Origin of the sequence: Streptomyces sp. H27-H1 (genome assembly GCF_026627445.1) — a bacterium.
Lineage (GTDB): Bacteria > Actinomycetota > Actinomycetes > Streptomycetales > Streptomycetaceae > Streptomyces.
Window position 1 is genome coordinate 1 of sequence record NZ_JAPNLJ010000006.1, and the last position, 112696, is coordinate 112696.

The 112696-nt window shown below is 70.2% G+C and carries 107 protein-coding genes, 4 tRNA genes, 2 rRNA genes, 3 pseudogenes and 1 riboswitch (1 of these 117 cut by a window edge); of the genes and pseudogenes, 74 read left to right on the top strand and 42 right to left on the bottom strand.

Going from position 1 to position 112696, the window contains the following annotated elements:
- The 12 genes from OTB20_RS07800 to OTB20_RS07855 form a co-directional block, all read left to right on the top strand.
- Positions 1–95, top strand: a 23S ribosomal RNA gene (locus OTB20_RS07800); the annotation flags it as partial.
- 74 nt (positions 96–169) lie between these two features.
- A 5S ribosomal RNA gene (gene rrf, locus OTB20_RS07805) occupies positions 170–287 on the top strand.
- A 128-nt stretch (positions 288–415) separates the two neighbouring features.
- The gene (locus OTB20_RS07810) at positions 416–1006 is read left to right on the top strand and encodes a CDP-alcohol phosphatidyltransferase family protein (RefSeq protein WP_267758777.1); all 591 of its coding nucleotides are present in this window, start codon (positions 416–418) and stop codon (positions 1004–1006) included.
- A gap of 99 nt (positions 1007–1105) precedes the next feature.
- The gene (locus tag OTB20_RS07815) at positions 1106–3601 is read left to right on the top strand and encodes a mannose-1-phosphate guanyltransferase (protein WP_267815867.1); all 2496 of its coding nucleotides are present in this window, start codon (positions 1106–1108) and stop codon (positions 3599–3601) included.
- Positions 3602–3730: 129 nt separating this feature from the next.
- Entirely contained in the window at positions 3731–4633 is a 903-nt protein-coding gene (locus OTB20_RS07820) for a DUF881 domain-containing protein (RefSeq protein WP_267815868.1), read from the top strand.
- Positions 4630–4962 carry a small basic family protein gene (locus tag OTB20_RS07825; protein ID WP_112452698.1) on the top strand — a complete coding sequence of 111 codons (333 nt, stop codon included), beginning with the start codon at positions 4630–4632 and terminating at the stop codon, positions 4960–4962. Before OTB20_RS07820 ends, OTB20_RS07825 begins: the two co-directional genes overlap by 4 nt.
- A gap of 5 nt (positions 4963–4967) precedes the next feature.
- Positions 4968–5861 (top strand): DUF881 domain-containing protein, encoded by an 894-nt coding sequence (locus OTB20_RS07830; protein WP_267815869.1) that lies wholly within the window; start codon positions 4968–4970, stop codon positions 5859–5861.
- A gap of 483 nt (positions 5862–6344) precedes the next feature.
- Entirely contained in the window at positions 6345–6887 is a 543-nt protein-coding gene (locus OTB20_RS42400) for an FHA domain-containing protein (RefSeq protein ID WP_324290347.1), read from the top strand.
- Positions 6888–6906: 19 nt separating this feature from the next.
- Entirely contained in the window at positions 6907–7680 is a 774-nt protein-coding gene (locus OTB20_RS07840) for a MerR family transcriptional regulator (RefSeq protein ID WP_267758773.1), read from the top strand.
- A gap of 107 nt (positions 7681–7787) precedes the next feature.
- Positions 7788–8261 (top strand): bifunctional nuclease family protein, encoded by a 474-nt coding sequence (locus OTB20_RS07845; protein ID WP_134074559.1) that lies wholly within the window; start codon positions 7788–7790, stop codon positions 8259–8261.
- A 181-nt stretch (positions 8262–8442) separates the two neighbouring features.
- Positions 8443–9099 carry a MerR family transcriptional regulator gene (locus OTB20_RS07850; RefSeq protein WP_267815870.1) on the top strand — a complete coding sequence of 219 codons (657 nt, stop codon included), beginning with the start codon at positions 8443–8445 and terminating at the stop codon, positions 9097–9099.
- A 76-nt stretch (positions 9100–9175) separates the two neighbouring features.
- Complete coding sequence (locus OTB20_RS07855) at positions 9176–10780, top strand: DNA polymerase IV (RefSeq protein WP_267815871.1); 1605 nt, start codon at positions 9176–9178, stop codon at positions 10778–10780.
- Positions 10781–11028: 248 nt separating this feature from the next.
- On the opposite strand, the gene OTB20_RS07860 is transcribed toward OTB20_RS07855, so the two are convergent.
- Entirely contained in the window at positions 11029–11394 is a 366-nt protein-coding gene (locus tag OTB20_RS07860; protein ID WP_267815872.1) for a PRC-barrel domain-containing protein, read from the bottom strand.
- A gap of 119 nt (positions 11395–11513) precedes the next feature.
- Positions 11514–11612, top strand: a riboswitch (glycine riboswitch).
- A 198-nt stretch (positions 11613–11810) separates the two neighbouring features.
- Between OTB20_RS07860 and gcvP the strand changes: the two genes are divergently transcribed.
- Positions 11811–14696, top strand: a complete 2886-nt coding sequence (gene gcvP, locus OTB20_RS07865; RefSeq protein WP_267815873.1) for an aminomethyl-transferring glycine dehydrogenase — start codon at positions 11811–11813, stop codon at positions 14694–14696.
- 102 nt (positions 14697–14798) lie between these two features.
- On the opposite strand, the gene OTB20_RS07870 is transcribed toward gcvP, so the two are convergent.
- Positions 14799–15005 carry a DUF5999 family protein gene (locus tag OTB20_RS07870; protein ID WP_324290348.1) on the bottom strand — a complete coding sequence of 69 codons (207 nt, stop codon included), beginning with the start codon at positions 15003–15005 and terminating at the stop codon, positions 14799–14801.
- A 269-nt stretch (positions 15006–15274) separates the two neighbouring features.
- Positions 15275–15895: a hypothetical protein gene (locus OTB20_RS07875; protein ID WP_267815876.1), complete on the bottom strand. Its 621-nt coding sequence runs from the start codon at positions 15893–15895 to the stop codon at positions 15275–15277.
- Between the two features lie 514 nt (positions 15896–16409).
- Between OTB20_RS07875 and OTB20_RS07880 the strand changes: the two genes are divergently transcribed.
- Both OTB20_RS07880 and OTB20_RS07885 read left to right on the top strand, forming a co-directional pair.
- The gene (locus OTB20_RS07880) at positions 16410–17945 is read left to right on the top strand and encodes a glutamate-cysteine ligase family protein (RefSeq protein ID WP_267815877.1); all 1536 of its coding nucleotides are present in this window, start codon (positions 16410–16412) and stop codon (positions 17943–17945) included.
- Between the two features lie 191 nt (positions 17946–18136).
- Positions 18137–18880 carry a CPBP family intramembrane glutamic endopeptidase gene (locus tag OTB20_RS07885; RefSeq protein ID WP_267816304.1) on the top strand — a complete coding sequence of 248 codons (744 nt, stop codon included), beginning with the start codon at positions 18137–18139 and terminating at the stop codon, positions 18878–18880.
- A 48-nt stretch (positions 18881–18928) separates the two neighbouring features.
- Here OTB20_RS07885 and OTB20_RS07890 read toward each other — a convergent pair whose 3' ends face one another.
- The 3 genes from OTB20_RS07890 to OTB20_RS07900 all read right to left on the bottom strand — a co-directional run bounded on the left by OTB20_RS07890 (position 18929) and on the right by OTB20_RS07900 (position 20743).
- Positions 18929–19747 carry a PhzF family phenazine biosynthesis protein gene (locus OTB20_RS07890; RefSeq protein ID WP_267815878.1) on the bottom strand — a complete coding sequence of 273 codons (819 nt, stop codon included), beginning with the start codon at positions 19745–19747 and terminating at the stop codon, positions 18929–18931.
- A gap of 105 nt (positions 19748–19852) precedes the next feature.
- Positions 19853–20083, bottom strand: coding sequence for a hypothetical protein (locus OTB20_RS07895; RefSeq protein ID WP_267815879.1), 231 nt, complete (start codon positions 20081–20083; stop codon positions 19853–19855).
- 249 nt (positions 20084–20332) lie between these two features.
- On the bottom strand, positions 20333–20743 hold the full coding sequence (locus tag OTB20_RS07900) for a hypothetical protein (RefSeq protein ID WP_324290349.1): 411 nt from the start codon (positions 20741–20743) through the stop codon (positions 20333–20335).
- A gap of 254 nt (positions 20744–20997) precedes the next feature.
- Here OTB20_RS07900 and OTB20_RS07905 point away from each other — a divergent pair, with 254 nt between their 5' ends.
- A complete protein-coding gene (locus OTB20_RS07905; RefSeq protein ID WP_267815880.1) occupies positions 20998–21618 on the top strand; it encodes a PadR family transcriptional regulator in 621 nt (206 codons plus the stop codon).
- Between the two features lie 109 nt (positions 21619–21727).
- On the opposite strand, the gene OTB20_RS07910 is transcribed toward OTB20_RS07905, so the two are convergent.
- Positions 21728–22156, bottom strand: coding sequence for an SRPBCC family protein (locus tag OTB20_RS07910; protein WP_267815881.1), 429 nt, complete (start codon positions 22154–22156; stop codon positions 21728–21730).
- Between the two features lie 191 nt (positions 22157–22347).
- Between OTB20_RS07910 and OTB20_RS07915 the strand changes: the two genes are divergently transcribed.
- On the top strand, positions 22348–23307 hold the full coding sequence (locus tag OTB20_RS07915; protein ID WP_267815882.1) for an EamA family transporter: 960 nt from the start codon (positions 22348–22350) through the stop codon (positions 23305–23307).
- Positions 23308–23472: 165 nt separating this feature from the next.
- The gene (locus tag OTB20_RS07920) at positions 23473–24540 is read left to right on the top strand and encodes a DMT family transporter (RefSeq protein ID WP_267815883.1); all 1068 of its coding nucleotides are present in this window, start codon (positions 23473–23475) and stop codon (positions 24538–24540) included.
- Here the strand turns inward: OTB20_RS07920 and OTB20_RS07925 are convergent.
- Positions 24522–25307 carry a pyridoxamine 5'-phosphate oxidase family protein gene (locus OTB20_RS07925; RefSeq protein WP_267815884.1) on the bottom strand — a complete coding sequence of 262 codons (786 nt, stop codon included), beginning with the start codon at positions 25305–25307 and terminating at the stop codon, positions 24522–24524. The genes OTB20_RS07920 and OTB20_RS07925 overlap by 19 nt on opposite strands.
- 37 nt (positions 25308–25344) lie before the next feature.
- Here OTB20_RS07925 and OTB20_RS07930 point away from each other — a divergent pair, with 37 nt between their 5' ends.
- Positions 25345–26676, top strand: a complete 1332-nt coding sequence (locus OTB20_RS07930; RefSeq protein ID WP_267815885.1) for an aminotransferase class I/II-fold pyridoxal phosphate-dependent enzyme — start codon at positions 25345–25347, stop codon at positions 26674–26676.
- 104 nt (positions 26677–26780) lie between these two features.
- Here OTB20_RS07930 and OTB20_RS07935 read toward each other — a convergent pair whose 3' ends face one another.
- A complete protein-coding gene (locus tag OTB20_RS07935) occupies positions 26781–27755 on the bottom strand; it encodes a DMT family transporter (RefSeq protein WP_267815886.1) in 975 nt (324 codons plus the stop codon).
- A gap of 74 nt (positions 27756–27829) precedes the next feature.
- On the opposite strand from OTB20_RS07935, the gene OTB20_RS07940 reads away from it, so the two are divergent.
- Positions 27830–28741: a LysR family transcriptional regulator gene (locus tag OTB20_RS07940; RefSeq protein WP_267815887.1), complete on the top strand. Its 912-nt coding sequence runs from the start codon at positions 27830–27832 to the stop codon at positions 28739–28741.
- A 58-nt stretch (positions 28742–28799) separates the two neighbouring features.
- On the opposite strand, the gene OTB20_RS07945 is transcribed toward OTB20_RS07940, so the two are convergent.
- A complete protein-coding gene (locus OTB20_RS07945; RefSeq protein ID WP_267816307.1) occupies positions 28800–29258 on the bottom strand; it encodes a pyridoxamine 5'-phosphate oxidase family protein in 459 nt (152 codons plus the stop codon).
- A gap of 136 nt (positions 29259–29394) precedes the next feature.
- Here OTB20_RS07945 and OTB20_RS07950 point away from each other — a divergent pair, with 136 nt between their 5' ends.
- The 10 genes from OTB20_RS07950 to OTB20_RS07995 all read left to right on the top strand — a co-directional run bounded on the left by OTB20_RS07950 (position 29395) and on the right by OTB20_RS07995 (position 38343).
- The gene (locus OTB20_RS07950; protein WP_267815888.1) at positions 29395–30009 is read left to right on the top strand and encodes a cysteine hydrolase; all 615 of its coding nucleotides are present in this window, start codon (positions 29395–29397) and stop codon (positions 30007–30009) included.
- Positions 30010–30672: 663 nt separating this feature from the next.
- Positions 30673–31374 (top strand): aspartate/glutamate racemase family protein, encoded by a 702-nt coding sequence (locus OTB20_RS07955; protein WP_267815890.1) that lies wholly within the window; start codon positions 30673–30675, stop codon positions 31372–31374.
- Between the two features lie 169 nt (positions 31375–31543).
- The gene (locus OTB20_RS07960) at positions 31544–32089 is read left to right on the top strand and encodes an EF-hand domain-containing protein (protein WP_267815891.1); all 546 of its coding nucleotides are present in this window, start codon (positions 31544–31546) and stop codon (positions 32087–32089) included.
- A gap of 149 nt (positions 32090–32238) precedes the next feature.
- On the top strand, positions 32239–33078 hold the full coding sequence (locus OTB20_RS07965; RefSeq protein ID WP_267815892.1) for a HipA family kinase: 840 nt from the start codon (positions 32239–32241) through the stop codon (positions 33076–33078).
- A complete protein-coding gene (locus tag OTB20_RS07970; RefSeq protein WP_267815893.1) occupies positions 33075–33458 on the top strand; it encodes a DUF3037 domain-containing protein in 384 nt (127 codons plus the stop codon). The genes OTB20_RS07965 and OTB20_RS07970 overlap by 4 nt, the downstream gene beginning before the upstream one ends.
- 153 nt (positions 33459–33611) lie before the next feature.
- Entirely contained in the window at positions 33612–34373 is a 762-nt protein-coding gene (gene fabG, locus OTB20_RS07975) for a 3-oxoacyl-ACP reductase FabG (protein WP_267761284.1), read from the top strand.
- Between the two features lie 19 nt (positions 34374–34392).
- Entirely contained in the window at positions 34393–35154 is a 762-nt protein-coding gene (locus OTB20_RS07980) for an SDR family oxidoreductase (RefSeq protein WP_267815894.1), read from the top strand.
- 152 nt (positions 35155–35306) lie between these two features.
- Positions 35307–36890 carry an ABC transporter substrate-binding protein gene (locus OTB20_RS07985; RefSeq protein ID WP_267815896.1) on the top strand — a complete coding sequence of 528 codons (1584 nt, stop codon included), beginning with the start codon at positions 35307–35309 and terminating at the stop codon, positions 36888–36890.
- Positions 36891–37080: 190 nt separating this feature from the next.
- Entirely contained in the window at positions 37081–37749 is a 669-nt protein-coding gene (locus OTB20_RS07990; RefSeq protein WP_267816309.1) for a uracil-DNA glycosylase, read from the top strand.
- 96 nt (positions 37750–37845) lie between these two features.
- Positions 37846–38343 (top strand): hypothetical protein, encoded by a 498-nt coding sequence (locus tag OTB20_RS07995; protein WP_267815898.1) that lies wholly within the window; start codon positions 37846–37848, stop codon positions 38341–38343.
- A 46-nt stretch (positions 38344–38389) separates the two neighbouring features.
- On the opposite strand, the gene OTB20_RS08000 is transcribed toward OTB20_RS07995, so the two are convergent.
- The gene (locus OTB20_RS08000) at positions 38390–38977 is read right to left on the bottom strand and encodes a hypothetical protein (protein ID WP_267815899.1); all 588 of its coding nucleotides are present in this window, start codon (positions 38975–38977) and stop codon (positions 38390–38392) included.
- A 72-nt stretch (positions 38978–39049) separates the two neighbouring features.
- Positions 39050–39574: a DinB family protein gene (locus tag OTB20_RS08005; protein ID WP_267815900.1), complete on the bottom strand. Its 525-nt coding sequence runs from the start codon at positions 39572–39574 to the stop codon at positions 39050–39052.
- An 81-nt stretch (positions 39575–39655) separates the two neighbouring features.
- On the opposite strand from OTB20_RS08005, the gene OTB20_RS08010 reads away from it, so the two are divergent.
- A complete protein-coding gene (locus tag OTB20_RS08010; protein WP_267761299.1) occupies positions 39656–40561 on the top strand; it encodes a Gfo/Idh/MocA family protein in 906 nt (301 codons plus the stop codon).
- On the opposite strand, the gene lnt is transcribed toward OTB20_RS08010, so the two are convergent.
- The 5 genes from lnt to OTB20_RS08035 form a co-directional block, all read right to left on the bottom strand.
- Entirely contained in the window at positions 40485–42125 is a 1641-nt protein-coding gene (gene lnt, locus OTB20_RS08015; RefSeq protein WP_267815902.1) for an apolipoprotein N-acyltransferase, read from the bottom strand. The genes OTB20_RS08010 and lnt overlap by 77 nt on opposite strands.
- A 46-nt stretch (positions 42126–42171) precedes the next feature.
- Positions 42172–42651, bottom strand: a complete 480-nt coding sequence (locus OTB20_RS08020; RefSeq protein WP_267815903.1) for a nuclear transport factor 2 family protein — start codon at positions 42649–42651, stop codon at positions 42172–42174.
- A gap of 69 nt (positions 42652–42720) precedes the next feature.
- Complete coding sequence (locus OTB20_RS08025; protein ID WP_267761304.1) at positions 42721–42897, bottom strand: hypothetical protein; 177 nt, start codon at positions 42895–42897, stop codon at positions 42721–42723.
- Between the two features lie 113 nt (positions 42898–43010).
- Complete coding sequence (locus OTB20_RS08030) at positions 43011–43889, bottom strand: undecaprenyl-diphosphate phosphatase (RefSeq protein ID WP_267815904.1); 879 nt, start codon at positions 43887–43889, stop codon at positions 43011–43013.
- A 48-nt stretch (positions 43890–43937) separates the two neighbouring features.
- Entirely contained in the window at positions 43938–44675 is a 738-nt protein-coding gene (locus tag OTB20_RS08035; RefSeq protein WP_267815906.1) for a TVP38/TMEM64 family protein, read from the bottom strand.
- Positions 44676–44724: 49 nt separating this feature from the next.
- Between OTB20_RS08035 and OTB20_RS08040 the strand changes: the two genes are divergently transcribed.
- The 4 genes from OTB20_RS08040 to OTB20_RS08055 all read left to right on the top strand — a co-directional run bounded on the left by OTB20_RS08040 (position 44725) and on the right by OTB20_RS08055 (position 48739).
- Complete coding sequence (locus tag OTB20_RS08040) at positions 44725–45450, top strand: DNA alkylation repair protein (RefSeq protein ID WP_267815908.1); 726 nt, start codon at positions 44725–44727, stop codon at positions 45448–45450.
- A gap of 249 nt (positions 45451–45699) precedes the next feature.
- The gene (gene tuf / locus OTB20_RS08045) at positions 45700–46878 is read left to right on the top strand and encodes an elongation factor Tu (RefSeq protein ID WP_267815910.1); all 1179 of its coding nucleotides are present in this window, start codon (positions 45700–45702) and stop codon (positions 46876–46878) included.
- Positions 46879–46995: 117 nt separating this feature from the next.
- Entirely contained in the window at positions 46996–47880 is an 885-nt protein-coding gene (locus OTB20_RS08050; RefSeq protein WP_267815912.1) for a patatin-like phospholipase family protein, read from the top strand.
- A 67-nt stretch (positions 47881–47947) separates the two neighbouring features.
- Positions 47948–48739, top strand: coding sequence for a spermidine synthase (locus OTB20_RS08055; protein ID WP_267816310.1), 792 nt, complete (start codon positions 47948–47950; stop codon positions 48737–48739).
- 242 nt (positions 48740–48981) lie between these two features.
- Here OTB20_RS08055 and OTB20_RS08060 read toward each other — a convergent pair whose 3' ends face one another.
- Together OTB20_RS08060 and OTB20_RS08065 are read right to left on the bottom strand one after the other, a co-directional pair.
- Entirely contained in the window at positions 48982–50232 is a 1251-nt protein-coding gene (locus tag OTB20_RS08060) for an MFS transporter (protein ID WP_267816311.1), read from the bottom strand.
- A 108-nt stretch (positions 50233–50340) separates the two neighbouring features.
- On the bottom strand, positions 50341–51411 hold the full coding sequence (locus tag OTB20_RS08065) for a hypothetical protein (protein WP_267815914.1): 1071 nt from the start codon (positions 51409–51411) through the stop codon (positions 50341–50343).
- A gap of 95 nt (positions 51412–51506) precedes the next feature.
- On the opposite strand from OTB20_RS08065, the gene OTB20_RS08070 reads away from it, so the two are divergent.
- From OTB20_RS08070 to OTB20_RS08085, 4 genes are all read left to right on the top strand, one after another.
- Positions 51507–51959 (top strand): DUF4442 domain-containing protein, encoded by a 453-nt coding sequence (locus OTB20_RS08070; protein WP_267815915.1) that lies wholly within the window; start codon positions 51507–51509, stop codon positions 51957–51959.
- 155 nt (positions 51960–52114) lie between these two features.
- A complete protein-coding gene (locus tag OTB20_RS08075; protein ID WP_267760088.1) occupies positions 52115–52267 on the top strand; it encodes a DUF2191 domain-containing protein in 153 nt (50 codons plus the stop codon).
- Positions 52268–52423: 156 nt separating this feature from the next.
- Positions 52424–54934 carry a beta-glucosidase family protein gene (locus OTB20_RS08080; protein ID WP_267815917.1) on the top strand — a complete coding sequence of 837 codons (2511 nt, stop codon included), beginning with the start codon at positions 52424–52426 and terminating at the stop codon, positions 54932–54934.
- 60 nt (positions 54935–54994) lie between these two features.
- Positions 54995–55735 (top strand): DedA family protein, encoded by a 741-nt coding sequence (locus tag OTB20_RS08085; RefSeq protein ID WP_267815919.1) that lies wholly within the window; start codon positions 54995–54997, stop codon positions 55733–55735.
- A 56-nt stretch (positions 55736–55791) separates the two neighbouring features.
- Here OTB20_RS08085 and OTB20_RS08090 read toward each other — a convergent pair whose 3' ends face one another.
- The gene (locus OTB20_RS08090; RefSeq protein WP_267815921.1) at positions 55792–56337 is read right to left on the bottom strand and encodes a gamma carbonic anhydrase family protein; all 546 of its coding nucleotides are present in this window, start codon (positions 56335–56337) and stop codon (positions 55792–55794) included.
- A 126-nt stretch (positions 56338–56463) separates the two neighbouring features.
- On the opposite strand from OTB20_RS08090, the gene OTB20_RS08095 reads away from it, so the two are divergent.
- The gene (locus OTB20_RS08095) at positions 56464–57204 is read left to right on the top strand and encodes an acyltransferase (RefSeq protein ID WP_267815923.1); all 741 of its coding nucleotides are present in this window, start codon (positions 56464–56466) and stop codon (positions 57202–57204) included.
- A gap of 79 nt (positions 57205–57283) precedes the next feature.
- On the opposite strand, the gene OTB20_RS08100 is transcribed toward OTB20_RS08095, so the two are convergent.
- The gene (locus OTB20_RS08100; RefSeq protein WP_267815925.1) at positions 57284–58159 is read right to left on the bottom strand and encodes an EamA family transporter; all 876 of its coding nucleotides are present in this window, start codon (positions 58157–58159) and stop codon (positions 57284–57286) included.
- A gap of 184 nt (positions 58160–58343) precedes the next feature.
- On the opposite strand from OTB20_RS08100, the gene OTB20_RS08105 reads away from it, so the two are divergent.
- On the top strand, positions 58344–58925 hold the full coding sequence (locus OTB20_RS08105; RefSeq protein WP_267815927.1) for a helix-turn-helix domain-containing protein: 582 nt from the start codon (positions 58344–58346) through the stop codon (positions 58923–58925).
- 290 nt (positions 58926–59215) lie between these two features.
- On the opposite strand, the gene OTB20_RS08110 is transcribed toward OTB20_RS08105, so the two are convergent.
- Entirely contained in the window at positions 59216–59620 is a 405-nt protein-coding gene (locus tag OTB20_RS08110; protein ID WP_267815929.1) for a CoA-binding protein, read from the bottom strand.
- Between the two features lie 84 nt (positions 59621–59704).
- Between OTB20_RS08110 and OTB20_RS08115 the strand changes: the two genes are divergently transcribed.
- Positions 59705–60331: a YigZ family protein gene (locus OTB20_RS08115; protein WP_267815931.1), complete on the top strand. Its 627-nt coding sequence runs from the start codon at positions 59705–59707 to the stop codon at positions 60329–60331.
- Positions 60332–60787: 456 nt separating this feature from the next.
- Positions 60788–61548, top strand: a pseudogene (locus OTB20_RS08120) (transposase family protein).
- Here OTB20_RS08120 and OTB20_RS08125 read toward each other — a convergent pair.
- Both OTB20_RS08125 and OTB20_RS08130 read right to left on the bottom strand, forming a co-directional pair.
- Complete coding sequence (locus OTB20_RS08125) at positions 61540–62742, bottom strand: NAD(P)/FAD-dependent oxidoreductase (protein ID WP_267815932.1); 1203 nt, start codon at positions 62740–62742, stop codon at positions 61540–61542. The pseudogene OTB20_RS08120 and the gene OTB20_RS08125 overlap by 9 nt on opposite strands.
- A 1272-nt stretch (positions 62743–64014) precedes the next feature.
- Positions 64015–64584 carry a TetR/AcrR family transcriptional regulator gene (locus OTB20_RS08130; protein WP_267815934.1) on the bottom strand — a complete coding sequence of 190 codons (570 nt, stop codon included), beginning with the start codon at positions 64582–64584 and terminating at the stop codon, positions 64015–64017.
- 79 nt (positions 64585–64663) lie between these two features.
- On the opposite strand from OTB20_RS08130, the gene OTB20_RS08135 reads away from it, so the two are divergent.
- Together OTB20_RS08135 and OTB20_RS08140 are read left to right on the top strand one after the other, a co-directional pair.
- On the top strand, positions 64664–64810 hold the full coding sequence (locus OTB20_RS08135) for a hypothetical protein (protein ID WP_267815936.1): 147 nt from the start codon (positions 64664–64666) through the stop codon (positions 64808–64810).
- A complete protein-coding gene (locus tag OTB20_RS08140) occupies positions 64807–65334 on the top strand; it encodes a hypothetical protein (protein ID WP_267815938.1) in 528 nt (175 codons plus the stop codon). Before OTB20_RS08135 ends, OTB20_RS08140 begins: the two co-directional genes overlap by 4 nt.
- Positions 65335–65454: 120 nt before the next feature.
- Here the strand turns inward: OTB20_RS08140 and OTB20_RS08145 are convergent, their stop codons facing one another.
- The 6 genes from OTB20_RS08145 to OTB20_RS08170 form a co-directional block, all read right to left on the bottom strand.
- Positions 65455–66162: a hypothetical protein gene (locus tag OTB20_RS08145; RefSeq protein ID WP_267815939.1), complete on the bottom strand. Its 708-nt coding sequence runs from the start codon at positions 66160–66162 to the stop codon at positions 65455–65457.
- 828 nt (positions 66163–66990) lie between these two features.
- Positions 66991–67401 carry a four-helix bundle copper-binding protein gene (locus OTB20_RS08150; protein ID WP_267815940.1) on the bottom strand — a complete coding sequence of 137 codons (411 nt, stop codon included), beginning with the start codon at positions 67399–67401 and terminating at the stop codon, positions 66991–66993.
- Positions 67402–67550: 149 nt separating this feature from the next.
- On the bottom strand, positions 67551–68063 hold the full coding sequence (locus OTB20_RS08155; RefSeq protein ID WP_420716350.1) for a DUF4396 domain-containing protein: 513 nt from the start codon (positions 68061–68063) through the stop codon (positions 67551–67553).
- Between the two features lie 117 nt (positions 68064–68180).
- The gene (locus tag OTB20_RS08160) at positions 68181–68813 is read right to left on the bottom strand and encodes a DUF305 domain-containing protein (RefSeq protein WP_267815941.1); all 633 of its coding nucleotides are present in this window, start codon (positions 68811–68813) and stop codon (positions 68181–68183) included.
- A gap of 124 nt (positions 68814–68937) precedes the next feature.
- Entirely contained in the window at positions 68938–69348 is a 411-nt protein-coding gene (locus OTB20_RS08165; protein WP_267815942.1) for a DUF6153 family protein, read from the bottom strand.
- A 197-nt stretch (positions 69349–69545) separates the two neighbouring features.
- Positions 69546–70292: a hypothetical protein gene (locus OTB20_RS08170; RefSeq protein WP_267815944.1), complete on the bottom strand. Its 747-nt coding sequence runs from the start codon at positions 70290–70292 to the stop codon at positions 69546–69548.
- 345 nt (positions 70293–70637) lie between these two features.
- Between OTB20_RS08170 and OTB20_RS08175 the strand changes: the two genes are divergently transcribed.
- On the top strand, positions 70638–71804 hold the full coding sequence (locus OTB20_RS08175) for an exonuclease SbcCD subunit D (RefSeq protein ID WP_267815946.1): 1167 nt from the start codon (positions 70638–70640) through the stop codon (positions 71802–71804).
- A complete protein-coding gene (locus tag OTB20_RS08180) occupies positions 71804–74815 on the top strand; it encodes an AAA family ATPase (protein ID WP_267815948.1) in 3012 nt (1003 codons plus the stop codon). The genes OTB20_RS08175 and OTB20_RS08180 overlap by 1 nt, the downstream gene beginning before the upstream one ends.
- A gap of 55 nt (positions 74816–74870) precedes the next feature.
- Here OTB20_RS08180 and OTB20_RS08185 read toward each other — a convergent pair whose 3' ends face one another.
- Both OTB20_RS08185 and OTB20_RS08190 read right to left on the bottom strand, forming a co-directional pair.
- Positions 74871–76586, bottom strand: a complete 1716-nt coding sequence (locus OTB20_RS08185) for a DUF885 domain-containing protein (RefSeq protein ID WP_267815950.1) — start codon at positions 76584–76586, stop codon at positions 74871–74873.
- A gap of 49 nt (positions 76587–76635) precedes the next feature.
- Positions 76636–77118, bottom strand: a complete 483-nt coding sequence (locus OTB20_RS08190) for an Lrp/AsnC family transcriptional regulator (RefSeq protein ID WP_267758622.1) — start codon at positions 77116–77118, stop codon at positions 76636–76638.
- 60 nt (positions 77119–77178) lie between these two features.
- Between OTB20_RS08190 and OTB20_RS08195 the strand changes: the two genes are divergently transcribed.
- Positions 77179–78399 carry a trans-sulfuration enzyme family protein gene (locus OTB20_RS08195; RefSeq protein WP_267815952.1) on the top strand — a complete coding sequence of 407 codons (1221 nt, stop codon included), beginning with the start codon at positions 77179–77181 and terminating at the stop codon, positions 78397–78399.
- A 117-nt stretch (positions 78400–78516) separates the two neighbouring features.
- Here OTB20_RS08195 and OTB20_RS08200 read toward each other — a convergent pair whose 3' ends face one another.
- The 3 genes from OTB20_RS08200 to OTB20_RS08210 form a co-directional block, all read right to left on the bottom strand.
- The gene (locus OTB20_RS08200) at positions 78517–79965 is read right to left on the bottom strand and encodes a GNAT family N-acetyltransferase (protein ID WP_267815954.1); all 1449 of its coding nucleotides are present in this window, start codon (positions 79963–79965) and stop codon (positions 78517–78519) included.
- Between the two features lie 235 nt (positions 79966–80200).
- The gene (locus tag OTB20_RS08205) at positions 80201–81799 is read right to left on the bottom strand and encodes an alkaline phosphatase D family protein (protein ID WP_267815956.1); all 1599 of its coding nucleotides are present in this window, start codon (positions 81797–81799) and stop codon (positions 80201–80203) included.
- A gap of 138 nt (positions 81800–81937) precedes the next feature.
- Complete coding sequence (locus tag OTB20_RS08210; RefSeq protein ID WP_267815958.1) at positions 81938–82777, bottom strand: alpha/beta fold hydrolase; 840 nt, start codon at positions 82775–82777, stop codon at positions 81938–81940.
- Between the two features lie 374 nt (positions 82778–83151).
- Here OTB20_RS08210 and OTB20_RS08215 point away from each other — a divergent pair, with 374 nt between their 5' ends.
- Complete coding sequence (locus OTB20_RS08215; protein ID WP_267815960.1) at positions 83152–83910, top strand: GntR family transcriptional regulator; 759 nt, start codon at positions 83152–83154, stop codon at positions 83908–83910.
- Positions 83911–84649: 739 nt separating this feature from the next.
- Here OTB20_RS08215 and OTB20_RS08220 read toward each other — a convergent pair.
- From OTB20_RS08220 to OTB20_RS08230, 3 genes are all read right to left on the bottom strand, one after another.
- Entirely contained in the window at positions 84650–85807 is a 1158-nt protein-coding gene (locus OTB20_RS08220; RefSeq protein WP_267815962.1) for an ROK family transcriptional regulator, read from the bottom strand.
- A gap of 112 nt (positions 85808–85919) precedes the next feature.
- Complete coding sequence (locus OTB20_RS08225; RefSeq protein ID WP_267815964.1) at positions 85920–86570, bottom strand: response regulator; 651 nt, start codon at positions 86568–86570, stop codon at positions 85920–85922.
- Positions 86571–86574: 4 nt separating this feature from the next.
- The gene (locus tag OTB20_RS08230; protein WP_267815966.1) at positions 86575–87750 is read right to left on the bottom strand and encodes a sensor histidine kinase; all 1176 of its coding nucleotides are present in this window, start codon (positions 87748–87750) and stop codon (positions 86575–86577) included.
- A 108-nt stretch (positions 87751–87858) separates the two neighbouring features.
- Between OTB20_RS08230 and OTB20_RS08235 the strand changes: the two genes are divergently transcribed.
- Together OTB20_RS08235 and OTB20_RS08240 are read left to right on the top strand one after the other, a co-directional pair.
- Positions 87859–88770, top strand: coding sequence for an ATP-binding cassette domain-containing protein (locus OTB20_RS08235; protein ID WP_267815967.1), 912 nt, complete (start codon positions 87859–87861; stop codon positions 88768–88770).
- 26 nt (positions 88771–88796) lie between these two features.
- Positions 88797–89546, top strand: coding sequence for an ABC transporter permease (locus OTB20_RS08240; protein WP_267815969.1), 750 nt, complete (start codon positions 88797–88799; stop codon positions 89544–89546).
- A gap of 29 nt (positions 89547–89575) precedes the next feature.
- Here the strand turns inward: OTB20_RS08240 and OTB20_RS08245 are convergent.
- From OTB20_RS08245 to OTB20_RS08255, 3 genes and pseudogenes are all read right to left on the bottom strand, one after another.
- Positions 89576–89885: pseudogene (locus tag OTB20_RS08245) on the bottom strand (hypothetical protein).
- A gap of 883 nt (positions 89886–90768) precedes the next feature.
- Entirely contained in the window at positions 90769–91416 is a 648-nt protein-coding gene (locus OTB20_RS08250; RefSeq protein ID WP_267816314.1) for an HAD family hydrolase, read from the bottom strand.
- 45 nt (positions 91417–91461) lie between these two features.
- Positions 91462–91650: pseudogene (locus OTB20_RS08255) on the bottom strand (mismatch-specific DNA-glycosylase); the annotation flags it as partial.
- A gap of 20 nt (positions 91651–91670) precedes the next feature.
- On the opposite strand from OTB20_RS08255, the gene OTB20_RS08260 reads away from it, so the two are divergent.
- From OTB20_RS08260 to OTB20_RS08290, 7 genes are all read left to right on the top strand, one after another.
- A complete protein-coding gene (locus tag OTB20_RS08260; protein ID WP_267815971.1) occupies positions 91671–93254 on the top strand; it encodes a recombinase family protein in 1584 nt (527 codons plus the stop codon).
- Positions 93255–93836: 582 nt separating this feature from the next.
- Positions 93837–93909 (top strand) — tRNA-Met (locus tag OTB20_RS08265).
- A 342-nt stretch (positions 93910–94251) separates the two neighbouring features.
- A tRNA-Thr gene (locus tag OTB20_RS08270) sits at positions 94252–94324 on the top strand.
- A 2-nt stretch (positions 94325–94326) separates the two neighbouring features.
- Positions 94327–94415, top strand: a tRNA-Phe gene (locus tag OTB20_RS08275).
- 85 nt (positions 94416–94500) lie between these two features.
- A tRNA-Pro gene (locus OTB20_RS08280) sits at positions 94501–94575 on the top strand.
- A gap of 54 nt (positions 94576–94629) precedes the next feature.
- Positions 94630–95745: a hypothetical protein gene (locus OTB20_RS08285; RefSeq protein ID WP_267815973.1), complete on the top strand. Its 1116-nt coding sequence runs from the start codon at positions 94630–94632 to the stop codon at positions 95743–95745.
- 21 nt (positions 95746–95766) lie between these two features.
- Positions 95767–96090, top strand: a complete 324-nt coding sequence (locus tag OTB20_RS08290; RefSeq protein WP_267815974.1) for a hypothetical protein — start codon at positions 95767–95769, stop codon at positions 96088–96090.
- On the opposite strand, the gene OTB20_RS08295 is transcribed toward OTB20_RS08290, so the two are convergent.
- On the bottom strand, positions 96087–96326 hold the full coding sequence (locus tag OTB20_RS08295; RefSeq protein ID WP_267815976.1) for a hypothetical protein: 240 nt from the start codon (positions 96324–96326) through the stop codon (positions 96087–96089). The two genes, OTB20_RS08290 and OTB20_RS08295, sit on opposite strands and share 4 nt — an antisense overlap.
- Positions 96327–96825: 499 nt before the next feature.
- On the opposite strand from OTB20_RS08295, the gene OTB20_RS08300 reads away from it, so the two are divergent.
- From OTB20_RS08300 to OTB20_RS08375, 16 genes are all read left to right on the top strand, one after another.
- Complete coding sequence (locus tag OTB20_RS08300) at positions 96826–97083, top strand: hypothetical protein (RefSeq protein ID WP_267815978.1); 258 nt, start codon at positions 96826–96828, stop codon at positions 97081–97083.
- A gap of 457 nt (positions 97084–97540) precedes the next feature.
- A complete protein-coding gene (locus tag OTB20_RS08305; protein ID WP_324290350.1) occupies positions 97541–97945 on the top strand; it encodes a hypothetical protein in 405 nt (134 codons plus the stop codon).
- Between the two features lie 791 nt (positions 97946–98736).
- Positions 98737–100374, top strand: a complete 1638-nt coding sequence (locus tag OTB20_RS08310) for a terminase large subunit (RefSeq protein WP_267815982.1) — start codon at positions 98737–98739, stop codon at positions 100372–100374.
- A 12-nt stretch (positions 100375–100386) separates the two neighbouring features.
- A complete protein-coding gene (locus OTB20_RS08315; protein ID WP_267815984.1) occupies positions 100387–101904 on the top strand; it encodes a phage portal protein in 1518 nt (505 codons plus the stop codon).
- Positions 101905–102034: 130 nt separating this feature from the next.
- Positions 102035–102694, top strand: a complete 660-nt coding sequence (locus tag OTB20_RS08320) for a hypothetical protein (RefSeq protein WP_267815986.1) — start codon at positions 102035–102037, stop codon at positions 102692–102694.
- Between the two features lie 40 nt (positions 102695–102734).
- Positions 102735–103370 carry a hypothetical protein gene (locus OTB20_RS08325; RefSeq protein ID WP_267815987.1) on the top strand — a complete coding sequence of 212 codons (636 nt, stop codon included), beginning with the start codon at positions 102735–102737 and terminating at the stop codon, positions 103368–103370.
- A gap of 21 nt (positions 103371–103391) precedes the next feature.
- Positions 103392–103790, top strand: a complete 399-nt coding sequence (locus OTB20_RS08330; protein ID WP_267815989.1) for a head decoration protein — start codon at positions 103392–103394, stop codon at positions 103788–103790.
- A 13-nt stretch (positions 103791–103803) separates the two neighbouring features.
- Positions 103804–104820, top strand: coding sequence for a major capsid protein (locus OTB20_RS08335; RefSeq protein ID WP_267815991.1), 1017 nt, complete (start codon positions 103804–103806; stop codon positions 104818–104820).
- A 234-nt stretch (positions 104821–105054) separates the two neighbouring features.
- Positions 105055–105435 carry a hypothetical protein gene (locus tag OTB20_RS08340; protein WP_267815993.1) on the top strand — a complete coding sequence of 127 codons (381 nt, stop codon included), beginning with the start codon at positions 105055–105057 and terminating at the stop codon, positions 105433–105435.
- Entirely contained in the window at positions 105432–105785 is a 354-nt protein-coding gene (locus OTB20_RS08345) for a hypothetical protein (RefSeq protein ID WP_267815995.1), read from the top strand. Before OTB20_RS08340 ends, OTB20_RS08345 begins: the two co-directional genes overlap by 4 nt.
- Positions 105782–106141: a hypothetical protein gene (locus OTB20_RS08350; RefSeq protein ID WP_267815996.1), complete on the top strand. Its 360-nt coding sequence runs from the start codon at positions 105782–105784 to the stop codon at positions 106139–106141. The genes OTB20_RS08345 and OTB20_RS08350 overlap by 4 nt, the downstream gene beginning before the upstream one ends.
- Positions 106134–106499 (top strand): hypothetical protein, encoded by a 366-nt coding sequence (locus OTB20_RS08355; RefSeq protein ID WP_267815998.1) that lies wholly within the window; start codon positions 106134–106136, stop codon positions 106497–106499. The genes OTB20_RS08350 and OTB20_RS08355 overlap by 8 nt, the downstream gene beginning before the upstream one ends.
- Before the next feature lie 64 nt (positions 106500–106563).
- Positions 106564–107148 carry a phage tail protein gene (locus tag OTB20_RS08360; RefSeq protein WP_267816000.1) on the top strand — a complete coding sequence of 195 codons (585 nt, stop codon included), beginning with the start codon at positions 106564–106566 and terminating at the stop codon, positions 107146–107148.
- Positions 107149–107289: 141 nt separating this feature from the next.
- On the top strand, positions 107290–107610 hold the full coding sequence (locus OTB20_RS08365; protein ID WP_267816001.1) for a hypothetical protein: 321 nt from the start codon (positions 107290–107292) through the stop codon (positions 107608–107610).
- 397 nt (positions 107611–108007) lie between these two features.
- Positions 108008–112546 (top strand): peptidoglycan DD-metalloendopeptidase family protein, encoded by a 4539-nt coding sequence (locus OTB20_RS08370; protein ID WP_267816003.1) that lies wholly within the window; start codon positions 108008–108010, stop codon positions 112544–112546.
- A gap of 143 nt (positions 112547–112689) precedes the next feature.
- A protein-coding gene (locus OTB20_RS08375; RefSeq protein ID WP_267816005.1) for a hypothetical protein crosses the window boundary here: on the top strand, positions 112690–112696 show its beginning. Its footprint extends 2222 nt past the window's final position; the window shows 7 of its 2229 coding nt (coding positions 1–7); it begins with the start codon at positions 112690–112692; its stop codon lies off the right edge, out of view.

Here is a 112696-nt window from a genome sequence, read left to right on the forward strand (position 1 = left end):
AAGGCTCCCAGTAGACGACTGGGTTGATAGGCCAGATGTGGAAGCCCGGTAACGGGTGGAGCTGACTGGTACTAATAGGCCGAGGGCTTGTCCTCAGTTGCTCGCGTCCACTGTGTTAGTTCTGAAGTAACGAACTGTGTTCATATCCGGTTGGTTAACTTCATAGTGTTTCGGTGGTCATAGCGTTAGGGAAACGCCCGGTTTACATTCCGAACCCGGAAGCTAAGCCTTTCAGCGCCGATGGTACTGCAGGGGGGACCCTGTGGGAGAGTAGGACGCCGCCGAACAATTATTGTAGAAAGCCCCGTACCAGGAAACTGGTACGGGGCTTTTCTGCGTTTACGGACCGATGCACCGGCTCCTGTAGGGTCAGGGGGCATCGTTCGACATTTCTACAGTCAGTGGAGGCCCCCGGGTGGAGGTCCAGGAGACTCGGGTTCAGACCGACCGAATTTTCACCATTCCGAACATCCTGAGCATGGCGCGCCTCGCGGGCGTGCCCCTGTTCCTGTGGCTGATCCTGGCCGAGCACGACGGCTGGGCCCTGGCCGTCCTCATGCTCAGCGGGGTCACCGACTACCTCGACGGGAAGCTGGCACGGCTCTGGAATCAGATCAGCAGCCTCGGGAGACTGCTGGATCCCGCTGCGGACCGGCTCTACATCCTGTCCACCCTGTTCGGTCTCACGTACCGCGGGATTCTGCCGATCTGGCTCACCGGGGCGCTCCTCGCGCGTGAGCTGATGCTGCTGGTCATGGTCTGGATCCTGCGCCGACACGGCTATCCCCCGCCACAGGTCAACTTCCTCGGCAAGGCCGCGACCTTCAACCTGATGTACGCGTTCCCCTTCCTGCTGGTCAGCACCTGGTCGGGTTGGTTGGCCTGGATGGGGTCAGTTTTCGGATGGGCGTTCGCCGGATGGGGTACAACCCTCTATTGGTGGGCAGGAATCCTATACGTGGTGCAAGTCCGCCGGCTCGTGAAGGCGGACGCCACGGCCGATTGAGCTCGCTCGGCGCCTGACTGACGCGGAGGAGTTGTCCAGTCACTGTGCGGGACGGGTGAGGTCGGCGATACGCCGTCTCCCAAGGAGGACTCTTCCGACATGAAGGCCGTCGTGATGGCCGGTGGCGAAGGCACTCGACTTCGTCCCATGACCTCAAGCATGCCGAAACCGCTCCTGCCGGTGGCGAACCGGCCGATTATGGAGCATGTGCTCAGGCTGCTCAAGAGGCACGGGCTCAGCGAGACCGTGGTTACCGTGCAATTCCTGGCATCACTCGTCAGGAACTATTTCGGTGACGGCGAGGAGCTCGGGATGGAGCTCACCTATGCCAACGAAGAGAAGCCACTCGGTACTGCCGGCAGTGTGAAGAACGCCGAGGAGGCTCTGAAGGACGACACGTTCCTCGTCATCTCCGGCGACGCGCTCACCGATTTCGACCTGACCGACCTGATCCGTTTCCACAAGGAGAAGGGCGGACTCGTCACGGTCTGCCTCACACGGGTGCCCAATCCGCTGGAATTCGGCATCACCATCGTGGACGAGGAAGGCAAGGTAGAGCGCTTCCTGGAGAAGCCGACCTGGGGCCAGGTGTTCTCGGACACCATCAACACCGGCATCTACGTCATGGAGCCGGAGATCTTCGACTACGTGGACGCGGACGTCTCGGTCGACTGGTCCGGTGACGTCTTCCCACAGCTGATGAAGGAAGGCCGGCCGATCTACGGCTACGTCGCCGAGGGCTACTGGGAGGACGTCGGCACCCACGAGAGCTACGTCAAAGCCCAGGCCGACGTACTCGAGGGCAAAGTCCAGGTCGACATGGACGGCTTCGAGATCTCGCCCGGCGTGTGGATCGCCGAAGGGGCCGATGTGAGCCCGGACGCGGTCCTGCGCGGGCCGCTGTACATCGGGGACTACGCCAAGATCGAAGCCGGCGTGGAGATCCGCGAGCACACCGTCATCGGCTCGAACGTCGTCGTAAAGAGCGGCGCGTTCCTGCACAAGGCCGTCGTGCACGACAACGTGTACATCGGGCCGCACAGCAACCTGCGCGGCTGTGTCATCGGGAAGAACACCGACATCATGCGGGCCGCCCGGATCGAGGACGGGGCCGTCATCGGCGACGAGTGCCTCGTCGGCGAGGAATCGATCATCCAGGGGAACGTGCGGGTCTACCCCTTCAAGACGATCGAGGCGGGCGCCTTCGTCAACACTTCGGTCATCTGGGAGTCCCGGGGGCAGGCACATCTGTTCGGCGCGCGGGGGGTCACCGGGATCCTGAACGTGGAGATCACCCCTGAGCTGGTGGTCCGGCTGGCCGGTGCCTACGCCACGACCCTCAAGAAGGGCGCGACGGTCACCACGGCCCGCGACCACTCCCGAGGCGCGAGAGCGCTCAAGCGGGCCGTGATCTCGGCGCTGCAGGCCAGCGCCATCAACGTCCGAGATCTGGAGAACGTACCGCTGCCCGTGGCGCGGCAGCAGACCGCACGCGGCAGCGCCGGCGGGATCGTGCTGCGGACCTCGCCGGGTGTACCGGACTCCGTGGACATCATGTTCCTCGACGAGCGGGGGGCGGACCTCTCCCTCCAGCAGCAGCGCAAGCTCGACCGGGTCTACGCGCGCCAGGAGTACCGACGGGCCTTCCCCGGTGAGATCGGCGACCTGCAGTTCCCGGGAAGCGTCTTCGACGCCTACACGGGTTCACTGCTGAGGCGGGTGGACACGACCGGGGTCGCGGACTCCGGACTCAAGGTGGTCGTGGACGCCTCCAACGGCAGCGCCGGGCTTGTACTGCCCAGCCTGCTGGGCCGGCTCGGGGTGGATGCCCTCACCGTCAACCCGGGGCTCGACGAGTCCCGGCCCACGGAAGCCGCCGAATCCCGCCGGGCCGGACTCCTGCGGCTCGGGGAGATCGTGGCCTCCTCGCGAGCCGCTTTCGGAGTGCGCTTCGACCCGGTGGGCGAGCGGATCTCCCTCGTGGACGAGCGCGGCCGGATCATCGAGGACGACCGGGCGCTGCTGGTGATGCTCGACCTGGTGGCCGCCGAGAAGCGCAGCGGCAAGGTGGCCCTGCCGGTGACCACGACCCGGATCGCCGAGCAGGTGGCGGCTTACCACGGCACGCAGGTGGAGTGGACGACGACCTCGCCCGACGACCTGACCCGGGTGGGCCGGGCGGACAACACCATCTTCGGTGGTGACGGGCGGGGCGGATTCATCGTCCCGGAGTTCAGCAGCGTCTTCGACGGCTCGGCCGCCTTCGTGCAGTTGCTCGGGCTGGTCGCGCGGACGCAGCTCACGCTGAGCCAGATCGACGCCCGGATCCCGCGGGCGCACGTGCTCAAGCGGGACGTGCCGACCCCGTGGGCGGTGAAGGGGCTCGTGATGCGCAGGGTCGTGGAGGCGGCCGGGGACCGGCAGGTGGACACCACCGACGGGGTGCGCGTCGTGGAGGCCGACGGGCGGTGGGCCCTGGTGCTGCCGGATCCGGCGGAGGCGGTCACGCACCTGTGGGCCGAGGGGCCCGACGACGCGTCCGCGCAGGCGCTGCTGGACGACTGGGCAGCGGTGGTTGACGGCGCCGGGCACTGAGCCCCCCGTACGGGAGGGCGTAGGGCCGGAATTGACGCAGGGCCGTAGGGCCGGCGGGCGGACGGGGCGAGAGTTCCGTCCGGTTCGCCGGCCCTCCGCATTGGGTGGGAGCGGCGGCGACATGCGACGATGTGCGGCATGTCGCAGCCGCCCCACAACCGCAGTTCGGCACCTCCAGCGCGGCCGGACGCCTCCATGTCGCTGCTGACGCACGTGATGGACCACACCCTCGACGAGGGCTACGCGGAGGCTTCGGCCCGGCGTGAGTCCGAGGGAACGTCCGGCCTGCCGCGAACCCTCAAGGCCAAGCTGGGCCTTGCCGCCGGGCTCGTGCTCGCCGCCATGGTCGTCACCCTGGGTGCCGCGCAGGCGAGGGCGACCGCGCCGGTGCTGGCCAAGGAGCGTCAGGAACTCATCGACAGGGTCGAGCGGGCCGACGCGCACGCGGACGGTCTGGAGCGGGACATCGAGCGGCTGCGGGACACCGTCGCCGCCCGGCAGCGCGAGGCTCTCAAGCAGCACGGCGGCGAACAGGGCCAGCTCGTGGCGCTGCTGTCCGGAGCCACCGAGGTGCACGGGCCCGGGATCAAGCTGACGGTGGACGATGCGAAGGGCTCGACGACCGGAAACGGCTCGGAGCCGCGCGAGAGCGCCGGATTCTCCGACACCGGTCGGCTCCGCGACCGCGACATGCAGAAGATCGTCAACGGGCTGTGGCAGTCGGGGGCGGAAGCGATCTCGATCAACGGGCAGCGGCTGACGTCCCTCTCGGCGATCCGGGCCGCAGGTGACGCGATACTGGTCGACAACAGGCCGCTGGTGCCGCCGTACGAAGTGCTGGCGATCGGCGACAAGAAGCGGCTCGGGACCGAGTTCCAGGACTCCGCGGACGGCCAGTACCTGCACGTGCTGCAGGAGAACTACGGGATCCGCTACTCCTTGTCGTCCGAGGCGGAGGTGCGCCTTCCGGCCGCGTCGAGCCTGACCGTACGTACGGCTACAGCAGCAGAGCAGCAGAAGGGTGCATTGTGATCGCGGTACTGGGCCTCGTGGTCGGAGTGGTGGTCGGACTTCTGGTCCGGCCCGAAGTGCCGGCCGTGGTGGAGCCTTATCTGCCGATCGCCGTGGTGGCGGCGCTGGACGCGGTGTTCGGAGGCCTGCGCGCGATGCTGGACGGCATCTTCGTGGACAAGGTCTTTGTGGTGTCGTTCCTGTCCAACGTGGTCGTGGCGGCGCTGATCGTCTTCCTCGGCGACAAACTGGGAGTCGGCTCGCAGTTGTCCACGGGTGTGGTCGTCGTCCTCGGCATCCGCATCTTCTCCAATGCCGCGGCCATCCGCCGGCACGTGTTCCGGGCGTGAGGCCGATGAGTACGAACGACACCCCTCCCGAGGAGCCCGGAGCCTCGCAGCAGCGGGCGAAGGAGCAGCCTCCGCTGGAGCCGCCGGCCGGGACCGTGGGCCGTGAGCCCGGCCCCGGGTCGGCGGGGCCCGGGCCGGCGGGATCGGAGCCGGCGGGAGCCGCGCCGACCGGGCCCGAGCAGACCGGCCGGCAGCGGCTGGCGGCCGGTCTGTGGCCGCCACGGGTGAGCCGCGCCCAACTGATCGTCGCGGTGCTGCTGTTCGTCCTGGGACTCGGCCTGGCGATTCAGGTACGGTCGAACAGCGACTCCAGCGCGCTGCGCGGCGCCCGTCAGGAGGACCTCGTACGGATCCTCGACGAGCTGGACGGGCGGACCAAGCGGCTGGAGGACGAGAAGCAGAAGCTCGACGACCAGCGCCGGGAGCTGGAGAGCAGCTCGAACCAGGCCGAGGAGGCCCGGAAGCAGACCGTGGAGAAGGAGCGCCAACTCGGGATCCTGGCCGGTACGGTGGCCGCGCAAGGGCCGGGGATCGTGCTGAAGATCACGGATCCCAAGGGTCAGGTGCTGTCGGACAAGCTGCTGGACACCCTTCAGGAGCTGCGGGCGGCCGGGGCTGAGGCGATCCAGATCAACGGGGTGCGGATCGTGGCGGACTCGTACTTCTCGGACGAGGAGGACGGGGTGGCGATCGGCGGTAAGAAGATCACACAACCCTATGAGTTCAAGGTGATCGGCAAGCCCCAGGACCTGGAGCCGGCGCTCAACATTCCCGGTGGCGTGGTCCAGTCGCTGGAGAAGGAGCAGGCGGTCGTCGGCGTCACACGTCCGGCGAAGATCGTTGTGGATGCCTTGCGGGCTGCGAAGCAGCCTGACTACGCTCGGTCGTCATCGTCGTGATGCGGGACCAACGGGAGACCGGCTCACGCGGGCGAATGCCTGCGGGGGGTCGGCGCACTGAAGTCGCGGTGCGTGGTGGAAACTGTCTGATGGTTACGGACGTTGTAGGTATGTCCGGGTCGGCAGGTGTTGCATTCGGAGTTCGTCCTGCCCCACGGGCGGGTCTGTTTCGGTCAAGGGGAATCGCCCGTGAAGTTGTTTGAGAAGTTGTTCGGCAAGAAGAACCGCGAGGACAGCGGTGCGGCCAGGCACCGCGCGAGGCACGGAGACGTGGAAGGGCAGGGCGACCGGCCGCTCTTCCGGGACGAGGTTGCCGGGGCGGGGGATATTTCGGGCGCGCACGGCGCGTCGAATGTTGACCCTGCCGGTACCGGACGCATAGGTTTCGGTGAACCATCAACCTCAAGTACGGGTGGAGGGTTCAACTCCGACCCGTATGCCACCAATGCCTCCGCGGGGCAGCCGCGGCGCGAGGAGCCGTCCATGTCGGCCGAGCAGATTTGCAGCAGGTGCGGGCACCGCAGCGATGCGGCGAGCCGGTTCTGCTCGAACTGCGGGGCGCCGTTGCGGGCGGGTCTGACGCCGGAGCGTGCCTCGGAGACCACGTCCACCATCTCGATCTCGGGCCTGGAGGCCTACGAGGCCGAGGTGTCGGGACAACAGCACGTGTCGTCCTCGCTGTCCCCCGAGGCCCAGGCCGCGGTGGAAGCGCTGCCTCCGGGTTCCGCACTGCTCATCGTGCGGCGCGGCCCGAACTCCGGCAGCCGGTTCCTCCTGGACGGTGAGCTGACGACGGCCGGCCGGCACCCGCAGAGCGACATCTTCCTGGACGACGTCACCGTCTCCCGGCGCCATGTCGAGTTCCGCAGGCGCCAAGACGGCGGTTTCACCGTCGCCGACGTCGGCAGCCTCAACGGCACGTACGTGAACCGTGAACCGATCGACTCCGTCTCCCTGAACAACGGCGACGAGGTGCAGATCGGCAAGTACCGGCTGGTCTTCTACGCGAGCCTGCGGGGGCACTGACCCTTCAAGGGAAGGTCCCATGCTGCGTATCCCGGCAGGCGGTGCCGCCAAGAGCGGCGCCGCCGGCACCGCCTCCTCGGGCGTGCGGCTGGTGAGCATCGGAACGGTGCTCACGATGCTGCGCGACGAGTTCCCCGAAGTCACGATCTCGAAGATCCGTTTCCTGGAGGCGGAGGGGCTCGTCGAGCCCCGGCGCACACCTTCCGGATATCGCAAGTTCAGCACCGACGACGTGGAGCGCCTCGCTCACGTCCTGCGGCTCCAGCGGGACCACTACCTTCCGTTGAAGGTCATCCGCGACCAGCTCGACGCGCTCGCACGGGGCGAGCAGATCCGCATCCCGGCGCCCACGGCGCACGGGGAGTCCGTCGACCCCGCCAGCCCCGTCGCCCTCTACGGAGAGGTCGGCCGGGAACGGCCGACCGTGGCCCGGGTGGGCCGGGCCGAGCTGATCGCCGCCGCGGACGTGGACGAGGTGCAGCTCGTGGAGTGGGAGTCGTACGGGCTCATCGCGGAGGCGCCCGGCGGCGGTTTCGACGCCGAGGCCGTCACCGTGGCCCGTCTGGTGGCCGATCTCGGACGATTCGGCCTGGAGCCGCGCCACCTGCGGGCGATGAAGGCCGCCGCCGACCGGGAGGCCGGTCTGGTGGAGCAGGTCGTCTCGCCGCTGCGCCGACACCGCAATCCGCAGACCAGGGCCCATGCGGAGGCCACCTTGAAGGAGCTCGCGGGGCTCTCCGTACGGCTGCACGAGGCCCTTGTGCAGACGGCTCTCGGGGTCCGGCTGCACTGATCCGGAGGGTATTTCGGGCGGGCTCCGGGGGATTTCGCAGGGGCCGCGGGGCAAGCTTGGGGGAGCCCGACTACCCAAACCTGCCGGGCAGGTCCTAGGGTTGCTGTGTGAACGAGCTCGACGTTGTGGGTGTCCGCGTGGAAATGCCCTCGAACCAACCGATCGTGCTCCTGCGTGAAGTGGGAGGCGACCGGTACCTCCCCATCTGGATCGGACCAGGGGAGGCGACCGCCATTGCCTTCGCGCAGCAGGGCATGGCCCCTGCCCGGCCGCTGACGCACGACCTCTTCAAGGACGTGCTGGAGGCGATCGGCCAGGAGCTGACCGAAGTGCGGATCACGGATCTGCGGGAAGGCGTCTTCTATGCGGAGCTCGTCTTCGCCAGTGGAGTCGAGGTGAGCGCGCGGCCTTCCGATGCCATAGCGCTCGCCCTGCGGACCGGGACGCCGATCTACGGCAGCGACGGCGTGCTCGACGACGCCGGAATCGCGATCCCGGACGAGCAGGAGGACGAAGTGGAGAAGTTCCGCGAGTTCCTCGACCAGATCTCGCCAGAGGACTTCGGTACCGGCCCGCAGTGAGGCGCGGGTCGCGCCGTCCTCCCGGATATTTCAGCCCATTCGAGTAGCCTTTCCCCGCAATGGGGTACGGGAAACCACTCTCAGGGTGATTATCACTCGGCGTGCCGAGTGTGGCGATCGTTGACGCACCCCTGGTGACTGCCTACCTTCAAGGTGGGCAGGTCAAGGACGGAGGGTCGGCGTGAGAGTCACGGGCGACGGTATGACCGGGGGCATCCCCGCACGGAGTGACGGTGGGCCGTACCCGCTGCACGGTGGTGCGGTGAACTCCGCGCGCCGTCAGCCGGAGCCCGCGCCGGTCGGTTCGGTGGGGCCGGTGGGTCCCCAGGGCGGCGAGACCGCACCCGAGCAGGTCGGATACCGGGGGCCGACGGCGTGTGCCGCAGCCGGCATCACCTACCGGCAGCTCGACTACTGGGCGCGTACCGGGCTGGTGGAGCCCAGCGTGCGCCCTGCTTACGGGGCGGGCACGCAGCGCCTGTACAGCTTCCGGGACGTGGTCGTCCTCAAGATCGTCAAGCGCTTCCTGGACACCGGGGTGGCGCTGCAGAACATCCGCACCGCCGTGCAGCATCTGCGCGACCGGGGTATCACGGACCTCGAGCGGATGACGCTGATGAGCGACGGCGCCACCGTGTACGAGTGCACCTCGCCGGATCAGGTGGTCAGCCTGCTCCAGGGTGGTCAGGGAGTCTTCGGGATCGCCGTGGGCGTGGCCTGGCGCGACGTGGAGAACGCGCTCTCGCAGTTGCACGGGGAGCGCGTGGACACAGGCGAGACGGTGGTCCGTCACAACCCGGCCGATGAGCTGGCCGCCCGGCGGAACCGGGCCGTCTGAGGCGGGCAGCGCGCCTCGCCTACCGGTGGCGTCGGGTTCGGGCCGATTGTCAGTGCTCTAGGGCAGCATCGGAGCTGTGAGAGCCGCGCCGACCATCCTGCACCTGGACATGGACGCCTTCTACGCTTCCGTGGAGCAGGCGTCCAAGCCGAGCCTGCGCGGCAAGGCCGTCATCGTGGGCGGGCTCGGGCCGCGCGGGGTCGTCGCGACCGCCTCCTACGAGGCCAGGCGGTTCGGGGTGCATTCGGCCATGCCGATGGCCCAGGCGCGGCGCCTCTGCCCGAACGGCGCGTGCCTCATTCCGCGCTTCAGCCTGTACCGCGAGGTCAGCGACACGGTCATGGCGCTGCTGCGGGAACTGTCTCCGCTCGTCGAGCCGCTGAGCCTGGACGAGGCCTTCGTGGACCTGGAGGCGGGCGGCGTCGCCTTCGACGCGCAGGCCGCGCGGGCCACTGGTCTGCGGCTGCGGGCCGATATCGCCGCCGCGACCGGGCTGAGCGGGTCAGTGGGGCTCGCGGGATCCAAGATGCTGGCCAAGGTGGCGTCCGAGGAGGCCAAGCCGGCCGGGCTGCTGCTGATCGAGGTCGGCACGGAGCGGGAGCACCTCGCACCGATGTCGGTACGGACCCTGCCCGGGGTCGGTCCGGCCACGGGGGAGCACCTGCGGCGTGCCGGGATCACCACAGTGGGGGAGCTGGCGGCGGCCGGCGAGGACGAACTGGTCCGGATGGTCGGGCGTTCGCACGGGGTCGGGCTGCACCGGATGGCGCTGGGGCTGGACGACCGGCCGGTGGTCGCCGAGCGGGACGCGAAGTCCGTGTCGGTGGAGGACACCTTCGACGTGGACCTGCACGACCGGGTGCGGATCCGCAACGAGGTGCAGCGGCTCGCGGACCGGTGCGTGGAGAGGCTGCGGGGGTCGGGGCACTCAGGGCGGACCATCGTGCTCAAGGTACGGCGGTACGACTTCTCCACGCTGACCCGGTCGGAGACCCTGCGGGGGCCCACGGACAACGCGGCGGTGGTGCGGGAGGCGGCGGCGCGGCTGCTGGAGTCCGTGGACACCACGGGCGGGGTGCGGCTGCTGGGCGTGGGCGTCTCGGGGCTGGCGGACTACACGCAGGAGGACCTCTTCGCCTTCGCCGATGCGCTGGCCGCGCGGGGGGAGGGCGCCGAGGCGGGTGCCGGTTCGGCTTCGGACGCGGGGGCTGCGGCGGGCGCGGCTGCCGGTGTGGCGGGGAACGCGGAGGCCGCCGTGGCCGGCGGTGCGGACACTGCCGGCGGGGACGCCGTGCGGGAGGCGGCCGACGCCGAAGGCGGACAGGGCCGGGACCTGAGCGCCGGGCGGGAGGCCGGGGAAGGGCAGGGCGAGGGCACCGGGCCGGGCCTGGTTGCCGGGCCGGTCCGCGGGGGCGGGGCGGTGCCCGGGGGCGGCGAAGGCGGGCTTGGGCGGCGCTGGTCGGCCGGGGGCGATGTGCGGCATGCGGTGTACGGGCCCGGCTGGGTGCAGGGCAGTGGCGTCGGGCGGGTCACCGTACGGTTCGAGCAGCCCGGATCCGAGCCGGGCCGGGTACGGACGTTTCGGGTGGACGACCCCGAGCTGGAGCCGTCCGATCCGATGTCGCTGGTCGGGGACCGGGTCGCGGGAGTCGCGGGCCGGACGGCTCCGGAGCGGGCCTGAGAGGTTCTCTGCCCGGCCGGCGGGCTGGGGGAGCCGTCCACTGCCGCTCGGTCCCGTGTGCTGCCGGGTGGGAGGGGGGTGGGTTGGCGTCCCCGTCGTGGGGGTGCGGAGATCCGCCTAGCGGCCGTGTGGCCTGGCGGTGGCGGTGGTGTCCGCCCGCGAGGTGTGGCCCAGCCCACTGCCCCGGTCCGGTTGTCACGGGGAAGCGGTCCGGGTCGGCCGACGCGGCCGTTCGGCTTCGGCGGAGGTCAGGATTCGTCGACGGTTCTGTGGCCGAAGTCGTGCTGGAAGTCGGTCGGGAGGGCCAGGTCCAGTCCGTAGTGGTGGTAGAGCTGCAGCTCCTGTTCGGGGGAGAGATGGCGGCCGACGCCGAAGTCGGGGGCGTCCTTGATGAGGGAGCGTTCGAAGGGCACGCGCAGGGTGTCGCCCACCATCTCGCTGGGCTCCAGCGGGACGAAGGCGTCCCGGCTGAAGAGTCCGGTGCGCACGGCGGCCCATTCCGGGACGCCCGTGGCATCGTCGAGGTAGACCTCGTCGACGGTGCCGATCTTGGTGCCGTTGCGGTCGAACGCCTTGCGGCCGATCAAGCTGCGGGGATCGATGTCGGTCTGCACGGTCCGGTCCCTCCTGTGGGTCGCAACTCATCCGTAATGACCAGAAAAGTGCATTTCTGGAGAGGGGGCCACTCGGGGGAGGTGCCGAAATCCTCGCTGGTAGGCTGGGTGACGGCTGTTGACCCTGTGCGGGAGAGTCCTCCGAGTGAGTGAGACGGAGGCGCCGAAGGAGCAAATCCTCCCCGGAATCTCTCAGGCATACGTACCGCACGTGGTGAGGCCACTCTGGAAAGCAGGATCGGGTACCGGGCGCGCAGTGCCGGTCCCCTTCCTCACCGACGGTGAAAGCCGGACCCCGTGGGCAACCCCCGCGCGGCCCGGTGAAGCTCTCAGGTTGTGATGACAGAGGGGGAGGCCGTCCGGGTGCCCGCGCCGTGGTACCCCTCGCAGGTCGTACGACCAGGAGGCCTCCGTACATGACCGCCAACCGCATTCCGCTCTCCCAGCTGGAGCGAGGCATCCCCTTCGAGCAGCGCCACATCGGCCCGGATGCCGAGGCGCAGGCGAAGATGCTCGCCCACGTGGGCTACGGCTCCCTGGACGAGCTCACCGCAGCCGCGGTGCCGGATGTGATCAAGTCCACCGCCGCGCTGAACCTGCCCGAGGCGCGGACCGAGGCCGAGGTGCTCGCCGAGCTGCGTGAGCTCGCCGACCGCAACCAGGTCCTCTCCTCCATGATCGGCCTGGGTTACTACGGCACCTTCACGCCGCCGGTGATCCTGCGCAACGTCATGGAGAACCCGTCCTGGTACACGGCGTACACGCCGTACCAGCCGGAGATCTCCCAGGGCCGCCTCGAAGCCCTGCTGAACTTCCAGACCGTCGTCGCCGAGCTGACCGGCCTGCCGACCTCCGGTGCCTCCCTCCTCGACGAGGGCACGGCAGCCGCCGAGGCCATGACCCTGGCCCGCCGCGTGGGCAAGGCCAAGGGCAACGTCTTCCTCATCGACGCCGATGCGCTGCCGCAGACCATCGCGGTGATCCAGACCCGCGCCGAGCCGATCGGCATCGAGGTCGTCGTCGCCGACCTGTCCGAGGGCATCCCGGCCGAGGTCGCCGAGCGAGGCGTCTACGGCGTGCTCCTCCAGTACCCGGGTGCCTCCGGCGCCGTGCGGGAGATCAAGCCGGTCATCGAGCAGGCGCACGCGCTCGGCGCCATCGTCGCCGTCTCCGCCGACCTGCTCGCCCTGACCCTGCTGACCTCGCCGGGCGAGCTGGGCGCGGACATCGCGGTCGGTACCACCCAGCGCTTCGGCGTCCCGATGGGCTTCGGCGGACCGCACGCCGGCTACATGGCCGTCCAGGCCAAGCACGCCCGCTCGCTCCCCGGCCGCCTCGTCGGCGTCTCCGTGGACGCGGACGGCAACAAGGCCTACCGCCTGGCGCTGCAGACCCGTGAGCAGCACATCCGCCGCGAGAAGGCCACCAGCAACATCTGCACCGCGCAGGTGCTCCTCGCCGTCATGGCCGGCATGTACGCCGTCTACCACGGCCCGGACGGGCTGCGGACGATCGCCCGCCGCACCCACCGCTACGCCGCCCTGCTCGCCGCCGGTCTGACGGCCGGCGGGGTCGAGATCGTGCACGGCGCCTACTTCGACACCGTCACCGCCCGGGTTCCGGGCCGCGCCGCCGAGGTCGTGGCCGCGGCCCGCGAGGGCGGGGTCAACCTGTACCAGGTGGACGCCGACCTGGTCTCCGCCGCCTGTGACGAGACCACCCTGCGCGCCGACGTCGACGCGGTGTGGGCGGCCTTCGGGGTCACCGCCGACCTGGAGGCGCTCGACGCCACCACGGCCGACGCGCTTCCGGAGGGGCTGCTGCGCGAGGACGCGTACCTGACCCACCCGGTCTTCCACCAGCACCGGTCCGAGACGGCGATGCTGCGCTACCTGCGCAAGCTCTCCGACAAGGACTACGCGCTCGACCGCGGCATGATCCCGCTGGGCTCCTGCACCATGAAGCTCAACGCGACCACCGAGATGGAGTCGGTCACCTGGCCCGAGTTCGGCCAGGTGCACCCGTTCGCCCCGGTCGAGCAGGCCGAGGGGTACCTCAGGCTCATCACCGAGCTGGAGGAACGTCTCTGCGAGGTCACCGGCTACGACAAGGTCTCCATTCAGCCGAACGCCGGCTCCCAGGGTGAGCTCGCCGGCCTGCTGGCCGTCCGCGCCTACCACCGGGCGAACGGCAACGAGCAGCGCACCGTCTGCCTCATCCCGTCCTCCGCGCACGGCACCAACGCCGCGAGCGCCGTGATGGCCGGCATGAAGGTGGTCGTCGTCAAGACCGCCGACGACGGCGAGGTGGACGCGGACGACCTGCGCGCCAAGATCGAGCAGCACCGCGACGAGCTCGCCGTGCTGATGATCACGTACCCCTCCACGCACGGTGTGTTCGAGGAGCACGTCGCCGACATCTGCGCCCAGGTGCACGACGCCGGCGGCCAGGTCTACGTGGACGGCGCCAACCTCAACGCCCTGGTGGGCCTGGCCAAGCCGGGTCACTTCGGCGGCGACGTCTCGCACCTGAACCTGCACAAGACCTTCTGCATCCCGCACGGCGGCGGCGGCCCGGGCGTCGGCCCGGTCGGCGTCCGGGCGCACCTGGCCCCGTACCTGCCCAACCACCCGCTCCAGCCGACCGCCGGTCCGGAGACGGGCGTCGGCCCGATCTCGGCCGCGCCGTGGGGCTCGGCGGGCATCCTGCCGATCTCCTGGTCGTACGTGCGTCTGATGGGCGGCGAGGGCCTCAAGCGCGCCACCCAGGTGGCGGTGCTCGGCGCCAACTACATCGCCAAGCGCCTGGAGCCGCACTACCCGGTGCTCTACACCGGCCCGGGCAACCTGGTCGCGCACGAGTGCATCATCGACATGCGTCCGCTGTCGAAGGCGACGGGCGTGAGCATCGACGACATCGCCAAGCGCCTGATCGACTACGGGTTCCACGCGCCGACCATGTCCTTCCCGGTCGCCGGCACGCTCATGATCGAGCCGACGGAGTCCGAGGACCTCGCCGAGATCGACCGTTTCTGCGACGCGATGATCGCCATCCGCGCCGAGATCGAGCGGGTCGCGGGCGGCGAGTGGCCGGTGGACGACAACCCGCTGGCCAACTCCCCGCACACGGCGGCGGCGCTGGGCGGCGAGTGGAACCACCCGTACACCCGTGACGAGGCCGTCTTCCCGGGCGGGGTGTCGGCCGCGGAGAAGTACTGGCCGCCGGTGCGCCGCATCGACGGTGCCTTCGGTGACCGGAACCTCGTGTGTTCCTGCCCGCCGCTGGACGAGTACGACAACTGAGGGCCGTACGTCACCGGTGACTTGACGTCCTCGGTGACATGACGAAGGGGCCGGTCCGGGAGGTGTTCCTCCTGGGCCGGCCCCTTTCGTCTCTGTCGTCGGCTAGGCCGCCTTCATCACCTGCGTCGCCGCGAGCGGGCGGTGGGGGGCGATGATCTGGCCGTCCGGCAGCAGCTCACCGGTGTCCTCGAACAGCAGGACGCCGTTGCACAGCAGGCTCCAACCCTGTTCCGGATGGATGGCCACGGGGTGCGCGGCCTCCCGGTCGGCTGAGTCGGCGGACGGGCACGCTGGCTTGTGCTGGCACATGGATGCGTTCTTTCGCTGCGGTGTGGTCTGTGTGCTGCGGCTCGATGCGTTGTTCATGGCCGCCCCCCGTATCAACGACTTGGCTCGGTCAGGGACCCCAGTGTTCCCCCACGGCACGGTGTCCGCAGGGATTTCCCGGCAGCTGTCCTCATAGATTGATGACGCATCACCCGTGCGGGCGGTTCAGGCCAACTCCCCTGTCATTTCGGGTGGTTCGTAGGGGGCCCGAGTGGGCTAGGCCGAATGGGCAGAATCGGCCATCGGCCCGATCAGGCGGCCGGTGCGGCCATGGTGGGCGGGATGGGCGAGGCCGTCGGCGTGAGCCGGTGGGTCAGTACGGGCAGTAGTTCGGACACGGGGTGCGGACGGTAGGCGGCGATGCCGGGCGGCGCGGGCGCCAGTGGGATCAGCAGATCGGCGGCGGCCGGCAGTCCGGACGAGGCGTCGGCGCCCACGGATCCGTGCAGCCACAGGGTCAGCATGTACAGCTCCGGAACGGACAGCAGTCGCGGCTGGTAGCTCTTGCCGAGCGACTCGGCCTGGCGCAGCGCGCGTTCGGTGGCGGCGACGTAGGGGCCCTCGAAGAAGTGGGAGAAGGCCCACCCGTCGGGGGTCAGCCGGGTGTCGGCCGCCGCGACGTAGTGGTCCCCGCTGCGGATCAGGAAGCGCCAGCCGGTCAGGCGGGTGCGTGGCGGCCGGCCGCCGGCGGTCAGGCCGGAGACGTGCAGCCGGTCCAGGACGTGGACGGGCAGCGGAAGTTCGGCGGTCATCGGACCCTGGAGGGCGCGCAGGGCCGGAGTGTGTGCCTCGTGGACGGCCGCGGGAGAACCGAGGGCCGCGAGGACGCTGCGCAGGGCGGGAGCGGGAGCCGGAGGGACGTGCAGCGGCATGGTGGGTCGCCTCTCGCTTGGGAGACCTGTGGAACGTGGGCGGGTGCGGGTGCGGACGGCGCTGTCGCATTCTGGGGTCAGAGGGGGGCTGAGGGGCAATGGCCGCGCGCCAACTCTCTGCCTCGCTTGCGCAGTTTATATGACGCGTGTTCACGCAATGTTTCGGCTAGCTGTCCCGGCTATTGCCGACAAGGCGCTTACCGGCCCCGCTGGCGTGCCATTCATGCCGGGTGAGTGCAGAGATTTCCCGCTGACCTCGGAGGTTACCGGATGGGGGCTCGGCTGAAAAGCGTCGGTTATCGGTAACCGGCAAGGTCTACGCTGTATTTGCGCAAGGACGCTTGCCAGGTGAATGTGCCAAAGCGCCTGTCGGCCAATCCGGCGCGCGCTCCCCGCCAGTCACGCCCCTTCCGCGTTATCGATCACGCCGCTGGGGCATCATCGACCGTAACGCGCGCCTGGGCCGGTGGATCCATTCCACGCCGGCCAGGCCCAGTCGAGGAGGGACGCTCCGATGGGGGAGAAGGTCGTGGCAGGCGGATTCGACCTGTCCGATCGGCAACGGTACCGGAGGAAGCTTCACGAGTGCCTGGAGGTACTGGAGCGACTTCTGGAGGAGAAGAGGTTCGATCGTCCCAAGAACATGATGGGGCTGGAGATCGAGTTGAATCTCGCGGGTGCCGACGGGTTGCCGAGAATGGTGAATGCTCAGGTCCTCGAACGTATTGCGAGCACCGATTTCCAGACCGAACTGGGAATGTTCAACCTGGAGGTGAACGTCCTCCCGCACCGGCTCGGCGGCCGGGTATTCGACCAGCTCGCCGAGGAACTGAGCGCGGGTCTCGGCTATGCCCACCGGCAGGCGGTGGAGATCGATGCCGGGGTGGTCATGATCGGAATTCTGCCGACCATCTCCCGGGCCGACCTGGTCACCGCCAACCTCTCGGCCGTGGACCGCTACTCCCTGCTCAACGAGCAGATCCTGACGATGCGCGGCGAGGACTTCACGCTCGACATCGACGGGGTCGAACGGCTGACCTGGACCTCCGGGTCGATCGTGCCGGAGGCCGCCTGCACCTCAGTACAGCTGCACCTGCAGGTGACCCCGGCCCGCTTCGCGGACGTGTGGAACGCGGCCCAGGCGGTGGCGGCCGTACAAATAGCCGTCGGTGCCAACTCGCCTTTCCTGTTCGGGCGGGAGCTGTGGCGGGAGTCGCGGCCGCCGCTCTTCCAGCAGGCCACCGACACCCGGCCGCCAGAACTCCAGGCGCAGGGGGTGCGTCCGCGCACCTGGTTCGGGGAGCGCTGGGTCGACTCGGCGTACGAGCTCTTCGCGGAGAACGTCCGCTACTTCCCGGCCCTGCTGCCGATCTGCGACGAGGAGGAGCCGCTGCGGGTGCTCGCCGAAGGCGGCGTGCCGAACCTGCAGGAGCTGGTGCTGCACAACGGCACGGTCTACCGCTGGAACCGGCCCGTCTACGGGGTCGCCGACGGGGTGCCGCACCTGCGCGTGGAGAACCGGGTGCTGCCCGCGGGCCCGACCGTGGCCGACGTCGTCGCCAACGCCGCCTTCTACTACGGGCTGGTACGGACGCTCGCGGACGAGCAGCGCCCGGTGTGGAGCCGGCTGCCCTTCGCGGAGGCGGAGGCCAACTTCGACGCGGCCTGCCGCTACGGCATCGACGCCCGGCTGCGCTGGCCGCGCCGGGGCCGGGGCGGGGGCCTGGCGAGCGTGCCCGCGGTCCGCCTGGTGCTGGACGAGCTGCTTCCGATGGCGGCCGCCGGACTGGACGCCTGGGGCATCGAGCCGGCCGACCGGGACCACTACCTCGGCATCATCGAGGAACGGTGCCGGCGCCGGGTGAACGGCGCCACCTGGCAGGTGGACACCTACCACCGGGCACGCGCGGACGGCATGGAGCGGGACGCGGCGCTGGCCGCGACCACGCGCCGCTACAGCGAGCTGAGCCACAAGGGCGATCCGGTGCACACCTGGCCGACCGGTCCGGGGGATGGCGCCCTGCCGGCCGGGCCGACGGCCGGGGACTGAATCCGGGGCGTGCCCGGTCCCGCCCGTTGATCCCCTTGCCCCGTGGAGGAGGCAGTATGGGGTGATCGGGGCGGGGCGCCCCGCGGGATGTCGCAGCGGGTGCCGCGGCGGTGGCGGAACGGGAGACGGGCGTGCGGACGGAGCCGGAACCGGTGTTTCGGGAGCTCGACGGGGGCCCGAACGGGCGCAGGATGCTGCGCTCCGAGACGCTGCTCGTGCTCGCCCTGTCCCTGGGCGCGAGCGGTGTTTCGGCGCTGATCAGCTTCATCGGCTCACTGACCAAGCCGGGCGGGCTCAAGGACCAGGCCGCCACGCTCAACGGCTCGTACGCCCCCGGGCGGCCCTGGCTGGACCTGGCCTGGCAGCTGTTCGGCATCGCGAGCGCGCTCGTCCCCGTCCTGCTGGTCGCGCACCTCCTGACGCGTGAGGGCGCGCCCGGGCTGAAGGTGCTGGGCTTCGACCGCACCCGGCCCTGGTGGGACCTGGGCCGGGGCGCGCTCGTCGCCGCCTGCATCGGCAGCGCCGGACTGGCCTTCTACCTGGGGGCGCGGGCGACCGGCTTCAACCTCACGGTGGTGCCCGAGGCGCTGCCCGACGTGTGGTGGAAGTTCCCCGTGCTGATCCTCTCCGCGGTGCAGAACTCCGTGGTGGAGGAGGTCATCGTGCTGGCCTACCTGCTGCGCCGGCTCGACCAGCTCGGCTGGTCCCCGACGGCCGCGCTGCTCGCCAGTTCCGTGCTGCGCGGCTCGTACCACCTGTACCAGGGCATCGGCGGCTTCGTCGGAAACATGGTGATGGGCGTGGTCTTCGTCCTCGCCTACCGGCGCTGGGGCCGGGTGGGGCCGCTAGTCGTCGCGCACGCGCTGCTCGACATCGTGGCCTTCGGCGGGTACGCCCTGCTGGCGGGGAAGGTGGGCTGGCTGCCCACCCCGTAGTCGCGGAGGGGTCTGCGAGGCGGCTGCGCCGGGTTGAGGGGCGGCCGCTCACGGTGCGCTGAGCAGCTCCCCGTCGATGACCGTGACCGCGCGTCCGGTCAGCAGCGTACGGTCGCCCAGCACCCGGACCCGGACGAGGCCGGTGCGGGCTCCGCCCTGGAGGCCGACGAGCTCCGTGCGGCCCAGCCGCTGTGCCCAGAACGGGGCCAGGGCGGTGTGGGCGCTGCCGGTGACCGGGTCCTCGTCGATGCCGAGCGCGGGGAAGAAGCCGCGTGAGACGAAGTCGTACCCGCGGGAGGGGTCTTCGGCCGCCGCGGTCACCATGATCCCGCGCCGGGCGTAGCTGCGCAGTGCGGCCAGGTCGGGGGTGAGCTCGCGTACGGCGCGCTCGTCGGCCAGCTCCACCACGAGGTCGCCGATGTGGGCCGAGGTGTCGTGGACCGATGTGACCACGGCGCCGAGTGCGCGCTCCACGGCGGCCTCCGTTTCGACCTCGGTCAGGGAGGAGGTCGGGAAGTCCATGACGAGGGTCCCGTCTCCGGCGGGCGTGACCTCCAGGATCCCGCAGCGCGCCGAGAAGCGGATCGTCCCGGTCGCGAGGCCGCTCGTGACCAGGACATGGGCGGTGGCGAGGGTCGCGTGACCGCACATGTCGACCTCCGCGGACGGGGTGAACCAGCGCAGCGCCCAGTCCGCCTCGCCGCCGGGCGGCAGGGGATGGGCGAAGGCGGTCTCGGAGAGGTTGACCTCGGCGGCGACCTGCTGGAGCCAGCCGTCCGTGGGGAACCCGCCTTCGAGGAGCAGGACCCCGGCGGGGTTGCCGCCGAAGGGGCGGTCGGTGAAGGCGTCGACGATTCGGATGCGCATGTGATCGACCGTAGGGACGCGGCGGAGCCGGCCGCAAAGGCCAATCCGGGATGACTGGACTGGTCGAAGGGGGCGCGGGCTTGGATGTGCCGGGTGCGGCCGGGCTCAGTCGCTCGGCAGGAGGGCGGCCAGTTCGCGCAGGCCGGGGAGGTGCTGGGGGTCGTAGGGCATCGTCAGGCGGTACCCGCTGCGGCCCAGCGTGATCACCATCGTCGGCCGCCGGCCCTCCGTTAACTCCACGCGGGGCCGTTGCCACACGTGCCACCGGTGCACGTCCACGGAGCCGAACAGCTCCAGTACGCGGCCGTCGAAAACGAGCAGGGCGGTGTCGCTCACCTGCGCCTCACACGCTTCATGAGCTTCATAGGAGGAGGTCATTGTCCCGTCTCAGTGAAGTTTGACCATTCTCACTGAAGTTTGACCGGTCGCGGCTCTACGTTCGCGGCCGTTGGGCTTGCGAAGGGCGGGACGACGGTGGCCACACCTGCACGGGCATTCGATGGTGAGGCACCCCGGCCCCCGCGCACCCCGGCCAGGCCCTGAAAGGCCGTGGCTCAGGCCAGGTGCAGCACTCCCACACTGTCGTTAAGGCCGTAGTTTCCGCGCCTGCGGGTCAAAGCAGTTGAGGCCCATCGACGAAGCAATCTCGGACGCGTGGGCAGATGCCTCATCTGCCATGCTCCACCGCATGGGGAAGTAGATCAACGGGCCGCGGGCCTCCCCGATCAGCGGAGCGGTTGACCAGGGCGAGGTGTCATCGTCGTCTTCGGTGAGCTCCGGCCACCGTTCCAAGAGCACGGCGACGAAGGCCGCTATGCGCTCAGCTGGAGGGACCGCAGGTTCTTCCGTGTCGATGAAGCGGTCATACAGGTCGTTGAAGCACCGGGCCGCAGCAGCGTCATCCGCCGGCCGCTCGCCCTCCCACACAGCAAGGTCATAGCTCATGGGCGCAGCCTGCCATCTGTCACCGACAGCCAGACCGGCGAACCAGATCATCCGCGGCAGGTCAGATCGCCTGAGACGGGGCAGCCCCGTCTGGTGAAACTTCGATGAGACGAACGGGCCAGTCGTCAGACTTCAGTGAGACCGGTGCATCTTCGCTGAGACAGGACAGTCATGCGGCGATCCTAGGTGTTCGTTGAAGGAGTTTCCGATATATCGTTGACGCATCGCGATGCGTCAACGATAGTAGAGACATCGCAACAGCGAGAACCGGAACGAGATCACCGAATGACGAAAGGAGCGCAGTCATGCGTTCACACGGACAGCACGGACACGGCCACGGACATGAGCACGGACGGGGTCACGGCCACTGCGGGCCGGACCGTCGGGAGGAGTTCCAGGAGCGGCGCGCCGCCTTCGGGCCGTTCGGGCCGCCTTTCGGCGGCGGGCCCTTCGGCGGGCGCGGCGGCCACGGCGGACCGCGCGGCAGGGCCCGGCGGGGTGATGTACGCGCCTCCATCCTGGCGCTGCTCGCCGACCGGCCGATGCACGGTTACGAGATGATCCAGGAGATCGGCGAGCGCAGCGGCGGGGTCTGGAAGCCCAGCCCGGGCTCGGTCTACCCGACCCTGCAGCTCCTCGAGGACGAGGGCCACATCACCAGCCAGAGCGAGGGCGGCAAGAAGCTCTTCACGCTCACCGACGCCGGCCGCACCGAGGCCGAGTCCGGCCCGGACGCCCCCTGGGCGGAAGCCGGGCGGGGCTTCGACTTCGAGGCGATGAACGAGGTCCGGACGGCCGGTTTCGGCCTGATGGAAGCCTTCGGCCAGGTCTTCAAGACCGGCACTCCCGCCCAGCGGGCGAAGGCCCTCACCGTCATCAACGACGCCCGCAAGAAGCTCTACCTGATCCTGGCCGACGAGCACTGAGTGCGAGCCGGCGGGACCTCCCGCACAGGACGGCGCGCCGCGCGAGAAACCTCGCGGGGCGCGCCGTCCTGTGCGTACGTCTACGGACCTGCGCGTTCGGGGGTGGCGCTCAGGCGACCAGGCCAGAGAGCTTGCGGAGCGACTCGTTCAGGGCGGCGGTGGCCGAGTCCTTGAGCTTGCCCGCCATGAGAGCGACAGCGGCGCCGGTGAACTCGCCGTCGATGCGGACCGTGGTGGCTTCGCCGTCCGGGATCAGGGTGTAGCGGGTCAGCACGGCCACGCCCATCGGGCCCTTGCCGGTGATCGCGAAGACGCGCTCGTCCTCCAGCTCCGAGACCGTCCAGAGGATCTCGGCGGGGAAGCCCATCATCTTCATGTTCTCGGAGAAGGTGGAGCCCACCGCGAGCGTCTCGGGCCCACCCTTCGGGAAGTTGGTGTGGGTCATGCTCCACTGGCCGTAAGCATCCCAGTCGGTCAGCTGGGACCAGAGCTTCGCGGCGGGCGCCTCGATGCGTGATTCCGCGATGACTTCAGCCATGCGACCACCCCTTCTCGTCAGGTACGTGCGGCGGAACGTAGTCCCGGTGGACGCAACATTCAAGACTGACGACCTGTCAGATATCGCAGAGCGGCCGACTGTGGACGTGGCCGGTGTCCGGTGGGTCTCAGCTCCGTCTCAACAGGTGTCACACTCTCGTAGCTCCTGACCGGCCCTGCCATGATGTCCGAATGCAAGCGTCAGGGAGACATGCCGGACTGGGCCTAGCCCTCATTTCGGCGATCGCGTTCGGTGGTTCCGGTGTGGCGGCCAAGCCGCTGATCGAGGCGGGTCTGGACCCGCTCCACACGGTCTGGCTCAGGGTGGCCGGGGCGGCGCTCGTGCTGTCCCCGCTGGCCTGGCGTCATCGCGATCTCGTACGCCGCAAACCCCTGCTGCTCGCCGGGTTCGGACTCGTGGCCGTGGCCGGAGTCCAGGCCTTCTACTTCGCCTCGCTGTCCCGGATCCCGGTCGGCGTGGCGCTCCTGCTGGAGTACCTCGGCCCGGCGCTGCTCCTCGGCTGGGTCCGCTTCGTGCAGCGCAAGCCCGTGACCCGGTCCGCCGCGGTCGGCGCCGCCGTGGCCGTCGTGGGCCTCGCCTGCGTGGTGCAGATCTGGGCGGGGCTCAGCCTCGACCTGATCGGGGTGCTGCTCGGCCTCGCGGCCGCCTGCTGCCAGGCCTTCTACTTCGTCTTCGCCGACCAGGGCAGCGACGGGGACGACGTGCCCGACCCGATGGGCATGATCGCGTACGGCATGATCGTCGGCACCCTCGTGATGACCGTCATCGCCCGGCCCTGGCAGATCGACTGGCAGGTCCTGGGCGGCGAGGCGGCCGTCGGAGACATGATGGTTCCCGCGCCGCTGCTGCTCGGCTGGGTGGTGCTGATCGCGACCGTCTTCGCGTACCTGACCGGCGTGGTCTCCGTGCGCAAGCTGTCGCCGCAGGTCGCGGGCGTGGTGGCCTGTCTGGAAGCGGTCGTGGCGACCGTACTGGCCTGGGTGCTCCTCGGCGAGTACCTCGCGACCTGGCAGATCGTCGGCGGCGCACTCGTGCTGGGCGGTGCCTTCATCGCGCAGACCTCGCGGCCGGTCGCGCCGGGGGTCGCCGAGCCGGTGGCCGCCCTGGACCGCGATCCGAGCAGGGTCTAGGCTGCCGATCATGCCGCTCACCGTGCTTCCGCCTCCCGCCGCCTAGCGCGGGCGGCTGCCACCACGTAGGAGAACCCGGCCCGGGCCGTGACCCGGGCGGATTCGCGCTGCCCGCGAAGCGATGACCCGCTCCTTTCATCCTTCACGCACGCGCGGAGACCTCTCGTGTCGAACCAATCGCCCGCCACCGGGCGCAGCCTGATCCATCTCGTCATCGCCGGAACCGCCTGGGGCACCGCGGGGGCGGCGGCCTCGCTCCTCTTCCTCGCCAGCGATCTCGGCCCGCTCGCCCTGTCCTTCTGGCGGTGCGCGGGCGGGCTCGCGGTACTGCTCGCGGTACTCGCCGTACGCCGCCGCCCGCGGGGCGGCGGCGCCGGGGCGGGCGCCGGCCGGCCGGATGCCGCGCGGGGGAAGCCCTCGGCGGCCTCGCTGATCGGGACCGGGCTGTTGTTCACCCTCTTCCAGTCCGCGTACTTCGCCGCCGTCCGCGAGACCGGACTCGCCGTGGCCACCGTGGTCACCCTCGGATCCGGGCCCGTGCTCATCGCGCTCGGGGCCCGCTACTGGATGGGGGAGCGACTCGGCCGGGGCGGGATCATCGCCGTCGGCGGGGCGCTGGCCGGGCTGGCCGTACTCGTCCTCGGCAGCGGCGGCGGCGAGGTCCGGCCGCTCGGCGTCGGCTGGTCGGTGCTGTCGGCCGCCGGATACGGGGCGATGACCCTGCGGGCCAGGCTGCTCGGGCGGCGCGGGGCCGGCGGGGAGCCGCTGGTCACCACCGTCTGGTCGGTCGGGGTGGGCACGGTGTGCCTGCTGCCGTTCGCCCTGGTGGAGGGGCTGGTGCCGCACACCGCGGAGCCCGTCCGGGTGCTCTGGCTGCTCGCTTACATGGCCACCGTGCCGACCGCGCTGGCCTACGCGCTCTACTTCAGCGGGGCCGCCGCGGTGCGTGCCGCGACGGTATCCGTGATCATGCTGATCGAGCCCGTCGGCGCGGCGGCGATCGCCGTCCTGGTGCTCGGCGAGCGGCTGACCGGGCCGGTGATGCTGGGCACCGTACTGCTGCTCGCGGCGGTGGGGGCGCTGATCGCCGCCGAGTCGCGGCGTCCCGCGGAGACGGTCGTGAACACGGGCACGGGCACGGGCAGGGACACGGGCAGGGACACGGACGGGGGCGGGCCGGAGGTCCGGCCCGCCCCCGTCCGTGAACTACCGCGTCAGAGTGCGGTGACGTAGTCCGGGGTGGTCATGCCGGGGGTCAGGTCGGCGGCCGGGATCGGGGTGCCGTACGCCGGCGCGACCGGGACCACACCCGACCAGAACGGCAGCCCGAGGTCCTCGGGGTCGTCGTTGGGGCCGCCGGTGCGCAGCTTGGCGGAGACCTCGTCGAGGTCGAGGCGGATCACGGCGGTGGCCGCGAGCTCTCTGGAGTTGGCAGGCCGGGAGTCCGCGGAGCGGCCCGGTACGACGTGGTCGACCAGGGAGTCGAGGGCCATCCGGCGCTCGTCCGGGTCGGTCACCTCGTAGGCGGTGCCGTGCACGACCACCGAGCGGTAGTTCATCGAGTGGTGGAAGGCCGAGCGGGCCAGGACCAGGCCGTCCAGGTGCGTCACGGTCAGGCACACCGGCAGCCCCGGGTCGGCCTTGCCGGCCGCCAGGAGGGGGCGCGAGCCCGTGGAGCCGTGGATGTAGAGGGTCTCGCCGACCCGGCCGAAGAGGGTCGGCAGGACCACCGGGGCGCCGTCGCGGACGAAGCCGAGGTGGCAGAGGTAGGCCTGGTCGAGTATCGAGTGGACGGTCTCACGGTCGTAGCGCGCGCGGTCGCGGGACCGGGTCGGGACGGTGCGGTCGGTGGGTGTGTACCCGGCGTCCGGCTGGTCCGCGGCCGCGGCTCCTGTAGTGGCCGTCGTGCCGACCGTCGCGCCGGCCGTCGAGCCGGCCGACTCGGTGGCCGTGCCGGCGGCCGGCTCCGTGGTGGTCTCCGTGGCAGGCGTGGCGCTCATCGTGCGGACTCCATTGTATTAGTGCATACTTGGCTTTGTGCTAGGAGATTATCTGATCATCGGGCGGCGCGCATCGGAAATCGCCGCGAGTGTCGAAGCGGGCGTCGCATCGGGCGCACTCGCGCCGGGAGCGCTGTTGCCGCCGATGCGGGAGCTCGCCGGTGTGCTGGGGGTGAACCCCAACACCGTGGCCGCCGCGTACCGGACGCTGCGCGAGCGCGGGGTCATCGAGACCGACGGACGGCGCGGCAGCCGGGTGCGGGCCCGCCCGGCGACCGCGCCGCGCGACGGGCTGCGGATGGTCGTCCCGGAGGGGGTGCGCGGGATCGCCTCCGGCAACCCCGACGTGCGGCTGCTGCCCGCGCTGGACGCCGCGCTGGCGGGCGCGGCGCGTCGGTACGCCGCGGAGCCGACGCTCTACGGCCAGGACCCGGTCGTCCCGGAGCTGGCCCACCTCGCCCGGGCCGGCTTCGACGAGGACGGGGTGCCGGCCGGGGAGGTGGCGGTGACCTCGGGCGCGCTGGACGGCATCGAACGGGTGCTGGCCGCGCACCTGCGACCCGGGGACGCCGTGGCGGTCGAGGACCCGGGGTGGGGGAGCGTGCTCGACCTCGTCCCGGCGCTGGGGCTGCGGGTGGTGCCGGTGGCCGTGGACGACGACGGGCCGGTGCCCGGCTCGGTGGAGCGGGCGCTGGCGCAGGGGGCGCGGGCGCTGCTCGTGACGGCCCGGGCGCAGAACCCGACCGGGGCGGTGGTGAGCGCGGAGCGGGCCACCGAGCTGCGGGCGGTGCTTGCCGGGTACCCGGAGGTGCTGGTCATGGACGACGACCACGGACACGGCATCGTGGACCTGCCGTTGAACCCGCTGGGCGGGGTGACCCGCCACTGGGCGCTGATCCGCTCCACCGCGAAGGGGTACGGCCCCGACCTGCGGCTCGCCGTGCTGACCGGGGACGGGGTGACGCTCGACCGGGTCCGCGGGCGGCAGCGGCTGGGCCCGGGGTGGGTGAGCAGGCTGCTGCAGTACACGGTGGTGGAGCTGTGGAAGGCCGGAGCGGTCGACCACGCGGCGGTCGCACGGTCCTACGGGGAACGCCGGGACGCACTGGTCGAGGCGCTGGCGTGGCGGGGGGTGCGGGCGCAGGGGCGCAGCGGGATGAACGTATGGGTGCCCGTCACCGACGAGACGGCGGTGGTGACGCGACTGCTGGGTGCGGGCTGGGCGGTGGCCCCGGGTGCCCGCTTCCGGGTGGAATCGGGGCCGGCCGTGCGGATGACGATGTCGCCGCTGTCCCTGGCGGACGTACCGGGGCTGGCCGACGCGGTGGCCTCGGCGGTCCGTCCGGCGGGCGGGGGGCGGCTCGACTGACGCCCGGGGCGCGGGTCCGGCCCGATTCCGAAGGCACACCCCAGTGCGGCGGTCGGCGGGTGGTGCCGGGCGCCGCATCCCTGCGACCCTCTCCGGTCGCGGCGTCAGCGCCGGCGGATCTGGGTGAGTGCCGCACCGGCCAGGACGACGGCCGCGCCCACCGGAGTGTTCCAGTGGAGCTGTTCGTCCAGGAGGAGGACGCCCGCCGTCGTCGCGATGACCGGGATGAAGTACGTGACCATCTGTGCGGTGGTCGGGCCGATCTCGGTGACCAGGCCGTACTGCATCTGCAGCGCCAGACCCGTACCCAGGGCGCCCAGGGCGATCACCGAGAGGGTCGGCCAGAGCGGGAAGGAGGTGGGGGTCGAGGTGAACAGGGCGCTGATCGCCGCCAGTTGGAGGGTCGAGACCAGGAGCTGTGCGCCGGTCAGGGCAGTCGGTGAACCGGGGACGGAGGCCAATGTGCGGCGTACGTAGATCCAGCCGATCGGGTAGCAGAGCGCGGCCAGCAGGGCGAGCGCGGTGCCCTTGGCGTCGACGCCGGCGAAGCCCTGCCACACCCCGAGGACGGTGAGCACGCCGAGGAAGCCCAGGCCCAGGCCCGCGAAGCGGCGGCGCGTCGGGCGGTCCTCGGAGAGGGCGACCAGGGAGAGGGCCATGCCCCACAGCGGCGAGGTGGCGTTGCAGATGCCCGCCAGGCTGGACGGGATGCTCAGTTCCGCGTACGCGAAGAGTGAGAACGGGGCGCTGTTGAGCAGCAGCGCGGCAACCGACAGGTGGAGCCAGGTGCGCATGCCCCGGGGGAGCGGTTCGCGGCGGATCAGGAGCACGGTGAGCAGGGCGAGCGCGCCGAAGAAGACCCGGCCGAGGGCGACCTGGAACGGGGCGTACGCTTCCGTGCCGACCTTGATCAGGAGGAAGCTGAAGCCCCAGATCACCGAGAGGACCGCGAAGCGCAGGCGCCAGTCCAGGCGGCCGGTGGCGGGATCCGTCGCGGTGGGCCCGGGGGTCCGGACTCCGTTCGGGGAGAGGGGCGGGGCCGGGGTGCTGGGTGGGGCCGGGGTGCTCGGTGCGCTCATGACAGCTACCTTGGCCCTCGTGACCTCGTAGGACAAGCGAATGTTATTTGGGGTGTCGGCGTAGCATCGCTTACATGTTGAACCTGGAGCGCCTGCGCACCCTCGACGCCCTCGCCCGCCACGGCTCCGTCAGCGGCGCCGCCGACGGCCTCCATGTCACCACCTCGGCCGTGTCCCAGCAGATGGCGAAGCTGGAGCGGGAGGTCGGCCAGCCGCTCCTGGCCAAGAACGGGCGCGGGGTCCGGCTCACCGATGCCGGCCGGCTTCTCGCCGATCACGCGGCCCGGATCATCTCGCAGGTCGAGCTCGCCCAGGCCGATGTCGAGGCGCGGCGCGGGTGTGCGGTCGGCGAACTGCGGATCGGCGCCTTCCCGACCGCCATGCGGGGGCTGCTGCCGCAGGTCCTGGCGGAGTTGCGTACCGATCACCCCGAACTGCGGCCCCGGGTGAGGGAGCAGGAGCCGGCGGAGAGCATGGCCGCCGTGGTGCGGGGTGACCTCGACATGGCCCTCGCCATCGACTGGGACAACAAGCGGATGCCCGTACCGGCCGAGCTCGCCCGGGCCCACCTCCTGGACGACTCCGTGGACATCGCGGTGCCGGCGGGGCATCCGCTGGCCGGCCGCACCGGGATCTCCCTGGCCGAGTTCGGCGAGGACGACTGGATCTCCTGGAACGAGGGGCAGTTCTGCCACGAGTGGCTCGTCTACACCCTGCGCGGCGTCGGCGTCGAGCCCCGGATCGCGCACATCGCAGAGGAGCACCACACCCAACTGGCCTTCGTCGAGGCCGGACTCGGTGTGTGCGTGGCCCCCCGGCTGGGGCGCGGACCCATGCCGCCGGGCGTCCGGCTGCTGCCGGTGTGCGACAGCGTCCGGCGCCACGTGTACGTCGTCTGGCGCGCGGACGCCGACCGGCGGCCGTCGATCCGGGCCGCCGTCGAGGCACTGAAGAGGGCGGCCTCCGCCGGTGCCGAGGGAGGCTAGGGCCTGCCTTCCGGATCGGGCGCCGGCCCCGGGGCCCGGGCTGGTTCGAAGGGGCGGCCTAGATCTTGCGGAAGTCCCACGACACGATCGAGTCCGGTGTCAGCCGGATCCAGGCGTGCCGTCCGTCGTGCGGCATCTCCGTGACGCCGAAGTTCTTGACGGGGAACAGCCGCTCCGGCTCGGCAAGTTCCTCGCACGGCTCGCCCGTACGGGGCGCCTCGCCCACGAAGACGGCGGTGCCGGACAGTTCCACCCCGCGCAGTTCGTCGTACGCCTCGCCGGAGTCCACGACCACCGAGATGCGGGGGTCCTTGCGGAGGTCGGACCAGCGGCGGCTGCGGGTGATCGAGTACAGCCACATCGAGGTGCCGTCCCAGACGAACCAGAGCGCGCCCACGTGCGGGCGCCCGTCGTGGGAGACCGTGGCCACCCGGCAGGTGCGCTGCTCGCGCAGGAAGGCGTTCATTTCCTCGTCGGTCAGCATGATGCGGCGGCCCCGCCGCTGTGCCCTGTCCACGGGTGGTCCGTCCGCGGGTGGTCCGTCCACGGGTGGTCCGTCCACGGGTGTGCTGTCCATAAGCTCCGCGCCCCTTCACATCTGACTATGTGTCAGGAATCATGCGTGCTCTTCCGTCGCCACGCCAGGGGGAGCCATGTCCGATCTCGATCCCGCCACCACCGCGCTGCTCACCGTCGAGTGCCAGAGCGGTGTCGTCGGTGAGGAGAGCGCCCTGCCGGAGCTGGCCAAGGAGGCCCGGGACTCCGGCATGCTGGACCGGGTCGCCGCGCTGGTCGAGGCCGCGCGCGGGGCCGGGGTGCAGGTCCTGCACGCGGTGGCCGAGCGGCGGCCGGACGGGCTCGGGGCCAACACCAACGCGCGGCTGTTCCGGGCCGCGGGGAGGCTGCCGGTCCGGCAGCTGAGCGGCAGCCCGGCCGTGGAGGTCGCCGCCCCCATCACCGTCGCCGAGCAGGACCTGGTGGTGCGCAGGCTGCACGGACTCTCCCCGATGGCCGGCACCGACCTGGACGCCCTGCTCCGCAACCTCGGCATCCGCACCCTCGTCGTCGTCGGAGTCTCCTCGAACATCGCGATCCCGAACACCGTCTTCGACGCGGTGAACCTCGGCTACCAGGTCGTCGTCCCCTCCGACGCCATCGCCGGGGTGCCCGCGGCCTGTACCGCCGAGGTGATCCGAAACTCCCTCTCTCTCGTCGCGGCCATCACCACGGCCGAAGCCCTCATCGCCCAGTGGGCCCCGGCGCGCTGAGCCTTCGTAGTCCCGGGACCGGCCATCGGCTTCGACTTGGGGAGCGCGACCCCGCTTTGGGGTCGGACGTCTAGGCGCGGAGCCCGCCGTCCGTGTGCGGCCCGCGCTGCCGCTCGACGCGGGTCCGCTCGTCCCGTACGGCCGGGCGCGGCCTCGTACGGGGCCGCCGCGTGCAGGTGGCAGGTGCCCGGCGGGGCCCCCCGATGTCCTCGAAAGCCTTGGGCCGGTGGCTCGTCGTGGCCGTGGCCGTGGCCGTGGTCAACGGCTCGGGCGGGCAGGAGCCTTCGGCGTGAGTAGGAACTACCGGGCCGAGTGAGTACGGCGCCCGAGGCGCCTCGGGCGGGCCGCAGCTCGACTGAGGTCCATGGACGAGACGAACCGTGCGCAGGCGCCGGGCGCACCGGCGCGGCGTACGGGGCCGTGCCAGGGGTGCCGGCGGCCCGTGCCGCAGCGCCTCCCGCTGGTGCCCAAGCTCAACTGCGGCAGGAGCCACTGGCTGAACGGCATACGCGACAACTTCTGGCGCGGGCTGTTCGACAACCCCTGACTTCGAGGAGATGAAAGCTTCCCTTATGGTTCTGCACCGTTTATCGCATTCCGCTTATGATTCCAGTCGGGCGTGACATGCGCACCAAGTGCCGGAGCAGGAGCGGGGACACGAGCATGAAAACCATCGGGCTGATCGGCGGGATGAGCTGGGAGTCGACGGCGGAGTACTACCGGATCCTCAACGAGCGGACCCGCGAGCGGCTCGGCGGGCTCCATTCGGCCCGCTGCGTGCTCTACTCCGTGGACTTCGCGGAGATCGAGCGGTTGCAGGTCCAGGGCCGCTGGGCGGAGGCCGGCGAGGTACTGGCCGGTGCCGCCCGGTCGCTGGAAGCGGCGGGGGCGGAGCTCCTGCTCATCTGCACCAACACCATGCACAAGGTCGCCGACTCCGTCGAGGCGGCGGTCTCCGTCCCGCTGCTCCACCTCGCGGACACCACTGCGGCCGCCGTCCGCGCCGCGGGGCTGACCCGGGTGGGTCTGCTGGGCACCGCGTTCACCATGGAGCAGGAGTTCTACCGCGGCCGCCTCGGGGCGGGTGGGCTCGACGTGCTCGTCCCGGATCCCGAGGGGCGCGCGCTCGTGCATCGGGTGATCTACGAGGAACTCTGCCTCGGCATCGTCCGCGACGAGTCCCGTGCGGCCTACCGCCGGGTCGTCGAGGACCTCGTGGCCCAGGGCGCCGAGGGCGTCGTCCTCGGGTGCACCGAGATCGAACTCCTCATCGGCCCCGAGGACAGCCCCGTGCCGGTCTTCCCGACCGCCCGCCTGCACGCCGAGGCGGCGGTCGATGCGGCCTTGGCCGATCACACCGCCTGACCGCGAGCTGCGGGGGTCCGAGGGTGAGGGATCGCGCACATGTGCCCGTGGGGGCGGGGGCGGGCCTCGACCTATAGTTACGCGCTGTCCGCCACCGGCCGGGCAAGTCGACAGCGCTGATTGGTGGTTGGTGGTTGGTGGTTCGGTTCCGTTACCAGGGAGGCCGGTCATGGCCAGCGCGTTTCAGGAGCGCAAGCTCAGGGGGATGTTCACCGCGTTCGACGCGGACGGCGACGGATATCTGCGCGAGGAGGACTTCGCGGCGCTCGTCGCCCGCTGGAGCCGGCTGCCGGGCGTGGGTCCCGGGACGGAGCTGCGCGTGCGGGTGGAGGCGCTGCTGATGGGCTGGTGGGCGGCGCTCCTCGAAGAAGGGGACGCGAACGGGGACGGCGCGGTCGACATGGACGAGCTGCTCTCCCTGGTCGACAAGCTGCCCGCCATGGTCACGGAGGTGACCGCGACCGCCGACACCGTGTTCGCCGCCGTGGACTCCAACGGCGACGGCCGCATCTCCCCGGAAGAGCACCTCCGGCTCGTCGAGACCTGGAACGGCCGGCCCGTGGACATGACGGGCGTCTTCGAACTGCTCGACCTGAACGGCGACGGGCACCTCAGCCGCGAGGAGTTCGCCCTGCTGTGGCGGCAGTTCTGGATGAGCGACGACCCGGCGGACCCGGGCAATTGGCTCTGCGGCCGGTTCTCCGGCGAGCCGTAGACAGGCCGATGCCGACCATCATGGCCACCCGGACCGGACCGATCGCACAGACGCGGCGGCACTGCGTGCGGCGGGTGTCGCCCAGGCCGCGGCGATCGCGCTCGGTATTCCTCGGATCGTCGAGGTCAACCGCCGGTTAGCCTGGCGAAATGCTCACAGAAGTGATCGCGACCCGCTATGTCACGCCCTTGCGCGAGGGCGGCTCGCTCCCGGGGATCGTCGAGGCCGACGACCTCGGGACCTACGTCATGAAGTTCACCGGCGCCGGCCAGGGCCGCAAGACGCTGGTCGCCGAGGTCATCTGCGGCCGGCTGGCCCAGCGGCTGGGGCTGCGCGTCCCCACGCTGGTGCAGATGCAGCTCGACCCGGTCATCGGGCTCGGAGAGCCGGACCAGGAGGTCCAGGAGCTGCTGAAGGCCAGCGGCGGGCTGAACCTGGGGATGGACTACCTTCCCGGCTCGATCGGATTCGACCCCCTCGCCTACCAGGTGGACCGTGTGGAGGCGGGGCGCGTGGTCTGGTTCGACGCCCTGATCAACAACGTGGACCGGTCCTGGCGCAATCCGAACATGCTGGTGTGGCACGGGGACCTCTGGCTCATCGACCACGGCGCCACCATGATCTGGCACCACAACTGGCCCACCGCCGAGAGCGCCGCCGCCAAGCCGTACAACGCCTCCGACCACGTACTGGCCCCGGTCGGCCCGGACATCGCCGCGGCGGCGGCCGAGCTCGCGCCGCTGGTCACGGAGGAGCTGCTCACCGAGGTCGCGGCCGACGTGCCCGACGAATGGCTGGTCGACGAACCCGGCTTCGACTCCACCGACGCGCTGCGCCGCGCCTATGTGGAGGTCCTGCTGCCGCGCGCGGCCACGATCCACGAGAGGATCACGATGGAGGCCGAGGCGAAGGTCCGGTCGGGTCCGCCCGGCTGGCTCGCCGACCGCCTCGACCCCCGTCCCCGGAAGATGAAGAGCGACAGCGAGTGATCAAGCGGGACGTGTTCGAGTACGCCCTGGTGCGTGTGGTGCCCCGGATGGAGCGCGGCGAGTGTTTCAACGCCGGTGTGATCGTCTACTGCCGGGCGCATTCCTACGTCGCCGCGCGCACCCACCTCGACGAGGCCAAGCTCCTCGCCCTGGACCCGAAGGCCGACGTGGCCGGGGTGCGGGCCGCCCTGCGCGGGGTCGAGGGCGTGTGCGCGGGCGGAGAGTCCGCCGGTCAGGCGGGGGGCGACGACGCGGGGCGGCGGTTCCGGTGGCTGATCGCTCCGCGCAGCACGGTGGTGCAGCCGGGGCCCGTCCACACGGGGCTGACGGCGGACCCGGCCGCCGAGGTGGAGAGGCTGCTGGACCTGCTGGTCCTGTGAGCCGCTGCGCCGCTGACCGGCGCGAGCCGGGAGCCCTGGCACGCGGTGGCGTTGACACCGGGTGCCAGGGCTCCTAGCGTCTCCTCAGCTGAAGCTACTAAGCGGTTGCTCACCCATGGGGGGCCGCTTTTTTCGAGGGCGAGGAGATCCAGCATGTCCACCACCGAGCAGCGCGTCGCGATCGTGACCGGGGCGGCCCGGGGCATCGGCGCGGCCACCGCCGTACGCCTGGCCGCCGAAGGCCGGGCGGTCGCCGTACTCGACCTGGACGAGGCGGCCTGCAAGGACACCGTGGAGACGATCACGGCGGCCGGCGGCAAGGCCGTCGCGATCGGCTGCGACGTCTCCGACAGTGCGCAGGTGGAGGCGGCCGTCGAGCGGGTGGCGAGCCTGCTCGGTGCCCCGACCATCCTGGTCAACAATGCGGGTGTGCTGCGGGACAACCTGCTCTTCAAGATGAGCGACAGCGACTGGGACACGGTCATGAACGTGCACCTGCGCGGTGCGTTCCTGATGTCGAAGGCCTGTCAGAAGCACATGGTGGCAGCCAAGTTCGGCCGGATCGTGAGCCTGTCCAGCAGTTCCGCGCTCGGCAACCGCGGCCAGGCCAACTACTCGGCGGCCAAGGCCGGTCTGCAGGGCTTCACCAAGACCCTGGCCATCGAGCTCGGCAAGTTCGGCATCACCGCGAATGCCGTCGCCCCCGGTTTCATCGTCACGGAGATGACCGCCCACACCGCCTCCCGGGTCGGCATGGACTTCGAGGACTTCCAGGCCGCGGCCGCCACCCAGATCCCGGTGCAGCGCGTGGGGCGCCCGGACGACGTGGCCAACGCCATCGCCTTCTTCACCGGCGAGGCCGCAGGCTTCGTCTCCGGCCAGGTCATGTACGTGGCCGGCGGCCCGCTCAGCTGACGAGAGGCAGGCGCACGCTATGACGTACGACGGAACGGACAGCGGCAAGGTCGCGTTGATCACCGGGGCGAGCCGGGGCATCGGCTACGGCATCGCCGAGGCTCTGGTGGCGCGCGGCGACCGGCTCTGCATCACCGGACGGAACGAGGAGGCCCTCAAGGAGGCCGTCGAGCGGCTCGGTGCGGACCGGGTGATCGCGGTCGCGGGCAAGGCGCACGACGAGGCCCACCAGGCCGTGGCCGTGGAGCGCACGATGGAGGCCTTCGGCCGCGTCGACTTCCTGATCAACAACGCGGGGACCAATCCGGTCTTCGGTCCGATCGCGGACCTGGACCTGGGGGTCGCCCGCAAGGTCTTCGAGACCAACGTGATCTCGGCGCTCGGCTTCGCCCAGCGGACCTGGCACGCCTGGCAGAAGGAGAACGGCGGCGCGATCGTCAACATCGCCTCGATCGCCGGTGTCTCCGCCTCGCCCTTCATCGGGGCGTACGGGATGAGCAAGGCCGCCATGGTCAACCTGACCCTCCAGCTCGCCCACGAGATGGCGCCGGGGGTCCGGGTCAACGCGATCGCGCCCGCGGTGGTGAAGACGAAGTTCGCGCAGGCGCTCTACGAGGGCCGCGAACAGGAGGCGGCGGCGGCCTACCCGCTGGGGCGGCTCGGGGTCCCGGAGGACATCGGGGGTGCTGCCGCGTTCCTTACATCTGCACAAGCGGAATGGATCACGGGGCAAACTCTCGTCGTTGACGGAGGAATGTTCCTCAATGCCGGAGTACATTAACCGATAATCGGACGCATTTGCCTTCCAAGGGGAGGCAAATGCGTACCTAATAGGCACGTAATCGGTCAAGTGCCGCACGAAACCTACCCATTGGATTCGTGATGCACTGCGGTAGGGTCTGCCGCACCCCTGGCTGATCGAGGAGCGTGCACGTGTTCAACCGGACCAGATGCCTGCAGATCACTGCGGCCCTGGCGTCCATATCCCTGCTCTCCGGATGCAGCTTGTTCTCGGACGGCGGCGGCGATGGAGCACAGCGGATTGTCGTCGGAACGACGAGCGCACCCACGACCCTCGATCCAGCTGCGGCCTGGGACGGCTCCTGGGAGCTTTACCGGAACGTCTACCAGACGCTGCTGGCGTTCCCCACGGGTGCCACCAAGCCCCAGCCGGACGCCGCTCAGAGCTGCGAGTTCACCGATTCCGGGAACGAGTCCTACCGCTGTGTCCTGCGGAAGGGCCTGAAGTTCTCCGACGGCGAGTCGCTGGACGCCAAGGCCGTCAAGCACTCCCTGGACCGGATCAAGGCCATCAACGCCCAGTCCGGCCCCAAGGCCCTCTTCGGCAGCCTGGACAAGATCGAGACGCCGGACGCGCACACGGTGGTGTTCCACCTGAACACCCCGGACGCCACCTTCCCCTTCGTGCTCGGCTCCCCGGCCGCCTCGCTGGTCTCGCCGAAGCAGTACCCGGCCGACAAGCTGCGCGAGGGCGACAAGGTCACCGGCTCCGGCCCGTACACCCTGGAGTCCTACAAAGAGGGCGGCGAGGCGGTCCTGAACCGCAGCGACACCTACAACGGGTTCGCCGACCGCCGCAACGAGGGCGTCACCATCCGCTACTTCGCGGACTCCAAGAAGATGATCGCCGCCCTCAAGGGCAAGGAGATCGACGCGACCTACCGAGGCCTCTCCGCCGAAGAGGTCAAGGACCTGCAGGCCCCCGCATCGCACGACGCGGGTGTCCGGGTCGTCGAGAACGTCGGCTCGGAGATTCGCTACCTGATCTTCAACCCCAAGGACCCGCAGGTCGCCAAGGCCGAGGTGCGCCAGGCGATCGCGCAGATCATCGACCGCGGCACGCTCGTCTCGCAGGTCTACCAGGGCACCGCCGAGCCGCTCTACTCGATGGTCCCCAAGGGGGTCGTCGGCCACAAGACGCCGTTCTACGACATGTACGGCCAGCCGGACGTGTCCAAGGCCAAGAAGATCCTGCGGGAAGCCGGGGTCCCCACGCCGGTCGACCTGACCTTCTGGTACACCACCGACCGCTACGGCGCCTCCACCGCGGACGAGTTCACCGAGCTCAAGCGCCAGCTGGACGAGAGCGGGCTCTTCCGGATCACCCTGCGCGGGCAGCCCTGGAAGTCCTTCCAGGAGGGCTACAAGAAGGGCGAATACCCGGTCTTCGGCCGCGGCTGGTTCCCCGACTTCCCGGACCCGGACAACTTCATCGCGCCCTTCGTCGGCAAGGAAAACGCGGTCGGTACCCCGTACGAGGCCACCGAGATCCTGAGCGTCCTCCTGCCCAAGTCCCGCCGCGAGAGCGACCGGTCGGCCGGCATCCACGAGTTCGAGAAGGCCCAGCAGATCTTCGCCAGCGACGTCCGGCTGCTGCCGCTGTGGCAGGGCAAGCTGTACGTCGCCGCCCGTGAAGACGTCGGAGGCGCCGAGCGGGCGCTCGACCCGCAGACCGTCATGCAGGTGTGGGAGCTCTACCGCAAGACCAGCTGGTAGCAGCCCCGTCCGCTGGTCCGCCTGTCCGCCCGCCTGCCCCGCCCGCTCCGGGCGGGGCAGGCGGGCGCGGCGTTGTCAGTGGCCCCCGGTAGGTTCTTGATCAGTCGCGCGAAGCAGTTGCGCGAGCGCGGAGAACGCGCAGACGTGAAGTCTCGAACAACGTGTACCGGAGGTTGTCGCCGTGACCCAGATGCTGCCCGAGTCCTGGCTCCCCGTCCTCGGCGGGGAACTGGACCAGCCCTACTTCAAAGAACTCACCGAGTTCGTCGAGAAGGAACGGGCCAACGGGCCGGTCTACCCGCCCCGCGAGCAGGTCTTCGCGGCCCTGGAGGCCACGGCGTTCGACCAGGTGAAGGTGCTGGTCCTCGGCCAGGACCCGTACCACGGCGCGGGCCAGGGCCACGGGCTGTGCTTCTCCGTGCAGCCCGGCGTGCGGACCCCGCCCTCGCTGCGCAACATCTACAAGGAGATGCAGGCCGAGCTCGGCACCCCCATCCCGGACAACGGCTATCTGATGCCGTGGGCCGAGCAGGGCGTTCTGCTGCTGAACGCGGTGCTCACCGTCCGCGAGGCCGAGCCCAACTCGCACAAGGCCAAGGGCTGGGAGAAGTTCACCGACGCGGTGATCCGCGCGGTGTCCGAGCGCCCCGACCCGGCCGTCTTCGTCCTCTGGGGGGCGTACGCGCAGAAGAAGCTCCCGCTGATCGACGAGGAGCGGCACGCGGTCGTCAAGGGCGCCCACCCCTCCCCGCTGTCGGCCAAGAAGTTCTTCGGCTCCCGGCCCTTCACGCAGATCAACGAGGCCGTCGCGGCCCAGGGCCATGAGCCGATCGACTGGCGGATCCCGGACCTGGGCTGATGCCCGACCGCGCCTAGGCGGCAATGCCGGTGCCTCCGGCTAGCGTCTTGATGATCAGACCGGAGCAGGTCTGGCAGGAGCAAGCCGGAGGCCGCGTTGACGGAGCAGCAGGAGGCGTCGGAAGACGCCGTCATGACCAGGATCGGCCAAGCGGTCATCCTGCTGCACGCCGGCGACCGCGAGGAGGCCCGCAACCGGCTCGGCGAGATCTGGTCCGAGCTCGGCACGGAGGGCGACTCCCTGCACCGCTGCACGCTCGCGCACTACCTGGCCGACGCGCAGGACGACCCCGCCGAGGAGCTGGCCTGGGACCTGCGCGCCCTGAAGGCCGCCGACGCCGACGGACCCGGTCCACCGCCGGCCGTCCGGGTCTTCTACCCGTCGCTGCACCTGAGCCTGGCCACCGACTACGTGAAGCTACGGCGCCCCGATACGGCCCGGATCCACCTGGCGCGGGCCCGCGCCGCCACCGGGGCACTGGGCGACGACGGGTACGGGAACGGCGTACGGGCCGCCATCGCCCGACTGGAGCGGCGGCTCGCGGCGGAACCGAGGGAGGCGCCCCGTACGCCGTTCCCGGGACAGAACCAGTAGTACGGCCGACGCCGGCCACTGTCCGGGACCGCAAAGGGCCGGGCCGTCAGCCGCCCTGTACGCCCGCACAGATACGGGCCTCCGGGCTGTCCGGGTGCCACCGCCCGTGCCGGCGGCCCAGCGCGCACACGTCGGCCGGCCGCACCGGCAGTTCCCGCACCAGCTCGCGCGGCACCTCGGCGCCCTCGGAGCGGGGCCGGCCGGGATGCTGCCCGCCGGGACGCCCGTCGCCGTGCTCCCGGTGCCCGCCGGGATGCCGGGGCTCGGGGATGTCCGGCACCGGGGGAGCGGTCCGCGGGCCGCCACGGGACCCGGGCCGGCCGTCCCCGGCGGCCTTCACTGCCGGGACTCCGGCCCGCGGGACCGAGGCCCGGCCGGATACGGAGGGGGCCGGCCCGGCCGGTTGTCCCGGCACCGCTTCCACCGCCTCCAGCGCCTCCAGGGCGGGCGCCCGGACGACCACCGGCGCGGCCCCCGGCCCGCCGCGGGGCTCGTGCCGGGGCGGCGCCCCCGGGGTGCCGGGAGCGGCCCCCGGCTGTACGGGGGCCGGGGTCACGTTCACGCAGCCGGAGACGGCCGAGACCGCACAGGCGACGCCGAGCAGCAGCTTTGTCGTGGTTCGGGTTGGATGCACTCGCGCAACTCTGCTGTGCGAGCACCCTGTTGCGAAAACCCGGAGCCGATATTCACCCCGCACGGGTGACGGCTACTCGCCCGTGGCGCCGTCGAGGTGCTCCCGCAGCAGGTCCGCGTGGCCGTTGTGGCGCGCGTACTCCTCGATCATGTGGGTGTAGACCCAGCGCAGGCTGAACACCTCGCCCCGGCGGTGGCTCTCCGCCTTCGAGGTGAGGTCCAGGGGCTGGCCGGCCGCAGCCTGCCGGGCCAGCTCGACCTCGGTCTGCCACACCTGCTCGGCCTCGGCCCAGGTGTCCTTGTCGGCGAAGTGGAAGTCCCCGTCCGGGTCCTCGCCAGTGCAGAAGAGTTCGGGCAGGTCCTCGTCCAGCATGATCTCCCGGAACCAGTACCGCTCCACCTCCGCCATGTGGCGCACCAGCCCCAGCAGGCTCAGTTCGGAGGGCAGCAGCGGGATGGTGCGCAACTGCGCGTCGCTGAGCCCCTCGCACTTCCAGGCCAGAGTGGAGCGGTGGTAGTCGAGCCAGCCGTCGAGCATCTCGCGCTCGTCGGCCGTGGTGGAGGGTTCGGTGCGGTGGGATCCGGTGCTGATGGTCATGGCACCATCCTGCTCGAACACGCCCGCGGTCACCAGCGATTAGGCTGCGTACTCCCACAAGGAACATACCTGGAGGTCCCGGTGAAGGTCGGCTGTATCGGACTCGGCGATATCGCGCAGAAGGCGTACCTGCCCGTCCTGACCACGCGCCCGGGGCTCGAACTGCACTTGCAGACCCGGACTCCGGCCACCCTCGAGCGGGTCGGCGCCCACCACCGCGTCCCGGCCGAACGCCTGCACACCGACCTGGACTCGCTGCTCGCGCAGAAGCTCGACGCGGCGTTCGTGCACGCACCGACCGCGGTCCACCCCGAGATCGTGGAACGGCTGCTGGAAGCGGGCGTGCCCACCTACGTCGACAAGCCGATCGCCTACGAGCTCGCGGAATCGCGGCGCCTGGTCGAACTGGCAGAGGAACGCGGGGTCTCCCTCGCCGTCGGCTTCAACCGCCGCCACGCGCCCGGCTACGCGCAGTGCGCCGACCACGCGCGCGACCTGATCGTCATGCAGAAGAACCGGGTCGGCCTGCCCGAGGACGTACGGACCTTCGTGCTCGACGATTTCATCCACGTCGTCGACACGCTGCGCTTCCTGCTGCCCGGCGAGGCCGACCAGGTCGACGTACGGGCCGTGGTGCGGGACGGCCTGATGAGCCAGGTGGTGCTCCAGCTATCCGGTACGGGCTTCACCGCGCTCGGCATCATGAACCGGCTCTCCGGTTCCACGGAAGAGGTGCTGGAGGTCTCCGGGCAGGACACCAAGCGCCAGGTCGTCAACCTCGCGGAGGTCATCGACCACAAGGGCCAGCCCACGGTCCGGCGGCGCGGGGACTGGGTGTCGGTGGCCCGCCAGCGCGGCATCGAGCAGGTCGTCGACGCCTTCCTGGAGGGCGTCGCCGCAGGCACGACCCTCAGCGCCCGCGACGCGCTGCTGACCCACGAACTGTGCGAGCGGGTGGTGCGCTCGGCTCTGGAGCAGCAGTCCTGAGCGAATCCCCGAGGGGCGCCTCGCCCGGGTCCCCGGCCAATGCCCCGAGGGGCCGCCCGCGCCGTACGGAGCGGGCGCCGCGGAGCGCGCCGTACGCGGCCAGGGCGGCCAGCGCCCCGCCCACCGGCCAGTCCCCGAAGCGGACGTAGAGCGTCGTGCCCCGGGCGAGCGGAACCTCGTACACCCGCGCCGTCCGCGCCGACGTCGACAGTGCGGACCCGATCCGCTCGCCGGACGGGCCGTGCACCTCGCTGATGCCGGTCAGTGCGGCGTGCACCTCGGGCCGGCCGGTCTCCGCCGCCCGCAGCGCGGACAGCGAGGCGTGCTGGGCCGGGGCCCAGCCGTCCTGGAAGCTGGACGTGGCCGACTGGTCGATCAGCAGGGCGGCGCCGTCGCGGACCAGGCGCCGGCTCATGTCGGGGAACGCCGACTCGAAGCAGACCAGCGGGCCGAGGCGGACGTCCGCCCGGCCGGGCAGGTCCATCAGGACCGGTGCGTCGCCAGGGACCCGGTTCTCGTCCGCCGCCTTGCCGACCGAGGTGGCCCAGCCCAGCAGCCCGCGGGCCGGCACGTACTCCCCGAAGGGGACCAGGCGCATCTTGTCGTACCGGTCGCCGGTCGGGCCCCCGGGACCGACGAGCACCGCCGATTTGCGGATCCCCGGCCGGTCGGCGGCCCGCGCGTCCACGTTGACCAGCAGCGGAGCCCCCACCCGGGCCGACAGCGCGGCGAGCCGCCGGGCCAGGTCCGGGCGGGCCGTGAGGTCCTCGCCGACGCTGCTCTCCCCCCATACGACCAGATCCAGCCGCTGCCCGGCCAGGGTCCCGGTCAGCTGCTCCCCGAGGGCGAACCGCCGCTCCGCACTGTCCGGGCCGTCCGCGACCGGGCCCGGCTGTACGACGGCCACGCGCAGCACGCCCGAGACCTCCGGGCGGGGCACCCACAGCCACACCGCGCCCGTCAGCACCGCGCAGCCCATCACCCCGGCCAGTGCCGCCGTCCGCGCCCCCGGCGCCGTGATCAGCAGGACCAGCGCGCAGTTGACCGCCACGACCAGCAGGCCGACCAGCCAGACCCCGCCCACCGAAGCCAGCCGCAGGGCGGGCGCCACCTGCCACTGACTGGCCCCGAGCAACCCCCACGGCCCGCCCAGCCCCTGCCAGGACCGGGCCAGCTCCGACAGCAGCCAGCCCGCCGGTACGAGGACCAGCGCGGCCCCCGCCCGGCCCCCGATGGGCGCCCCGCCGAGCAACTCCCGCACCAGCAGCGCCCAGGGGATCCAGAGCAGGCCCAGCAGCGCCGCCAGGGCGAAGAGGAACACGTGCAGGCTGGGCAGCAGCCAGTGGTGGACGGCGAAGACGAAGCCGGCGCCGCCGAGCCAGCCCTCCAGGGCCGCGCGCCGGCCGGAGGGCGCCGACCTCAGCAGCAGGATCCAGGGCACGAGGGCGACGTAGGCGAACCACCACCACGCGGGGGCGGGGAAGGCGAGGCAGGGCAGCGCCCCCGCCGTGACCGCCGCCACCGCACGCCACCACGGGGCCCGCTTCGAGACCGTCAGCACCATGAGGGGCCTCCGCTTCCAGTGTGGAACAGCCCTGCCGGTCCGACCATCAGAACGACATGTGCCGCCACTTCTCGTGGACGGTGACCCGGGAGAAGCGCCAGCCGGAGCGGGCGGTACGGGCCAGGGCGAAGGTGTAGCGGCCCGCCGCGACGAAGTTCGGCGCGGTGACGGGGGCGACGGCGCCGTCCGGTTCCGCGGTGTCCAGCCGCATGGGATTGAGGAAGTCCGCCCGGACCTCCGCCGTGTCACCCGCGGAGCCGCCCAGGTCCTCGATCCGGATCAGCCGGTTGACGATGAGGTGCTGGCGCACCGGGAACAGCTTCATCGTCTCCGCGAGCCAGTCCGCGACCTCCCCGGCCGGGCCCTCGATCCCGCCGGCCGAGCCGTAGTCGGCCCGACCGCCCGGAGCGAACAGTGCGCGGTACGCGTCCCAGTCGCCGTCGTCCACGGCGATGGCGTACCCCGTGACCAGCTCGTCGATCGCCAGTCGGTCCATCACGCCCGCAAGGTCAACACGCTGTGTCATCGGGTCAGTGTGGGGGCGCGGGGCGTCGAGGCCAAGGGGCGTGCGCGGGGCGGATGCCCCGGCCCGCGATCAGTGACCGGATCGCGCCTCCCGGGGCCGGACCACGACGAGGTACGCGTCGGTGGCCAGATCCATCACCACCTCCGCGGCCACTCCCTCACGCATCCGCTGCGCCGCGTACTCCTCGGCCGGCCAGCTCCCCCTCGGACTTCCGGCCGGAAACCGTTCCAGCACCACTCGACCCATGGGACACCCCCTGCTACTCGCCTTCAGGTCTCTCCCTGCACAACGACGCGAAGGCTGCCCGGGAACGTTCCCGAACGGCCTTCGATTCACGCGAAGCGGTGAGCGGCGCCGGCCTAGCCGGCCGACTCGCCGGCGTGGGGGCTGAGGACACCCATGCCGATCAGGACGAACAGCAGGATGCCGAGCAGGACCCGGTAGATCACGAAGGGCATGAAGCTCTTGCTGGAGATGAACTTCATGAACCAGGCGATGACCACGTAGCCGACGAGGAAGGCGATGACCGTCGCGAAGATCGTCGGACCCCACGAGATGTGGCCGGGATCCTCCATCACGTCCTTGATCTCGAACAGGCCGGAGGCCAGCACGGCCGGGATGGCGAGGAGGAAGGAGTAGCGGGCCGCGGCCTCGCGGGTGAAGCCCAGCAGCAGACCGCCGGAGAGCGTGGCACCCGACCGGGACACGCCCGGGATCAGCGCCATCGCCTGGCAGAGACCGAAGACGAGACCGTCCTTGACGCCCAGTTCCTTCAGGGTCTTGCGCTCACGGATGGCGCGGTGCCGGCCGCCCTCCTCGTCGCGTGCGGCCAGCCGGTCGGCGACGCCGAGCACGATGCCCATCACGATGAGGGTGGTGGCGATCAGCCGCAGATCGCGGAACGGGCCCTCGATCTGGTCCTTGAAGGCGAGGCCGAGGACGCCGATCGGAATCGAGCCGACGATCACCAGCCAGCCCATCTTGGCGTCCTGCTCGGAGCGCAGGGCCTTCGTGTACAGCGAGCGGAACCAGGTGGAGATGATCCGCGCGATGTCCTTGCGGAAATAGATCAGTACGGCGGCCTCGGTGCCGATCTGCGTGATGGCGGTGAAGGCCGCTCCCGGATCGTGCCAGCCGGCGAACGCCGCGGTCAGCCGCAGATGGGCGCTGGAGGAGATCGGGAGGAACTCCGTAAGCCCCTGGACGAGACCGAGGATTAGGGATTCGAACCAGCTCATGTCGGGGTGCGCTCGTCCTTGTGATCGTCGGGCAGTTCGCGTCCGATGCTAGGGCCCGTGGGGCGCGGCCGTGACCACAGGGGGGTGTACGGGCGTCAGTTCCCGTACAGCGGCGGGCCGCTCGGGCCTGCGTACGGGCGCCAGCCGGTGCCGCCCCCGCCACGCCACGACCGCCGCCCCCACCGCGGAGAGCGCGATGAAGCCGAACGAGGCGAGGAACGCGGGGGAGGACGGGGAGGAGGCGCTGGCCCCCGCGATCACGTACGCGGCGGTGTTCGGGACCACGCCGATCGCGGTGGCGAGGAGGAAGGGGAGCCAGCCGCAGCGGGACAGCGCGGCGGCGTAGTTGGCCACCGCGAAGGGCAGACCGGGGAAGATCCGGACCGCCAGCATCGAGCGGAAACCGTGCCGGGCCAGCTGGTCGTCGGCCGCCTGCAGCCACCGGCCGCGGATCAGCGGACGCAAGGCATCGCGGCCCATCATCCGGCCGAGGCCGAAGGAGATCCCCGCGCCGACGACGGAGCCGGCTACCGCGGCGACCAGGCCGAACTGGGAGCCGAAGAGGGCCCCGGAGGCCAGGTTCAGCAGGGGTCGCGGCACCAGGGCGGCCGTGCACACCCCGTACGCCGCGGCGAAGAGCAGGACGGCAGTGCCCACCGGAAGCCCCGGGGGCCAGCCCTCCGAGAGCAGCCGCTGGGGCTCGAACAGCACGACGCAGACGCCGGCCGCGAGGAGCAGCACGACGAGCAGCGAGAGCCGCGTCCACGGCGCGAGGAGGAGGGACATTCCGGGAGACTAACCGACCACCCCGTACGGGCGCCGTAATCTGGGACTCATGCAGTCGAACGACCGGCGGCGTCCGCGGGAGCCGCGCAGCGGCCTCGCCGCGCTGTTGGAGGCCCGGCTCACGGAGTCCTACGGCGCCGCGGCCGACGTGGAGCGGGCCGCGCACATGGCCGCCTACATGAAGGACGTCGCGCCCTTCCTCGGGATCCCCACGCCACTGCGCCGCGAGCTGTCGAGGGCCGTGACCAAGGACACCCCGAAACCGTCCGAAGCGGACTGCACGGCGCTCGCGCTGCGCTGCTGGGAGCTGCCGGAGCGTGAGTACCAGTACTTCGCCGTCGACTACTTGCGCCGGCACGTCTCCCGCTGCTCCTCCGGCTTCCTGCCCGTCGTCCGCCGTCTGATCGTCACCGTCCCCTGGTGGGACACCGTCGACTTGCTCGCCGCGCACACGGTCGGGCCGCTCGTGGCGGCGGACCCGGCGCTCGCCGCCGTCATGGACGAGTGGATCGGTGACGAGAACCTGTGGGTGGCCCGTACCGCCCTGCTCCACCAGCTCCGCTACAAGTCCGCGACCGACAGCGGCCGGCTCTTCGCGTACTGCCGCCGCCAGAGCGCCCACCCCGACTTCTTCATCCGCAAGGCCATCGGCTGGTGCCTGCGCGAGTACGCGAAGACGGACCCCGGCGCCGTACGCGCCTTCGTCGCCGCGGAGCGGGAGTCGCTGTCCCCGCTGTCGGTGCGCGAGGCGCTGAAGAACATCGGTGCCGGGTAATTCAGTGGCCCCGCCGGGGCCGCTCCGGCAGGATCTGGCACATGTCCCGGTACGCCTTCCCCGCAGCGCCGTCCGCAGTCGCGGACGCGCCGAAGGCTGCCGTCCTCGCAGAACCCGCAGCAGGCGCAACCGCATTCGGCGGCGCACGAAGCTGACCCTTCCCGGATCGTCCGGCGGACCCCGCAGGGGGAGGGTCGGTCCGCTCAAGGGGTCCCGTAGTTCCAGCTTCGGATCACACGGGAAGACATCATGGCCAAGACGGCCTTCGTGCGCACCAAGCCGCACCTCAACATCGGCACCATGGGTCACGTCGACCACGGGAAGACGACACTGACCGCCGCCATCACCAAGGTCCTCGCCGCGCGCGGCGGCGCCTCCTTCGTGCCGTTCGACCGGATCGACCGGGCCCCCGAGGAGGCCCGGCGCGGCATCACCATCAACCTCACGCACGTCGAGTACGAGACCGACACCCGGCACTACGCGCACGTGGACATGCCCGGCCACGCCGACTACGTCAAGAACATGGTCACCGGCGCTGCCCAGCTCGACGGGGCGATCCTCGTCGTCTCCGCCCTCGACGGGGTCATGCCCCAGACCGCCGAGCACGTGCTGCTCGCCCGGCAGGTCGGCGTCGACCACATCGTGGTCGCGCTGAACAAGGCCGACGCCGGGGACCCCGAGCTCACCGACCTGGTCGAGCTCGAGGTCCGGGAGCTGCTCACCGCGAACGGCTACGGCGGGGACACCGCCCCGGTCGTACGCGTCTCCGGGCTCGGGGCGCTGGACGGCGACCCGCGCTGGACCTCGGCGATCGAGGCCCTGCTCGACGCCGTGGACACGTACGTGCCGATGCCCGTGCGGTACACGGACGCGCCGTTCCTGATGCCGGTGGAGAACGTCCTCACCATCACCGGGCGCGGGACCGTCGTCACCGGCGCCGTCGAGCGGGGCACCGTCCGCATGGGCGACCGCGTCGCGCTGCTCGGCGGCGACGGGACCCCCGCGGAGTCGGTGGTCACGGGGCTGGAGACCTTCGGGAAGCCGATGGAGTCCGCCGAGGCCGGGGACAACGTCGCGCTGCTGCTGCGCGGGGTGCCCCGCGACGCGGTGCGCCGCGGTGACGTGGTGGCCGCGCCCGGCAGCGTCGTACCGAGGCGCCGCTTCACGGCGCGGGTGTACGTGCTGTCCGCCCGCGAGGGCGGCCGCACCACACCGGTGTCGACCGGCTACCGGCCCCAGTTCTACATCCGCACCGCCGACGTGGTGGGCAACGTGGACCTGGGCGAGGCGGGCGCGGCCCGGCCGGGGGACACGGTCACCATGACCGTGGAGCTCGGGCGGGACGTCCCGCTGGAGAGCGGGCTCGGCTTCGCGATCCGCGAGGGCGGGCGCACCGTCGGGGCGGGGACGGTGATAGAGGTCGGGTAGCGACTGTGGAGTGACCGGGCGGTGCCGGGGTGGTGCCCGGTTGGTGCCCGCTGTGGTGGCGGTGGTCGGCTTGCGCCAGACTGCCGTCACCACTGGCATGCGGGGAGGGAGCGGTCCATGGACGGCGGCAGCGGAGAAGGCGGCGGGGAAGGCAAGGGCACGGCGTTGGTGCTCGGCGGAGGCGGGCTGACCGGCGTCGGCTGGGAGGCCGGGATGCTGTACGGGCTCGCCCGCGCGGGCGTCGATCTGACCTGCGCCGACCTCGTCGTCGGGACCTCGGCCGGCTCCGTCGTCGGCGCGCAGCTCACCTCCGGACTGCTCACCCCGCAGGAGCTGTACGAGCGCCAGCTCGGCGACCCCGGCGGGGAGATCCCCGTGAAGCTGGGGGCTTCCCTGATCGGGCGGTACGCCGTCGCGATGGTGCGCTCCCGCGACGCGAAGGCCTACCGTCGCAGGGTCGGCGCGCTCGCGCTCGCCGCCGACACGGAGCCGGAGGAGGAGCGCCGCAAGGTGCTGGAATCCCGGCTGGTGTCGCGCGACTGGCCCGAGCGGCGCCTCGTCGTCGCGGCGGTGGACGCGCTGACCGGTGAACTCGCCGCCTTCGAGCGCGGGAGCGGGGCCGGGCTGGTCGACGCCGTCTCGGCGAGCTGCGCCGTCCCCGGGGTGTGGCCGCCCGTGACGGTCGGGGGGCGGCGGTTCATCGACGGCGGGATCCGCTCCGCGACCAACGCCGACCTCGCCTCCGGCTACGCGCGCGTGGTGATCCTCGCGCCCGTGACCATGGGCGCCGGGCTGATCCCCTCGCCCGCGGCGCAGGCCGCGCGACTGCGCGAGGCCGGGGCGAAGGTGCTGCTGATCACCCCGTCGCCGCAGGCCCGTAAGGTCTTCGGGCGCAACGTACTGGACCCCGCGCGCCGAGATCCCGCCGCGCGGGCGGGGCTGGAGCAGTCCGCGGAGCACGTGGCGCAGGCGCGCGAGGTCTGGGCGGGTCCCGGGGCCTGACAATGGTCCGGTGAGTGACGAACAGATCCCGGTGATCCGGAACGTGGCCCAGGGCACCGCCAAACTGATGCCGGACATCGACCGGGAGCGGGCCTGGCTGCTCACCGTGGACGGGGCGCCGCAGTCGTACGTGGACCTCGACGACCCGGAGCACCTGGAGTTCGAGTACGTACGCCGCCTCGCGCACGTACTGGACTGCGTGGCCGGGCCGGGGGCCGCGGTGGACCTGCTGCACCTGGGCGGTGGCGCGTTGACGCTACCCAGGTACGCGGCGGCGGGCCGGCCGGGGTCGAGGCAGGACGTGGTCGAGTTCGACGCCGGGCTCGTCGAGCTGGTCGGGGAGTTCCTGCCGGTGGCGGCCGGGAGCGGGATCACGGTGCACGTCGCCGATGCGCGGGCCTGGCTGGCCGCGGCGCCGGACGCGAGCGCGGACGTGGTGGTGGGGGACGTCTTCGGCGGCTCCCGGGTGCCGGCTTCGCTGAGCTCGGTGGAGTACGCCCGGGAGGTGGCGCGGGTGTTGAGGCCCGGCGGGGTGTACGTGGCGAACCTCGCCGACGGGGCGCCGTTCGCGTTCCTCCGGGGGCAGCTGGCGAACTTCGGTTCGGTGTTCGGGGAGCTGGCGCTGATCGCGGAGCCGGGGGTGCTGCGGGGACGCCGGTTCGGGAACGCGGTGCTCCTGGCATCGGAGCGGGAGCTGCCCGTGGCGGAGCTTTCGCGGGCGTGCGCGGGTGACGCGTTCCCCGCGCGGGTGGAGGCGGGGCCGGCTCTCGCCCGGCTGATGCGCGGGGCTCTGCCGGTGTCCGACGCCGATGCGGTGGCCTCGCCCGAGCCGCCGGCGGGGGCGTTCAGCCTCGGCTGAGGGAACGCGCCGCCGTGCGGGCCGGGGTCGTCGGCAAGATCCGAAAGAGACGGCCTAGTGCGGTGACCGGAAAGGTTCACCGTGTCGCGGCGCCCGGCACGGCACTTCTCCCCCAGCTACCGCTGGGAGGTGCCCCCCGCGTTGTCGGACCGGGCAAGTACGTCCAGTACGGGCCTCGGTCCTCCGCCTTGCGATGCACCGCGCCGGACACCGCGACCCGGCAAACCTTCCCGGCCACAGCACTAGACGGGGACGGGGACCGGTTTGGCCGTCGGGGAGGTCTTGCGGGTCATGTGTCGGACGTCCGGGACCAGAAGGACGGCCGCCGTCACCACGATCACCAGGCCCGCGCAGCCCCATAGGGCCGAGGTGCGGCCGATCATGGACTCGACCGGGCCGGCCACCGCCGTGGCCAGCGGGAGCATCGACACCGAGCCGAACCAGTCGTAGGCCGAGACGCGGGAGAACTTCTCCTCCGGGATCTCCTGGTGCATCGTCGTCATCCAGCTCACGCCGAACACCTCGATGGCCGTGCCGCTCACGAACATCACCGCGCACAGTGCCCACACCGGCAGTGGCACCGCCAGCCCCGCCGCGGGGAGCGCCAGCGGGAACACGCACAGGGTGCCGACCAGCAGCAGGCGGCGCGGCTTCCAGAGCATCATCAGGACGGCCCCGCCGATGGTGCCGAGGCCGAAGAAGGCCAGGGCCAGGCCCCACGGAGCCGCCCCGCCCAGTTGCTCCAGGGCGACCAGGGGCCCGTAGACCGCTTCGGCGGCGCCGACCACGGCCACGACGACGGAGAACTGGAGCACGATGCTCCACAGCCAGGGCCGGCTCCTGAACTCCACCCAGCCGTCGCGCAGATCGGCCCACAGGCCGCCGCCGGGAGCGCGGTCGGCGATGTGGCCGACATCGAGGAAGGCCCGTAGGGCTCCGGCGGCCGCGAAGGCGGCCGCGTCCGCGGCGAGTACCCAGCCGGGGCCCAGGAAGGCGACCATGGCTCCGCCGAGGGCGGCTCCGCCGACGCCGGCGCCGTTCATCGCCATCCGGAAGACGGCGAAGGCACGGTTGGCCTGCTTGCCGGAGACGCTGGCCAGCAGCATGCCCTCGGCGGCCGGATTGAAGAAGGCCGTACCCGTGCCGCACAGCGCGGTGAGCAGCATCATCTGCCACAGCTGAGGGTGGCCGGTCAGGACCAGGACGGCGAAGACGGCCTGCGAGACGCAGTTCAGGGCGTTGGCCGCGACCATGACGTGGTGGCGGGGTATCCGGTCGGCGATCGCTCCGCCGATGAGGAGGAAGAGGACGAGCGGCAGCGTACGGGCGGCGGCCACGAGGCCGACATCGCCGACGGAGCCGCCGGCCTGGAGGACCGCGAACGTGGTCGCGATGAGCGCTCCGTGGCTCCCGAGGTTCGTGATGACCGCGGCACCCGTCAGCAGGGTGTAGTTGCGGCCCGCCCACTCCGGCCTGCGGCGCGAGGAGGACATACGGGCGGCATCGGGGGAGAGGGAAGGAGGTGAGCTCACCCCCGGACTATCCCGGTCCCGGGCCGGCGATCCAAACGAATATCCGGCCCGGGCGCATCGTGCGACAGATCAGCCCGCGTTGAGGCGGACGCTGCTCAGGATCTTCTCGAGGGTCTCCTTGGACGCCTCGCCCGGGACGCCCGCGACGCCGTAGAAGACCCAGGTGGAGAGGTCACCCTTGGCGTTCGTGAAGCTGAAGGTCATGGACTTGCCGTCCGTGGAGCACTTGTTCTCCTTGGGCAGGTTACTGACGGTCGCGGTCGCCATGTGCCCCTTGAGCCCGGAGGAGGTCGTGTACTCCTTGGCCTCGGACACCTTGGTGGTGCCCTTCGGCGCCTTCTGCGCGTACGCGGAGAAGGCCCAGTTGCCGGCCTCGTTGCGAGCGGCCTCGGCGGTGTCCTTGGCGCCCATGCCGCCCTTGGTGCCGGTGCCCGCCAGTTCGGTCGACTCCTCCTTGCCGTCCTTGTCGGAGTCGACCTTGCACCAGTCCTCCTTGAGGATGGCGGGTGCGTTCATCATGACGAGGGCCGTGCCGTCGTTCTTGACGTGGTCCTCGAAGCCGATGGACAGGCCCGAGGACTGGACGTCCCAGTCCGCCGGGACGTCGAAGGCGGAGCCGTACTTCGGGTTGACGACGACCTTCCAGCCCGGGATCACCGGCTTGGCGTCGGCGCCACCGCGCGGGTTGGCGCCCGGGCTCGCCGAAGCGGACGCGCCGGAGGAGGCCGCACCCGAGGAGGCCGGGGCGGAGGGGGAGGAGCTCGGCTTGCCGTCCGCCTCGTTGCCGGCCTTGTCGTCCCGGGTCATGACGAACGCGCCGGTGGCGGCGGCCGCCACGACGACGGCCGAGGCCGCGACGATGGCCACGGTCCTGGTCGAGAACGGGCTCCCGCCACGCGGCGGCGGGGGCGGCGGAGTGCCGCCCCACTGGGGTACGGGCACGGTCGGGGGCTGCTGGCCCCACGCCTGGGGGGCGGGCGGCTGCTGGGGGTACCCGTAGCCGGGCTGCTGCTCCCCGTACGCCGCCGGCTGCTGCTGCTGGTACGGGTTCGGCGTTCCCGGCTGCTGCTGGTACGGGTTCTGATGCGCGTCCTGGGGGTTCTGTTCGCCCCCGGGCGGCTGCTGCTGTCCTGGCCACATGGCCGGTAACGATAGTGGGAGCGGGCGCGCGGAGCCACGGCCGCCCCCGTACAGGTCTGGCCAATGCTGCCTACTCGTGGGTAACATAGCGTTCCATGAGCGCTGAACAGATGAACGTGGGCGAACTGCTCGCCGCGACCGTGCCGATGGCCAAGACCCTGAACCTCCAGTTCCTGGAGACCACTCCCGAGCGCGCGGTCGTCCGGCTCCCGGACCAGCCCGACTTCCACAACCACCTCGGTGGCCCGCACGCCGGCGCCATGTTCACCCTCGCCGAGTCCGCGAGCGGCGCGATCGTCCTGGCCGCCTTCGGCGACCAGCTCTCGCGAGCCGTGCCCCTCGCCGTGAAGGCGGAGATCGGCTACAAGAAGCTCGCCAAGGGCGTCGTCACGGCCATCGCCACCCTCGGCCGCCCGGCCGCCGAGATCGTCGCCGAACTCGACGCGGGCGGCCGCCCCGAGTTCCCCGTCACCATTGCCATCCAGCGCGAGGACGAGGCCGTGACCGGTGAGATGACCGTCGTCTGGACACTGCGTCCCAACGCCTGAGAACGTTCCGCCGCGATGCCGGCGGAGGGTCCGGACAGGGCGTTTCGTTGTGGGCGCATCACACTAGAGTCCCTCCCACGACTGATGGAGGGGGTCCCGTGGCAAGCCGAGCCAAGATCGATATCAGCCTCGACGCCGAGCTCGTGGTGGAGGTGATGGTCCTCGCCGGGGTCGGGTCGCCCCAGGACGCGGTGGAGGCCGTCGTGCGGGACTACATCGCGCGCGGCCACCGCACCGAGGCGCGTGTCCAGCTCCAGGACGAGCCCCGGCGCGAGGCCGACCTCGGGCAGCAGCCGCCGCAGGGCTGAGCGCCGGGCCGCCGCCGCAGGGCTGAACCTCGGCGTCGCGGTGGCGCGCCTGAGCGGGGCCCGTGCGGCGGTCGGCGCACAGTTGGGCGGCGGGAGCGGTCCGGCGCGGGCCGCTCCCGCCACCTGACGCCGATGCCCACGCCGCAGGGAGCCCCCATGAGCGAGGCCGTGTCCAGACGCCGTGCGCTGCGCCTCCTCGGGGCGGTGGGTGTCGTGCTCGGCGCGGCCGGCTGCGTACCGGCGCCGCCGCCGGGCAGGCCGCCCGGCACGGAGCCCCGTAAGGCGGCCGCCGGACCCGTCGGCGCCGCCCGGGTCGACGCCCTGCTGGAACGGCTCACCCTGGAGGAGAAGACCGTCCTGCTGCACGGCGGCCCGGACCCGGACCCGCTCGGCCAGGCCGGCTACGTACCGGGCATCGCGCGCCTCGGCATCCCGGCGCTCCGCCTCGCCGACGGCCCGGCGGGCGTCCGCGTCGCCAAGCCCGCCACCGCGCTGCCCGCGCCGGTCCTGCTCGCCTGCGCCTTCGACCCGGGGCTCGCCCGCGAGTACGGCCGGGTCATCGGCCGCGAGGGCCGCGCGCTCGGCGTCGACGTCCTCCTCTCGCCGATGGCCAACCTCATCCGCACCCCCTACGCCGGGCGGAACTTCGAGACGTTCTCGGAGGATCCGAAGCTGACGGCCGATCTGGTGGCCGAGGTCGTCCGGGGCATCCAGGACGAGGGCCTCATCGCCACCGTCAAGCACTTCGCGCTCAACAACCAGGAGAAGGGCCGCGACACCGTCGACGTGATCGCCGCCGAACGGACCCTCCACGAGACCGAGCTACGGGGCTTCGAAGCCGCCGTGGCCGCCGGGGCCGGCGCCGTCATGGGTGCCTACAACAAGGTCAACGGGGTCTACGCCTGCGAGAGCCGCCCGCTCCTGGACGAACTGCTCCGCGGGCGCTGGGGGTTCGACGGCTGGGTGATGTCGGACTGGGAAGCCACCCACAGCACCGTCGCCTCGATCGGTGCCGGCCTCGACATGGAGATGCCCGCGGGCACCCACTACGGCGCCCCGCTACGGGAGGCGGTGCGCGGCGGCTCCGTCCCCGAGAGCACCGTGGACCTCGCGGTACGCCGGATCCTGACCACCATGGACCGCTTCGGACTGCTCGGCGGGCACCCCGCCGCCCGGCCCGCCCGGGACGCCGCCGCCGGGGCCCGCACCGCCCGGCAGGTCGCCGCCGCCGGAGCGGTCCTGCTGCGCAACGAGCGTGCCGCCCTGCCGCTGACGGGGCCCGCCGCCCGCTCCATCGCCGTGATCGGCCCCACCGGGCGGACTCCCTTCGTCAGCGGCGGCGGCAGGGCCCACGTGATTCCGGACGCGGCCGCCGCCCCGCTCGAGGAGATCCGGCGGCGGGCCGGCAGCGGCTCCACGGTGGCCTACGCGCTCGGCGAGGACATCTACGGGCGCCCACTGCCGGCGAAACTGCTGACACCCGCCACCGGCCTCGACGACCGGGCGGTGGCCCCCGGGAGCACCTGGAGCTTCGAGGGGACCTTCCGGCTGGCCGCCGACGACGAATGGACCCTGCTCGTCCACTACACCGGGCAGCGGCCGGCCGTCCGCCTCGACGGGGAGGAACTCTTCCCCGTACGGCAGGGCGTGGCCGAGCAGTTCGCCGGCGGACTGCTCGGCGCCGCGCCCGACGGCCTCACCGTGCGCCGCCGCACCCTGGCGCTCAAGGCTGGCGAACACCGGCTCGCCGTCACCGCCGAGGGTGGGCCGAAGGGGCAGCGGCTGCGGCTGCGGCACACCACCAAGGCGACCCGGACCGCCGACCTCGCCGAGGCCGTCAAGGCGGCCAAGGCGGCCCGCAGCGTGGTGCTCTTCGCCTACGAGGACGCCACCGAGGGCACCGACCGCACCTCGCTGGGGCTCCCGGGCGGCCAGGCCGCGCTGATCGAGGCGGTCGCCGCCGCCAACCCGCGTACCACGGTGGTGCTCAACACCTCCTCCAGTACGACGATGCCCTGGCTCCCACGGACCGCGGCGGTCCTCCAGATGTACTACCCGGGGCAGGAGGGCGCGGCCGCCACCGCGGACGTGCTCTTCGGCGACGTGGATCCGGGCGGCCGCCTCACCCAGACCTTCCCGGCCGACGAGCGCGTGACCGCGGTCGGCGGCGACATGGTGCGCTACCCGGGGGTGGGCGGCCGGCAGGAGTACTCCGAGGGCGTCCACGTGGGCCACCGCTGGTACGACGCGCAGCGGGCGGCGCCGCTGTTCGCCTTCGGGCACGGGCTCTCCTACACGACCTGGGAGTACGAGAAGCTGACGGTGCGGCCGGGCGGCGCGCACGGGAAGCACGGCGGGCTGCGCGTGGAGTTCACCGTCCGCAACACCGGACGCCGCAAGGGCACCGAGGTCGCGCAGGTCTACGTCGGCCCGTCCCCGGACCTGAAACTGGACCAGCCGGTGCGGGCGCTGGCCGGCTACCGGCGCCTGACCCTCGCCCCCGGGCAGGCGCAGCGGATCGTCCTGGACATCGACGCGCGCACGCTGTCGTCCTGGGACCCGGAGCGGGACGCGTGGGTCGTGGGAACGGGCCGGCGCGAGGTGTTCGCGGGCCGGTCCTCGCGCGAACTGCCGCTGCGGGCAAAGGCTGTGGTGGCGACCGGATAGGCTGCCCGTTCGGCCTGCCACAAGGGGCGGGCCGAGCGGCTGACTCGGGAGGACGTACCGGTGCACATCCTGGAGGAATGGCTGGGGACGATTCCGGCGGTCAGCATCTACCTCCTGGTGGGGCTCGTCATCGGACTGGAGAGCCTCGGAATCCCGCTGCCGGGGGAGATCGTCCTGGTCAGCTCGGCGCTGCTGGCCTCGCAGCAGGGCCACATCGACCCCGTGGTGCTGGGCATCTGCGCGACCACCGGGGCGATCGTGGGCGACTCGATCGGCTACGCGATCGGGCGCAAGGGCGGGAAGCCGATGCTGGAGCGGCTCGGACGCCGCTTCCCCAAGCACTTCGGGCCGGACCAGGTCGCCGTAGCGGAGCGCTCCTTCGAGAAGTGGGGCATGTGGGCCGTCTTCTTCGGGCGGTTCGTGGCACTGCTGCGGATCTTCGCCGGGCCGCTGGCGGGCGTACTGCACATGCCCTACTGGCGGTTCCTGATCGCGAACGTCCTCGGGGGGATCCTGTGGGCGGGCGGTACGACGGCCGTCATCTACTCGATCGGGATCGTCGCCGAGCCGTGGCTGAAGGGGTTCTCGTGGGTGGCCCTGGCACTGGCGCTGCTCTTCGGGCTCGCCGTGACCGTGGTGGTGCGCGGACGCATGAAGAAGGCGGCGGCAGCGGCGTCGGACGAGACCGCTCCGGGCTCGGCCAAGGCCGAGACCGCTCCTGGCGCGGCCCCGGACGTGACCGCTGAGGCGGCCCCCGTGCCGGGGCAGGCTTCGGCCGCTCCGACCGTGCGCGCCGACTGAGGGGCTCGCCCCCTGCCCGGCCCGAGGGCGGGCAGGGAAGCGACGGGCAGCGCCCGTTACGCGTCCGGAGTCACCGAGGCGCGGTGCTGCCCGGCCAGTTCGGTGTACATGAGGGCGTTGACCTTGAGGCCCTCGCGCTCCTCCGCGGTCAGTGCGCGCCGCACCTTCGCCGGGACGCCCGCGACCAGCGAACCGGGCGGGACGACCATCCCCTGCGGGACCAGGGCCTGGGCGGCCACCAGTGACCCGGCGCCGATCACCGCGCCGTTGAGGATCGTCGCGCCCATCCCGATCAGACAGTCGTCCTCGACCGTGCAGCCGTGCACGACGGCGTTGTGGCCGATGGAGACGCGCTCGCCGATGGAGACCGGGAAACCGGGGTCCACGTGCACGGTGCAGTTGTCCTGCACGTTGCTGTCGGCGCCGAGCGTGATCGGACCGCAGTCCGCGCGGAGCACCGCCGAATACCAGATGCTCGCGCCCGCGCCCAGGGTTACGTCCCCGATCACCACTGAGGTGGGAGCGGTGAACGCCGTGGGGTCGATCACGGGGTTCTTCCCGCCGACACCCGCCACGAGTGCCTGGGCCGCCTGCTGCGTCATGTGTTCTCTTCCTCTTCCGGTACGTCTTGTCGCGCTACGGGCACCGTAGGGCACGCCGTCCGCGGCCCCGAGGATGGGGTGAAGATCACGGCGCGGTCCGGGCTCCCGGCGCGCTACGGTGACCCGGTGGCGAAGAACCAGAACACGTTCTCATCCCTGACGGCGCTGCGCCGCCGGCTCGCCGGGCGCGCCGTCCACGCCGGCTGGCGCTGGATGCAGCGGGCCGGCGCGGTCACCGCGCAGGCCCCGGGCGGGCTGCGCTTCGGTGCGATCGGCCACGGCACGCGGCTCGCCTTCCCGCAGGGCACCGTCTTCGGCGAGCCCTGGATCAGGCTCGGCGACCACTGCATCATCGGGGAACAGGTCACGCTCACCGCCGGGATGATGCCGGACCTCGACCTGGGCGCGGAACCGATGCTGGTCCTCGGCAACGGTGTGGTCATCGGCCGGGACAGCCACGTCATCGCCGACACCAGGATCACGATCGGCAACGACACCTTCTGCGGTCCCGGGGTCTACATCACCTCCACCAACCACAGCTACGACGACCCGCACCAGCCCGTCGGCAAGCAGTGGCCGCGCAGCGCCCCGGTGGAGATCGGCCCGGGCTGCTGGCTGGGAACCGGCGCGGTGATCCTGCCCGGGGCGCGGCTGGGCCGCAACGTCGTGGTGGCGGCGGGGGCCGTCGTACGGGGCGAAGTGCCGGACCACGCCGTGGTGGCGGGGGCGCCGGCGCGGATAGTGCGCCGCTGGGACCCCGAGACGGGCTGGCAGCCGCCGCTGCGCACGCCGGCGCCGGTGCCGATCCCCGACGGGGTGACGCCGGAGCAGCTGCGCGCACTGGCCGGCCTGGCGGAGACGGAGTGAACGCCGCGGGCGGCGGCGTGCCCTGCGGGGCGGGCGCTGCTCGAAGCGGCTCGCCCCTGCCTGGCCCGAAGGGCGCGCTCTAACCCGCCGCGAGGAGGACCGTGCCCGCCAGGGCCAGGCCCGCGCCCGCCGCCTGGACGGGGCGCAGGCGTTCCTTGAGAACGGCGAAGGCCGCCAGCGCGGTGATCACCGGGTAGAGCGAGGAGAGCACGGCGGCGATGGTGACCGGGCCGTGCTGGGCGGCGATGGAGTACGTGCCGTTCGCCGCGACGTCGGCGAGTCCGACGAAGGCGAGCGCCGGCAGCAGCCCCCACAGCAGCCGCAGCCGCAGGCCGCCCGCGTCCGCCGGGAGGGCCGGGAGGCCGCGCCGGGTCTGCACCCACAGGGCCGTCCCGCCGACGGCGACATTGGTGACGCGCTGGACGAACAGCGCCAGGAACAGGCCCGACAGGGTGGAGGAGGCGGAGGCGATCAGGGCCATCACCGCGCCGAAGCCGAAGGCCGCGACGAGGGTGAGGACCACGGCCCGCCGCTGTACGGGGGCGCCGCGCAGCTCCGGTCCGCCCGCGAGGACGATGCCCGCGACGGCCACCGCGATCCCGGCGAACTGGCCGGCGCCGGGGCGTTCGCCCAGCAGCAGCCCGGCGGTCACCGGTACGACCACGCCGAGGGAGCCGAGCGGGGAGACCACGCCCATCGGGCCGAGGGCGAGCGCCTTGTAGAAGCTGAGCATCGCGACCGGCCCCACCAGCCCGGCCTCCACGGCGAACCAGAGCTGCGGTCCGGCCTCCTGCCAGGCGCCGGTGCCCAGGACCACTGCGCCCAGCACGAGGACGGCGAGGACCTGGGAGGCCACGACCACGGTGAGGGCCGGTATCCGGCGGGTCAGCATCCCGCCGCCGAAGTCGGCGAGGCCCCACAGGACGGCGGTGGCCAGGGCGAACAGGGCGGTCATGGCAGGCCTCGCAGTACAGTGCGTTGAACGGTGGAGTACATGGCGCGGTACGCCATGGGGCATGCCTCCGGGCGCTCCGCGGCACACGGTGGGTGCGCCCCGGGGAGCACCTCGGGGTACGACGCACGATAGTGCAGTCTGTTGAACCCTGTCATCCAAAATATTGGACGGAGTGGATGGAACGGTGTCGGATCTCGAACAGCTCACCCAGGCGCTCGGCCGCAACCTCAAGCGCTGGCGCGGAGAGCGCGGGTTCACCCTCGAGGCCCTCTCCGCCCGTGCGGGGGTGAGCCGGGGAATGATCATCCAGATCGAGCAGGCCCGTACGAACCCCAGCGTCGGCACGACCGTCAAACTGGCCGACGCGCTCGGCGTCAGCATCACCACCCTGCTGGACCACGACCGCGGTCCGCGGGTACAGGTGGTGCTCCCGGGACAGGGGGTGCGGATGTGGTCCACCGAAGGCGGCAGCGGCGCGAGCATGCTGCTCGGCGACGACCGGCGGGGGCCGGTGGAACTGTGGACCTACCGGCTGGAGCCCGGCGAGGGGACCGCCTCGGACCCGCATCCGCCGGGCACCTTCGAGATGCTGCACGTCACGGTGGGGGAGCTGACGCTGATGGTCGCCGACGAGGCGTACGCCGTACCGGCCGGCGGGGCCGTCTCCTTCGAGGCGGACGCCCCGCACGCCTACCGCAACGAGGGGGCCGTCCCCCTGGAGATGACGATGGCGGTCTCCATCCCGCCGGTGACCGCCCACGCCTGACCGGAGCGGGTCCCGGTGCGTGCTCAGCGCGGGCCGGCGACCCCCGGGCCGGCGACCCCCGGGCCGGCGCCCCGGCCCGCCTGCATGGCCGGCCCCCGCACCGGATGCGTCGCGACCAGGTCCCGGCAGACGGCCAGGAGGTTCCGCCGGTCGGCCGTGATCCAGTCCCGGTCCAGCGCCCAAGCCCCGCAACACCGGGTCCGGTTCGAAGGCGACGGCCAGCCCGACCTGCTCGAACACCTCCGAGTCGGAGGGGGGAATCGCGATGGCGAAGGAGCTCCGGCGGCCCCTCAGAGGGCGGGGATCTCGATCGCCGGGCAACGGTCCATGACGATGTCCACTCCCGCCGCGCGGGTCCGGTCGAAGGCGGCCTCGTCGACCACGTTCAGCTGGAACCAGACGGCCTCGGCCCCCTTCGCGACGGCCTCGTCGGCCACCGGGCCCGCCAGGGTGCTGTTCACGAAGACGTCCACCACGTCCACCTTGAACGGGATCGCCTCCAGAGAGGGGTACCCCTGCTCGCCGTGGACCGTCTCGGCCTTGGGGTGCACGGGGATCACGCGCTTGCCGTACCGCTGGAGGACCTCGGCCACCCGGTACGCGGCCCGGTCCCGGTTGTTGGACAGGCCGACCACGGCCCAGGTGTCGCCGAGCTCGGTGAGGATCTTGCGGATGGTTGCCGGATCGCCGTACACGTGTGCCGCCTCCTGCTGCTGTGTGTCTACTTCCAGGTCAATCAACCGAAAAGACGCATGTCGGATTCCCCGTAGGGTGGACGGGTGAAGGCAGACCAGTACGTGACCGTGGCCCGTGAGGGTGTGCACGAGTCCGAGATCAACCGCTCGCGGTTCCTGTGCGCGCTCGCGCCCGCCGCCACCGAGCGGGAGGCGCAGGAGTTCGTCGCCCGGATCCGCAAGGAGCACCCCACCGCCTCGCACAACTGCTTCGCCTACGTCATCGGCGCCGACGCCTCCGTCCAGAAGGCCAGCGACGACGGCGAGCCCGGCGGCACCGCCGGGGTACCGATGCTGCAGATGCTGACGCGCCGGGACATCCGCTACGCGGTCGCCGTCGTCACCCGCTACTACGGCGGCGTCAAGCTCGGCGCCGGCGGGCTCATCCGCGCCTACGGAGGGGTCGTCGGCGAGGCCCTCGACGTGCTCGGCACCGTCACCCGCCGCCGCTACCGGCTGGTCACCGTCACCGTCGACCACCAGCGGGCCGGCAAGACCGAGAACGACCTGCGCTCCACCGGGAGGAACGTGGTCGACGTGCGCTACGGGGCCGCCGTGGAGATCGAGGTCGCCCTGCCCGAGGCCGACCTGCCCGCCTTCGAGGCCTGGCTCGCCGACAGCACCGCCGGGAGCGCCACCCTCACGCCGGGCGGGGAGACGTACGCACCCTGAGCATCCGGCCGAGGCCCCCGGCGCGGTGCGGCCGGTGCGGTGCGGCTGGTGCGGTGCCGGAGAAGCGGTAGCGCACGGCACCCGCAGCACGGGCCGGTGCCCTTCGCCTGCCGGAGCATCCCCGCCCTCGGCTGTCCCCGCGGTGGCCGGAGACTTGGCAATGGACCCAGCCGTCGGCACGGGAAAGGGGCGTCCCGGCGTCTCGTGGTCGCCGCAAGCGGCGAAGACCAGCCGTACTGCTGGACCCCAGGTAGCGGTGGGTCGGCGCGAAGCGCAGTCGCCCAGGGCTGCGCGGTGTGAAACCTGAAGGTGTTGTGGGAGCTCCCGTCAAACAAGGAGCCTTTTTCAACCTGGCTGTGTGGTCGGGGTGTTGGCGGGTGAGGGCTGTACGGAACAGCGAAGCTCCTGGTAGACGGGTTCTCGACCAAGATCACCCGTGTCCGCCAGGAGCTTCGTGTGCTTGTCTGCCCGTCGTCGATTGATCTGTCCAGCCACACCCTCGGTACCTGACGGGGCGCCTACGGGCTCGGCGGTGGAAGATCTGGACGCGGTGGAGACGCCTGCCGGCCGGGCGTCAGGCCCTGCTTGCCCTGGCCCACCTGCGGTGCGGCGACACCTACGCCCAGCTCGCCGCCGGCTTCCGCATCGGCACCGCGACCGCGTACCGCTACATACGCGAGGCCATCGACGTACTGGCCGCCGGGGCTCCCACCCTGGACGAGGCGATGAAGACCGTACGGACGAAGGCGTTCGTGATCCTGGACGGCACCCTGCTGCCGATCGACCGGATCGCCGCCGACACCCCGTACTACTCCGGGAAACACAAACGCCACGGCATGAACGTCCAGGTCCTCACCGATCCATTCGGACGCCTCTTGCGGGCCTCACCCGCACTGCCCGGCTCCACCCATGATCTGACCGCCGCCCGCACACACGGCATCATCGACGCGCTCGCCGAGGCGGGCGCGAAGTGCTGGGCGGACCAGGCGTACCAGGGCGCCAGCCGGCCAGTTCGCGTGCCGTTCAGGGGCCGCCGGCTCAAGCGGTGGAAGCGCCGGCACAACAGCAGCCACGCCAAGATCCGCTGCCTCGGCGAGCAGGCCATGGCCACCCTCAAGGGCTGGCGCCTGCTCCGCAAGCTCCGCCGCAGCACCAACCGGATCACCGACGTCGTGAAAGCCGTCCTCGTCCTTCACCACGCCTCAACATCAGGTTGAAAAAGGCTCCATGAGTCGGGGGTCGGAGAAGAAGTCGCTGGGCTTGGTGAGGCCCGCGTTCACCCGGACGAAGCCGTCCATGGTGTCCTGGCTCTCGGCTACCTTGCCCAGGACCCGCTGCATCTCGGGCGGCGGAGGTTCGAGGGACGCGAATTCGGCGGTGAACTCGTAGATCTGCATGACCCGTTCGTCCCGCGCCTGTTGGTAGCCGCGCATGGAGTCGTCGAACGCGCTGCGGCCCGCGAAGGTTTCGTCCAGGGCCTGCGCGCACAACTCGGCATCCTGGAAGGCGTCCTGGATTCCCTGGGCCGTGACGAAGTCCTTCAGGTACCCGGCGTCGCCGACCAGCGCCCACCCCGGTCCGTAGGGGACCCGGAAATGGTTCTCGACGGCGGTGCCGACCAGCCGTTCGGTACTGGTGGCGGCGGCGATCCGGTCGGCGAAGGCCGGCACCCGGTTCAGGGTGTCGTGGTAGCCGCCCTCGATGTCGGCGCGGTTCGCCTCGAACTCCCGCATCGGCAGTCCGCAGATCACCAGCGTCACGTCTTCGTTGGTGGGCCAGGCCGCGAAGGAGCGGTCGCCCCGGATGTACGCCTCGAACCCGCCGTGCATCGGCAGGTTCGCCCAGTACGTGTAATAGCTGACCTGGAGCTTCGGCTTCTCCGCGTAGCGGCGGGCGTCCACGGCGCGGGCGACCATCGAGTGGGCGCCGTCGGCTCCGATGACGACCCGGCCGTACTCGGTGGTAGCGGTCCCGTCCGGGCCGTGGCCGCGGATGCCGGTCACGGCGTCCCCCTCCGTGACCAGACCCTCCACGGTGAACTTCTCGCGCACCTCGGCGCCGGCCTCCACCGCCGCGTCGACGAGGATCTTGTCGAGGACGGTCCGCCGGGGCGCGTACGAGCCCTGGCAGCCCAAGCCCGCCGGCGAGCCGGAGATGACGATGGGTCCCAGGTCGAAGGTGTACGTGGTGATCTCCGGGCACCCGGTGGCGACGACCCGGTCCAGCAGGCCCCAGCGCCGCAGGGCCGCGAGTCCGGGCGGGTGGATGAGGTGGGTGGAAAGGGTGTCGCTGGGGAAGACCGCCCGGTCCACCACCAGGACCCGGTAGCCCTGGCGTGCCAGCAGCATCGCCGTGCTCGCGCCCGCGCAGCGGGCTCCCACGATCACGGCGTCGTAGGTCTTTCCGGTCATGTCGATCGCCTCCCCGAAGGGGTAGGGCCTGTGTTTCCACGGTAGGCGGCGGCACGGGTCACCGCCTCGGGAGAACCACCCGTCGCGGTCCATGGGCGGTTCTCCTCGTCTGAGGCGGTTGAGGCGGTTGAGGTGGCACGGCGGGCGGCGGGCCGGGGGAGGGCGTCGATCCGGCCTGCCGCGTTCCCGTAGCCGTCCGCATCCCGCGCGGAGGGCGGGCCTGGGCGGTCCCCCCTTGTCCGGATCCGCGTCATGACATGGACGCCGCATGCCCCTTGATCCGCCCCGCCGTCCGCCGTCGTTGCGCAGAGCTGAGTGGTGGGTCCGAGGGCGGCATGCGTTAGCGTGGCAGGGGGCGGCTGGGGGTCCTGTGCTGGTTCGTGTGGTTTTAGAGGGGTAGTAGGGGTAAACGTGCAGGTCGGGGCGATTCTATGAAGTTCCTGCACACCTTTTTGACGCATCTCCTAGCATGAATGATCACCTGAGGGCAAACGTGCAGGTCAAGCGCTTGGGCCTCGCCTCTCGGTGGGGCCCTCCTGCATCCCCGTGCTGATCTGGTGCTGACCTCTCATCACCCGTCATCACCTCTGAGAACCTCAACCGTGCTGGGTTGGTGCTGACTTGGACAAGCCTTGATGGCTTCGGAGGTGTGTCGGCAAGCGGAGCGATCAAGATGGGCCGGTGAACTGGCGAGATCGGTCCGGCGGTGACAGTCACGGACGGTAGACGTAAGCCAGCCACCGCAGACCGTCCCGGGATATGGCGCAACGGGCAGCGGCAAATAGCGCGATGGGAATGAAGTCTCCGTAGGTTTCATGGGGGCAGGAGGTGTACGTAAATCGCCGCGTCGGTTCGCCGGATTCGCTAACCGGCGTTTGGCGGCTATGTTCCGCCCGGCGGGGCGGGGTGGCGCCCTGTTCAACGTCCGCAGGCTGGCCGAACCGGGGGCCAGGAGCTGTAGTAGATCGGGTGGTAGGGCAGCGTATTGACGAGGGCGCCGTCCGTCGGGCACGTGCTGGGGTGGGACTGTGACGAGGTGGCTATCGGCGATCTGCGGGCACACCATGCGCTAACCGCTAACCGCTAACCGCTAACCGCTAACCGCTAACCGCTAACCGCTAACCGGAAACCGGAAACCGGAAACCGGCGAGTTCGCCGAATCTCGGAGGACTCTGCCTGGGAACCGGCGGCGATTCTTCGCTTTCACGCGAGTCCGGCGTGGGTTCCCCTCTGATGTCTGGGCGAAACTGGCGACCGTAAGGCGCTGCCGGCTCAGGGAACCGGGCGCAGGCCGTCGAGGGTGACGGCGACCAGGCGGGTCACAGCCGCCTGGGAAGTCAGGGTGGCCGCCGCGGTCAGGGCGTGAAGGCAGTACTGCGCAAGCTCGGCGGGGGGAACGTCCGAGCGCAGGTCACCGGCCTCGACGGCCTCGGCGAGAAGGTGCTGGAGCATGCCGTGCAGGTGCCGCTCGGCATGCGAGACGTGCTCGCCCTGGTGCAGGAGGGCGGCGAGTTCTCCGCCGTGCCGCTGCCGGGCGATGCCCGCGTACGCCTCCAGCACCGCCTTCAGGCGCTCCATGGCGGTGCCGGTCTGGTCGCGGATGCCCGCGAGTTGATGGAGGTGGGCGGTGACCTGGCGCTCGTGCCAGGCCAGCAGGACGGCTTCGACGTCGGAGAAGTACTTGTAGAGCGTCGCGCGGCCAATGTCGGTCTGCTCGGCGATCTGGGACATGGTCACCGACCGCAGGCCGCTCTGGGCCACCAGCTTCGCGGTGGTGTCCAGGATCGCCTCGCGCACGGCGGCGCGGTGCTTGTCGATCGTCTCGTTCCACAGCTTCGGCACCCACCCAGGATACGGACGTTCACAGGGCATACACTCGGTTCTAGATAGAGACAGAGTGTCTCGAAAAAGCGGAGGCGTCATGGCAGGCTCACCGGACCGGCACGATGGCGACGGCGAGGGGGCACCGCGCTGGGTGAAGGTTTCCGCGGCGGTCGCCGTGGTGCTGATCGTGGTGTTCGTGATCGTGCACCTGGCCGGCGGTGGCATGGCGGGGCACGCGCCGTGACCCCGTTCCCGCCGCGGCTGCGCAAGCTGACGCTCACGCTTCACGTCACTGCCTCGGTCGGCTGGCTGGGCGCGGTCGCGGCCTTCCTCGCCCTCGCCGTCGCTGGGCTGAGCAGCAGCGCGCCCCTGACGGTGCGGGGCGCCTACCTGGCTATGGACGTGGTGGGCTGGTACGTGATCGTCCCGTTCAGCGCCGCCTCACTGTTGACCGGCCTGGTGCAGTCCCTTGGAACGGTGTGGGGGCTGCTGCGCCACTACTGGGTCATCGCAAAACTGCTGATCACCGTGGGCGCGACCGTTCTGCTGCTGGTCCACATGCAGCCGGTCGGACACCTCGCCGACGCGGCCGCACGGGCCGCCCTCACGGGCGGCCAGCTTCAGGGCATGCGTATCCAGCTGATCGCGGATGCGGCCGCCGCCCTTGCGGTGCTGCTCACGGCGGCCGCCCTGTCGGTGTTCAAGCCGCGCGGGGTGACCCGCTACGGACGCCGCCGCCAGCAGGAGCAAGTCCCACAGCCGCGCTGACCCGCGCCCGGTCTGCCAGCGGATCAATCCTCTCACCGACTGGTCAGGCACTGGGGTCGCGCTGCCTCAGACTTGCCGGGTTCGGCTGTGACTGTCTTCCGACGGCGCAAGCAGGTCGGCTCAGTGCTGGTGTCCGTCGTCGTGCCCGGGCTCCTTGCTGGGGTGGGTGGCGTTCGGGGAGGCGGTGGGCTGGGAGGTCGGGTTGGTGCTGTCGCTGCCGTGGCCGCCCTCCTTGCCTTTGTCGCTTCCTTTCTCGGGCACGACATCGCTGTGGCTATGTCCTCCGGACTCGGCCATGGTGGGGGCGATGTGGCGCAGGCCGAAGAAGGTGAGGGCCGTCACGACGAGAATTGCCAGGCCCATGAGGCCGAAGATGCGCCGCCAAGGCTTCTTGGCCTCCTTCAGGAAGAAGGCGACGAAGGACAGGACGATGCCCAGCGGTATCAGCACGGCACAGCGTTCGGGCAGGTCTGCGAAGTGCTGCATACCGCCGCTGAGCATCCCGAGGCCGAACGAGAGCATCGTCGAGGTACCGAGAACGCGCAGTATGCGTGACAGGGGCTGCCTCTCGGACGCCAGGATGATGTCGTTGAGGACGGTCGCGAGCAGGAAGACCAGTACGCCGGACGCCGCGATCATCGAGTAGCGGGCGGGGGCCATGGGGTGGTGGACAACCGCTCCGCTGATGAGGCCGGCGCCCACGTAGTAGCCGACATAGCCGAGATAGCGCCACGGCAGAGAGGCGCCTTCCCGTCTCCTGTTGGAGCGGCGTTGGCTGCGGGTCGGCTGCGGCGGGGTCGTCGTGGCGAGAATGGGTGAGGAGGACAAAGCGGACCCTTCAAGGGAAAGTTCAATGGGGGCCTGGGCTCTCAACGAGGCAGGCGGGCAGGACGGGGCCGAAGATCGGACTCGCGGGGAGCAGCGCAAGGTGAGCCGGCCACGGCTCCGCGCCGCACGCCACGTCATGCAGCCACAGAGCGCATCGCAAGGCATGGCCGAGCCGCCGCTGGTGCGCTGGCGAAGATGGCTCACGGGTGTGCCCGACAGGAGTCGACCGGTTGGCGGGCGTGAAGGCTTAGATCCGTAGGACCGCTGAGTCCGGCACGGGCGCAGATGCCAAGAGGGCCGTGACAGGTCGAGCGCCGCCGGCTGCATATGCGTACGGAGGCCAATGAACGGCCTGGACTTCACACGGGACAGGCAGTGTGGCGCAGTGTTGGGGCTGGCCGGACACACACTGGTGAGCGGCGTGGTCGGGCTCCGGAGCATCCTGGTGGTCGGTGTGCCCCTGGCCGGAGTGCGGTTCGGGCGCCTCGTGACTGTGCCCGGCGGAACCCGGGTCCTGAGCGTTCAGGGCTACGGCGTTGGTCGGCGTTCCGGGGTGGGCGTGGCCTGCGGCGCTCTCCGCGCTGACCCCGTGGCTGTACATCAGCGTGAGGAGAAGCGCGGCGAGCACCCACGTTCGCCACGGGCCCGCTGCACGAGAGCGGGACCGCGGCGCGCTGCGGGTCGCCCGGACCAAAACCATGCCGGGGAGCATAGCGTCACCTCGGCCGCGGACCTCCTGTGGGGCGTGTGTTCCCTCGGACGAGTGGGTCCGTGGCTGCCGACGTGCAGGCCGGGATTTCGGCTGCCGGGTGGGGCGGAGTGCGAGCGTCAGCCGAGGGCCGAGAACAGTTCGTTGCATGCCTGCTCGCAGCTTCGGCAGGCTTCGGCGAAGATGCGGCAGTGGTCGTGCATGTCGGCATGCTTGGCGCACTCGTCGCCGCACGCCTTGCAGGCCATGGCGCACGCACGAAGGATGGCCGCCGTGATGTTGGCGTCGTAGCCGGTGTGCCGGGAGAGGACCGCGGCGGTGGCGGTGCAGATGTCGGCGCAGTCCATGTCGGTGCGGATGCACTTGGTCAGATCGCCCACCATGCCCTCGGACAGGCAGGCGTCCGCGCACGCCGTGCACGCCTGCGCGCAGGCGATGCACTCCTCGATGCAGGTGGTGAGCTTGGCCTGGTCGATGTCGCCGAGGTCGGCCGGGTAGGTGGCGAGCATGTCCTTGACGGTGCTGGACATCGTCGGCGCCTCCGTTCCCCGCGAGGCCGGCGGATCCGGGGCGGCCGCCATCTAAGCCCCCGGTACCTCCAGCTAACGCCCCGAGACGCGAACGCGCCCGGCCGCACCGTGAAGGTGCGGCCGGGCACGTTCGTACTGCGGGGCTGTGATCAGTGGTAGGCGTGGACGACGGCGTGGCCCTTGCCGCGGCCGATCATCCACTTGTTGACCGGGGTGGTGATCACGAAGGCGACGGCGAATCCGCCCAGCAGCGCCGTCCAGAACAGCGCGTCCGACAGGTGGGCGTCCATTGCGCCGGGCGTCAGGGCGATGATGCCGTTGTCGACGAGCTCCATCACCGCGATCGAGACGGTGTCCGCGGCTAGCGCCACCTTGATCGCGCTCTTCCAGTCCAGGCCGGCCCGGCGGACCGCGAACAGGGTGAAGGAGTAGCCGAAGATGAACGCCAGTGTGATGGCCAGGATCATCGTTTGGACGTTGCCCCACATCAGGGCGGTGCCGATGACCATGCCGAGGATCTCGCCGATCGCACATCCGGTCAGGCAGTGCAGCGTCGCCTTCGCGGCGGCCCCCCAGGTCACCGGGCCCATCTGGTGACCGGCGTGACCCGCGTGCGCGCTGTGGTCCTGTGCGGTGCTGGTCTGGTGTGCGCTGTGGTCCATGGCCGTCATCCCCAATCCCGTCCAGTGTGACCCCGCTCTCGCGGACCCACACCGCAACTATATACCCCCCAGGGGTATTCTGGCCCAGCAAAAGGCGGAGGGGTGCGCCGGGGTGGGTCAGCTCTTGCCGAGCAGGTCATTCATCCTGGCGATCTCGGCGGTCTGCGAGGTGATGATGGCGTCCGCCATCGTCTTGGCGTCAGGGAAGGCGCCTTCGGCCTTCTCCGTCTTCGCCATCGCCAGGGCGCCTTCGTGGTGCTTGATCATCATTTCCATGAAGGCGGTGTCGAACGCCTTGCCCGAGGAGTTCTTCAGCTTGTCCATCTCCTCGGCCGTCATCATGCCGGCCATGCCGTGCGCGGAGTGGTCCGTGGCTCCCTCGGCTGGAACCTGCTCGCCCCAGGAGGTCAGCCAGCCCGACAGCGTCTTGATCTCCGGGTCCTGGGCCTTCTTGATCTCGTCCGCGAGCTTCTTGACCTCGGCGGATTCGGCCCTGGTGGGCGCGAGGTCGGCCATCTCCACAGCCTGACGGTGGTGGGGGATCATCCCCTTGGCGAACGCGACGTCGGCGGCGTTGTGCTGCCCCTGCGCGGCCGGAGCCGAAGCCGAGGCGGTCGGCGACTTCGAGGCGTGGCCGTCGTGCCCGGCCGAGCCGTCGTTGTTCGACCCGCAGGCGGCGAGAACGAGCGCGGCCGTACCGGCGGCCGCGACAGCGGCGCCGCGGCGGATGAGGGAACGGTTCGTGTTCATGGTGGTGCGACTCCTTGGTGCGCCGCCCTGAGCGGGCGGGCGCTGAGCGGAATGAGGATGTGCCGGAGCGCGGCCTCCCCCGCCGTCGGCCGAGCCGGGGCAAGGAGGTGCCGTGCGGGCGGTCCTATATCCGCAGGAGTTGCAGCTCAGCGAGATCGGGCGGCGCCCGCCCGCTCTCCGGAGTCCCCGCCGCACCGCCGAGCAGCGCATCCGGCACGGGCCCGGCCTCCAGAGCCGCGGTCAGGACGGGAGGCGCGTACGCAGCGCCGACACCGGCCGCCGCACACGTGGCATCTGCGTGCTCCGCATGGCCCATTCCGCCATCAGTGTGCGAGCAATCGCCAGCCACCTGATGGACGGCCTCGTCGTGGACCATTGCCATGACGTGGCTACCGGCAGCTGCCGGCGCCTTCGTGGGCGCCGGTCCCGGCCCAAGGCCGTGCATAGCCAGCACACCGGCCAGCACCGCCAGCACCAGCAGCACGAAGCCGCGCCCGATGGGGCGACGGCTCGACGGCGGCATCGTGCTGGTCATGCGGTCATCGTACGATCCGGTCCCGCGCGCCGCTTCCCCCGGGCCGTCAGGCATCCACTGACCGCGTGACGTGACTGCGCAGCTCAACGCGACAGGTTCCCGCCAGACCTATGGGGCGATGGGTCCACCCTTCTTGTCCGGATGAGCTGAAAGAACGTAGCGGGTGGCGGAGAGGTTGGACAGGCCGAAGAGCTCCATCAGCCGGACGGGGTCGGCGCTATGACGGGCTTCGTCGACGATGCGGTCCGTGCGCAGGCGGCCGGCGGGAAGGCCGACTCGCTGGAAGAGCAGCTGGACCGCGGCGGCGCTGATGGGCGGGCCTGATTCGCCGACGGCAGTGTTGCGGTTGACGAGGAGGTGGGGTTGGAGCTGTCGGGCCAGCGGTGGAGTTCCCAAGCTGTGGCCAGGCGAAGCGTGAAGTCGTCTAGGTAGACGATGTGGTCCGTGCGTCCCTCGCGGCGCACGCGGAGTCGGCCCTTGCTGCGGTTGAAGTCGGTTCGCTGGAGGTGGACGAGCTGTCCGGGGAGGAGGGCGTGGATGGCGACGAGGGCGACCATGAGGCGTTCGCGGGCGTCGTCGAGGTGGTCCAGGAGGCCGGCGACGCGGTCGGAGGGAAGCGCGGTGGGCACCGGGCGGTTGCTGGTGAGGGCGATGCTGCGGGCTGGGTCGCGGAAGACGAGGCGCTCGCGCTTGAGGGCCCTGAACAGGGAGCGCAGCGCGGTGTGCAGGCGGTGGGCCTGGTCCCCGCGGAGCGGGTCCAGGGCATCCTCGATGTGCTTTTTGGTGATCTGGCGGGGATCGCTGAGCCCGCTGGCGCCCTGCAGGTTGGTGCCCGTAGCGACCAGGGCCCGGATGTCGCCCTCCGGGTGGGGGCGCCGGCGCCGAGGTGTCCTGTCAGGATGCGTAGGGTGCGGATACTGCCGCTGAAGTGGTCGGTGTTCCATCCGAGAAGCAGGGGCCCTACCCCAGGCGGCACGACGGATCGGTGAGGGGTTCGCAACCCTTGCAGAGGCCACCAAGCGTGGTGCGCACCCGGACGCCGTTCCACTGCGCAGGACTGCGGAAGCGTGTACGGCCCGGGCGTGCTGCTGCGGCCGGCGTCTTTTGGGATGCGGCAAGGATCGACGGCGTGAAAAATTGTCCTCCAATTTTTCGGGGTGATCTTAGGTGAGCGGCGGATCAGGGGGCGCCATGCGTTAGCGTGGCAAGCGTTCATGGCGAGCCCCCGTGCTGGTTCGTGCTGGTTTTTAAGGCGCAGTAGGGGTAAACGTGCAGGTCAGGGCTATTTCATGAGATTCCTGCACACCTCCGACTGGCATCTCGGCCGGACCTTCCACCGCGTGAACCTGCTCGGCGCCCAGGCCGCCTTCATCGACCACCTCGTCGCGACGGTGCGGGAGCACGAGGTCGACGCCGTTCTCGTCGCCGGTGACATCTACGACCGCGCCGTGCCCCCGCTGCCCGCCGTGGAGCTGTACGACCGGGCCCTGCACCGGCTCGCCGACCTCGGCGTGCCGACCGTGATGATCTCCGGGAACCACGACTCCGCCCGCCGCCTCGGTGTCGGGGCCGGGCTGATCGGGCGGGCCGGGATCCACCTCAGGACCGACCCCGCCGGGTGCGCCGACCCCGTGGTGCTGGCCGACGTACACGGTGACGTGGCGCTGTACGGGCTGCCGTACCTGGAGCCCGCGCTGGTCAAGGACGAGTTCGGCGCCGGGAAGGTGAGCCACGAAGCCGTCCTGGGCGCGGCCATGGACCGGATCCGGGCGGACCTGGCCGGGCGCCCGCCCGGGACCCGCTCCATCGTCCTCGCCCACGCCTTCGTCACCGGCGGGCAGGCCAGCGACAGCGAGCGCGACATCACCGTCGGCGGGGTCGAGGCCGTGCCGGCCTCCGTCTTCGACGGGGTCGACTACGCCGCCCTCGGCCACCTCCACGGCTGCCAGACGATCAACGAACGGGTCCGCTACTCCGGTTCCCCGCTCGCCTACTCCTTCTCCGAAGCCGACCACCGCAAGACCATGTGGCTGATCGAGCTGGGCGCGGAAGGGGAGATCGCGAGCGCCGAGCGCGTCGACACCCCGGTACCGCGCGGCCTCGCCCGGGTCCGGGGACCGCTGGAGGAACTGCTCTCCGAGAGCGCCTACGCCCGGTACGAGGACTCCTGGCTGGAAGCCACCCTCACCGACCCCGTCCGGCCCGAGGACCCCATGGCCCGGCTCGCCGCCCGCTTCCCGCACACCCTCACCCTGGCCTTCGACCCCGAGGGCCGCACCGAGGATGCCGGCGGCAGCTACGCGCAGCGCCTCAGGGGCCGAAACGACCAGGAGATCGCCGAGGACTTCGTCGCCCACGTGCGCGGGGGCGGCTTCGCGGACGAGGCCGAACGGGCCGTGCTGCAGGGCGCCTTCGACGACGTACGGGCCGACGAGAGCCGGCAGGAGACCCGCTGATGAGGCTGCACCGGCTGCGCATCACCGCCTTCGGCCCCTTCGCCGAACCCCAGGAGATCGACTTCGACGCCCTCTCCGGCGCCGGGATCTTCCTGCTGCACGGCCCCACCGGCGCGGGCAAGACCTCCGTCCTGGACGCCGTCTGCTACGCCCTCTACGGATCGGTCCCCGGCTCCCGCCAGGCCCCCGGCACCAGCCTGCGCAGCGACCACGCGGCCCCCGGCATCCCGACCGAGGTCACCCTCGAACTCACCGCGGGCGGGCGGCGCCTGGAGATCACCCGGCGCCCCGAACAGGACCGGCCCAAGAAGCGCGGCACCGGAACCACCAAGGACAAGGCGCAGAGCTGGCTGCGCGAGTACGACGGGGAGCACTGGAGCGCGCTGAGCCGTTCCCACCAGGAGATCGGCGAGGAGATCGAGCAGCTGCTCGGCATGAGCCGCGAGCAGTTCTGCCAGGTCGTCCTGTTGCCGCAGGGCGAGTTCGCGCGCTTCCTGCGCGCCGACGAGGTGGCCCGCGGACGGCTGCTGGGCCGGCTCTTCGACACCCGCCGCTTCGCCGCCGTCGAGACCCTGCTCGGTGAGCGCCGCCGCGCCGCCGAGGCGAAGGTCCGCGCCGGCGACGAGCAGGTGCTGCACACCGCCCAGCGTCTCGCCCAGGCCGCCGGGGACGCCGCCGACCTGCGGGCCTGGCCGCTGCCCCGGCACCAGCCGGGCGACCCCGGGCTGGCCGGGGCGATCCGCGCCTGGGCCGCCGTCGTACGCTGCTCCGCCCGCGAGCGGCTCACCGTCGCCGAGTACGCCCTCGCCGCCGTCGAGGGGCGCTACGCCGCCGCCCGGCGGGCCGCCGAGGAGGCGCGGGAGCTCGACCGGCTGCAGCGCCGGCACGAGGAGACCAGCCGCCGGGCGGCCCTGCTCGCCGAGGCCGGTCCGGAGCGGGAGCGGGTGCGCGCCCTCCTCGACCGGGCCCGGCGCGGAGCCCTGGTCGCCCCCGCCCTGGAGCTGCGCGGAGCCGCCGCCGGAGCCCACATGGCCGCCGCGCACGCGGAGTCCGTGGCCCGGGCGGAGCTGCCGCCGGCGCTCGCCGAGGCGGGGACCGAGTACCTGGCCGAGGTCGAGCAGCGGCTGCGGGGCGACCTGGGAGCCCTCGGAGCCGCCCGCCGTTCCGAGCAGCGCAGCGCCGAGATCGGCCGCGAACGGGCCGACCTGGAAAGGGAATCCCGGGCCGCCGAGGAACAGCAGCAGGAGACCGCCGAGTGGCTCGGCCGCTGGGAAGCCACCCGGGCCGGGCTGGCCGGACGGGCGGACGCCGCCCAGCAGGCGGCGACCCTCGCCGAGCAGCTCGCCGGAAAACTGGAGCCCGCCAGGCTGCACCTGCACGCCGCCCGGCGGCGCGACGCCCTCGACGGCGACGCGGAGCAGGCCTCCGGCGAACTGCTCACCGCCCGCGAGGAGTCGGCCGCGGCCCGGGAACGCTGGCTGGAACTCAAGGAGACCCGGCTGCGCGGGATCGCCGCCGAACTCGCCGCCGCCCTGGTGCCGGGCGAGCCCTGCACCGTGTGCGGGGCCGCGGAGCACCCCGCTCCGGCCCGCCCGGCCCCCGGCCATGTCGACCGGGCCGCGGAGGAGGCGGCGCACGCCCGCTTCGAGGGGGCCGAGGAGCGCAGGGCCGGCGTCGAGCGCAGGCTCGCCGCCGTCCGGGAGGCCCGCGCCGAGGCCGCCGCCGGCGCGGGAGACGCCACCACCGCCGAACTCCTCGAACTCACCGCCGGGCTGAGCTCCCGTCACGCCGAGGCGCACGCCGCGGCCGCCGGACTGCACACGGCCCGGGAGCGGCTGGCCCGCGCCGAGCGGGAGCACGCGGTGCGCAGCGCCGAACGGAGCGAAGCCGCGGCCCGGGCGGCCGCACGGGATTCGCGCCGCGAGGCCCTCGACCGGGAACAGGCCTCGCTGGAAGCGGAGCTGGCCCAGGTACGAGACGGCGCCCCCAGTGTCGCGGCCCGCGCCGGAGTGCTGGAGGACCGGGTCCGCATGGTCACGGCGGCGGCGGCCTCGCTGCGCCGGGCCGAAACCACCGCCGCCCGGCTGAAGGAGGCCGACGGGCAGCTCGCCGACGCCGCGTTCAAGGCCGGCTTCGACACCACGGAGGAGGCGGCCGACGCCGTACTCCCGGAGTACGAGCGCAGCGCGCTCCAACGCCGCACGGACGCCTGGCAGGCGGAGGAGGCCATGCTGGCCGAACGCCTGGGCGAGAGCGACACCGCCGCGGCGGCCGCCCTGCCCCCGGCCGCGCCCGAAGAGGCCGGGAACCATGCGGACCGGGCCGGTGCGAAGCTTCGTACGGCCGGGTCCGCCGTGGACGCGGCTCGCGTCCGGTGCAAGGACCTCGACGGGCTCTCCCTCCAGGCCGAGCGGGAACTGCGCTCCCTGGGACCGCTGCGCGAGGCCTACGAACGGGTGGCCCGGCTCGCCGGACTCACCGCGGGCACCTCCGCCGACAACGAGCGCAAGATGCGGCTCGAGGCCTACGTGCTCGCGGCCCGGCTGGAGCAGGTCGCCGCTGCGGCGACGGTACGGCTGCTGCGCATGTCCGGCGGCCGCTACACCCTGCTGCACTCCGACAGCAAGGCGAGCGGACGAGGACGCTCCGGGCTCGGGCTGCACGTGGTCGACGCCTGGACCGGCAGCGAGCGGGACACCGCCACCCTCTCCGGCGGCGAGACCTTCTTCGCCTCGCTCGCGCTCGCGCTGGGCCTGGCCGACGTGGTCACCGACGAGGCGGGCGGCATGCGGCTCGACACCCTCTTCATCGACGAGGGCTTCGGCAGCCTCGACGATCAGGCGCTTGACGAGGTGCTCGACGTACTGGACTCGCTGCGCGAACGTGACCGCAGCGTCGGCATCGTGAGCCACGTCGCCGACCTGCGGACCCGGGTGCAGGCGCAGCTGGAGATCGTCAAGCAGCGCGGCGGTTCGTTGGTGCGCCACCGCACGGCGGGCGCGGCGGGCTGAAACGCCTGGCCGGCGAAGCCCGGCCCGCCACGCGTACGCACGGACGGCCCGGTGATCAGAGCTTCGACAGCTCGTCCACCAGGTCGTCCAGGCCCAGCGAACCCTGCGACAGCGCCGCCATGTGCCAGGCCTTCAGGTCGAAGGAATCGCCGTGCGCGGCACGCGCGTTGTCACGGCCCAGCAGCCAGGCGCGCTCGCCCAGCTTGTAGCCGATCGCCTGGCCCGGCATCGACAGGTAGCGGGTCAGCTCGCTCTCGACGAAGTCGCCCGGCCGGCCGCTGTGCAGGCCGAAGAACTCCTGCGCCAGGTCCACCGTCCAGTGCTCGCCCGGGTGGAACGGCGAATCCGCCGGAATCTCCAGACCCAGGTGCATGCCGATGTCCACGATGACCCGCGCGGCGCGCATCATCTGGCAGTCCAGGTAACCGAGCCGCTGCTCGGCGTCCTTGAGGTAGCCCAGCTCGTCCATGAGCCGCTCCGCGTACAGCGCCCAGCCCTCGGCGTTGGCGCTGACGAGACCGACGCTGGCCTGGTAGCGGGAGAGCTGGTCGGCCACGTGCGTCCACTGCGCCAGCTGGAGGTGGTGGCCAGGAACGCCCTCGTGGTACCAGGTGGAGACCAGGTCGTAGACGGGGAAACGGGTCTGGCCCATCGTCGGCAGCCAGGTGCGCCCCGGACGGGAGAAGTCCTCCGAGGGGTTCGTGTAGTACGGGGCCGCAGCCCCGCCCGGAGGGGCGATCCGCGACTCCACCCGCTTGACCCGCTCGGCGAGCTCGAAGTGGGTTCCGTCGAGGTTCTCGATGGCCTCGTCCATCAGACCCTGCAGCCAGGCCTGGACCTCGTCGACGCCCTCGATGTGGGTGCCGTGCTCGTCCAGGTGCTTCAGCACCTCCCAGGGACCGGCGTCCGGCAGGATCTTGGCGGCTTCCGCCTTCATCTCCGCGAGCAGCCGGTGGTACTCCGACCAGCCGTAGGCGTACGCCTCGTCCAGGTCCAGGTCGGTGCCGTTGAAGTAGCGCGACCAGCGGGCGTAGCGCTCGCGGCCCACCGGGTCGGGCTCGCCCTCGACCGCGGGGGCGTACACGTCGCGCATCCAGTCGCGCAGTTCCACGACGGCGGCGGTCGCGCCGGTGGCGGCCGCGTCCAGCTCGGCGCGCAGGGAGTCGGGTCCGGCGGCGGCGAAATCGGCGAAGAAGCCGGCCGTGCCCTCTTCCCCTTCGACGCCTTCGCCGGCCCAGCCGGTGAGCTGCTCGACGAAGGTGGCGGTGGGGCGCGGGCTCCCGAACAGGCCGCGCTCCAGGCCGAGCGCGAGGCATTCGCGGTAGCCCGCGTAGGCGGCCGGTACGGCGCGCAGCCGCTCGGCGATCGCGGCCCAGTCCTCGTCGGTGTCCGCCGGGGTCAGGGTGAAGACCTCGCGGACCGAGTGCGCGGGGGAGTGGATGTTGCTGACCGCGCGCAGATCCTCGTCGGCCTCGTACACGGCGAGTTCGGCGGTGAGCCGCTCGCGCAGCAGCCGGCCGCAGCGGCGCTCGACATCGCTGTCGGCGCCCGGCTGCCGCTCGGCGGCGTCGAGCAGCGCGAGGGTGGAACGGGAGAGTTCTGCGGCCGCCGCCCGGCCCGCCGGGGAAAGGTCCGGGAGTTTGCCGGAGCTCGCGGCGACACCGAGGTAGGTGCCCGTGATCGGGTCGACGGCGATGAGCGCGTCGACGTAGGAATCGGCGACCTGGCGGGGCAGCTGGGCGGCGCTGTCACTGGTGAGGATGTCTGACATGTGGACATCTTCGTATGCCGGAGGCGTCCGCGTCATCAGCGAAAGGTCCTCAGCCTGCTGACGTAGGCGGCAGCAGCGGCCCGCAGTCCCACTCCTGGAAGATCAGCCTGGTCTCCACCCGGGAGACTTCCCGGCGCGAGGTGAACTCGTCGAGAACCAGCCGCTGGAGCTCGCCCGGATCGGAGACCGCCACGTGCACGAGGTAGTCGTCCGGCCCCGTCAGGTGGAAGACGGCCCGCGAGGCCGGCAGCGAGCGCACGCGCTCGACGAAGGGGCCGATCAGCTCGCGGCGGTGCGGGCGCACCTGTACGAGCAGCAGCGCCTCCAGCCCGCGCCCGAGCTTGGCCGGATCCAGCTGGAGCCGGTTGCCGAGGATGATCCCGGAGCGGCGCATCCGGGCGACCCGGTCCAGACAGGTCGACGCGGCGATGCCGACCTCGGCGGCGAGATCGCGGTACGTGGTCCGGGCGTCGTTCTGCAGAAGGCGCAGAATCTGCAGGTCCACCGGGTCCAGTGCGACGGATTCGGACATTCGCCGAACGTAGCACGGCATTTCCCCGCTGGATCCGTCGCACTGCGCACAGTACGGCCCATGGAGACGAACGCCCCGACCGTACGACGGTCACTGGCCACCGAAGCGGTTCATGCCGGACGCGAAGACCTCGCCGGGCTCGGACTGCACGCGCCTCCGCTCGATCTGTCGACGACCTACCCGTCGTACGACAGCCGGGCGGAGGCCGCCCGCATCGACGAGTTCGCGACGACGGGAGCCCGGCCCGAGGGCCCGCCGGTCTACGCCCGGCTGGACAATCCGACCACCGCCCGGTTCGAGACGGCCCTGGCCCGGCTCGAAGGCACCGAGAGCGCCGTCGCCTTCGCGAGCGGGATGGCCGCGTTGTCGGCGTGCCTGCTGGTGCGGGGGATGAAGGAGCTGCGTCACGTGGTCGCCGTACGGCCGCTGTACGGCTGCAGCGACCATCTGCTGAGCAGCGGCCTGCTGGGGACCCGGGTGACCTGGGTGGACCCGGCGGGCATCGCGGACGCCATCGGGCCCGACACCGGTCTCGTCATGATCGAGTCGCCCGCCAATCCGACGCTCGCCGAGATCGACCTGCGTGCCGCAGCGCAGGCCTGCGGGGAGGTGCCGCTGCTGGTCGACAACACCTTCGCGACGCCCGTCCTGCAGCGGCCGGCCGAGAGCGGGGCCCGGCTGGTGCTGCACAGTGCCACCAAGTACCTCGGCGGCCACGGGGACGTCATGGGCGGGGTCGTGGCCTGCGACGAGGAGTTCGCGCGCCAGCTGCGCCAGGTGCGGTTCGCCACCGGCGGGGTCCTGCATCCGCTGGCCGCGTACCTGCTGCTACGAGGGCTCTCGACGCTCCCCGTACGGGTCCGGGCGGCCTCCGCGAGCGCCGCGGAGCTCGCCGGCCGGCTCGCGGCCGATCCGCGGGTGCTGCGCGTGCACTACCCGAAGATCGGCGGAGCCATGGTGGCCTTCGAGACGGCCGGCGACCCCCACGAGGTGATCGCCTCCGTACGGCTGATCACCCCGGCGGTCAGCCTGGGCAGCGTCGACACCCTCATCCAGCACCCGGCCTCCATCAGCCACCGCATCGTGGCCGAAGGGGACCGGCACGCCGCCGGCGTGAGCGACCGGCTGCTGCGGATGTCGGTCGGGCTGGAGGACGTGGAGGACCTGTGGGCCGATCTGGACCAGGCGCTCGACCGTGCGACGGAGCGTTCGGCGGAGCGTGCGATGTACCGTTCGGCGGACCAGGAGGGCGTCGGCGTCGGGGCTGGGGCCGGGCTCTAGTGCCGTGACCGGAGAGTTCACCGCGTCGCGGTGTCCTGCGCGGCACTACCTGGACCAGGGCAGGCGGATGGCTAGCAGCGCCGCGACCCGGTGGGCCTTCCCGGTCACGGCGCCGGCTCACTGCTGAGTACGGGGCAGGGTGCCGGATTCGCGCGGGAGCTCGTACGGCTGCCGGGCGATGACCGGGATCGCGTCCAGCCGGGCCGTGATCACGAGGGTGCCCTCCTCGATCTGGTAGTCGAGGGGGAGGCCGAGACCGCGCATCGCGGCGACCATGCCGGTGTTCGAGGCCTGGGTGACGGCGTACACGCTGTCGCATCCGGCCTCGACGGCCATCCCGATCAGCCGGCCGAGCAGCTCGGAGCCGATGCCGCGGCGCTGCCAGTCGTCCTCGATGAGCAGCGCCACCTCGGTCTCGTCGCCGTCCCAGAGCAGGTGTCCGAGGGCGACGAGCTTGCCGGAGGCGGTGGTCGCGGCGAGGGTGCGGCCGAAGCGCGGGCTCAGCAGGTGGCCGAGGTAGCGGTCGGCGTCGGCGACGGGGCCGTGGTAGCGCAGGCCGAGGGTGCGCTCCGAGCAGCGGTCGTGCATGGCGCGGGCCGAGTCCAGGTCGGAGCCGTCGGCGCGGCGGACGGTGATCTCGTTGCCCTCGGGCAGGGTCAGTACGTCCTGGCTGCGCGGGACCCGCGGCCCGAGCCGGGCGTCCAGCTCGACGAGCGCGCGGGCGCGGGCGAACTCGGACGGGGTGAAGGGCAGGTAGGGCCGCTCGATGGTGATCGCACCGCCGGACGGGTCGCGCAGCTTCATGACCGTGGCCTCCAGGACGCCTTCGACGGGCGCGTCGGCGCCGGCGTTGGGGCGCCCGGAGAGGGTGGTCGCCGGGATCGAGTGGATGGTGCAGCGGCCCAGCAGCTGGCGCAGCGCGAGCGGCAGCTCGGCGGCGTCCAGCGCGGTGCGGGTGGCCAGGCCCAGGACGCGGGTCGGGGTGTCGACCAGGTCGTGGGCGTCGGCGCGCTCGATCCAGGTGCTGTGGCCGCCGGCGCCGGCGATGGCCCGGGTGAGGTCGGCGGAGGGCAGCTGCTGCGGGGCGCGCAGCAGGAACTCGTCCACCGTGCCGCCCTCGGGGAGCGGGTGCGTCTGCAGGGTGAGGATGTCGACCCCGCTCCGGGCGAGGGCGGTGCAGAGCGCGGCGAGGCTGCCGGGCTCGTCGCGCACGGTCGTCCGCATCCGCCACAGGGCGGAGGTCAGCGCGGTGTCCGTACCGGAGGTGGAGGCCGTCTCCGTGATCGATTCCGTGCCCGTCCCCGTGGCCGTCCCCGTGGGCGCGGTGCCCGGGGGCGGCGGCGCATGGCTGTGGCGGCGCGCCCACCAGGTGTGGAACGCCGCGGTAACCAGGAGCGCGACGGCCGAGGCGACGAGCAGGACCGGGCCTCGAGGACCGTGCACCACGAGATTGGCGATGCTGTCGGCGACCGCGACGGCGCAGAAGAGGGCGGCGAGCTCGACGACGTCGCGGCGCCAGTGGTGGCGGTGGGGACGGTGGGCAGAGGTAGGAATACGCTCAGTCATGCAGACCACTGTGACGCAGGGGTGTTGCGTGATCACTAACGATCTGTGACCGGCTGGTTAAGGATCTATCTGGCCGATTTCGCCCTGTTTTCCGGCCGATTTCAGATTCCGGTCCGGGACCCCGGTTCCGGACCCCGGTTCCGGATCCCGGTTCCGGATCCCGCGATGTCGGATCCCACGGTGTCGGAGGTCCGCTGCCGTGTCGGCGGCGGCCGCCGGGCCCGCCGACCGCCCCCTACTGTCCCACCCGTCCGGGTTGCAGGGTCCGGGAGAACAGTACGCCGCCCCCCTGGCGGCGCAGCCGGACGGTGAGCTCGCCGCCGTCCCCGTCGATCTCCACCTCCCCGTAGTACGGGGGGTTCTCGGACGGGGACATGTTCGCGAAGGGCGCCGACTGGACGTAGGCCGTCTCCGGGCCGAAGGTGGCGTCCAGCCGGCCGGCGGGGAAACCGCCCGCACCCACGGGGCCGGAGACGAACTCCCAGAAGGGTGCGAAATCGGTGAACGCGGCCCGCTCGGGCGCGTAGTGGTTCGCGGCCGTGTAGTGGACGTCGGCGGTGAGCCAGAGGGTGCCGGTGATGCGCTGGTGCTTGATGTGGCGGAGCAGCTCGGCCATCTGCAGTTCGCGCCCGAGCGGCGCGCCGGGGTCTCCCTGGGCGACGGCCTCGAAGTCCGTGGCCCCGTCGGCCACCACGATGCCCAGCGGCATGTCGGCGGCGATGACCTTCCAGGTGGCGCGGGAGCGCGACAGCTCGCGCTTGATCCAGGTCAGCTGCTCGGGGCCGAGGATGCCGACGGGGTCGTCGGTCTGGCGGCCGGGGGAGTTCGCATCGCGGTAGGTGCGCATGTCGAGGACGAACACGTCGAGCAGCGGCCCGTAGCGGATCACCCGGTACATCCGGCCCTCGGCGCGGCCGCCGCGCAGGTCGGTGACGGGGAAGTACTCGCCGAAGGCCCGGCGGGCCCGGCCGGCGAGGGTGTCGACGTCCTTCACGGTGTAGCGGGGGTCGTCGAGGATCTGGCCGGGGTACCAGTTGTTGCGCACCTCGTGGTCGTCCCACTGGGCGAGGACCGGGACCTGTGCGTTGAACTCCCGCAGGTTGCGGTCGAGCAGGTTGTAGCGGAAGTTCCCCCGGTACTCGGTGAGGGTCTCGGCGACCTTCGCCTTCTCCTCGGTGGTCACGTTGCGCCAAAGGGTTCCGTCGCGCAGCGGTACGGAGGCCTGGATCGGCCCGTCGGCGTAGATGGTGTCCCCGCTGAAGAGGAAGAAGTCGGGGTCCCGCAGCCGCATTTCGTCGAAGACGCGGTAGCCGCCGAGCTCGGGGTTGATGCCCCATCCCTGGCCGGCGAGGTCCCCGGACCACAGGAAGCGCACGCCGCGGCGGCGGGAGGCGGGGGTGGTCCGGAAGGTGCCGTGGACCGGCTCGCCGGTGCGGCGCGGATCGTCGGGGTCGGCGAGGAGGACCCGGTAGTGGACCTGCTGTCCGGGCGGGAGTTCGCGCAGGGTGGTGGTGCCCGTGAAGTCGGTGTCCGCGCCGAGCAGTGGACCGCGGTGGCGGCGGACGGCGTAGCGGAACGATTCGCTGGGGGAGGTCTCGACGTACATCCGCGCGAGGCGGTCGGAACGCGTCCAGACGGTGGCCGAGTGGGCGGTGATCTCGCCGGACTGGACACCCCAGAAGGCGTTCGGGCGGCCCGATCGGGCAAAGGCGGGCGCGGCCGCGTGGGCGGACGTCGTCAAGGCGCCCGACAGGACGCTGGACAGGGCGAGGCCCACCGGAACGGCGAGGGAACCGCCGAGCAGGGTCCGTCGGGTGTGCGGCAGAGGTGCCATCGGTGCGTCTCCAGAGGCCGGCGGGGGACGGGCCGGACCAGTGTGCCGCCGCATACCGGCCGCACACCGGACCGTCCGCGTCGCGCAGGCGAACCATGCGTGAACACTGGTGCGCACGGATGAGGGACCGTCAACTCCTCATCGGGACAGCCTGGTTGTGTCCAGGATGACGCGGGCGACCAGCGCTGGGTCGTCGTTCATGGGGACGTGGCCGCAGCCGCTGAGCCTGACGAGGCGCGCGCCGGGGATGGTGTGCTTGGCGCGGACACCCTGGCGGCGCAGGAGCAGCCGGTCGCGACTGCCCCAGGCGATGGTGACCGGCAGGCCGGGCACATCCGCGGTGAACCGTACGGAACCACCCGCGGCCAGGGTCTGCTCGAAGCCGGTGGCCTCGCGCAGGGCGACGGTCTCGGCGACCACGGAGGCGGGCGAACGCCGCCCCGGGCGCGCGTAGATGCTGCCGGTGAGCGCCGTACGGCCGGCGGCGCTGCGGGCGAGGCGCTCCAGGGCGGAGTCGGGCAGCGCGGTGGCGCCGGCGCGCATCGCACGGAGCGCGGTGAAGGCGTAGCGGCGTTCGCCCTCCGACCAGAACCCGGCGGGGGAGAGGGCGGTGACCGAGCGGGCCAGACCGACGCGCCCCATCTCCAGGCCGAGCAGCCCGCCGAGGGAGTTGCCCGCGACGTGCGGCCGCTCGATGCCGAGTGCCGTGCAGAGCGCGCCCAGCGCGGGGGCGACGGTGTCGAGATCGTACGGAACGCCGTGGGGGAACGGCTCCGAGAGGCCGAAGCCGGGCAGGTCGACGGCGATCACGTCGTACTCGGCGGCCAGGATGTCGGCCACCGGGTGCCAGGCCTGGAGGTGGTGGCCGATGCCGTGCAGCAGCAGGAGCGGCTCACCCGCGCCCTTGCGCTCGTAGGCGGCGGTGATGGTGCGCGGGCCCAGGGGCGAGTCGATCGTGAAGGAGACCGTGGCGGTCATGCTGCTCCTCGTCGGGTCGGGCGGCTTCGGCGCCTGTGTGAGACGGATTGTCAGTAGTGTCTCGCGGCCGGTTACCGCCCGGTAGTCCCCGCGGCGGGCCTTCTCCCTCGCGCCATCTTTCGCGGCATCCTTCGAGGTGTCTTCCGTGGCACTTTCCGTGGCGCCTTCCACGGTGTCTTCCGTGGTGCGCGCGAACATCCCGTGAACAGCTTGATGCATATGCCCGATCTGCCCGGCAAAGGGATGAGCATTGGTCTTGACCAAGGGGATGCGCCGTCCTATCGTCGCAGGCATAGTGCAGGAACCTTTAATAAACAAAGGCGCGGAACTGCCGCTGGAACACGGCGAGTGCAGCGATTGCAGGAGGAGTCAGGGTGGGGACCACACAGCTCGAATCGGTGCCGGAGCCGAAGTACTGGCACCTCAAGACCGTCCTCAGTGAGGCGCTCGACCAGGACTTCGCCGTGGGCGAAGTCCTGCCGAACGAGCGTGACCTCGCCGCCCGCTTCGGTGTCGCCCGGGCGACCCTGCGCCAGGCCCTGGAGCAGCTGGAGCTCGAAGGCCGCCTCCAGCGCCGCCGCGGTGTCGGCACCACCGTCGCCCCGCCGCGCGTGGGCGTCGCCGTCGGCACCGCGCAGCACAGCTGGCCCGGCGAGAGCGTCGACGGGTGGGAGCCGGTGGACGCGGCGGAAGCCGTGGTGACCCCCGCCGTCCTCAAACTCCTCGGGACCGCCGCCGGTGAGCTGGTGGTCTCCGTCCGCCGGACCCGCGTCGAGCAGGGCCAGGTCCTCGCCGCCGAGCTGCTGTACGTGCCGGCCTCCTCGGTCCCGGGCCTCTCCGCCATCGACACCCCGGCCGGTCCGGCGCGCGCCCGCGCCGTCATGCGCGAGCTCCAGAAGCTCGTCCTCGACGGGCAGGACCGCTCGGTGGAGCTCGGCTCCGCCCGCGCCGACGACGCGAAGGAACTGGACCGTCTGCCCGGCGCCCCCGTCCTGCTGGTCACCACCCGCTACTTCACGGCGGCGGGTACGGCAGCCGTCTCGGTGGCCACCTACCGGGCGGACACCTGCCGCCTGACCTTCGGCGACTCGGGCGACGTGCAGATCACCCACGACACGCGCGTGGCGTCCTGACCCGCTGAAAGGGCCGCCGCCAAGCGGCGGCCCGTACGGCGGGGGCGGTGCGGTGGCGCGGCCAGGGCCTGCCCTTCGGGCCAGGACGGGCCTGTGGCGCCCGGCACCTCGCCTCACCTCGTTGTCGTCGGCTGCCGACGTTCCGCGGCGGCTTCTCCTCCGCCTTGCGATACGCCGCACAGACATCACGGGCTGAGCCAGCCGGATCTGAGGCCACTCCCTGGTACGGCGCGGGTGAGCATGGCCGCTTGCGTGCACGGCGGCGGCCGGGCTCCGGCCCCCGTTGCGGCGCGGATGATCAGGCCCACCCCGGCCCGCGCTGCGGCCGTCGGATCGCGACCCACCGTGCGGAAACCGGATCCTTCCTGCCCGCCGGACTGCCGTCGGCGTCCTCCCCGCGTGCCGTGTGGCGTCATCCTCCCGCGGCCTGCGGCGACCGTGTGCCGCATGCCCCTTCCGCCGTCTGCCCGCCGGGAGTGAGGCCGGCTTCCGTGGGGACGGGCGAACCTGCCGAGAAGGCGTCCGGCCGGGGTCCGCGGGCTCTCGCCGAGAATTCGTACAACTCTCGTCCCCGGGTCGGGCCGGATCCCCTGCCGCCCGCTGCCTTGACCGGGAAGGGGTGGGACCGGGCCCGCGCGTGGGTCCGTACCGCCGAGGAGGGGATCGGTGGCCTTCGGGTGAGCGGGTGCGCGTCCCGGAGGGACACCCGAGCCCGGGTGATCCGTACGCCGCGAGGGGATCAGCGACGCCGGGCGGTGACCGTCTTCTCCACCGCGAACAGCTCTTCCTCGACGTGGTCCAGTGCCAGCCGCAAGGCTCCCGTGGCCACCGCTGCCTCGCCCAGCAGGGACAGCGCCACCCGTGGCGGGCGCAGGCAGTACCGCTGCAGTTCCCGGCGCAGGGGATCCAGTACCCAGTCCAGCCCGGCCGCCCAGCCGCCGACCACCACCAGTTCCGGATCCATCGCCAGGACCAGCGCGGCCACGTCGTGGACCAGCCGTTGGATGAACCGGTCCACCGCGGCCACCGCCCGTACGTCGCCGCGCTTGGCCATCGCGAAGACTTCCGCCACCGCCCGCTCGTCCAGCGGGTGCAGCGGTTCGCCGGTCGTCGACAGCAGCTTCTCGGGCGTGACCTCGCGCCCCAGCAGGTGCAGTGCGCCGATCTCCCCGGCTGCCCCGCCGAACCCGCGGTGCAGACGTCCCCCGATCAGGGAGCCCGCACCGGGGCTGAGCCCGGCCATCACGAAGACCATGTCGTCGGTGTCGGTCGCGGCGCCCTTCCAGTGTTCGGCGACCGCTGCGGCGTTGGCGTCGTTCTCCACCTGTACCGGGCACCGGAACGAGCGCCTGAGGCGTTCCCCGAGCGGCAGCCCGGTCCAGCCGGGCAGGGCGGTGCCGAGCCGGACGGTGCCGTCGGCCTCTACGATTCCGGGGCTGCCCACGCCGACCGCCCGCAGGGAGTCCCGGGGTACGCCGGCCCGGCGCAGCAGGTCGGCCACGGCACCGCGGACCCGTTCGAGCCGCTCGTCGGCGGAGGCCGTCTCGGCGACCTCCTTGGTGCCGGCACCGATCACCCGGCCGTCCAGCCCGGACAGCAGCACCGCGATCCGGTGTGCGCCGATCTCCACACCGAGCAGGTGTCCCGCCTCCGCGCGGAAGCGGAACCGTCTGGCCGGGCGTCCCTGGCGCCGCGCACCCTCCTCCGCGCCCGCCTCGACGACCAGACCCGTTCCGATGAGCCCTTCGACGACCCCCTCGACGGTGGGCCGTGAGAGCCCGGTGATCCGGGTGAGGTCAGTGAGGGTCGGCGATTCGGCCGCGCGCAGTGCCCGTAGCACCACGGCGGAGTTGATCCGCCGCAGCAGTGAGGGGTCCCCGCCGGTCAGCTGCCCCAACGTGTGTCCTCCCAGCTAGCGAGCTTGTCACGCGGATCGTACTGCGCACCGGGTCCGGCGGCGAGAAGCGGCCCCCCATCGGCCGGAATCCGCCCTTCCCCTCGGGCGCCGGTCATGCGGGAGCGACGAACCCCGACTCGTACGCGGTGATGACGGCCTGGGTCCGGTCCCGTGCGCCCAGCTTCGCCAGGATCGCACTGACGTGGGACTTCACCGTCTCCGTGCCGACGATCAGCGCACGGGCGATTTCGATGTTGGTCAGCCCCTTCGCCACCAGCCGCAGCACGGCCTCTTCGCGCTCGGTCAGCGCCGCCCGCTTCAGTACCGTCCGAGCCTGCCGGTTGCCGTACTCGGCGGCCAGCGAGCGGACCGCCGCGGGGAAGAGCAGCGTCTCGCCCTCCGCCACCAGGCGGACCGCGTGCACGATCTCCGACGGGCGGGCCCGCTTCAGCAGGAACCCGTCCGCGCCGGCCCGCAGCGCCTGGTAGACGTACTCGTCGTTCTCGAAGGTGGTGACCACGAGGATCTTCGGTGGCGAGTCCACGCTCCGCAGGACCGCCCGGGTCGCCTCGATCCCGTCGAGCAGCGGCATCCGCACGTCCATCGCCACGACGTCGGGGCGCAGTTGCCGCACCAGCGGGACCACCGCGGCGCCGTCGGCTGCCTCGCCGACCACCTCGATGTCGGGCTGGGCGTCGAGGACGGCGCGCAGACCCGCGCGCACCAGGGGCTCGTCATCGACGAGCAGTACGGTAACCGGCATTCCGTCAGCGTATTCGCTCCAGCGGAAGCCGCGCGCGCACCCTCCAACCCCCCTTGTGCGGGCCGGTCTCGGCCTCCCCGCCGAGCAGCGCGGCCCGCTCCCGCATCCCGCGCAGTCCGCTCCCACTGCCCGCCATGACCGTGGGCCGGTCCGGCAGCGGATTGGTCACCTCCAGGTCGAGCCGGTCGGCGACCATGCCGATCCGTACCCGTACCGGCACGGGACCGCAGTGTCGCAGCACATTGGTGAGCGCCTCCTGAAGGATCCGGTACCCCTCTTGGCTGACGGGGCCGGGCAACTGTTCAAGCGGGCCGGTCAGTTGTGCGTCGACGGCGGCCCCGGAGGCGCGCGCCGACTCGAGCAGTCGGTCCGCCTCCGCCAGCGTCGGACGCTGGGAGGGCCGCTGGGCGGACTCCCGCAGGACGAGCAGTACCCGATCGAGTTCTTCCAGGGCGGCGCGGCCCGTCTCCTCGATGGCGGCCAGCGCGCGGTCGGTGAACTCGGGGTCGCCCGCGGCCCGCGCCGCCCCCGCCTGAACGACCGCCACGGTCAGCGCGTGGCCGATCGAGTCGTGCAGTTCGCGCGCGATCCGGGTGCGCTCCAGCAGTTGTTCGGTGCGCACCTCCAGAGCCGTGAGCCGTTCCGCCGCGGAGGGGCCCAGCAGCCGTCGTGCGATGGCGGTGACCATCCGGCCCAGCAGGATCACGATGACGAGCAGCAGGACCAACGGTACAGGGGCCAGCGTCCACGCGAGCCAGGCCGGGAAACCGGCGGGCACCAGGTTGTCCTGGGTGACCGTGTTGCCGAGCGCGGTCGTGACCAGTTGGACCGTCAGGACCGGGAGCCACACGCTGCAGAGCATCGTGCCGAACGAGAGGACGAGCCGTATCTCCAGCCACAGCAGCGTCCGCCAGCGGTCGCTCCACCGCTTGGAGGAGACAGTGCTGAAGCTGGGCCCCTCGGCTTCCCGGTCGTGCGGCGCGAGCAGGAACTGCGCCTGGAGCCCCTCGGCCAGCCGCATCCAGGGCAGGAGACCCAGCGGAACGACGAGGAGCAGCGGCATCCACGGTGCCGCGGGCTCTATGAACATCCACACGGCCAGCATCAGCACGGGCACGCACAGGTGCACCCAGCGTGAGTAGGTCACCGGTCGACGCGCGGCGCGGAGGAGTTGGTACATGGGCCCATCGTTGCAGCTCACGATGGTGTGCCGTCTCCCCCACGTGGGGGAGACGGCACCCTCGCATGGGGGAGGCGCACGGATGGGACCGACGGCGAATCTTGAGACATGAACAGCATCGAGATCCGAGAACTGACCAAGGAGTTCGGTCGCACCCGAGCGGTCGACCACCTCACCTTCGATGTCATGCCCGGCCGGGTCACCGGCTTCCTGGGGCCCAACGGCTCCGGCAAGTCCACCACGATGCGGCTGCTTTTGGGCCTGGACCGGATCGACTCCGGGACGGCCACCATCGGTGGCCGGCGGTTCACCGACCTGGCCGATCCCCTCCACCGGGTGGGAGCGCTCCTGGATGCGCAGTCGGCGCACGGCGGACGCACCGCCCGGGACCACCTGCGGTTCCTCGCCGCCGCCAACCGCATCTCGATGCGCCGGGTGGAAGAGGTTCTGGAGCAGTCCGGCATCGCCGCGGCGGCCAAGCGGCGGATCAGGACCTTCTCGCTGGGCATGCGCCAGCGCCTGGGCATAGCGGCCGCGTTGCTCGGGGACCCCGAGGTGCTGATGCTGGACGAGCCGACCAACGGCCTCGACCCCGAAGGCATCATCTGGATCCGCGAGCTCATGCGGGGCCTGGCCGCCGAGGGCCGCACGGTCCTCGTCTCCAGCCACCTGATGACCGAGACCGCCACCCTCGCCGACCACTTGGTCGTACTCGGGCAGGGCAAGCTGCTGGCCGACAGCTCGACGGAGGACTTCATCGACGCGCGCAGCACCCCGAGGGTGCGGCTGCGCACCACCGATCCGATACGGCTGCGGGCGGCCCTCGCCCGGGACGGCTTCGAGCTCGTCGAGGCCGACGGCGGGCGCTGGAGCGTCGACGGCATGCAGGCCGAGCAGCTCGGCGCCATGGCCGCCCGCGAAAGCATCCCGATGCTGGAGCTGGTCGACGAGAGGGCCTCGCTGGAACAGGCCTACCTCGAACTCACGGCAGGCCACACCCAGTTCACCGCCACCCACTGACATCACTCTTCCAAGGAGGCTTCGCCATGAGCACCGCTCTGCCCACAGTCCCCGTCCTGCACTCGGAATGGATCAAGATACGATCCCTGCGCGGCACCTTCGGGGCGCTGATAGCCATCTTCGTCGCCACCGCGGGCATCCAGACCCTGACAGCCGCGCTGATCGGTGACGCGGAAGTCGGGAGCATGGGGGACGATCCGCTCCTCGCGGCCTTCTACGGGCTCAACTTCGGGCAGATAGCGGCCTTCGCGTTCGGCGCGACCGCACTGTCGGCCGAGTTCCACAACGGCGCCCTGCGCACGTCACTGACCGCAGTGCCGAACCGCGCCCGGTTCTACCTGTCGAAGATGGCCATGCTGGCCGGCCTCGCCTTCGTGGTCGGCCAGCTCACCGGACTGGCCACCTTCGTCGGCGGACAGCGGTTCATGGGGGCCTACACCCTGGAACTGGGCGGCCCGGAAACCTACCGTGCCATCTTCGGCTGCGGGGCCTACCTCATGTTCATGACCCTGATGGCGGCCGGGATGACGGCGATACTGCGAAGCTCGGCGGCGGTCCTGAGCCTGCTCATACCCTTCACTCTCATCGTGTCCTTCATCATCGGCGCGAAGGCCAGTGACATCGCCCAGTATCTGCCGGACCGCGCGGGACAGATGATGATGCGCGCCGAGTCACCGGACGCCCTGGGACCCTGGACGGGCCTCGGAGTCCTGGCCGTGTGGGCACTGGCCGCGGTGCTCGGCGGCTGGCTGTCGGTACGGCGGCGCGACGCCTAGCCAGGGCGTGTCCGGAAGCTGCTGTTGATCTAGACGGGCCGTCCGGGGAAGTCGCGGGCGGCCATCCAGATCGTGAGGTCGCGGGCGATCTGGTCGGTGCTGGTCTCGGTGTGGACGTTGTGTTCGCGGCGGGTGGTGTCGCGGCGGACGACCTCGTAGCCGCCTTTGTCCAGGACTGTGACGGAGGTGAACCAGGCCGGGTCGGAGTCGTCGGGCTGGATGACGACGAAGGTGTTGTCCGAGTCGTTGATCGTCGATCAGTATGAGCAGAGCGTCTTCGGACGGGTCCTCGATGGCATCGCCGCTCTCGCTCTCGGCCCGGCAGTACGCGGCCCTCATTGCACTGCCTTTCATGCTCCACTGATCTGATCGCTGCCAGAACGACATGTGGGACCGACACGTCCAGGCAGGTCACAGCAAGTTGCGCACCGGGGCTATGCGGACGGTTGCCTCGGAGCGGGCCGTGAGCGCGCCGAACCGCATGGCCACCGCCCGGTTCGGACTCAGAGGGCGGGTCGAAGGGCTTCGGATGGAGGGACTGCCCCGACCGTTCTCGTGCGGGACAACCTGAGCGTGCACCTGGTCCCAGAACTGTGGGAGTTCTTCGAGGGCAACGGCTGCTTTGTGGGCACCGGCCCCACCTTGCGAGTGTGATGGTCAGAAGGTGCCGAAGAAGCGATGCCACCAGCTGGGCTGCTGGACGAAAGGAGGCATCCGGCTTTGCCCCTCGTAGATCGGTCTCCAACAGTTCCTCGGGAACCACCGCGTAGCCGAGTTCGGCCAACGCTCGATTGACCTTGGCGAGATCGGCGCCGTCCAGTGCGCCCTCAGCCTGGGCGTCCTGTGTCCCGAAGAAGGCCCCTGGGTTGTCGGTACAGACCAGCGCCAGTGATCCGAACTTGCCACACGGACGACGGTCCGGGTTCCGCAAACGGTTGCGTCCGCGGGCACGACGGCGCGTCCGTACTCGCTGGAGTCCTGAGTGTCCTGCCCAAACGGGCGGCGAGCTGCGAAGTCACCTTCGAGCCGGGTCACCAAACCGCCGAACAAGGCCGCTGCCTCAACACGGTCGTAGTGCTGCGGCCACTCAACGGCCACTCAAGCCACTTCGGATCATCCAGCTTGCGCAGCACCGTCAGCGGATCCGCTTGGCCCTCGGTCATGCACTCATCTTGACGCGACAGCCCTACGCGTATGTGCGCGGGGTGCCAACCCCGGGTCGTCACCCGGTGAGTAGGGCGGGGAGGTCGCGCATGTCGTGGAAGACGACGGTCCCGGGGCCCCGGAGCTGCTCGGCGGCGGTCAGGCCGCCGGCGTAGCCGAAGGCCCGCATACCGGCGGCGCGGGCTGCCTGGACGCCGGGACGGCTGTCCTCCACGACCGCGCAGGCGGCGGGGTCCACGCCCATCCGCCGTGCCGCGTAGAGGAAGAGATCCGGGGCCGGTTTGCCGCGGGAGACCTCGGTGGCGCTGTGGATGCGGCCTGCGAAGCGTTCGTAGAGACCGGTGCGGCCGAGGGTGTGCCGCATCTTTTCGTGCGAGCCGCTGGAAGCGACGCAGGTGGGGATCGTGATCACGTCGAGTGCCTCGGGAAGGCCGCAGACGGGAGACAGCCCGGAGTCCACCGCCTCTCGGTGGAGCTCTTCGAACCGGTCCCACCAGAGGGCGGCCGCCTCGGCACCGAGCCGTTCGGTGATCTGCTCGCGGATGGAGACGGAGGAGCGCCCGATGAACCGGTCGATCACCTCGGCCTCGGTGAGAGGCCAGCCGAACTCCGCTCCCAGGGCGACCTGCACGCGGGCGGCTATCCGTTCGCTGTCGACGAGAACCCCGTCGCAGTCGAATATCACGAGTTCAACCGGCTTGATGATCATCCCCGGAGCATAAGGTGATCTTCGAGCTCTGGGCGCGGGTGTTTACGGACCGGTGGCGGCCGGGTCGCCGGACTCGGCGGTCGTGCGGAGGCGGGCGTACTCCTGGGCCATCGAGGCCGCGGTCCAGTGGGCGTTGAGGCCGCTGGGGTTGGGGAGGGCCCAGATGCGGGTGGCGCCGATGGTGCGGTCCTGCGGGCCGATCTGGGCCTTCCGCTCGCCGAACGGTTGCCGGAGTAACTAGCATGTGATGCATGGACAACCCCAGGGCTGTGCCACCACAGCGAACGCGCGCCACTCTTCGCGCTGTTGGAGCTATCCGACTAAGCAAGTTCACGGATGCATCGACGTCGCCAGAAGTCCAAGAGGAGATGATCACTAACACCTGCGACCGCATCGGCGGAACGTTCGTTGGATGGGCCCGGGACACCGACGTGTCGGCCCTCAAAACCACTCCGTGGGAGCGCGCTGAATTGGCGCCCTGGCTGAACTCCCCGGAACTGTGGGATGTCATGATCTGGCAGCGCCTTGACCGTGCAGTGCGGTCCATGGCGGATATGGCGGACCTAGGACGCTTCGCCAAGCAGCACAAGAAGCGCCTCATTTTCTCCGCCGGCCCCGGCGGGGACATGCTTGAACTCGACTTCAGTTCGTCCATGAGTGAGCTGATCCTGCTCATCCTTGCCTTCGCCGCGCAGCTCGAAGGGCAGACAATCATGGAGCGAAATCAGGGTGCCGCCGCGCACCTGCGTTCCATTGGGCGATATTCCGGCGGCACCATTCCGTATGGCTATCACCTCGTTCGAAAGGTGTTCAGCGACGGGCGGGAGGGGTGGTGGCTCGGACTGCACGAGGAGACGGCCGCTATCCGTAGGGCGGCTATCGCTCGCACTATCGCGGGACACGGGGCCACTCGGGTTCTGCGATGGCTTGTTGAGTCAGAGGCTATTACCCCGAAAAACCATCAAGCCAGGCTCGTCACACCTCCCCGCGAGCACGACGACGGAGACACGTGGAGGCTGAACACGGTGTACGACATGCTTCGCTCGCCCATCGTCCGCGGTTACCAGGTTCGTCGCGACGGATCCATGACACGGACCACCGACGGCTCACCCGTCATCCATGCGGAGCCAATGATCGACGACGAAACGTGGTATCAGCTCGAAAGCGCGCTGAAGGAACTTGCGGTCCCTAGCGCCCACCCTCGTCGAAAGGACGGGCACGAGCTGCTAGGCGTGATCGTCTGCGGCACCTGTGAGCGCAACATGTACGGCGCGTGGAACAGCTTCAGTGGCGTGCGCAAGGGAACATTCCGCTGCCACGGGGGACTGCATGAGAAGGACCAGCCGGCAAGCAGCATCCTTCGGACAGTGGCGCTTGAGTACGTGGATGAACAGTTCGTCGACCAGTTCGGGCCGTTCCGCCGTACGCAGGTCATCCGAACTGCGGGGGTCGACCACACGGCGGAGATCAACGAGCTGGAGGATGATCTCCAAGAGCTCTCGGGCCGACTCGTGCGGCTACGCGGCGCCGCTGCCGACGTTGTGGAGCAGCAGATTCAGGGAATCTCCGACCGGCTCGGTCCGCTGAAAGAGCGGCCAGTAGTCCCGTCGCGGGAACAAACCGTAGAGCTTGACACTACGTGGGGAGAGGCGTGGCAGCAGACGGACGACTGGGCTGTGCGTCGTCGGATGCTCAACGATCTAGGCGTGAAGGTGAAGGTCATGCCGGGCAACCGATGGACGCCGCGGGACGACCGCCTGTCGTTCGCCGCCGGCACGCACGTGGACCCGGAGCAAGACGCGCTCGACGACATCGCACAACAGGAGTCGTTCTAGATAACGACTAGGTAACGGTGTGGGGCGCGTCGGGAGCCATCTCGGCGCGCTCTTCCGCCTCCGCCCTTCGTCGGTTCGACACGCCTCGTCGCCCGCATCCTCGTCCCGCCGGATCCCCGAACGGATGGTCGGGCGCGGAGAGTTACAAATTGAGCTACGTCGTCACGTACGGCTACGGAAAGTGCTGTTCTAGTGCCGAAAGTGGCAAACAAACTGTCATTTCTATTTCTACTAACACGCGTTAAGGAGAAAGGAGAAAAGGGGGTAGGTAGCGCACTACGCACACCGGCCCGCGCGGGGGAGGATGAGCAAGATCAACAACGTCTGACATGCACCCCATAACAGTAGTAGAGGGAAGATCGGCGACCGTCGCGACTGGCGGACGGTCCACTTCCCTCGGACGGCCGGCGCCGCTCCTGCGCTCCCCGCACTCTCCTCCGGGTCGACGCGCGGTTGAGCGGCGTTGGCCTGTCCCAAGAGACTTCCGCTCCGTGTGAGTCCTCGTATGCGTCGGGGCGGGAGGAGCGAGACGAGCGAGACGAGGGAGCGACAATGCTTCGGCGTATGCCCGCCCTCGTTGATGGTCCTGTAGCTCAGCCGGTAGAGCGCCGCCATCATAGGGCGGACGGCGGAGGTTCGAAGCCTTCCGGGACCACGCACGACGGCTCACCCGCCCTCTGGGGCCACTGAGCCGCCCAGCAAGAGCCCCAGAGCGATCCCTGTAGCCCCTCGGGGCCGGTCACATCGCTGGGGCGCAGGACGCGTTATGCCTCCGGTTCGAGTCCGGTCGGGAGCGCAAGGAAGGGCCGACACGGGGGACAGGATCCGTGTCGGCCCTCGGAGCACACACGCGCCAACGTGGGGTCTTGGGCTGCAACCCTTGACCCGGGCTCTCCGGCGGCGGAAGTCACTACGCCGCTTCCGATGTGTCCATCATCTCGGCCCCGACGGCCGTGGAGCAAGCAACCGCGTCTTCCTTGGACAGGAATGGACGAACGCCCCCGTAGCTCAGCTGGAAGAGCGGCGCTCTCGTAAAGCGCGGGTCGCGGGTTCGAATCCTGCCGGGGGCTCTGCACGTCGTGCGGTGTGAGGCAGTACACGCGCGCCGAAGAACGTCATCCGGCGGTGGAATCGCGGGTTCGAATCCCGCCGCGACGTGCAATACCCGGGCCTCGCGGTCCGGACGAGGGCGCGTGACCGCTACGGGGTCAGGTAGCTGCTCCGGTTCGATCCCGGGCGCGCCTCACGGGACGTAGCGCAGAGGTAGCGCACCCGGTTTGGGACCGGGAGGCCGCAGGTTCGAACCCTGCCGTCCCGACCACAGGCACCACCTATACAGGGGCGCCGGTCGTCCCACGACGACGAGGAACCCAAGATGACGACGACCTACGAACTACGCCCAGAAGACTTCGGCGCAACGCCGGGGGCAGACGCGACCGAACCCTTCCGCAGACTTTTCGCGGAGGTCGACCGGCGACTGAAGCCCGACGCTGGCGGAAGCGTCCCCGTCTCGACGGTGACCGTGCTTCTCACGGGTGTCTACCGGGTCTCCGGCACGATCATGCGAGACGCTCCCGGACGTGCGCAGGGCCTTACGGTCCGCGGCATCGGGAAGCGCTCCAGCGAGATCGTCATGACCGGCGCTGAGCCGCTCCTCGTGAACGATGACCGATGGATGGGCGTGCGCTGGTATGACGTCAGCTTCCGCTCGACGAACCCCGCGGCCTCGTTCCTATACAGCTCGTCCACGGGCGGCGCTCAGGATTGGGCCTTCACGAACTGCGAGTGGCGCGGAGCCTGGCGCTACGGCATCGGCCTTGACGGCCCCATTGCGTCGAACTGCAACTCCGAGTGGACGTTCACTGGCTGCCACGTGAACGGCTCTTACGACGTTGCGTTCCTCTGGAGCGGGATGACGCCGGCCAACGCCGCACAGGATCAGTTCCTCAACTTCAGCTTCCGTGACAGCAAGATCGAATACGACTCGGGCGACTTCCTTCGCTTCGACAAGGGCGGATTCATCACGGTCGACGGTGGCAGCTTCATCATCAAGGGCAAGCGTCCCGACGGTGGCGTGAGCCGCTTCTTCCACCTCCCGACCGCCGGTCACTACGACTCTGTGCAGCACCTGAACGTTCGCGGTGTGCGCTTCGAGCTGCGGAATGCGGTGTCTCAGGTGATCAAGAGCCTGTGGGGAGGACACATCGTCTTCGACGGATGCTCGGACACCGCACTCGGATTCCAGCCTCACAGCCCCGGTCTCGTGGCTCACGAGTACACGAACCCGGTCGGCGTCAGCTACCGGAGCTGCGATCTTGTCGGTAAGCACGCGTACCACCTGACGGCGCCCAATGCGCGTCAGCGGGTCGTCTACGACGGCTGTACCCGCAAGAACAACCGGACGCGCGAGGCCTTCCTTGCCGTCGACGGAACGAAGAGCCTGACCGCGCCCGCCATCGTCCACGTGAACGACGGGGACGGCATCAAGTAACCCCGAATCCCTGGAGTCCACATGGCCCGCACCCTGGTTCCCGTGCTCACTGCCGCCCGCACCGGTGTGGCGTTTACGTCCACGACTGGCGACGCGACCAACAACCACTACGTGGTCAACAGCGGGAGCGTGGTGATCATTGTCGAGAACGCGGGCGCATCCGCCCGCATCGTGACCTTCCTTGTGGCGCGGAAGGTGGACGGGCTGTCCGTCACTCCCCGGACGAAGTCGCTTCCGGCCGGCGCCAAGGAAATCTTCGGGCCCTTCGACCCTCAGGAGTACGGCGGGAAGCTCCTAGTCGACGTAGCCCACGCGGACCTGAAGCTCACGGCCATTGCGATCTAAGAGCGGCTGAAGACCAAGTTGGCGTGCCGGCTCAGCCCGGCTCCCTCGAACTGCGTTGAGGTCAGCGTCCATCCGATTGCCGTGACGTCCTGGATTGCCTGCGCAAGATCCTGATCCCCCTTCGTGGGGCTTGGGTGGAACTTGCGGATGAACACCGTGTCGCCGCGCTTGAACGCCTCACCTGCCGCCTCAGCGATAGGGAGCGCGCCAGCCCGCCTCAGGAACCTTTTCAGCATGCGCTGAGCGTACGACAGCCACTCTGGCCCCGTCCTCCATTCGGAGACGGGGCTTTTGCATGCCCGTTTGGAGGCGACGTCATGGCGTGGGAAGGAAGTACGCGCAGGCAGAGACTCCCCAAGGACTGGCCACGCATACGGCGCCGCATCATCCGGCGTGACGGCGGGGTCTGTGTGGCCCGCTACAGCGACGGCCGACGGTGCGAGCTGCCTGGCACGGACGTGGACCACATAGCCCCCGGAGATGACCACAGGGACGAGAACCTACAGCTCCTGTGTCCATGGCACCACGGCCACAAGAGCGGCTCAGAGGGTGGCACTGCAGCGGCCCTCGTGAGGGTGCGCATACACAGGCCCCGCTCTACACACCCCGCATTGGAGGACTGACTATGGCGGTGCTACGGCGCATGCGTGCGTGGCGGTGTGGTGGAGGCGGTATGCCTGTGTGGGTAGCCGAGCCTGGCTCTGTGGCGGTGCACATAGGCGCGCAGGAGCGGCCATGAGCGGCTCTCACGTGGTGCTGACGGAGGAGCAAGACACGGGTGAAGACGGCGTTCTGGTCACGCACGTGAGCGTGAACGGTGTGGACGTCGGACGGATGGCCTGCGTACCGCGCGTGCGCGTGGCCGGCAAGGGCGAAGGCAAGATCACTACGGTGACGCTGACCCTGATTCCGAGTCGCCTGGAGATCCGCGGCGAGCTGGCTGACGGTGATCGTCGGGAGCCTCGCGCCGGCTTCGCTGCGAAGATCGGCTAGCCATGATCGGTACCAGGGGGTAACCCCCAAACCGATCATGTGGAGACCGTATAGATGCTGGTCTTCCCGTTCTGTACGGGTCTGGGGGATGCCGCTAAGGCGCCCACAGGGGCCCGCTGGAGCCCCGAACGGGGGCCGGCTGGACTGCTTTGACCTCCGAAATGGGAGGTGGGCGCGTGGCGCTCCGGCCCTGATGGCTAATGAATCAGTGCAGGTCAGTAGCTTAAAAGCGTTCGCGGCCGGTAGAATGGACCCCATGAAGACGACGCCCCGGACGTGCAAACACTGCGCCGCACCGCTACCGATGATGGCTCGTCAGCACGCACGCTTCTGCAACACGCGATGCCGTTCAAAGGCCCACCGGGCCGCGAAGAGCGACCCCACGCCCCACGAGCTGAAGATCCGCGACAGGTGGATTCGACGTTCCGCAACGAAGGTCCCCCTGACGGTCGCCGGCATGGCTGCCTCGTCGACGGACCCGCGGACGTGGAGCACGCACACAGACGCAGCCGCTTCGACGGTCGGCGTCGGTCTGGGCTTCGTCCTGAGCGACGTCGACAACATCGCGTGCATCGACCTCGACCACTGCTTGAACCCGCTCACGGGCCGCCTGGCGCCGTGGGCCGCAGCCATCGTGCGCGACGCGGGCACCACCTACGTAGAGGTGTCCCCGTCTGGCGACGGCTTGCACATCTGGGGCCGCGCGAACGTCCGACAGGGGCGCCGCATCCGACGCCCCGACGGTACGGCCGTAGAGATTTACGGGACCGGCCGCTACATCGCAATGACGGGCCGCCGACATGGCTCTAGCCCGTCCATCCTCGCGGACCTCTCCGCGCTGGTTTCCAAGCTGACGCAGTAGCCCCCGGCATGGGCGGCGCTGCCGTTCTATCCGGGAGGTACCGATGCCAATTGTGCTTGTGGTGCACGCTGCTGACGCTCAACTTGTGGACGTGGTCAAGGCGGCGTGCGACTTCGTCCGGTCGGCACACCCCGACGTGGACGCATCGCAGTGGCGCGCTCGTCGTCCCGAGCCGCAGACCATTCTTCAGGCGGACGACGTGTACGACTTGCTTGGGTACACGGTGTTTGAGTGGGGGGACGCCTGATGGGCGGACACGGACCAGCCCCGAAGGACCCAGCACGACGCCGCAGGCGCAACGCCGCGGACCCCGAGACTGTAATCACCCCTGACGAGGAACTCCGCGGCCCGGAGCTTCCGGCCGGCGTACTGGGCGTCGACGAGGCAACGGGGGAGGATCTTCCCTGGCACTCCATGACTCAGCTGTGGTGGGACTCCTGGCGCAGCAGCGCGCAGGCACAGACGTTCGTGATGACTGACTGGCTCTTCTTGATCGATACCGCACTCATGCACCACACGATGTGGGCTAAGGGGCGATGGGAGTTCGCTTCTGAAGTACGCCTCAGAGCTGCCAAGTTCGGCGCTACGCCGGAGGACAGGGCCCGTCTAAAGATGAAGGTAGACGACCCCTCGAACGGCCCGCAGAGGCCCGTACAGAGCCCCGGGAACGTATCCGACATCAACAGCCGTAGGGCTCGACTCACAGGTTAGGAGACCGCGTGCCGCGCGCTATCGTGCGCGCCCCCGGTCATGACCGCTCCCGCTCGCTCGGGTGGATGGCAGTCGCGTGGATGGAATACTTCGTCGTACACGGTCCTGGCGATGTCCAGGGAGAGCCGGTACGGCACGGTGACGAATACACAGGCTTCGTCGTGGACTGCTACGCGGTCGATGGCGACGAGGGCCGGTTGCTCTACGACTCGGCATTCTTCAGTCGCCCAAAGGGCTGCGACAAGTCTGGACTTGGCGCCCGCCTAGGGCTTTTTGAAGCTTTCGGCCCCGCTCGGTTCAACGGCTGGGCAGAGGGCGGAGAGGTCTACCGGGATCCCTGGGGGCTTGGCTTCGAGTACGTCTACGAGGCCGGCGAGCCGATGGGCCGCCCGGTAAAAGTCCCTTACCTCCGAATCATGGCGACGGAGGAAGGCCAGACCGGCAACGTCTACGACACCATCCACTTCAACTTGACCGACGAGGCGTCGCCTCTGTCCCGAGTCCCCAACGTCGATGTTGGGTTGACCCGAATCATCCTCCCTGACGGCGGAGAGATCATGCCGTCAACCGCCTCGTCCTCATCGAAGGACGGCGGCAAGGAAACGTGGGTCTGCTTCGACGAGACCCACCTCTACAACACTCCGGAACTTCGGCGCATGTACGCCACCGTCACGCGAAACCTCCGCAAGAGGAAGCGTGGGGCGCAGACGTGGTACCTCGAAACGACCACGATGTTCGCCCCGGGGCAGGACTCTGTGGCGGAGCGCACGTACGAGGAAGCGGAAGCCATCTCCAGCGGCCGTAAGAAGCGTGGTCGCGCGCGCCTCATGTATGACCACCGATACGGCGAGTGCAAGGACCTGAAGAACGAGGACGAGCTGCGAGCCGCCCTCATGGACGCCTACGGCGACGCCATGGAGTGGATGGATCTCGAATCCCTCGTTGACGACTTCTACGACCTCCGCAACGACTCGAACGACGGCAAGCGGTACTTCCTGAACTCCCGCACGATGTCCTCTGACGCGTGGATGGACCCTGATGCTTGGGGACTCTGCCGGCGCGCAGAAGAGATAGCCGCGGGGGACCTGATCACTCTCGGCTTCGACGGCTCCATTCGTGACGACGCCACAGCCCTGACGGCCTGTCGTGTGTCCGACGGTCACCTGATGCTCCTTGGGTGCTGGGAGAAGCCGGAAGGACCGGAAGGCGACGGCTGGCAGGTCGATCGCGAGAGCGTTGATAACGCCGTGAACCGGGCCTTCGACCGCTTCGAGGTCTGCGGCTTTTACGCCGACCCGCCGCACTGGCAGGACTACGTAGACCGCTGGACCGCGGAGCACGGCGAGCCGCTCCAGGTGCGCGCGACACAGGCCCGCCCGCTGGAGTGGTGGACCAACCGACCAACGGCCATGGAGTCGGCCCTAGACCGGTTCATGGAAGCGGTCGACGACAAGGCGCTCTCGCACGCAGAGACGCTGGATCAAGACGACGAGAGCAAATATCTGCGGCTCGGAGTCACGCTCTCCCGCCACGTAAAGAACGCGCGGCGTCGGCCGATGGGGCGCAATCACATGGGCATCGGCAAGGAACACGCGAAGTCGCCCAAGAAGATCGACGCCGCCATGTCCGCCGTGCTCGCTTACGAGTGCCGCGCTGACGCCGTTGCCGCAGGAATTACGAAGCGCAAGAAGCGCTCATCCAAACTCGTCGCCTTCTGAGGGGGATCGTAAGTGCCTATCGATGCATCGCAGGTTGAATCTCCCGGATGGTGGCTTCAGCGTCTGGGGAAGCAGCTTCTCGACGAACGCGAAGACAGCTCAGACCATGAAGGAGAAGTCACCCCCGGGCTAGACACCCTTCGTAACTACGCGGAGGGGAGGCCACCCCTTCCGCACGTTCCTGGCGTCGATCCTCGTGAAGTCGCAGCATGGATGCGTGACGCGCGTACCAACTGGACGAGCTTGGTCATCGACTCCCCGACGGAGCGCATGGGCGTCGACGGCTTCCGCTTTGGCAAAGCCAAGGGCAGCAAGTCAGCCAAGACGGCCGACGAGGACGCTAACCGCATCTGGCAAGAGAACAGCATGGACGCGGATTCCGACCTCGTCCACTACGGCGCCCTCTCGCAGAGGCGCGCGTTCGTCCTCGTGGAAGAGGGCGACGACGGGCGTCCAGTCCTGACGCATGAGACTCCCCGGCAGGTGGCCGTGGAGCATGCGCAGGGAAACCGGCGCAAACTGGCGGCTGGACTGAAGCTCTGGCGTGACGACTGGACCGGGCAGACACGCGCAACGCTCTGGACACCTACGCAGGTGTTCGAGTTCACCACGAAGACCGACGCCCCGGTGTTCGGTGGCCGAGCTGCGGCGCTGCGCGGCTGGGATGCCTTCGCAACGCCGACGGCGTCTGACGGTAAGCGCCCGAACGTCCTTGGCGCCGTGCCCCTCGTGCCGTTCATCAACCGTCGCAGCCGGCGGCCGGAGGGATTCGCGGAGCACGAAGATGTACTCACGATCCAGAACCGCATCAACCTATCGCTGATCAACCTCATAGCCGCCATGAAGTACGGCGCCTTCCGCCAGCGGTACGCCGCCGGCCTGGAGGTCGACGAGGACCCGATCACGGGCAAGGCCATCCAGCCGTTTCAGCTCGACATCCGCAAGTTGTGGACCACGGCGAACCCAGAAGTCAAGTTCGGTGAGTTCGACGCGACTGACCTGCGCCCGTACATCGCGGCCGTTGAGTCCGCCGTTCAAGATCTTGCGGCTATCAGCCGCACGCCACCTCACTACCTGCTTGGCCAGGTCGTCAACGTCTCTGGTGATGCGCTGAAGGCCGCTGAGACTGGACTCGTCTCGAAGGTGCGCGACAGGCAGCGCAACTTTGGCGAATCCTGGGAAACGGTCATGCGCCTGGCCTTCAAGGTCTTGGGCGACGAACAACGCGCGACGGCGTACGACGCTGAGACCGTCTGGCGTGACCCCGAGTCTCGGAGCATCTCTGAACTGGCCGACGCGGCAGTCAAGAAGGCATCGGCCGGCGTCCCGTGGCGCCAGCGCATGGAGGATATGGGCTACACCCCAGCCGAGATTGCGCGCATGGAGATTGACCGTGCCGCCGACGCTCTGAACGCGACGCCCGCGGAGGACCCGCAGCCCGCATCCCTTCAGGCAGCCCGCGACAAGCGGCAGCAGCAGAACCAGCCGGACCCCCGGACGGTGATCGGGCGTGACGCTAACGCGGCTTGACCGTCAGTACGGGACGGCTGTCCGCGGCGTGTGGACGACGACCCTCGGTCGTGTGTCCCGATCGTGGACTGATCTTGGCTCGTGGCGTGGGGAGGACGTAGCCCGTTTCCAGCGGACTGCCCTCCCCATCATGCTCGCCGGACAGCGTCAGATCGCGTCACTGACAACGACCTACCTGGAGCGGCTGTACCGAGAGATCACCGACGAGGCGCATCGTGCGGAGCTGGACTTCGAGCGGGTGACCGGCCGCGCGCTCCGCGGCGTGGATCCGTCCGACGTGTATGAGCGCCCCTTCAAGGACGTATGGCGTGCACTGTCCGACGGTGAGCCCCTAGACGTGGCCCTGGAGCGCGGGGCGCATCGACTGGAGACGATCGCCAAGACAGATCTCCAGCTCGCCCGCACGCACACCGTGCGCGAGGTTGGCGACGACATGCCGCGCTTCACCTACACGGTTCGCGAGCTACAGGGAGAGTACGACTGCGCGCTCTGCATGATCGCGTCCACGCAGCGGTACCGAAAGCGGGACCTGGCGCCGATCCATCCGGGCTGTGACTGCCTCGTAAAGCTGGTGACGGCCGACGAGGACCCCGGCCAGATCATCGACGAGGAACGGCTAGAGGCGATCCACGACGCAGTTGAAGCGGCCCTCGGGACCTTCGACCGCGGAGGCCGCGCCGTCGACTACCGCAAGATCATCATTGCCCGCGAGCACGGAGAGATTGGCCCCGTACTCGGCTACCGGGGCCAACGCTTCACCGGCCCTGACGACATACACCTTCCGACCTGACGCCCGCCATGGGCCGACGACTCCCGACAGGGGACACCGCATGACTCGACGCACCCTCGCGCGTACGAACCTTCTTACCTTCGCTGCGCAGCCGTGGAACCTCTACGCGGACGACCCGAACGCCGGCGGTGGCGGTGCTGGCGCTACGACGGTGAACGAGCACGGGTACCCAGACAACACGCCTACCGCCGACATGACGTCAGAGCATCAGGTGGCGTACTGGCGCCATCACGCGCGCAAGCACGAGGCACGTGCAAACGCCGCCCCGGACTCGACCGAGCTGGAGCGACTCCGCGCGGCTGATTCGGAGCTGAAGACGCGCCAGGCTGCTGACCTCTCCGACACAGAGCGGCTCCAGAAGGAGCGGGACGACGCGCTTGCACTCGCGGCCTCCAACGCCGCGTCAGCCGCTACGGCTACCGCGGAGCTGCTGCGTACGAGGGTGGCCACTGAGAAGGGTCTTACCGCCACGCAGGCTGAGCGTCTCCGGGGCACTACGGCGGAGGAGCTGGCAGCGGACGCAGACGCACTGATTGCCGCATTCCCTGCTGCGCCGCAGGGCACCCCACCGCCCTCGCCTCGTGCTGGCGGACCGCGTGGCGGCGACGTGGGTGGAAGCACCCGCTCGACAGAAGCGGGCGCTGAGCTGTACCGCCAGCGTCACGCCAAGAACTGACCAACCCTCACAGGAGGATTCATGAATCTCGGTCTCATCACTGAGAGCTTCTCTCAGGACAAGCGCGATTGGCTCCAGGGCGAGCACGGCACGGACATTGCTCCGTCGGTGACGCTCGACGTCACGAAGTTCACGTCCGGCACTCACTACCCCGACGGCTACATCAAGAGCGGTATTCCGCTCGGCAAGGTCACTGCGGGTGGCAAGTACGGCCCCTACGACGACGCTGCGGTCGATGGCCGGCAGACCTGCGTGGGCTTTCTCTTCACGAGTGTGGAGGTTGTCACGCGACGGGGTGCCGTTCTCTCGTCTGCTGTGGCTTCGATGCTCGTCCATTGCGCGATTCGGGAAGCCAAGCTCCCCATCGCCGTCGACGCCGCAGGCAAGGTCGATCTGGCCTCCCGCGTCATCTTCGTCTGAGAGGTACTGACACATGCAGCTTATTGACGAGTTCGCGACTCCCGCAGAGCTCACCGGGTACGCGCGAGCGGCCCTTGCCGACCGCCCGGAGAACGAGCAGAACCTTGACCGGTGGCTCCCCAATCGGACGATCAACGATCTGTCCTACCGCTTCACGCGTGGCGGAGGTGGCCTGACTGAGGCCGCTGTCTTCCGTGCCTACGACGCGTCGTCTGACGTCGGAACGCGGCCCGGTGGCGCACGAGTGAGCGGCGAACTGCCGCCTATTTCGCGGAAGATCCCCGTTGGCGAGTACGAGCGCATTCGGCGTCGGAACGTCGACACGCAGAGCGCTGAGATCCGTGACGCCATGCTGGACGACGGCGTTCGTCTGGCTCGGCAGATTGAAGCCCGACTCGAACTTGCGCGAGGTGAGGCGCTCTTCTCCGGCGCGGTGAACCTGAACGAGAACGGTGTTCAGGCGTCGGTCGACTTCGGCCGCAACGCCGCGCACAACGTGACGGCGTCGACTCCATGGAGCACCTTCGCCACGGCAGACGCGTACGGCGACCTGTCGGCCTGGCTCGACATCTACAACAACACGAACGGCCGGCTGCCGGCGTACACGCTGATGTCGCGCACCGCCTACAACTGGCTGCGCCGCAACACCGGTCTGACGAAGCTTGCCAACACGCAGAACCCGCCTACTGTCCTGACGCGTGACGGGCTGAACACGGTCCTTGGTGACTACGACATCCCGCCTGTGCTCATCTACGACGCTCAGGTGTCGGTGGCGGGCGTGGCCACCCGAGTGACTCCTGTGGACAAGATCCTGTTCCTGCCGGAGTTCGGTGACGCCGTCGGCCAGACCCTTTGGGGTGTGCCGGTGGAGGCCGACGACCCGCGGTACGGGCTGAGCGGGGATGCTGCTGGCGTTGCTGTCGGTGGCTACAAGTCGGAGGATCCGCAGACTGTGTGGACCCGCGCCGTCGCCATCGCGCTTCCCGTGGTTGCGGCCCCGGACCTGACTTTCCAGGCTGACGTTCTCTAATCCGAAAAGCGAGGCACGCACGCATGGCACGTCTAGCTACGTACGTCCACGTGAGGGACGACACGGGTCTGAGCTTCACCTTTGGCCCCGCCGACGAGGTTCCTGCGTGGGCCGCGTCGAAGATCATCAACCCGAAGGCGTGGGCGGAGGCACCCGAGCCGACCTCCGCAAGGCGCCTTACGGAGCCGGCCAAGGTGCCTGCCCGCCCGCGGGCACGGCGAAAGGCGGGCACGGATGCTGCTGTTCACGACGACTGAGCTAGCGATTCTGATGGGGCGCCCGCTGACGCAGGGGCAGGGCGACCTCGTGCACGAGATGACGCTTGACGCCATCCGCGGTGAGGTGGGGGGCCGACTGACGGACCCCCTTCAGCCCGGCGTGAAGAGCGCCGCGCTAGCCGTTGCGGCTCGGGTCCTGACCAACTCTGGCGGGGTCCGCAGCGAGCAAGCTGGCGGCATGCTCGTAACGTACGCCGACGCTCAGACAGGCGTGGTCCTCTCTGACGATGAACGGCGCCGACTGCGACGCGCAGTCGGGATGGCGTCCGGGGCAGGCATGCTGGACATCGCTCCGGCTGAATGCCCGTCCCTGACGAAGGCCTGGCGGGCGACGTGAGCCTGATCGCGTCGCTCCTGTCGGAGACGTGGACCATCCAGCGGGCGGGAACCCCGATCAGGGATTCCACAGGAAGCTACGTCCCCGGCCCGCGCATCAGCATTGACGTGCCGAACAGTGCGGTCATCAGCCCGTACGGCGTCACAGTCGGTTCCTCGTCGGAGACGAGCGAGGCATCGGAGACGGTGACGACGCGCAGGGTGTTTGCCGCGCCGCTCGATACCGACCTCCGCGCGGGCGACCGGATCACCCGCAATGGCGAGACGTACGAGGTGATCGGCCGGCCGCTCGTCTTCCCGCTGACGTCGTTGGCCCGAATCGAGGCTGCCGTACAGGAGGTGACCGGGTGACCTACCGCAGCAAGTACCACGGCCGGTACAGCGGCATCGGCGCCATGCTCTCGAAGCCCTGGATGCACGCTCCGTGCCGCACGGCCGGGCTGAAGCTGATGGCAGAGGCACAGGCAGTGTCGCCGGTTGGTGATCCGACGGAAGACCGGCACCCGGGTCTCTACAAGGCAAGCTTCGTCGTGGAGCCGCTGAACAAAAATGTTCCCTTCCGGGGGAAGCCTCGCATTCGTGCCGGCGCCAGAGTCATGAACGTTGCTCCGCACGCCTGGCGGGTGGAGCACGGAGACGGGCGCGTTCCACGCTACGCGCCCCTTCAGAAGGCGATTGACGCTCTTAAGGCGGCTCACGGTGGCTGACGTCGAAGCCGTTGTGGCGCCGTGGATCGAAGGCACCTTTGACGTCATGGCCGGTGCGGAAACTCCGGCCGACCTGGAGGCCCGGCTCCCCTTCGTGCGCGTAGAGCGGATCGGTGGAGCCGATGCGCGGTTCGCGGGACACCCACGCATCGCTGTCGACGTCTTCGCGGGATCTGCCGACGAGGCAAGAACGCTATCCAGCTCCGTGCGTGACGCGCTGCTCTTCCTTCGCGGCCCTGTGGGCGAGGCGGTGATTCGCGACGTGCGATGCGACGCCGGTCCTTCACGCCAGCCATGGGCCAACCCCGCCGTGTACCGGCGTGGAGCCGCTTACACCGTGAGCCTACGGGCCGCGTAACCCCCTGACTTCCTGACCCGAATTGCCGACGGCATTCGGGCCTTTCGCATGCCCTGGAGGGCTCATGGCGGATACCCGCAATGCCGATCTGACGTTCGGCGCTAATGACTACATCGTTTACGCCGCTGCGGCCAACACCGTAGCTCCGTCGGCCTTTGCCGACCCTGCAACGGGTTGGACCAACCTTGGTTGGATAACCACGGAGGGTGGACTTCTCAAGCTCGAAGAGGAGACGAAGGACATTGAGGCGGCTGGCTCTCTGGAGCCAATTCGCACGCTGATGACCAAGTCGACGAAATCCCTTCAGGCTACCTTTCTGGAGGGGCTGAACCCATTCGTCCGCGCTCTGTACGACAACGTTCCGATTGCCAACCTGGAACCCACAACCGACGTTGCTGCGTACGACCTGCCTGACAAGCCTAGCGATCTGCGATACGCCTTCATCTTCGACACGATGGACGGCAGTAAGCGGATGCGGCTCTACATGCCGAACGGCAAGGTCGTTGAACGAGGCGACGAGCAGCCGCAGACCACCGACGCGATGCCTGTGCAGATGATGTTCAAGTTCTACAGGGGCGCGTCCAGCGCGGCCGTGAAGCGCAGCATCAAGTACGGCAGCGTCGACGTGTCGGCGTTCTTCCCGGCATAATTCCGGGCGATAAACCAGCGGGGCCCGTATCTGCGCGGGTCCGGGCCCCGCTTCAGTCTTGTGAGGCCCGCGCACATCTCGCGACAACTCTCCTGGCAACAGGAGAAGACGCGCAACCACAACGAATTAGGAGACCCGCGCATGTCTGCTACCACCCCTGCCACCGCTCAGGAGAACGAGGCGAGCGAGGAGTACGGCACCGCTCCCCTGTGCGGCGTCGAACTGCGAGTGAAGCCGGTCACCGCCTGGCGGCCGTCGTACCTGCGCTACCTCCGTGAGGGCGACTACGACGGCTGGGCTGCCGGCGCGCTCCACGAAGACGACGTTCAGACCTTCATCGATCTGGACGCCACCTTTGAAGAGATCAACGAGTTTACGGCGTCCGCCATGACGTCCGCTGGCGAGACCCCGGGAAAGTCTGGAGCACGCTCCGCGTCCTCGAAGACTACGCGGAAGCGCTAGAAGCTGACTTGGCGTTTCGCGGGATTGATCTCCTCGATGTCTATAGGGGAGGGCTGTCCCTCAGGCGCCTCCGAGTTCTTATCGAGCACCTGCCGCCGGAGTCAGCGACGAAGACGGCAATCCGAAACGATGTTGACCCGGACGAGCTTGCGGCTTCGGGCAGTTACCGCCCTGACCTAGGGCAGTGGAGCGCTGTCGAGATGCTGCTTGCCGTGCTTCGAGACGAGCTTGTACTTACTCGGCACGTCGCGATTGCAGCAGCGGGCGGGAAACCGCCTGAATTTGAGCCGATGTCCCGGCCAGGGCTGCCACCCAAGTCAGCCGCACGAAGCGGCATGACGGACGAGATGCGCCGCGCCCTTGACCCGCGGCTGAGAATCCAGCCGACGGAGGCGTAATGCCCGATCTTGACATCGTAGGCGGCGCCGCTGTCGACGTGGTGCCTATTGTTCCGCAGTTTCACACCAAGCTGAAAGCGCTCATCCTGCCCATCGCTGACCGCGTAGGACGGGAAGCGGGGGAGCGGATGGGGCAGGCGATATCGAATAGCATCGTCATCGCGATCCCGTCAGCCATCAACGCCGGCGGCAACGCAGCCCAAACGGCCGCAACACGTCAGGGCAGCGACGTTGGCGGCGCGTTTGCCCGAAGTATCCGGGCCAAGCTGACGGCTGCGTTCCGTGCGATGCCGAAGCTTGATATCCGGCTCGGAGACGCGGGTGTTGACGCAGAACTGGCGCGGCTCCGGGCGCGGATGGAAGCGTTGTCGAACAAGCGGATCGGCATCGACATCGACGCCGCTGACGCGGAGCGACAGATCATCGCCATCGACGCGGAGCTTCGCCGGCTGGGGGCACAGCACCCCAACGTGGCGGTGCGTGCTGACACAGCGACTGCCCGCGCGGCTCTGGCGGACATCCGCGCGGAGATCGCAGCGGTAGACGCATCTGACGTTGACATCAAGATCGACGTGAACGCACGCGAGGTACGCACGGCTCTGCTGGCCGTTGCGATTCAGGCTGCGGCTCTCGTCGCAATCCCAATCGGCCCCGTCTTGGCTGCGGGACTCGGGGCCGTGGTCTCCGCGGCTACGGCAGCGGGCTCCGCCCTCGGCGCCCTTGGACTTGCCTCCATACCCGCCATAAAAGGCGTCACGGAGGCCATGCAGGCGCAGACGCAGGCACAGAAGGACGTCACCAAGGAGACGTCCGCGGGCATCAACGCGGGCGTACAGGCGCAGCAACAGGCTCTTCAGATGGCCGCCGCGCAGCAGGCTCTTGCGTCCGCACGTCGAAGTGCCGCTTCGTCGATCGCTGCGGCAGCCGATCAGGTCTCTCGGGCTGAGCGGTCCCTTGCTGACGCGCAACAGGCAGAGCTGACCGCACAGACGGAGCTGACACAGGCACGGAAGACGGCGGAGCAGCAGCTCCGCCAGCTTGACGCGCAGCTTGCCGGCTCGGCTCTTGATCAGCGCGCGGCAGCGCTGCGGGTGAAGGAGGCCAAGCAGGAGCTTGACGCCACCCTCTCTAACGGCAAGTCGACGGACATTCAGCGCGAGCGGGCACAGCTGGCCTACGACGAGGCCGTTCAAGGCCTGAAGGACCAGACCGAGAGGCAGAAGGAACTCACAACCTCCGCGGCTGCCCAGCGAAAGGCCGGGGTCGAGGGCTCTGACGTCGTCCGTCGCGCGCAGGAGCGGGTAACGGAGGCACAGCGGGCCACCACGGACCAGGCTGCCGCCCTCGTGAAGGCGCAGAAGGCCGTAGCCGAAGCGCACGTGAAGGCCGCAGAGGCGATCACAACCGCGGAACGCGGCATTGCTGCTGCCCGGCTGAGTGCGTCGAAGGTGACTGACACGGCGACGTCGAAGACGGACGCCTACGAGGCGGCGCTAGCGAAGCTCACCCCCTCTCAGCGGAAGCTATTCGACTCGATAGCCGGTCCTCAGGGATTGAAGGCGGCGTACACCGAGTGGCAGAAATCCCTTCAGCCGCAGACGCTCCCGATATTCACGCGTGGTGTGGACAGTGCGAAGGCGTCCCTACCGGGGCTGACGGGCCTAGTGCTCGCAGCCGCGCGCGGGGTGACGACGTTGATGGACAAGGCTTCTGCGCAATGGAAGTCGCCATTTTGGGTGTCATTCAAGTCCGGGATTACCGATAGCGCCGAGCCGGCCATCGTCGGTCTCGGCGTCGCTATCGGAAACGTCTTCAAGGGTATAGCGGGAATCATTGATGCCTTCCTGCCCCACATGGACGGCATAGCGTCTCGGTCGGACTCTATTACGGCGCGGTTTGCCAAATGGGGGACGAGCCTGAAGGGCTCGCCAGACTTTGAGCGTTTTCTCAACTATGTGAAGGAGACGTCACCGGGGCTCGGTAAATTCCTCGGGGACCTTCTGAGGGCGGCGCTTGATGTTGGCCAAGCACTGGCTCCGCTTTCGCAGATGATGTTCAGCGTATTGTCCCCGATCATAAGCGCCGTTAGCTGGCTGTCGACGAACGCCCCGGGGTTCATCCAGATCCTCTGGGGGATGTACTTCGCCCAAAAGGCGATAACGCTCGGGATGGCTGCATTCGGCGCCGCAATGGCGCTATACGACGTTGCTATAGCGGGCGCCACGCTCGTGACGCTGGGATGGGCGGCAGCGATCAACGCGACCGGCATCGTCCCTCTGATCCGCGCGATTGTGCTGGTCGTGGGGCTGCTAGTCGTCGCGATCATCTGGGCGTACAACAACGTCGGATGGTTCCGCACCGCCGTTGATACCGCGTGGGCGGGAATCAAGACGGCGACGATGTGGCTCTGGGAATCAGTCCTCAAGCCTGCCTTTGCGGGTATTTGGTGGGCCCTGAAGGGCATTGGAGCCATAGCTATGTGGCTCTGGGAAAAAGCGCTAGGCCCAGCTTTCCGGTTTATCTGGGAGGCTGCGAAGATCCTGTTTCAGGTCGTTGCTGTGGCTGTCCTTGTACCACTCTATCTGGCGTTCAAGGTCCTAGGTGCAATCGCGCTTTGGCTCTGGGAGAAGATCCTTGGGCCGGTGTTCTCGTGGATCGGCGAGAAGGCTATATGGCTCTGGAACGTCGGCATCAAGCCTGCATTCAAGAGTTTCGGTGACCAATTCCGGGCCTTGGGTGACGCGGCCATGTGGCTGTGGGAAAAGGTCATTAGGCCCGTGTTCTCGTGGATTGCCGACAAGGCTATGTGGCTCTACGAAGCCGGTGTCAAGCCGCACATGGATAAGCTGCGCGGCCTGCTTGATCTCGTGTCCGACGCTTTCGGGTCGACGAAAGACAACATCAAGTCGGCGTGGGACCAGCTGAAGGAAATCACCAAGGGCCCGGTCAAGTTCATCGTCGAAACCGTTTACAACGGGGGCATTGTCCCCGTCTGGAACGCGGTAGCGAAGATAACCGGCGTCAACCCGATCGACAAGGTGACCGGCTTCCACACCGGCGGCATCATGTCGGGCTATTCCCCGGGACGAGACGACCGCGTCATCGCCGTAGGCGGTGGCGAGGCCGTCATGCGGCCCGAGTGGACACGCGCCATCGGCGCCGACCGGATCAACGCCTGGAACGCCGCTGCTCGCTCTGGCGGCGTGGGCGGAGTGCAACGCGCCATCTCGGGCGGTATGCCTGCGTACGCCAAGGGCGGCATCGTCGATTGGTTCTCGGACAAGACGAGCAAGGTCGGGTCGCTCCTGAAGGGTGGATGGGACGCACTGACGGACCCGGGCGCTCTCTTCGACGAGGTGACCGGCGGCGTGCGGAACCAGTTGGGCAGCCTCGCAAAGAACCCGTGGGCACAAGCGGTCGGACGGATCCCCATCGAGATCCTGAAGGGCTTGAAGGACAAGGCACTGTCGCTCCTCAGCTTCGGCGGGGAAGGTGGCGGCGCATGGTCCAAGCCCGTTGACGCCGCCTACGGCACCCCGTTCGGCAAGGCCGGCGGAATGTGGTCCAGCGGGCGTCACACCGGGCTCGACTTCCCCGCGGCCATCGGGACGATCATCCGTTCCGTGGCTGGCGGCAAGGTCACGATGGCGAGGGACGGCGGCCCCTACGGGCAGCACGTCATGGTCAACCACGGTGGCGGACTCAGCAGCCTCTACGCGCACATGTCGCAGATGCTCGCGACGGTTGGTCAGTCCGTGAGCCAGGGCCAGACCATTGGCCGTGTAGGCGACACCGGCAACGTCACCGGTCCACACCTCCACCTGGAGGCGCGGATCAACGGCCGCGCAGTCGACCCCATGACCTACCTCTCCGGAGGTGGCGGGGGCGGCAACGGTGGTTCCGGAGTGGCGCGGTGGCGTGGTGCTGTTCAGCACTCACTCGCACTGCTCGGACAGCCGACGAGCCTTGCAGACACGACGCTGCGACGGATGAACCAGGAGTCGGGCGGCAACCCGCAGGCGGTCAACCTCTGGGACTCCAACGCAAAGGCCGGAACGCCGTCTGTTGGGTTGATGCAGGTCATCCGGCCCACCTTCGACGCCTACGCCGGCCACATGCGGGGCGTTGGTCCGAAGATGTACGGCGTCTCCACGGATCCGCTCGCCAACATCTTCAGCTCCATGCGCTACGCCATGAGCCGCTACGGATCGCTCTCCAGCGCGTACAACCGCCCCGGCGGCTACGCGGCGGGAGGCTTCCCCGGAGTCGGGGAGCTGGCGTGGGTCGGAGAGCAAGGACCGGAATTGGTTCGCTTCCTCAGCCCGACGCAGGTCTACAGCCACTCCGACTCCATGGCCATGACCCGGCAGGCATCGAGCGTGAAGGGCCTGGCGCGTGCGGGCGGAGGTACCGCCCCAGTCAGCCTCGTCGCGCACGTATACGTGGGCGATCGGGAAATCACGGACATCGTCGACGTTCGAATCGAGCACCGCGAGGCGACTGCGATCGATCAACTCAACATAGGAAGGCGGCTGTAGATGCCCGACGAACCCACCCCGGCGGACCCGGGTAGCGAGCCAACTACAGAACTGGATCCCCCTGTGTACACAGCGCCGGCTGCGTCGCTTCCACCCAACGTGGGGGCGACGCAGGCGCGTGGGGAACAGGGGGGTGACGGCGGATGAGTG

What these genes read in the sequence shown, in the direction of transcription:
- OTB20_RS07815 (WP_267815867.1), top strand. Translation starts at nt 1,106, where the DNA reads ATGAAGGCCGTCGTGATGGCCGGTGGCGAAGGCACTCGACTTCGTCCC.
- tuf (WP_267815910.1), top strand. Translation starts at nt 45,700, where the DNA reads ATGGCCAAGACGGCCTTCGTGCGCACCAAGCCGCACCTCAACATCGGC.
- OTB20_RS08125 (WP_267815932.1), bottom strand. Translation starts at nt 62,742, where the DNA reads ATGACCGGAAAGACCTACGACGCCGTGATCGTGGGAGCCCGCTGCGCG.
- OTB20_RS08330 (WP_267815989.1), top strand. Translation starts at nt 103,392, where the DNA reads ATGAATCTCGGTCTCATCACTGAGAGCTTCTCTCAGGACAAGCGCGAT.
- OTB20_RS08365 (WP_267816001.1), top strand. Translation starts at nt 107,290, where the DNA reads ATGTCTGCTACCACCCCTGCCACCGCTCAGGAGAACGAGGCGAGCGAG.
- OTB20_RS08300 (WP_267815978.1), top strand. Translation starts at nt 96,826, where the DNA reads ATGAGCGGCTCTCACGTGGTGCTGACGGAGGAGCAAGACACGGGTGAA.
- OTB20_RS08370 (WP_267816003.1), top strand. Translation starts at nt 108,008, where the DNA reads ATGCCCGATCTTGACATCGTAGGCGGCGCCGCTGTCGACGTGGTGCCT.
- OTB20_RS07925 (WP_267815884.1), bottom strand. Translation starts at nt 25,307, where the DNA reads ATGAGCGCCACGCCTGCCACGGAGACCACCACGGAGCCGGCCGCCGGC.
- OTB20_RS08160 (WP_267815941.1), bottom strand. Translation starts at nt 68,813, where the DNA reads ATGAACACGAACCGTTCCCTCATCCGCCGCGGCGCCGCTGTCGCGGCC.
- OTB20_RS07820 (WP_267815868.1), top strand. Translation starts at nt 3,731, where the DNA reads ATGTGCGGCATGTCGCAGCCGCCCCACAACCGCAGTTCGGCACCTCCA.
- OTB20_RS08030 (WP_267815904.1), bottom strand. Translation starts at nt 43,889, where the DNA reads ATGAGCTGGTTCGAATCCCTAATCCTCGGTCTCGTCCAGGGGCTTACG.
- OTB20_RS08210 (WP_267815958.1), bottom strand. Translation starts at nt 82,777, where the DNA reads ATGACCGCCACGGTCTCCTTCACGATCGACTCGCCCCTGGGCCCGCGC.
- OTB20_RS08235 (WP_267815967.1), top strand. Translation starts at nt 87,859, where the DNA reads ATGAACAGCATCGAGATCCGAGAACTGACCAAGGAGTTCGGTCGCACC.
- OTB20_RS08240 (WP_267815969.1), top strand. Translation starts at nt 88,797, where the DNA reads ATGAGCACCGCTCTGCCCACAGTCCCCGTCCTGCACTCGGAATGGATC.
- OTB20_RS08175 (WP_267815946.1), top strand. Translation starts at nt 70,638, where the DNA reads ATGAGATTCCTGCACACCTCCGACTGGCATCTCGGCCGGACCTTCCAC.
- OTB20_RS07940 (WP_267815887.1), top strand. Translation starts at nt 27,830, where the DNA reads ATGTTGAACCTGGAGCGCCTGCGCACCCTCGACGCCCTCGCCCGCCAC.
- OTB20_RS08040 (WP_267815908.1), top strand. Translation starts at nt 44,725, where the DNA reads ATGCAGTCGAACGACCGGCGGCGTCCGCGGGAGCCGCGCAGCGGCCTC.
- OTB20_RS07950 (WP_267815888.1), top strand. Translation starts at nt 29,395, where the DNA reads ATGTCCGATCTCGATCCCGCCACCACCGCGCTGCTCACCGTCGAGTGC.
- OTB20_RS07935 (WP_267815886.1), bottom strand. Translation starts at nt 27,755, where the DNA reads ATGAGCGCACCGAGCACCCCGGCCCCACCCAGCACCCCGGCCCCGCCC.
- OTB20_RS08035 (WP_267815906.1), bottom strand. Translation starts at nt 44,675, where the DNA reads ATGTCCCTCCTCCTCGCGCCGTGGACGCGGCTCTCGCTGCTCGTCGTG.
- OTB20_RS07915 (WP_267815882.1), top strand. Translation starts at nt 22,348, where the DNA reads ATGCAAGCGTCAGGGAGACATGCCGGACTGGGCCTAGCCCTCATTTCG.
- OTB20_RS08100 (WP_267815925.1), bottom strand. Translation starts at nt 58,159, where the DNA reads ATGACCGCCCTGTTCGCCCTGGCCACCGCCGTCCTGTGGGGCCTCGCC.
- OTB20_RS08135 (WP_267815936.1), top strand. Translation starts at nt 64,664, where the DNA reads ATGGCAGGCTCACCGGACCGGCACGATGGCGACGGCGAGGGGGCACCG.
- OTB20_RS08230 (WP_267815966.1), bottom strand. Translation starts at nt 87,750, where the DNA reads ATGTACCAACTCCTCCGCGCCGCGCGTCGACCGGTGACCTACTCACGC.
- OTB20_RS08170 (WP_267815944.1), bottom strand. Translation starts at nt 70,292, where the DNA reads ATGGAACACCGACCACTTCAGCGGCAGTATCCGCACCCTACGCATCCT.
- OTB20_RS08260 (WP_267815971.1), top strand. Translation starts at nt 91,671, where the DNA reads ATGGACAACCCCAGGGCTGTGCCACCACAGCGAACGCGCGCCACTCTT.
- OTB20_RS08290 (WP_267815974.1), top strand. Translation starts at nt 95,767, where the DNA reads ATGGCCCGCACCCTGGTTCCCGTGCTCACTGCCGCCCGCACCGGTGTG.
- OTB20_RS08025 (WP_267761304.1), bottom strand. Translation starts at nt 42,897, where the DNA reads ATGGGTCGAGTGGTGCTGGAACGGTTTCCGGCCGGAAGTCCGAGGGGG.
- OTB20_RS08050 (WP_267815912.1), top strand. Translation starts at nt 46,996, where the DNA reads ATGGACGGCGGCAGCGGAGAAGGCGGCGGGGAAGGCAAGGGCACGGCG.
- OTB20_RS08155 (WP_420716350.1), bottom strand. Translation starts at nt 68,063, where the DNA reads ATGGACCACAGCGCACACCAGACCAGCACCGCACAGGACCACAGCGCG.
- OTB20_RS07900 (WP_324290349.1), bottom strand. Translation starts at nt 20,743, where the DNA reads ATGATCTGGTTCGCCGGTCTGGCTGTCGGTGACAGATGGCAGGCTGCG.
- fabG (WP_267761284.1), top strand. Translation starts at nt 33,612, where the DNA reads ATGTCCACCACCGAGCAGCGCGTCGCGATCGTGACCGGGGCGGCCCGG.
- OTB20_RS08200 (WP_267815954.1), bottom strand. Translation starts at nt 79,965, where the DNA reads ATGACTGAGCGTATTCCTACCTCTGCCCACCGTCCCCACCGCCACCAC.
- OTB20_RS07955 (WP_267815890.1), top strand. Translation starts at nt 30,673, where the DNA reads ATGAAAACCATCGGGCTGATCGGCGGGATGAGCTGGGAGTCGACGGCG.
- OTB20_RS08360 (WP_267816000.1), top strand. Translation starts at nt 106,564, where the DNA reads ATGGCGGATACCCGCAATGCCGATCTGACGTTCGGCGCTAATGACTAC.
- OTB20_RS08055 (WP_267816310.1), top strand. Translation starts at nt 47,948, where the DNA reads ATGCCGGACATCGACCGGGAGCGGGCCTGGCTGCTCACCGTGGACGGG.
- OTB20_RS08225 (WP_267815964.1), bottom strand. Translation starts at nt 86,570, where the DNA reads ATGCCGGTTACCGTACTGCTCGTCGATGACGAGCCCCTGGTGCGCGCG.
- OTB20_RS08295 (WP_267815976.1), bottom strand. Translation starts at nt 96,326, where the DNA reads ATGCTGAAAAGGTTCCTGAGGCGGGCTGGCGCGCTCCCTATCGCTGAG.
- OTB20_RS42400 (WP_324290347.1), top strand. Translation starts at nt 6,345, where the DNA reads ATGTCGGCCGAGCAGATTTGCAGCAGGTGCGGGCACCGCAGCGATGCG.
- OTB20_RS07840 (WP_267758773.1), top strand. Translation starts at nt 6,907, where the DNA reads ATGCTGCGTATCCCGGCAGGCGGTGCCGCCAAGAGCGGCGCCGCCGGC.
- OTB20_RS07980 (WP_267815894.1), top strand. Translation starts at nt 34,393, where the DNA reads ATGACGTACGACGGAACGGACAGCGGCAAGGTCGCGTTGATCACCGGG.
- OTB20_RS08180 (WP_267815948.1), top strand. Translation starts at nt 71,804, where the DNA reads ATGAGGCTGCACCGGCTGCGCATCACCGCCTTCGGCCCCTTCGCCGAA.
- OTB20_RS07890 (WP_267815878.1), bottom strand. Translation starts at nt 19,747, where the DNA reads ATGCGCATCCGAATCGTCGACGCCTTCACCGACCGCCCCTTCGGCGGC.
- OTB20_RS08335 (WP_267815991.1), top strand. Translation starts at nt 103,804, where the DNA reads ATGCAGCTTATTGACGAGTTCGCGACTCCCGCAGAGCTCACCGGGTAC.
- OTB20_RS07875 (WP_267815876.1), bottom strand. Translation starts at nt 15,895, where the DNA reads ATGCCGCTGCACGTCCCTCCGGCTCCCGCTCCCGCCCTGCGCAGCGTC.
- OTB20_RS08185 (WP_267815950.1), bottom strand. Translation starts at nt 76,586, where the DNA reads ATGTCAGACATCCTCACCAGTGACAGCGCCGCCCAGCTGCCCCGCCAG.
- OTB20_RS08150 (WP_267815940.1), bottom strand. Translation starts at nt 67,401, where the DNA reads ATGTCCAGCACCGTCAAGGACATGCTCGCCACCTACCCGGCCGACCTC.
- OTB20_RS08060 (WP_267816311.1), bottom strand. Translation starts at nt 50,232, where the DNA reads ATGTCCTCCTCGCGCCGCAGGCCGGAGTGGGCGGGCCGCAACTACACC.
- OTB20_RS07905 (WP_267815880.1), top strand. Translation starts at nt 20,998, where the DNA reads ATGCGTTCACACGGACAGCACGGACACGGCCACGGACATGAGCACGGA.
- OTB20_RS08080 (WP_267815917.1), top strand. Translation starts at nt 52,424, where the DNA reads ATGAGCGAGGCCGTGTCCAGACGCCGTGCGCTGCGCCTCCTCGGGGCG.
- OTB20_RS08320 (WP_267815986.1), top strand. Translation starts at nt 102,035, where the DNA reads ATGCTCGCCGGACAGCGTCAGATCGCGTCACTGACAACGACCTACCTG.
- OTB20_RS08195 (WP_267815952.1), top strand. Translation starts at nt 77,179, where the DNA reads ATGGAGACGAACGCCCCGACCGTACGACGGTCACTGGCCACCGAAGCG.
- OTB20_RS08020 (WP_267815903.1), bottom strand. Translation starts at nt 42,651, where the DNA reads ATGACACAGCGTGTTGACCTTGCGGGCGTGATGGACCGACTGGCGATC.
- OTB20_RS08075 (WP_267760088.1), top strand. Translation starts at nt 52,115, where the DNA reads ATGGTCCTCGCCGGGGTCGGGTCGCCCCAGGACGCGGTGGAGGCCGTC.
- OTB20_RS08090 (WP_267815921.1), bottom strand. Translation starts at nt 56,337, where the DNA reads ATGACGCAGCAGGCGGCCCAGGCACTCGTGGCGGGTGTCGGCGGGAAG.
- lnt (WP_267815902.1), bottom strand. Translation starts at nt 42,125, where the DNA reads ATGGTGCTGACGGTCTCGAAGCGGGCCCCGTGGTGGCGTGCGGTGGCG.
- OTB20_RS08310 (WP_267815982.1), top strand. Translation starts at nt 98,737, where the DNA reads ATGGAATACTTCGTCGTACACGGTCCTGGCGATGTCCAGGGAGAGCCG.
- OTB20_RS08325 (WP_267815987.1), top strand. Translation starts at nt 102,735, where the DNA reads ATGACTCGACGCACCCTCGCGCGTACGAACCTTCTTACCTTCGCTGCG.
- gcvP (WP_267815873.1), top strand. Translation starts at nt 11,811, where the DNA reads ATGACCGCCAACCGCATTCCGCTCTCCCAGCTGGAGCGAGGCATCCCC.
- OTB20_RS07830 (WP_267815869.1), top strand. Translation starts at nt 4,968, where the DNA reads ATGAGTACGAACGACACCCCTCCCGAGGAGCCCGGAGCCTCGCAGCAG.
- OTB20_RS08305 (WP_324290350.1), top strand. Translation starts at nt 97,541, where the DNA reads ATGGCTGCCTCGTCGACGGACCCGCGGACGTGGAGCACGCACACAGAC.
- OTB20_RS08340 (WP_267815993.1), top strand. Translation starts at nt 105,055, where the DNA reads ATGCTGCTGTTCACGACGACTGAGCTAGCGATTCTGATGGGGCGCCCG.
- OTB20_RS07960 (WP_267815891.1), top strand. Translation starts at nt 31,544, where the DNA reads ATGGCCAGCGCGTTTCAGGAGCGCAAGCTCAGGGGGATGTTCACCGCG.
- OTB20_RS07990 (WP_267816309.1), top strand. Translation starts at nt 37,081, where the DNA reads ATGCTGCCCGAGTCCTGGCTCCCCGTCCTCGGCGGGGAACTGGACCAG.
- OTB20_RS08165 (WP_267815942.1), bottom strand. Translation starts at nt 69,348, where the DNA reads ATGACCAGCACGATGCCGCCGTCGAGCCGTCGCCCCATCGGGCGCGGC.
- OTB20_RS07880 (WP_267815877.1), top strand. Translation starts at nt 16,410, where the DNA reads ATGGGGGAGAAGGTCGTGGCAGGCGGATTCGACCTGTCCGATCGGCAA.
- OTB20_RS08190 (WP_267758622.1), bottom strand. Translation starts at nt 77,118, where the DNA reads ATGTCCGAATCCGTCGCACTGGACCCGGTGGACCTGCAGATTCTGCGC.
- OTB20_RS07870 (WP_324290348.1), bottom strand. Translation starts at nt 15,005, where the DNA reads ATGTGCCAGCACAAGCCAGCGTGCCCGTCCGCCGACTCAGCCGACCGG.
- OTB20_RS08070 (WP_267815915.1), top strand. Translation starts at nt 51,507, where the DNA reads ATGAGCGCTGAACAGATGAACGTGGGCGAACTGCTCGCCGCGACCGTG.
- OTB20_RS07910 (WP_267815881.1), bottom strand. Translation starts at nt 22,156, where the DNA reads ATGGCTGAAGTCATCGCGGAATCACGCATCGAGGCGCCCGCCGCGAAG.
- OTB20_RS07965 (WP_267815892.1), top strand. Translation starts at nt 32,239, where the DNA reads ATGCTCACAGAAGTGATCGCGACCCGCTATGTCACGCCCTTGCGCGAG.
- OTB20_RS08205 (WP_267815956.1), bottom strand. Translation starts at nt 81,799, where the DNA reads ATGGCACCTCTGCCGCACACCCGACGGACCCTGCTCGGCGGTTCCCTC.
- OTB20_RS08285 (WP_267815973.1), top strand. Translation starts at nt 94,630, where the DNA reads ATGACGACGACCTACGAACTACGCCCAGAAGACTTCGGCGCAACGCCG.
- OTB20_RS08005 (WP_267815900.1), bottom strand. Translation starts at nt 39,574, where the DNA reads ATGACCATCAGCACCGGATCCCACCGCACCGAACCCTCCACCACGGCC.
- OTB20_RS07885 (WP_267816304.1), top strand. Translation starts at nt 18,137, where the DNA reads ATGCTGCGCTCCGAGACGCTGCTCGTGCTCGCCCTGTCCCTGGGCGCG.
- OTB20_RS08065 (WP_267815914.1), bottom strand. Translation starts at nt 51,411, where the DNA reads ATGTGGCCAGGACAGCAGCAGCCGCCCGGGGGCGAACAGAACCCCCAG.